Raw genomic sequence first — 115343 nt, 5'->3', positions numbered from 1 at the left:
GTTGCTGCACTCAATGTTCGTTATGAGCTAATAACCCCTTCATTAAACGGTCGCTCAAACGTTGTACTAGGATAGGATCCAAATTTCCCGATTTGTGGTCGCCGGCCAAGGACATCCGCTGGAGAGTCGGGAAAGCGCAATTCCCCCATTGCTACTCATGGATGAAACACATGAACTCACATCTGTTCCCTCACATCGGCAAGGTCATCGCCAGCACCGGCAGTCGGCATTTCCCACGGATGCTGCATGACCTGATCCTCACCCAACTGGCCGTGGACGCCACACATATCCGGCAGATGCGCGTGGAGCCGGTCGGGCGTGCTCAACCGCGCAGCGAGCCTGAATGCCCCAAAGAGGCGACGCTGACGGCCGAGACGGTGTATTCCGAACTGAGCACCGATCCCGGTAACAGCGACGTGCCCGCCCCCGAACCCTCCACGGTCACCGATGCGTCGCAGTTGCACCTGACCCGGCGCAAGGACGGTTACCGCTATGTGATCTCCGTGTATCGCTGCGGCCCGTCGAAGCGGTTTTCCGCCCGGGAGCGCAGCCTGTTACAGGACATCTCCCCGGTATTGCTGCCAATGGTGGAAAAGCACATCCACGCGCTGCAACCGGCGAATGCGGATCCCGAGGCGCAAGCCGCAGCGACCGAAGCCTCGCTTCAAGGCCTGGAAACCCTGCGATTGCGTTTTTGCGAGCGCGTGCAGCAACTGGGCCTGAGCCTGTCGAACCGTGAGATGGAAGTGTGCGTCGGCCTGCTTGCCGGCCGCACCGCGCCGGAACTGGCCGAGCAGCTGCAACTGAAGGTCAACACCGTCGAGAGCTACCTCAAGCGTGCCGCCATCAAACTGGGGATCAGCGGTCGACATTCGCTGATGCGCTGGATGTATTCACCTGAAGACTGCCCGGCCGCCTGCGACCCGTCTAACGCGGCCTGATTGTTCGCACGCCTGTAAAAGAACCGCCGCCCTGTCAGGGACGGCGGCTTTTTCATGCCTGCCTTTCAGTCCCGCGCCAATGCCTCGATCGGGTCGAGCCGCGAAGCATTGCGCGCCGGCACGAAGCCGAACACGATGCCGATCAGCGTCGAGCAGAACACCGCTGTCAGCACCGAGCCCAGCGAGAACACCATCTCCCATTCCTTGATGAACAGCGAAAACAAATGGCCGATGGCGTAACTCAACGAAATTCCAATCGCCCCGCCCAGCAGACAGACCATCACCGCCTCAACCAGAAACTGCTGACGAATATCCGACTGCCGCGCCCCCACCGCCATGCGAATACCGATCTCGCGGGTACGTTCGGTGACTGATACCAGCATGATGTTCATCACCCCTATGCCGCCGACCACCAGCGAAATCACCGCAATCAGCGACAGCAACAAGGCCAGTGAGCGGCTGGTTTTCTGCACCGTCTGCATCACGCTGTCGAGGTTGTTGGTGAAGAAATCCTTGGTGCCGTGGCGCTGCAGCATCAGCTTATTGACGTTGTCTTCGACAACCTTGCTCGGTTGGCCGTCCTTGATCCGCACACTGATGCTGTCCAGGTAACGCTGGCCCAATAACCGCCCGGCTGCGGTTTCATAAGGCACCCAGACATTCAAAGACTTGCTCGCCGAGAAGATGTTCTTCTTTTCCGCCGCCACACCGATCACGGTGCACGGCAGGTTGCCGATAAGGATCACCTGCCCCAGCGGATCGACTCCCTCGCCGAATAACCGTTGGCGGGTGTTGTGATCGATCACCACCACCTGCGCCTGGCGTCGGGCATCGTTTTCGCTGAACGGGATGCCCGACTCCATCTTGATTCCGCGCACCTGAAAGTACAGATCGCTGACGCCGTTGACCTGGGCATCGAGGTCAATGTTGCGGTAGCGTAGCAACAGATTGCGCCCGACCACCGGCGTTGCGCTGTCGACGTAGTACAACTGATTGAGCGCCGCCACATCCGCCGGAACCAGGGTTTCGATGGCCGCCGAACGGCTGTCGCCGAAACTGGTACCGGAATAGATATCGATGGTGTTGCTGCCGATGGCCTGAATGTCCTTGAGCACATAGCGCTTGGCCCCCTCGCCGATGGCCGAGATCGACACCACCGAGGTGATGCCGATGACGATCCCGAGCATGGTCAGCAGTGTGCGCATGCGATGCGAGATCAGCGCGACCCAGGCCATGTTGAACGCTTCCTTGAACAACCCGAGGCTGGCCACCAGACGCCGCGCTGCCGTGGATTTGGGCACCGCGTCCTCATTGGTCAGTGCCGTGGTGTCGCGCTCGTTGCGACGGTCGCTGAGGATTTCGCCGTCGCTGACTTCGATGATGCGCTCGGCGTTGGCCGCGACCTTTGGGTCGTGGGTCACCAGAATCACCGTGTGTCCGGCCGCGTGCAGCTCCAGCAGAATCCGCATTACCTCCTTGCCGCTGGTGGTATCGAGGGCGCCGGTGGGCTCATCCGCGAGGATCACTTCGCCGCCGTTCATCAGCGCGCGGGCGATACTCACCCGCTGCTGCTGACCGCCCGATAGCTGGCTCGGGCGATGGGTCAGGTGCCCTTCCAGCCCAAGGCGCGCCAACAATTCACGGGCTCGAGCATGCCGTTGTGGCTCCGGCGTGCCAGCGTAGATCGCCGGCATCTCGACGTTGTGCATCGCACTCAGATGCGGCAGCAAGTGGTAGCGCTGGAAGATGAAACCGAAATAGTCACGACGCAGTTCCGCCAGCGCCTGACTGTCCAGATCACGGGTTTCCCGGCCATTGATCTTGTAGCTGCCGGCCGTGGCGTAATCGAGGCAGCCGAGAATGTTCATCAAGGTCGATTTGCCGGAGCCCGAGGCGCCGATGATCGCCACCATTTCCCCGGCGTGGATCGTCAGGTCGATATTCTTCAGCGCCAGGAATTCACGGTCGCCCGCCGTGAAGCTGCGGCTGATGCCGGTCAGTTGCAGCAGAGGTTCGCTCATGCTCATGCCCCTGCCACTTTCGTCACCGGATCACCGATCACCACCCGGTCGCCTTCGGCCAGGCCTTCGTTGACCTGCACCTTGACGTTGTTGTTGATCCCGGTCTGCACATTGCGCGACTGCGCCTGGCCCTTGGCGTCCAGCACCCGCACCGGGAAACTGCCGTCGTTGTTGCGCGGGCCCAGCGCGGCCACCGGAATCGTCAGCACCGATTTGGCGGTGTCGAGCACCACCCGCACCTGAGCCGTCATGGAAATGCGCAAACGGTGATCGGGGTTGGGCACCTCGAACAGCGCGTTGTAGAACACCGCCGTGTTCTGCTTCGGCGTGCCGGCGGGCGGGGTTTCGAGGAAGTTCTGCGGCGCAGGCTCAGTACCGCGCAGCTTGCCGTAATAACGCTTGTCCTCGCCGAGAATGGTGAAATACACCTCCTGCCCCGGCGCGATGTGAATGACGTCGGCCTCCGACACCTGAGCCTTGACGGTCATGGTGTCCAGGTCCGCCAGTTTCAGCAGGATCGGCGCCAGCTGGTTGGCGATCACGGTCTGGCCTTCCTGGGTCACGATGCCCACCACGTCGCCATCGATGGGCGCGACGATCCGCGTGTAGGCCAGGTTGACCTTGGCGGTGTCGATCTGGATATGCGCACTCTTGATCTGCGCGTCCAGCGACAACAGGTTGGCCTGCTGCACTTCGTAGTTCGATTGCGCGGTTTCGAAATCCTGCCGCGAGATCGAGGCGTCCTCCTGCAGGTTCTTATAGCGCTCGTAGATCGCCTTGGTCTGGCGCAGTTGAGCCTGGGTCGCCCGGCGTTGGGCTTGCAGATTCTCCTCATCGACCTGTGCCTGACGCAGGGTGTTCTGCAGCACCAACGGATCGATTTCCGCCAGCCACTGGCCCTTCTTGACCTTGTCGCCGACCTTGACCTTCAGCGACTTCAACTGCCCCGAAACCTGGGCACCGACGTCCACCTGCTTGATGCCCTCCAGCAAACCGGTGGCCAGCACTGCGTTTTCAATGTCAGCGCGTTCGACCGTGGCGGTCAGGTATTGCGGTGCCTCGGCCGGCGCCTGCACCGTGTAGAACACCAACCCGGCCACCAGCGTCAACGCGATTCCCAGACCGACTTTGCGCACCTTCGACTGTTCCATAAATGACCACAATTCCGTTCAGGGTTGAGCCCGGCCAGCGGCCGGGTTCCAGGATAAACACTTCAATCAGGACAACACTTGCCCCGCCGCCACCGTCAGCCCGTCATGCCACCACGCCGCGAGACTGAAGACGTTGGGCGCCTTGAGAATCGTGAAGTGGTTGCCGGGGCCGTACCACACCGCCAGATCCTTGGCCTCGCGCTGCCAGCCTTCGAGCATCGCCGCCTGTTCGCGCTGGTTGCCCATTGCGTCCAGCGTCGGGTCGTCTACCAGCGCCAGACGCACCGGCCCGGTGTAGGCCAGCGCCGGCCGATAGGTCGTGCGCAGTGCGGTGGCGAACGTGCGCACCGGGCCCTGCATCGCATCGAGTGACGCGCGCTCCGACAGCACACCGGCGTGCACCATCCCGTCATGCAGCAGGCGCATTTGCGTGGTGTCGTCGGCTTCGGCGAAGGTCAGCGCATCGATGCCCAGGGACTTGCCGCTGGACAGTTGCAGCGACTCGATCAGCCGCAACAGCGCCGCCGTCGTGGTGTAAGGCTTGCCCACCACACTGTTGCCACCCGGCGATTCACTGTCGATCAGCGTCAGGGATGCCACTTCGCGCCCCGCCGCCTGCAACTGCGCCGCCATGGCGTAGGCCACCCAGCCACCGAACGAATGACCGATCAGATGCACCGGACCTTGCGGATACAACTGCTCAAGTGCCCGCAGGTAGAACGTGGCGGCGCTTTCGACCCGACTGTGCGGCACCGTCGCGCCGTCGAGGCCTCGGGGCTGCAACCCATGAATCGGCCACTCCGGCCCCAGCGCCTCGGTCAGGTGGATGAACCCGGTAACACTGTCGCCAGCCCCCGGCACACAGAAAATCGGCGCATGCCCGGTGTGACCGGTCTGAATGGTCAAGATCGGCTGATAGGCCGTTGGCGCCGGCGCAGTTGCCGTTTCCAGCGCCTGAGTCAGGGCCTGCCCCAGAGCCTGAACGTGGGGTGCTTTCATCATGCTCTGGTGGTCGCCCGGTACGTCGATGCAGCGCAGCTGCGCACCTGGCAATTCCTCAGCCCAACCGCGCGTGGCGCTGAGTCGTGACATTGGCGCCGAACGCTCCGTGGCACGCAGCAGATACAACGGCAGACCGATCGGGTTGATCCGGTAATGCGCCAATGCATGCCCGTGGGCCACTTCCCGGTCGAGGTAATGCCAGGCATCCGCCGACGAGACAGCCGCCAGCTCGGGTCTGAGCAACTGCTGTTCGTGACAATGGTTGAACAAATCGGCGAACGCCCACTGCTCAAGTTCGGTCTGCAACACCGCCAGACGCGCCAATGCTTGCTGCCCCTGTGTCTCGTGCCCGGCCCAATGCGCCGTGCAATGCAAAAGCAATTGGCGCTTGTGCACATGTGCATCGTTCCACTGCGCCTTGTTCGGATCGGCCAGGCGCGGCACGTAGGTATCGATCAGCCCGACGAACGCCACTGACTCGTCCATCCCGAGCAGTTGCGCCGCGATTTCATAAGCCAGCACGCCACCGAACGACCAGCCGGCAAGCCGATAGGGGCCGTGGGGTTGTCTGGCGCGGATCACCTCGACCAGTCGGGCCGCCAGGCATTCCATGGTACGCAGTTGCGTCATACCGGAATCGATTCCCGGCAAGCCGTAAATCGGGAACTCACCGCCGATGTGCAGGCCCAGCGCCGGGAAATACAGGTCACGACCACTGAACTCATGCACCAGGAACAACGGCGTTCCTTGGTCACTTGCACGCACCACGACCACGCCGTCATGGAGCGGTACAGCGTCACTGCGCTGGCACAGCAGCGTGGCAGTCCCCTCGACCGTGGGATGCTGGAACAGCTCGGCCAACGAAATCGGCCTGTCGGACTTTTGCATCAGATCGACAAGCCGCACCGCCAGCAGCGAATGCCCGCCCAGTTCGAAGAAGTTGTCATGGCGGCCTACCCGCCCGACTTGCAACACTTCAGCCCATAGCCCGGCCAGTGATTCCTCAAGAGGATTGGCCGGCGCTTCATAGTCACGCATGACCAGCGCTTGGTGTGTCGGCGCCGGCAAGGCTTTGCGATCGACCTTGCCGTTGTTGTTCAGCGGCAGGCCCTCCAGCGCCACCCAGGCGGTCGGCACCATGTACTCCGGTAACCTGGCTTGCAGCAGCGCGCGGAGGGTAGCGCCCTGCAATGCAGGATCGTGCGCCGTGTAATAGGCCACCAGCCGCGTTGGTTCCTGTCCGTCGCGTCGGGCAAGAACCACCGCTTCCTTGACCCCCGGACAGCTCAACAGACGGTTTTCGATTTCTCCGAGTTCGATCCGGAAGCCGCGAATCTTCACCTGGTCATCATCGCGGCCGATACATTCCAGTCGGCCCGGCGCCTGCCAGCGGACCAGGTCGCCCGTGCGATACATCAAGGCTTGCGGGTTGTCGCTGAACGGATCCCGGAGGAATTTCTCGGCACTCAGTTGAGGCCGATTCAGATAGCCCAGCGCAACCCCCTGACCACCGATGTACAACTCGCCGGTGACGCCGAACGGCACCGGTTGTTGCCGGTTATCCAGCACATACACGCGGGTATTGCCGATGGGGCCGCCAATCGAGACGCTGTCGGCATCCGGCGCCACCTCACGCACTTCGAAGGTGGTGGCATACGTTGTGGTTTCGGTCGGGCCATAACAATGCACCAGGCGCAGGTCCGGTGCTTCGGCGAGCAGCTTTCGAAACGCCGCCGGATCGCCACGCTCCCCACCGCACAGCAGGATGCGCAGCCTTTTGAGCGCCTCGGGAATCAATTGCACGTACTGATTGAACAACGCGGTGGTGACAAAGAGGATCGTCGCCCCGCACCGGTCAAGCTCCCGACCGAATGCTTGCGGGTCGAGCAAGGTCGCATGATCGATCACGGCCACCTGGCCACCGTTGAGCAAGGCGCTCCAGATATCCATGGTGCTCGCATCGAACGCCGGGTTCGAAGCGAATGCCACCCGGTCACTCGGGTTGAAATCGGCGTAGCCGCAGTCGATCACAAGGCGGGTAATGCCGCGATGCGGCACCATGACCCCCTTCGGGATGCCCGTGGAGCCCGAGGTGTACATGATGTACGCCAGCGCCTCCGAGGACTGAGGCAGATCCGGGTTGTGCGAAGGACTTCCGGCAAGCGCCAGGGTATCCAGATCCATTCGCCGTACCGGGTACTCGATGATCTGATCGCTGCCGGTCAACAGCGCGACCGCCTGACAATCCTGCACCATGAATGCCTGACGCTCGGCGGGTGCGTTGATGTCCAGCGGCACATAGGCCGCCGCACACTTGATGATCGCCAACTGCGCGACCAACAACTCCAGCGAGCGTGGCAACAGAATCGCCACATGATCGCCGGGCTGCACACCTTGAGCGATGAGATGATGCGCCAGGCCGTTGGCGCTGCGGTTCAGTTCCGCGTAACTCAACACCTGCGTCCCGTGCACCGCGGCAACGGTTTGCGGATGCTCGGCGGCCTGCATCTCGAAGACCCGGTGCACGGTAAGCACTTGCGGACAGTCCGGTGCGGTGGCGTTGAATTCGTCGAGCAACTGCGTGCGTTCCTGATCCTCGATTATCTGCGCGTGTTCCAGCACTGCCTGGTCGTTGTTGACCATGGCCTGCAACAAGCGCTGGAAATAACCGACATAACGCCGTGCCGTCGCCTCATCGAACAGCGCTGTGGCGTACTCCATCCAGCCATTTATCCCGTTGGGCGATTCACCCAGGGTCAGGGTCAGGTCGAACTTGGCGAAGTGACTCGGCTCCGCCACCGCTTCCAGGGTCAGCTCCCCCAGCGCCAATACCGGCCCGTCGCTGTTGCGCCAGTTGAACATGGTCTGGAACAGCGGGCTGTGGGCCAGGCTGCGGGCCGGTCGGGCAATTTCCACCACTTGCTCGAAGGGCAGGTCCTGATGGGCCTGGGCCTGCAGGGTCAGCGCCTTGACCCGCGCCAGCAGCGCTTCGGTGCTCAACTCACCGGAAGTATCAATGCGTAACGCCAGGGTATTGACGAACAACCCGATCAATCCGTCGATTTCGGCCCGGAAACGGTTGGCCACCGGCGAACCGACCACCACGTCCGATTGCCCGGCCAACCGGCTGAGCAGCATCGCCCACGCGCTCAGCATCGTCATGTACAGCGTCACGCCATGTCGCTGGCTCAAGGCTTTGAGGCCGGCGCTCAAGCGCTCGTCCAGGCACACTTCGACGCTGCTGCCGGCGTAATCCTGTTGCGGTGGTCGCGGTCGGTCGGCAGGCAACGTCAGCAAGGCTGGCGCATCGGCCAGCGTGCGTTGCCAATATTCGCTCTGGCGCTGCAAAACCTCCCCGCTCAGCCAGCGTCGCTGCCAGACGGCATAGTCGGTGTATTGCAACGCCAGCGGCGGCAAAGGGTCCGCCAACCCCTGACTGAAAGCCTGATACAACGCCATCAGCTCGCGGGTCAGCACTTCCATCGACCAACCGTCGGAGATGATGTGATGCAAGGTGATCAGCAACACATGGTGATCGTCGGCCATACGCACCAGCCGTCCGCGAATCAACGGATCGTCCTGCAGGTCGAACGGGCCGGAAGCTTCCCCCTGAATCAGCGCCTGCAAGGCTTCGTCAGCCTGCGGGTGCTGGCGCAGGTCCTCGACCCGCAGCAGCACGCCACTGTCGGGCGGAGTAATCAGCACCTGGGCTTCGCCGTTGTACGGCATGAAACGGCTGCGCAGGCTTTCGTGGCGGGCGACAATCCGGGCCACCGCCCGCTGTAGCGCATCGGCGTCGAGCACACCGCGCAGACGCAGACCGATCGGAATGTTGTAAGCCGTGTTGGCACCTTCCATCTGCGCCAGAAACCAGAAGCGCTGCTGGGAAAACGACAGCGGCAATGCGCCTTCCCGTGGCACCGGCAGGATCGGCGGCTGCGTAGAGCGTCCGGCCCGGGTCAGCGACTGCGCCACCGACGCCAGTTCGGCATTGGCGAACAACTCGCCGAGCGCAAGCTCCACACCCAGCCGTTGACGCACTTGCGCGACCATGCGCATGGCCAGCAACGAATGGCCGCCCAACTCAAAGAAATGATCCTGACGCCCTATCCGTTCGACCTGCAGAACCTCGGCCCAGATCTGCGCCAGTGTGCATTCCAGTTCGCCTTGTGGCGCCTCGTATTCGCGTGTGAGCAGGGCCGTGCGCTCCGGTAACGGCAAGGCCTTGCGATCGAGCTTGCCATTGGCGGTCAACGGCAAGCTGTCGAGCCTGACAAACGCGACCGGCACCATGTATTCGGGCAACTGGCCCAGCAAATGCTCGCGCAGCTGCGCTACCGCCAGTGGCTGCACCTGGGCCTGTTCGGTGAAATAGGCCACCAGCCGCGGTTGTCCTGGCTCGTCTTCACGAGCCAGGACAACCACTTCCTGAAGACCGGGAAGCTGATGCAGACGGCTTTCGATTTCCCCCAATTCGATGCGCATGCCGCGGATTTTCACCTGGTCATCGTTGCGCCCCAGATATTCGATCGTCCCGTCCGGGCGCCAGCGAGCAAGGTCGCCAGCGCGATACATACGCGCATTCGGTCGTTCACTGAAGGGGTCCGGCAGAAAGCGTTCAGCGGTCAGTTGCGCACGGTTCAAGTAACCGCGCGCCACGCCTGCGCCACCGATATACAGCTCGCCGGATACGCCGATCGGCACCGGACGCTGTTGGTCGTCGAGCAGGTACACCGAGGTATTGCTCACCGGTTTGCCGATGTGCAGCGCCTCCCCCGCCTCGATCCGTCCGGACGTGGCGACTACGGTGGCTTCGGTAGGGCCATAGTTGTTGATCACATCGAAATGCTGATTGCGCGAAAACTGACGCAAGCGGTCGCCGCCGATCAGCAGGGTACGCAATGTCGGGTGCTCGAGATGCCGGCTGAAGGCGTATTCGGCGACGGGCGTCGGCAGGAAACTCACGTCCAGCGGTTGCGCGCACCACCAGGCCAGCAGCCCGTCGACGTCTTCACCGCCGTCCTGCGCAGGCGCCAGGTGCAGGGTCGCGCCAACGGACAGAGCTGGCCAGACTTCCCATGCCATTGCGTCGAAGCCGAACCCGGCCAGACTCGACGTATGGCGACCGGCACACAGGTCAAAGGCGTTGCTGTGCCAGTCGACCAGATTGGCCAGTGTCTGGTGTTCGACCATCACGCCCTTGGGCAAACCGGTGGAGCCGGAGGTGTAGATCACGTAAGCCAGGTTCGCCTCGGACAAACCCGGTACCACGGGGTTTGCGTCATTGCCTGAGCGCCAGGTGCGCGGATCAAGATCGAGTACCGGCAGCTCCTGTCCCGGCAGCCGTGCGAGCAGGTCACTTGAAGTCAGAATCGCCACTGGTTCGCAATCGCTCAGCAGATAATTCAGGCGTTCGGCCGGATGCGCGGGGTCGATCGGCACATACCCGGCGCCCGCCTTGAGGACTGCGAGCAATCCGGCCAGGGTATCCAGCCCTCGCCGGGCGACAATGGCTACCCGGTCATCCGGTTGCACACCCAGGTCGATCAAGCGATGCGCCAGACGGTTGGCCTGGCGGTTCAGTTCGTCAAACGTCAGTTGCTTGTCCAGATGCACCGCTGCCAGCGCTTGCGGTCGCGCGACGACCTGCGCCTCGAAGCGTTGATGAATCGTCTGTCCGCGAGGGTATTCGACATCGCTGGCGTTGAACTCTTTCAACAGCTGTTCGCGCTCCAGGCCGGACAACACCGACAGTTGACTCAACGGCGTATCCGCCGCGTGCTCCAGCGCCTGCAACAGGTTTTCCATGGCACACACCATATAGCCGCAGATGCGCTGCGCCTCGACTTCACGGGTGGCCAGCAGCGTCAGGCTGAAGTGATCGCCAAAGTCATCGATGCTCAAGGTCAGCGGGTAATTGGTGCGTTCCTCCGCATGCAGGACGCTGATCCCCTCCCAGGCCGAGAGCGCTTCGGCACTGGCATTGGCACTCGAGGTGCTGTGCCGGTAGTTGAGCAGCGAACTGAACAGCGGCGATGACCCGACCACCCCGCTGCAGCGCTGGGCCAGCACCAGCGGGGCGTGCTCATGGCGCATCAGACGGGTCAGACGTGCATGGGTGGCCTTCACCGACTCGCTTGCTGCCAGCGCGCTGACCTCGACACGGAACGGCAAGGTGTTGATGAAAATGCCCAGCGCGCGCTCGGTCGACTCCGCCCCTTGCATCCGCCCCATCAGCACGGTACCGAACACAACGGCGGACTTGCCGGTGAGTGCATTCAGAACCTGCCCCCAGCCGAGATGGAACAGACTCGCGACACTCACCCCGAGCGAACGGGCACTGGCTCGCAGGCGCTGCCCCAGCAACGGGTCAAGTGGCACACCGCACTCTTCGATGTCGCTGCCGTCGCCATGTACGCCTTGCAGGCCGAACGGCAACGTCGGCTCGTCGATGTCACCGAGCATCTCGCGGAAAAACGCCTCGTGCTCCGCCTCGCTGATGCCTAGCCGCGCCTGGGCGACATAATTGCGAAACGGTACGGGCGCTCCCAGTCTGGCGCTCTGCCCTGACAGGCAAGCCTGCATTTCCTCGCTGACCACAGCGAGCGCCGAGTGGTCCATTGCCATGTGGTGAAACAGCAATATCGCGACAATACGCCCGGACTCTGCATCCCAGGCATGGGCCAGGCGCAATAGCGGTGCACGTGTCACGTCGAGACGGAAATGCCGGGCGTCGAATCGCGCATGCAACTGCTCCAGAACATCGCCTTGAGCCACATCGAGCTGCACTTCTTCCACAGGTAACCCGACACGTCGCAGGACCACTTGCACCGGCGTGTCCAGTCCTTCCCAAACGATGGCGGTGCGCAGAATGTCGTGGCGCTCGATGACGGTCTGCAGGGCCTGGACGAATGCCTCGAACCGCTCGAGTCCGCTGAACGCGAATTTCGCCTGCATCACATACGGATCACCCTGTGCAGCGCTCGCGTGGTGGTAGAGGATGCCCTCCTGCAACGGCGTCAACGGGTAGATATCCTGGACATTGGCGCCGCCGCCAGGGATCTGCGCGACAATTTGATCGAGGGTGTCCTGGCTCAGGTCAACCAGCGTCAGCATCGCCGGGGTGACCCGTGTTGTGCCCGGTGAAATGCCATTGACCGGCACTTCAACCTGCCCCTCCCGTGCGGGCGAGTAAACGCCCGCCTCGATCAGCTCGATCAATGCCGGTTTGTGCTCGCGCAATGCGGCCAGCAAGGCCGGTTCACTCAGGGCCTGCTTGTTGCCATTGACCCGTAATTGCCCGTCCGTGATTGCCAACTGGATGTCTTTTGTCTTCAGCGTCGCCAACAGTTCATTCAGGTTCACAGGACGATCTCCATTCTTTCCGTGATGGCTGCGTAACCAGCCAGAGTCGGTTGCTCGAACAACGTCCGCACATCGGCTTCGATACCTGCCTGTTGCAGGCGCCCGATCAAACTGACCGCCAGCAACGAATGCCCACCCAGCTCAAAGAAATGGTCTTGCCGTCCGACGCGCTCGACTTTGAGCAATTCACACCACAGTCGCGCGAGGAGGATTTCCATCTCGCCGACCGGGGCTTCGTATTCGCGAATGCTGACTGCAGCCGAATCCGGTGCAGGCAGCGCCTTGCGATCCACCTTGCCGTTGGGACTCAGCGGCAGGCTGTCGAGCGCGACGAATGCCGACGGCACCATGTAATCGGGCAAGCGTGCCAGCAAGTGTTCGCGCAACGCCTCGACCCCCGGTTGCCCGGCGTCGGCATGCCAGGTGAAGTACGCCACCAGACGCTCCTCACGCACCAGCACCACGGCTTCGCGCAGCGCTGGATGGCTGAGCAGTTGCGCTTCGATCTCACCCGGTTCCAGGCGCAGGCCACGCAGCTTGACCTGGAAGTCGTTGCGCCCGATGAATTCGAGCTGACCATCGGCGCGGTAACGCACTAGGTCGCCCGTGGCGTACAGCCGATCGCCGGCCACGAACGGGCTCGGGATAAACCGTTCAGCCATCAACTGCGGCAGGCCCAGATAGCCCCGCGCAACCCCGGCACCACCAATGAACAACTGACCGATCACGCCCATCGGCACCGGCCGCTTGGCGGCATCGAGGACATACAGACGGGTGTTGTTGATCGGCCGCCCGATCGGCAACGCGCTGTCCGGCACCGGCATCGACGGTTCCAGCGTCCACACCGTGCTGTCGACCGTGGCTTCGGTCGGGCCGTAAACGTTGTGCAAACGCACTTGCGGCAAACGCTCGCGCACACGGCGAGCCAGCGCCGGCGTCAGGTCACCGCCGCCACAGAACACATCGGTGAGGCTGCTGCACTGGCTGACAGCGTCCTGCTCGAGGAACTGTTGCAACAGGACCGGCACGAACTGGATCACGCTGATCCGTTGCTCGCGAATCACCTGCGCCAGATAAGCCGGCTCGCGGTGCCCGTCAGGACGCGCCAGCACCAGACGCAGGCCAGCGTTCAGAGGCCAGAACAGCTCCCAGACCGAGGCATCGAAACTGAACGGGGTTTTCTGCAACAGCGCGCCGTCCGTCACGGCGGGACACAGCTGCGAACTCCAGTGCAGCAAATTGCCGACGCCACGATGCTCGACCATCACGCCCTTCGGCGCACCGGTCGAACCGGAGGTATAGATCACGTAGGCCAGGTTCGAAGCGCTCAGGTTCGGTACTTGCGGGTTGTCCTCCGGATTGAATGTCCAGTGATCCTGATCCAGATCGATCACCAGCGCGGTGCTCTCGCCCAGCAACTCACGCGTCGCCCCGTGCACCAGCACCGCTACCGGGGCGCTGTCCTTGAGCATGTAATCCAGACGTTCCGCCGGATACGCCGGGTCCAGCGGCACATAGGCGCCGCCAGCCTTGAGGATGCCGAGCAGACCGACCATCAGCTCCAGCCCGCGCTCGACACAGATTGCCACCCGAGAATCCGGCCCCACGCCCAGCTCGCGCAAGTGATGGGCCAGGCGGTTGGCCTGTGCGTTGAGTTCGGCGTAAGTCAGCCGCTGTTCACCAGCCTGCAACGCAACGGCTTGCGGCGTGCGTTGCACTTGCGACTCGAACAGAGCGTGAACGGTTTGCTGCAGATTGTCTGCGGTGCCGGTGACGTTGAGGTCGTACAGCACCTGCTGACGTTCAGCGCCGTCAAGGATCGGCAAGCGGTTCAGCGGCTGATCCGGTGCCTGTTCCAGAGCCTCCGCCAGTGTCTCCAGCGCGGTCTGCATGTAGTCGCAGATCCGCTGCGAACCGATGCTCGCCGGGGTCATGGCGGTGAGCACAAAACCGCTGCCCAGATCATCGACGCCCAGACTCAGCGGATAGTTGGTGCGCTCTTCGCTGCTCAGGGTCTCGATGCCCTGCCAGGCCTGACGCCGGTTTTGCTGTTGCGCCTCGTCGGCGCTGTGCCGGTAGTTGAGCATCGAACTGAACAGCGGCGACGGCGCGGCCACGCCGCTGCAACGCTGGGCCAGCGCCAGTGACGCGTGTTCATGGCCAAGCAGCGCACTGAGCCGCGCATGCGTCTCCCGAGCTCCTTCGCGCACCGGGGCTGCCCCCAGATCGACCCGCAGCGGCAAGGTGTTGATGAACATCCCCAACGCCCGGTCGGCACCCTCGCCGCCCTGCATCCGGCCCATCAGCACCGTGCCGAATACAACACGATCCTGCCCGGATGTCGCGGCCAGCACCTGTGCCCACGCGAGGTGGAACAGGCTGGCCACGCTGATGCCCAGTTGCCGTGCGAGGCTGCGCAGACGCTGGCTGGTCGCTTCGGTCAGGGCCTGTCGCGTTTCCTCGATGTCGCTACCGTCACCTTGCACATCCTGCAAACCGAACGGCAGGGTCGGCTCGTCGATGTCGCCGAGCATGTCGTGGAAGAACGCTTCGTGCTCCTGCTCGCTGACACCCAGCCGCGCCTGCGCTACGTAGTTGCGGTAAGGCACGGCCGCCCCCAGCGAAGCCTCATGCCCTTGCAGGCAGGCGAGCATTTCGTGCTGCACCACGTCCAGCGCAGTGTGATCCATCACCACATGGTGGAACAGCAACATCGCGACCACCCGGTCGTGGGCCGGATCACGGGCATACACCAGACGCAGCAACGGTGCCTGACTGATGTCGAGGCGGTAGTGACGGGCATCGAAACGCCCATGCAATTGCTCGAGGATGTCGCCATCCGCCGGATCAAGCACGATCTCCTGCACAGGCAGATCTGCGTGACGCCAGACCACTTGCATTGGCTCGGCCAATTTCTGCCAGACCACTGCCGTACGCAGGATGTCGTGACGGGCAACGACCTTGCGCAGCGCCGCCGCGAAGCTGTCGACCCGCTCGACACTGTCGAAGACCAGCCGCGATTGCAGCAGATACGGATCGCCCTGCTCTGCGCTCAAGTGGTGATAGAGGATGCCTTCCTGCAACGGCGCCAGCGGGTAAATATCCTGCACGTTCGCCGCGCCGCCCGGCACGCTGGCGACGATCCGGTCGATGCTCGACTGATCCAGCTCGGTCAGGCTCAGCAGTTCCGGAGTGATGTGGCTGCAATCAGCGGGAATGCGATTGGCCGGCACTTCGATTTCGCGACCGCTGCCCACCGCTGCGGCCAATGCAGCCAGAGTCGGTTGGCTGAACAGCACACGCACGTCGGTGTTCAAGCCGATCTGACGCAGGCGTTCGATCAGGCTGACGGCCAGCAACGAGTGGCCGCCCAGTTCGAAGAAGTTGTCGTGGCGACCGACTTTTTCCAGCTTCAGAACATCGGCCCAAATCTGCGCCAGCGTAGTTTCCACCGGGCCTTGCGGGGCCTCGTATTCACGGCTGAGCCATGCGCTTTGATCCGGCTCCGGCAAAGCCTTGCGGTCGAGTTTGCCGTTGGCGGTCAGCGGCAAAGTGTCGAGTCGCACATAAGCCGCCGGGATCAGCGCTTGCGGCAACCGGGTTTGCAGATGATTGCGCAGAGCTTCGATATCAGTCGGCGCTCGCTCGGTGAACCACACCAGCAACTGCCCGTCGCGCACCAGCGCTACTGCGTCCTGCACTGCCGGATGGGTACTCAGGGCGGCTTCGATTTCCCCCAGTTCAACCCGCACGCCGCGCAGTTTCACCTGATCGTCGTTGCGGCCCAGGTACTCGATGTTGCCGTCCGCCAGCCAGCGTGCGAGGTCGCCGGTTCGGTACATGCGTCCTTCGTTGAACGGATCATTCAGGAAGCGTTCGGCGGTCAGATCGGGACGGTTCAGATAACCCCGCGCCACCCCAGCGCCGGCGACGTACAACTCGCCCGTGACACCTACTGGCACCGAACGTTGCTGGTCATCGAGCAGATAGATTCGGGCGTTGGCCATCGGCCGGCCGATGTGCAGCGGTTGGCCGACTTCGACCGGCCCGGACGTGGCGACCACCGTAGCCTCGGTCGGGCCGTAGTTGTTGATCACCGAGAAGGTCTGCTCGCGATTGAACTGACGCAGCTTGTCGCCGCCGATCAGCAACGTGCGCAGGGTCGGATGTTGCAGTTCGCGGCTGAACGCATATTCGGCCACTGGAGTTGGCAGGAAACTGACCTGCAACGGCTGCGCCCGCCACCAGTCAAGCAGTTCGTCCAGATGCTCGTTGCTCACCGATTCCGGCGGCAAGTGCAACGTCGCACCGACGCAAAGCGCAGGCCAGACTTCCCAAGCCATCGCATCGAAACCGAACCCGGCCACGCTGGCGGTGTGGCTGCCGGCGTGCAGGTCAAAGGTTTCGGTGTGCCAGTGCACAAGGTTTTCCAGGGTCGCGTGTTCGACCATCACGCCTTTTGGCTGGCCAGTGGAGCCCGAGGTGTAGATCACGTAGGCCAGGTTGTCCGGCGTAAAATCGGCGACCTGCGGATCAGCAACCGACAGGTCTTGCCAGGTCTCATGGGCAAGATCAATCACAGGTACGCCAGCCTGATTCGGCAAAGCTACATCGCGAACCAGTAACACCCTCGGCGCACTGTCGGCCAGCATGTAAGCGATTCGCTCGGGTGGATAAGCCGGGTCGACCGGTACATAGGCGGCGCCGGCCTTGAGGATCGCCAGCAAACCGACCAGCATGTCCGGGCTGCGTTTGAGACAGATCGCCACTCGCGTATCGGTGGTAACACCCATCCCCTGCAGATGATGGGCCAGGCGATTGGCGCGCTGGTTCAATTGCCTGAACGTCAGGCGCTGCGTGCCGGCCTGAACCGCCACGGCCTCCGGCGTGCGCGCAACCTGCGCTTCGAACAGACGATGAACACCTTGCGCTGACGGGTAAACCGACGTGCTCGCGTTGAAGTCGCCAAGCAGCTGCGCGCGCGCCGCCGCTGACAGCACGTTGAGACGTTCAAAGGCCTGTCCGGGGTTGTCGGCCAACGCTGTCGCCAGCTCCGTGAGAGCGGTGTGCATCAGCTCGCAGACCCGCTGCGCCCCCACATGATCCGGGGTCAGTGCCGACAGATTGAAGCCATCACCCCGGTCGTTGATGCTCAGGGTCAACGGATAATTCGTGCGCCCGTCCTGGGCCAGGAATTCGATGCCTTGCCAGACCGGATCAACAGGCACTCGCGCAGCGTCGTGGCCGCCATGCCGATAGTTGAGTACCGCGCTGAACAGCGGCAAAGGCGCGGCCACGGCGCTGCAACGCTGAGCCAGTGCCAGCGACGCATGCTCATGTCCCAGCAAAGCCGCCAACCGCTCATGAACCGTGCGAACCGCTTCACTCACACTCTGCCCGTCAACTTCCACGCGCAGCGGCAAGGTGTTGATGAACATCCCCAAAGCCCGATCCGCGCCCTCGCCGCCTTGCATGCGCCCCAGCAGCACGGTGCCGAACACCACGTCCCGGCGTCCGGAAGTCGCCGCCAGCACCCGCGCCCAGGCGAGATGAAACAGGCTCGCGACGCTGACCCCGTATTGCCGCGCCTGGCGGCGCAGGTGCCGATTCAATTCCACTGGCAGCGCCAGCGAATGCTCCTCGATGTTGCGGCCATCGCCCTGTACGTCCTGCAAGCCGAATGGCAGGGTCGGCTCGTCAATATCACCGAGCATCTCGCGAAAGAAGCTTTCGTGTTCGTCCTCGCTGATGCCTTGGCGGGCCTGATGGACGTAGTTGCGGTAGGGCGCGGCGGGCGGCAAAGACTCAACCTGCCCCGGCAGATACAACTGCATTTCCCGGCGAACCACCTCCAGCGCGGTGTGATCCAGCACGACGTGATGAAACAACAGCACGCCTGCCACACGGTCATGCAGCGGATCTTCGGCATACACCAGACGGATCAGCGGTGCCTGACCGAGGTCGAGGCGATAATCCCGGGCATCGAAGCGTGCGCGCAACTGATCGAGGATATTGCCATCCAGCGGACTCAAATCGACCGATTGCACCGCCAGCGCGGCCTCTCGCCATACCACTTGCTGCGGGCTCGGCAATCCTTCCCAAACCAGACTGGTGCGCAGGATGTCGTGGCGCGCAATCACCTTTTGCAAGGCGTTGGCAAAAGCGCGCAGGCGCTCGATGCTGGCAAAGGCCAGACATGACTGTAATAAGTAGGGATCGCCCTCGGCGGCGCTCAGGTGATGGTAAAGAATGCCTTCCTGCAACGGCGCCAGCGGATAAACGTCCTGCACATTGGCGGCGCCGCCCGGCACGCTGGCCACGATCCGGTCGATGCTGGCCTGATCCAGCTCGGTCAGGCTCAGCAACTCCGGAGTGATGCGGGTGCAGTCGGCAGGAATGCGATTGGCCGGCACTTCGATTTCGCGACCGCTCCCTACTGCCGCAGCCAATGCAGCCAGAGTCGGCTGGCTGAACAGCACGCGCACGTCGGTGTTGAGGCCGATCTGGCGCAAGCGTTCGATCAGGCTCACGGCCAGCAACGAGTGGCCGCCCAGTTCGAAGAAGTTGTCGTGACGTCCGACCTGCTCCAGCTTCAGGACATCGGTCCAGATCTGTGCCAACGCAGTCTCCACCGGACCTTGCGGGGCCTCGTATTCGCGGCTGAGCCAGGCGTTCTGATCCGGCTCCGGCAAGGCTTTGCGGTCGAGTTTGCCGTTGGCGGTCAGCGGCAAGGTGTCGAGTCGCACGTAAGCCGCCGGGATCAATGCTTGCGGCAAACGGGTTTGCAGATGATTGCGCAAGGCTTCGATATCGGCAGACGCACGTTCGGTGAACCACACCAGCAACTGGCCGTCGCGCACCAGTGCCACTGCGTCCTGCACTGCCGGATGGCTGGCCAGCGCCGCTTCGATTTCCCCCAGTTCAACCCGCACGCCGCGCAGTTTCACCTGATCGTCGTTACGGCCCAGGTACTCGATGTTGCCGTCCACTAGCCAGCGCGCAAGGTCGCCGGTGCGGTACATGCGCCCTTCGTTGAACGGATCATTCAGGAAGCGTTCGGCAGTCAGATCGGGACGGTTCAGGTAACCCCGTGCGACACCGGCGCCGGCGACGTACAACTCCCCCGTCACACCTACTGGCACGGGGCGTTGCTGCTCATCCAGCAAATAGACCTTGGCGTTGGCAATCGGCCGGCCGATGTGCAGCGTTTGCCCGACGTCTACAGGGCCGGAGGTGGCGACCACCGTGGCTTCAGTCGGGCCATAGTTGTTGATCACCGCAAAGCTCTGCTCACGATTGAACTGCCGCAGCTTGTCGCCACCAATCAGCAAGGTACGCAGGGTCGGATGTTGCAGTTCGCGGCTGAACGCATATTCGGCTACCGGTGTCGGCAGGAAACTCACCTGCAACGGCTGCGCCCGCCACCAGTCGAGCAGTTCGTCCAGGTGCTCATTGCTCACCGTTTCCGGCGGCAGGTGCAACGTCGCGCCGACGCACAACGCCGGCCAGACTTCCCAGGCCATCGCATCAAAACCGAAACCGGCCACGCTGGCGGTGTGGCTGCCCGCGTGCAGGTCGAAGGCTTCGGCGTGCCAGTGCACAAGATTTTCCAGGGTCGCGTGTTCGACCATCACGCCCTTCGGCTGGCCGGTGGAGCCGGAGGTGTAGATCACGTAGGCCAGATGTGCCGGGGTCAGGTCCGGCAACTGTGGATTGCTGTCCGGCAGATGCTGCCAGGCGTCGCTGTCAAGATTGATCACCGGCACGGCACCCAGCAGGTCGCGAGTAGCCGTCTGTGCCAGCACCGCCACCGGATCGCTATCCTGCAACAGGTAAGCGATCCGTTCTGCCGGATGTGCCGGATCGACCGGAACATAACCGGCGCCAGCCTTGAGGATCGCCAGCAGCCCGATCAGCATCTGCGGACCACGCTGCACACAGAGCGCGACGCGGTCGTCCGGTTGCACACCGAGGCCGATCAGATGATGGGCCAGGCGGTTGGCGCGGCGGTTCAAGCCGTCGTAGCTCAGGCTTTGCCCGCCCTGCACCACTGCCACAGCGTCGGGTTGGCTCGCCGCTCGCGCTTCAAACAATTGGTGCACCACATGGCCGTGGGCAAAGTCGCGACCGGTGACATTGAAACCGACCAGCACGCGTTGGCGTTCGGCCGCCGACAGAATCGACACCTGATTCATTGGCGCATGGCGATCCTGTTCCAGCGCGCTCAGCAAATTGTGCAATGCCGTTTGCAGGTAGTCGCAGACCCGCATGCCATCCACTTCGGGCACTGCCTGCACAGCAAGCCGGAAGCCCTGTCCAAGGTCATCGACGCTGACCACCAGCGGATAGTTGCTGCGCTCACGAGAATCGAGAATCCGGATGCCTTCCCATCCCGGCGTCGCCGTCTGCTGCGCGTTGTGGCGATAGTTGAGCAAGGTATTGAACAGCGGTTCCGATCCCGTCACGCCACTGCAACGTTGAGCCAGTATCAGCGGCGCTTGCTCATGCACCAGCAGCTGCGCCAGACGCTCGTGGGTCGCCCTGACACCCGCCTCCACCGCCGTGGCCCCGACATGGACCCGCAGCGGCAGGGTGTTGATGAACATGCCCAACGAACGATCGGCGCCCTCTCCCCCCTGCATGCGCCCCAGCAGCACCGTACCGAATACCACCTCCTCGCGCCCGCAGACCTGGGCAAGTACCTGACCCCAGGCCTGATGCACCAGACTCGCAACACTGATGCCCAGCGTGCGGGCCTGTTTGCGCAGGCGTGTGGCAAGACGCTCATCCAGTGCCAGCTTGCTGTCCACGATGTTTGTGCCATCGCCGAGTACGTCTCGCAGGCCGAACGCCAGGGTCGGTTCGACGATGTCGCCGAGCATCTCGCGAAAGAACGCTTCATGTGCCTCGGCATTCGAACCGAGACGGGCCTGAGCGACATAGTTGCGGTATTGCACGGGGGGCGGCAGCGCGCCGACTTGCCCGTCAAGTGCGTCGCTCATCTCGGCCACCAACACCTCGAGCGCGGTGTGATCGAGCACGATGTGGTGCAACAGCAGGATTCCGACCCAGCGGTTTTGCAAAGGGTCTTCGGTGTAGGCGAAGCGCATCAACGGCGCACGCTGCAAGTCCAGGCGATAGTGTCGCGGATCGAAGCGCGCCTGCATTTGCTGCAACACATCACCGTCCTGCGGATCGGCATCCACCCGCTCCAGTGCCAGCGGCGCCGCACGCCAAACTACTTGCACCGGCTCCTCAAGGTTTTCCCTGACCACACTGGTACGCAGGATGTCATGCCGAGCGATGACGCTGTTCAACGCGCGAACGAACGCCTTGATCTGCGCCAGTCCGTCGAAGGCGAACTGCGCTTGCAGCACGTACGGGTCACCGTCGGCAATGGCCAGATGGTGATAGAGGATTCCCGACTGCAACGGTGCCAGGGCGTAGATGTCCTGCACGTTGTCGATACCGCCCTCGACGGTCTCGACGATACGGTCGATGGCCGCTTGATCCAGCGTGGCCAGCGGCAGCATGTCCGGGGTGATGCGGGTGCAACCGGGTTCGATGCGATTGGCCGGCACGCTGACCGTGGCGTCCCCTCCCAGCGTCGCCGCGAGTGCCGCCACGCTCGGCTGGCCGAACAGCACGCGGACGTCGCACTGCATGTCCTGCTGGCGCATGCGCTCGATCAGCTTCACCGCCAGCAGCGAATGCCCGCCCAGCTCGAAGAAATTGTCATGTCTGCCCACCCGGTCCAATCCGAGCAAGGTCTGCCAGATTACAGCGATGCGGGTTTCGATTTCGCCAAGCGGTGCTTCAAACGCCCGCCGGGCGAAGGCTTCGTTGTCTGGCTGCGGCAACGCCCGGCGATCGAGTTTGCCGTTGGCCGTCAGCGGGAAGGCATCGAGGCGCACGAACGCGCCCGGCACCATATGCTCGGCCAGCGATGCCAGCAGGTGATCGCGCAATTGCGCAACGCTCGGTTCGACACCTTCGGCGGCCAGCCAGTAGGCCACCAGACGCGTGTCGCCGGGGCTGTCCTCGCGGGCGATCACCAGCGCATCGCGCACGCCGTCGCAGGCGGCAAGACGTGCCTGGATCTCGCCAAGTTCGATACGGAAACCACGGATTTTCACCTGATCGTCGTTGCGTCCCAGGTATTCGAGTTCGCCCTCCACCGTCCAGCGTGCCAGATCGCCGGTCTTGTACAAACGCGCTTCGGCATGCCCGCTGAACGGGTCGGCAATGAAGCGCTCGGCGGTCAACGCCTCACGATTCAGGTAACCACGGGCAACCCCGGCGCCGCCCACATACAACTCACCGGTCACTCCGGCCGGCACGGGTTCTCGCCGGGCATCGAGGACGTACAGCAGCAGGTCGGGAATACGCACGCCGATCGGGCTGCTGGCGGTCAGTTGCGCGTCTGCCGCCACCAACGGTCGATAGGTCACATGCACCGTGGTTTCGGTGATGCCGTACATGTTCACCAGCCGGGTGCCGGCGTTGCCGACCCGCGCATACCAGGGCTTGAGCGATCCCGGCTCCAGCGCCTCACCGCCAAAAATCACCTCGCGCAGCGAATGCTGCAACAGGCTGCGGCCCTGAGCGGCGACCAACTGCCGAAACGCGCTTGGCGTCTGGTTGAGTACAGTGACGCCCGAGCGGCAGAGCAACGCATAGCACTCGTCCGGCGAGCGGCTGATGTGGTGCGGCACCACCAGCAACTGTCCGCCGTACGCCAGCGCACCCCAGATTTCCCAGACCGAGAAATCAAAGGCAAACGAGTGAAACAACGCCCAGACGTCTTGCGCATTGAACCGGAACCAATCGTGGGTCGCGCCAAACAGGCGTGCCACGTTGCGGTGCTCGACCATCACCCCTTTGGGCAGCCCGGTGGAGCCGGATGTGTAGATCACGTAAGCCAGATGCGCCGGATTCAAGTCCGGGATCTGCGGGTTGAATTCAGGTTCGGTCTGCAAATCGTCGTTATCGAGGTCGATCTGCGGCACGGATAGCCCGGCAATCCGATCCAGAGTCGCTGCCTGCATCAGCACCGCCACCGGCGCACTGTCTTGCAGGGTGAAGGTGATGCGCTCCAGCGGATAAGCCGGATCGATCGGCACATAACCGGCACCCGCCTTGAGCACGGCGAGCAGGCCGACGATCATTTGCGGGCCGCGCTCGACGCAGATCGCTACCCGGTCATCCGGACGGATGCCAAGGGCGAGCAAACGATGGGCTACCTGGTTGGCCTGTCGGTTGAGTGCCTCATAACTGTAAGTCCTGCCCTCGAACAGCAACGCGACTGCCTCGGGCCGGGTGTGCGCATGCGCTTCGAATTGCTGATGGATCAACGGCGTATCGGGAAACGTCGCCCTCGGTGAGTTAACGCCATACAGCCAGTGCTCCCGCTCGGCGGGCGGCAGTATGTCCAGGCTGTGCAATGCGGCTTGCGGGTTGTTCTGCAGCGCATCGACAAGACTGCCCAGTGCCGTGCGCAGGTATCCGGCGATTCGGGAGGCGCCAAGCGTCGCGTCGGCCAGCACCGTGATGCGCAGGTCCTGACCGAGGTCATCGATGTTGACCGTCAGCGGGTAGTTGGTGCGCTCGCGGGCACCCAACACGTGCACCCCCGGCGACAGCTCGATCACCTCGGCGACTTCCTCCACGCTGCTGTGGCGGTAGTTGAGCATGGCGCTGAACAGCGGCGTCGGCACCGCAACGGCGCTGCAACGCTGGGCCAGTGCCAGGGACGCCTGCTCATGGGCGAGCAGCGCGGTCAGGCGTCGGTGCGTCGCCAGCACGCCGTCATGAACGCTCGACCCGCCGACATCCACCCGCAAAGGCAGCGTATTGATGAACATCCCCAATGCTTGCTCGACACCGTCAGCCGCATTCATCCGTCCCAGCAGAACGGTGCCGAACACCACCGCCGAGCGCCCGCACAACTGCCCCAGCACGCGTGCCATGGCCAGGTGCATCAGGCTCGCCACGCTCACGCCTGATTGTCGCGCCTGGGTACGCAAGCGCTGGCTCAGATCGCTGTCGAGCATGCACGAGACTTCCTCGATGCCCTGACCGTCACCTTGTACATCATGCAAGCCACCCGGCAGCGTCGGCTCGTCGATGTCGCCGAGCATCTCGCGAAAAAATGCCTGGTGCGCTTGCTCATCCGACCCCAGACGTGCCCTCGCCAGGTGGTCGCGAAACGGCACCGCCCTCGCGACTTCGGCATCGCGGCCTGACAGGTAAGCCTGAATTTCCCGGCGTACCACATCGAGCGCGACGTGATCCATGATCATGTGATGGAACAGCAACAATGCGACCACCCGGTCGTTGACCGGATCCTCGGCGAACACCAGCCGCAGCAACGGGGCCTGTTGCAGGTCGAGGCGAAAGTACTGCGGGTCGTGGCGTGCCAGCAATTGCGCGAGTACGTCCTCGCGACCATTCAGATCGACTTCCTCACTGACCAGCGGGGCTTCGCGCCAGACCACCTGCACGGGATCGTCCAGATGCTCCCAGAGGATGGAGGTGCGCAAAATGTCGTGGCGCTCGATCACCCGACGCAACGCTTCGGTGAATGCCTCCAGCCGTTCGCGACTGTCGAACGTGAACCGCGCCTGCGACACATAGGGATCCCCCTCCGGCGCGGAGAGATGGTGATAAAGCAGCCCCTCCTGCAATGGCGCCAGCGGATAAATGTCCTGCACGTTCGCCACACCGCCCGGCACGGTGGCGACGATGCGGTCGATGGCCAGCTGATCCAGTTGCACCAGCGGCAGCATGTCCGGGGTGATGCGCAACGCCGGGCTCGACCAGTCGCCGCCGTGGCTCGCCACCAGCTCCAGCAACTGCGCCTTGTGTTTGGCGAGGCTGTCCCACAACGCGTCGTCCAGCGCGTCGTCGTTGCCCAGAATGACCAGGTCTTCATCGTCCTGTTGAAGGCGGATCGCATGGGTGGAAATAACAGCCATCAGCTCGCGAAATTGCATGGGGGTAACCTGCTGTAAATTCGGGAAAAAGGAGCGCGCAGCGGCGAGTCCGTGCGGCGGCGCGCAGCCTGGAAAAGCTAAAACATCGGGGCTTGGGTGTCTGACATGGGAAGCAGGGACAAGCCCCATGACCGGGCAGTCATGGCGTCGATCCGCGGGAACCGCGAATCGACGCCGATGTCGCCTCAGAGCCGGCGTTTGCGGTTGAGCGTCGGAATGGTGGTTTGCGGCACCTCCAGCTGTTTTGCCTGCGCCGAGGTTTGCGCCGCCAGCGCGGCCAGAGTCGGCTGGCTGAACAGCGTTCGCGCATCGACGTGCAGCCCTGCCTGACGCATGCGCGCCACCAGGCTGACCGCCAGCAACGAATGCCCGCCGAGTTCGAAGAAGTGGTCGTTGCGCCCGACCTGCTCCAGTTGCAACACCTCGGCCCAGATCTGCGCCAGCCGGATTTCGACTTCGCCCTCGGGCGCCTCGTAGCGGCGACTGAGCACCGCCTCTGCCCCCGGTGCCGGCAAAGCCTTGCGGTCGACCTTGTCGTTCGGGGTCAGGGGCAATGCGTCGAGCTTCACGTAAGCACCCGGCGCCATGTACTCCGGCAAGCGCTCAAGCACGTGTGAGCGCAAGGTTTCGATGGGAGGCGCGTCGAAGCCTTCGCGCACGGTGAAATACGCCACCAGTCGCTCGTCACGCACCAGCACCACCGCTTCACGCACCGCCGGGTGCTCGATCAGCCGCGCTTCGATTTCCCCCGGTTCCAGACGCAGGCCACGCAGCTTGATCTGGAAGTCGTTGCGGCCGAGGAATTCGAGGTTGCCGTCCGCCCGGTAGCGCACCAGATCGCCGGTGCGGTACAGGCGATCACCGGCCACGAACGGGCTGTCGATGAAGCGCTCGGCCTGCATGCCCGGCAACCCCAGATAACCCCGTGCGACCCCGACCCCGCCGATGTGCAAATGTCCGCTGACACCGAATGGCACCGGTTGATCGTGGGCATCCAGCACATAGAGCCGGGTGTTGCTCAGGGCCTTGCCGATCGGCACCACGGCTTCCGGCACCGGTTGATCCGGTTCCAGCGTCCAGCCGGTGCTGTCGACCGTGGTTTCGGTCGGGCCATAGACGTTGTGCAGACGTACCCACGGCAGGCGCTCGCGGACACGCCGGGCCAGTGCGGCGGTCAGTTCACCGCCACCGTTGAGCACGTCAGTCAGGCTGGTGCACTGGCTGACATCGTCCTGTTCGATGAACTGTTGCAGCAACGCCGGCACGAACTTGACCACGGTGATCTGCCGTTCACGAATCACCTGAGTCACATAGGCCGAATCGCGGTTGCCGTCGGGACGCGCCAGCACCAGCCGCAGGCCGGAACACAGCGGCCAGAAAATCTCCCACACCGAACTGTCGAAGCTGAATGGCGCTTTCTGCAACAGCGCGCCGTGCTCGGTCGGCGAGCTGATCTGCGAGCCCCAGTGGACCATGTTGCAGGCGCTTCGGTGCTCGATCATCACGCCCTTCGGCGTGCCGGTGGAGCCTGAGGTGTAGATCATGTAGGCCAGGTTCGCAGCGCTCAAACCCGGTACTTGCAGGTTTTCAGTCGATGCGCCCTGCCAGGTGCAGCGGTCGAAATCGATGACCGGCACACCCGGATCGCCCAACAGATTGCGGGTGGTCTCGTGTACCAGCACCGCCACCGGGGCGCTGTCCTGCAGCATGTAATGCAGGCGTTCCAGCGGATAGTCGGGATCCAGCGGCACGTAAGCACCGCCGGCCTTGAGAATGCCGAGCAGGCCGACTATCAGATCCGGGCTGCGCTCGACACAGATCGCCACCCGCGAATCGGGCTGCACGCCGTGCTCGCGTAGATGATGCGCCAGACGGTTGGCCTTTTCGTTCAGCTGGCGATAGGTCAATTGTTGCTCGCCAGCCTGCAACGCGATGGCGTCGGGTCTGCGCTGTACTTGTTGTTCGAACAACACCTGAAGCGGCTGATCGAGCGGGCAATCGACTTCGCTGGCATTGAACTCGACCAGCAGTTGCTCAAGCTCCGCCGCCGGCAGGATCGGCAAGCGATTCAGCGGCTGTTGCGGAGTTTGCTCCAGCGCATCCACCAGCGTCTGCAACGCGGTTTGCACGTAGTCGCCGATGCGCTGCGCACCGATGCTCATCAGGGTTCGCGTGGTGATCTGCAAAGCGCTGCCCAGATCATCGACGCTCAGGGTCAGCGGGTAATTGGTGCGTTCTTCGTTCTCCAGGGTCTGAATGCCTTGCCAGGCTGGGTCCGACGCCGCTTCCTGCGCCTCAAGTTCGGTGTGCCGATAGTTGAGCAACGCACTGAACAGCGGCGCCGGCGACGCAACGCCGCTGCAACGCTGGGCCAGCGCCAGTGACGCATGTTCGTGCCCGAGCAAATCGGTCAGTCGGGCGTGGGTGAGCAGCACCGCATCGCGCGCGCCTCGGTTCATGTCCACCCGCAATGGCAAGGTGTTGATGAACACGCCCAGCGCCCGGTCGGCGCCCTCGCCGCCTTGCATGCGGCCCATAAAAACGCTGCCGAACACCACGTGCTCCTGCCCCGACGTCGCTGCCAGCACCTGCGCCCAAGCCAGGTGAATCAGGCTGGCCACGCTGACGCCCGCCTGTCGCGCCTGAAGGCGCAAACGCCGATCCAATTCCGGCGCAAGCGTGCGTACGGCTTCATCGATACCGCGCCCGTCGCCCTGCACATCCTGCAAACCGAACGGCAAGGTCGGCTCGTCGATGTCGGCGAGCATCTCGCGGAAGAACGCTTCATGTTCCCGTTCGCTGACTCCAAGCCGGGTCTGGGCCACGTAATTGCGATACGGCACCGCTGGCGGCAAGGGCTCACTCAGCCCAAGCAAGTTGGCGCGCATTTCATGACGCAGGACTTCCAGCGCGATGTGATCCAGCGCCAGGTGATGAAACAACAGAATTGCCACGATCCGCCCATGAGCCGGGTCGCGGGCATACATCAGCCGGATCAGCGGCGCCTGACTGACGTCGATGCGATAACGCCGGGCATCGAAGCGCTCGTGCAATTGAGTGAGGACATCGCCCTCGGCCGGCTCGAGGGTGATTTCCTGTACCGGGAGTTCGGCTTCGCGCCAGACCACCTGCACCGGGTTGGTCAAGCCTTCCCATACCACGGCGGTACGCAGGATATCGTGGCGCGCCATGACCTGACGCAGCGCCGCCGCATAGGCCTCGACCCGCTCGACACTGTCGAACGCCAGCTGCGATTGCAGCAGGTACGGATCGCCCTGCGCGGCAGTGATGTGGTGATAAAGAATGCCTTCCTGCAACGGTGCCAACGGATAAATGTCCTGCACGTTGGCCGCCCCGCCCGGCACCGTGGCGATGATCCGGTCGAGGGTGGCCTGATCCAGTTCAACCAACGGCAACAGGTCCGGCGTGATCCGCGTGCAACCTTGCGGAATGCGGTTGGCCGGCACTTCGACCTCGCGGCCACTGCCCACCGACGCGGCCAGTGCCGCCAGGGTCGGCTGGCCGAACAGCACGCGCACATCGCTGCTCATGCCGAGCTGGCGCATGCGTTCGATCAGGTTGACCGCCAGCAACGAGTGCCCGCCGAGTTCAAAGAAGTGATCGTGACGCCCGACCTTTTCGACTTGCAGCACCTCGGCCCAGATCTGCGCCAGGAGGATTTCGACGTCGCCTTGCGGGGCTTCATATTCGCGGCGGATCAACGCCTCCGGCCCCGGTGCCGGCAACGCCTGGCGATCCAGCTTGCCGTTGGCCGTCAGCGGCAGCGCCGTCAGGCGCACGTAGGCCGATGGCAGCATCGTGCTGGGCAGACGGGTCTTGAGGTGAGCATGCAGCTGCGTGATATCCAGCGGCTGGCGTTCGGTGAACCAGGCCAGCAATTGCCCGTCGCGCACCTGTACCACCGCATCGCGCACGGATTCATGGCTGCTCAAAGCGGCTTCGATCTCACCGGGCTCGATGCGCACGCCACGGATTTTCACCTGATCGTCGTTGCGGCCCAGGTATTCGATAGTGCCGTCAGGGCACCAGCGTGCGAGGTCGCCGGTACGATACATCCGCGCGTTGGGCTGGCGGCTGAATGGATCGTCGAGGAAACGTTCGGCGGTCAGCTCAGGGCGATTGAAGTAACCCCGCGCCACCCCGGCGCCACCGACGTACAGCTCACCGGCCACGCCAATCGGCACCGGGCGTTGTCGGTCATCCAGCAAATAGGCCGTGGCATTGCTCACGGGTTTGCCGATATGCAGCGTTCGGCCCGGTTCGATTCGACCCGAGGTCGCGACCACCGTCGCTTCGGTCGGGCCGTAGTTGTTGATCACCGCGAACGTCTGCTCGCGATTGAACTGGCGCAGTCGATCACCGCCGATCAGCAGTGTGCGCAGGGTCGGGTGTTCGAGGTGACGGCTGAAGGCGTACTCGGCAATCGGGGTCGGCAGAAAACTCACGTCCAGCGGTTGCGCACGCCACCAGTCGAGCAGCGCGTCGATGTCTTCGCCGCCGTCACGGGACGGCGCCAGGTACAGGGTCGCGCCAGCACACAGCGCGGGCCAGACTTCCCAGGCCATGGCGTCGAAGCCGAAGCCGGCGAGACTTGAAGTGTGGCAACCGGCGCTCAGGTCGAAGGCCGTGCAATGCCAGTCGACCAGATTCGATAACGTGTGATGCTCGACCATCACGCCCTTGGGCTGGCCGGTGGAGCCGGAGGTGTAGATCACGTAGGCCAGATGTGCAGTGGTCAGACCCGAAGCATCAGGGTTGAGATCGTTGATCGGCCAGGCACGCGAATCGATTTCAATCACCGGCACGTCGAGCACCGGCAAACGTTCGCGCAGATCGCGCTGGGTCAGGACCACGACCGGAGCAGTGTCGCGCAATAAATAGCTCAGCCGCTCCGCAGGATGAGCCGGATCGACCGGTACATAACCGGCGCCGGACTTGAGAATCGCCAGCAGCGCGACCAGCGTGTCCAGCCCTCGGCGGGCGACGAGCGCCACGCGGTCATCGGGTCGCACACCGAGCCCGATCAAATGATGGGCCAGGGCGTTGGCCTGTCGGTTCAGCTCGGCATAGGTCAGCCGTTGTCCTCGGGATTCAGCCGCTACCGCATCCGGTCGTGTCGCCGCTTGCGTTTCGATGCGCTGGTGAATGGTCAGGTTTTGAGGGTATTGCGCGCGTGTGTCGTTCCACTGCTGCAAGAGCGCCGATTCGGTCGGCAGGCTCAGGCTGAAATCACCCACCATCAGCGCCGGGTCTTCAAGCCCCTGCTCCAGCACCCACAGCAAGCGCCCGCTCAGCGCCGCGATTTCTTCGGCGTCAAAGTAGGCCTCGTTGTACACCATGTACAAACTGTCCTCGTAGTCACCACGGCTGCTCAGCAGGTGCACCGACAACGGCGTGCCCTCTGCGTGGTTCGACACTTTGACCACCCGCCCCTGCGCCTCGCCGTAGCGGTATTCATGCGCATCGCGCTCATAGGACACGGTCACTTCGAACAACTGCGAGCGATCCTCGCGCAGCAAGCCGAGGGCACGGTTCATTTCGCTCAAGGGAAAACGCTGGTGGCGAAAGTCTTTTTTCAACTCGTCGTGAATCGCCTTGACCAGCGTCTTGAATGACAACTCGCGGCCAAACCCCATGCGCACCGCGCTGACCTGGGTGAACAGCCCCAGGGTCGATTTGAACCGGGCGCCGGAGCGGTTGAGCAGCGGCACGCCCACCACCCATTCGTCACGCTGGGCGCTGCGGCTGAAATACACATGGATCGCTGCCAGCAACACATGAAACGCCGACGCGCCGTACTCTCGGGCCACCTGCTTCATGCGCTCGTGCAAGCGAGCCGGAAAGACTTGCGAGAAAATCCGGGTCGGTGCCGCAGCGCTGGCAAAGCGTTCCTGATAGCGCGGCAACAACAGCGGCTCGGGCCGATGTTGGTATTTGTCCAGCCAATACGCCCGGTCACGGGCGTAACGGTCGGACTGAAAATACCGCGCATCGTCACGGATGAAATCGACATAGGACGGCGCCGAATCGGGCGGCAATTGCCCGAGCGCCAGCGCGTTGTAAATCTCGTCGAGGGATTTGAGCATCTCGCCGAAACCCCAGCCATCGACGATCAGGTGATGGGCCTGGAGTGACAGCCAATGGCAGTTATCATCGAGCCAGAGCAGACGAAACCGGAACAACGGCCCGCCGTCCAGCGTAAACAGCTGCTCGATGTTTTCCTGCGTCAGTTGGCGCGCTGCGGCGTATGGATCGGGATGGCTGCGTAAATCGTGCACCGGCATCGGCACCGGCATGGACCTGGCAAAACGCTGCAACGGCAGCCCATCATCGCCGGCCCCCGGCAGCAGGCTGGTGCGCATCGCGTCATGCCGGGCCACGAGACCTTCAAGCGCCGCCTGCATCAGCGCCGGATCCAGCGACCCGGTCAGTTCGACATAGCCACCGATGTTGTACATCGGCGAATTCCCCTGACGCAGTTGGTCGAGCCAGATGTCACGCTGCGCAGCGGTCAACGGGAAGGCCTCGGAGATCGCGGACAGACCGTCCGCCGCATCGGCAGCAAATTGGTTCATAAGATCCATCTCACGTGATTTGGCGCGTATTCAAGCATCGGCCCCGAAATCCGCGTGACACGAAAAACCCGGACAACACTCCCCACTTTGTACAGTTGTGCGAGCCAACAGGGCCTGAGAAGTCAGCGATTTCCCTAAAAGTTCGGAAAGAAATGACTGAAAATCCTGTAGGACAATCGCCACACTTGCCTGCCCGCTAGCGTCCCGCACTGAAGGGTGCGGCGGTCCGATCCCCGGATTTCGGGGTTCGTACTAGACCGTACAGTCACGGACTACGCGACCTTGCACATTCACCTGACAGAAACGTGACGCCATTTTTTCGGAAATGGTGGCACTTTGTGTCCCTGTTTTCCCCTACAGACGTAGGACAAATGCATAGGCTTAAATCCCGCTCCAGACGATTTCAAGGAGAAAAGACTGGGTGGGCGTTTCACGGGTGCATGCACGGCAGACGATTCGGCAATGGCTCTAAATCAGGGATGACAAGGATATGAATCTGACCGGCAGTCTTCGCAACATGGAAAATCCGCACTTTTATTGGCAGCTGGGGGAGTTGATCGCCAGCACCGGCAACGAGCGTTTTGCCACGAATATGTTCCAGTTGGTCGACAACCTCGTACCCGTCAATCGCGTCCATCTCAGTGAATGGACCCTGGATGAACGGGACTCCAGCGTGGTTGAGATCAAGGCGTTGGGCAGTGCCGGTTTGCCGGACACCTTTCCGCCCCCGGATCCGTTGCAGCACCCGGACGACCATCCGCTGCTGCAACAGATGATCGAGATGAACGACTCGCTACTGATTCAACTGAAAGCCTCGCTCCAGCATCGAGACCTGCACCACAGCGTCCACCAATGCAATCTGGTGTCTCGCACGTCCAATCGCCGTTGCGTCATTTCGTTCTACCGTCCCCACACGCATCGGGTGTTTTCCCTGCCGGAGCTGTCGTTTCTCAAGCGCCTGTCCGACACCCTGTTGCCCTTGATCGAGCGCCACGCGCACATCAGTCGACAAGCCATCGCCCGCCAACCCCGCGCGCCACAAGCCGATCAACCCCAGACGCCGTTGCAACAGGTGTTCGACGAACGCCTGGCGTTGGGCGACATCACCTTGTCAGTGCGTGAGAAAGAAGTCTGCCTGGGTCTGCTGACCGGCGGCACCGTGCCGCAAATGGCGGAAAAGCTGCGGGTCAAGAACAGCTCGATAGAGACCTACCTCAAGCGCGCGGCCGCCAAGCTTGGGGTCAGCGGGCGACACGGTCTGGCGAAATGGATGGCCGGGGCCTGATCCGGCGTTTTTCTCATCACGGGCGCCCGGCGTCCGCTCTCATTCGTGAACGAGGCTGTTTGATGTTCAGATTGCCGATTTCCCTGCTGTCCGCTGCGCTGCTGCTGGGCGGTTGCTCGTTGATTCCCGATTACCGGCGACCGGCATCGCCGAGCGCTGCGCAGTATCCGCAAGGTCCGGCGTATGCCGCGCAATCCCCGGTCACGCCCCGGGTGGAAGACTGGCGCGCGCTGTTCAATGACCCGGCGTTGCAGCAATTGATTGAAAGCGCGCTGGTCAACAACCGTGATCTGCGGGTGGCCGCGCTGAACGTCGAGGCGTTTCAGGCACAGTACCGCATCCAGCGCGCCGACCTGCTGCCGGCGGTGTCGGCCAACGCCAACGAGCTGCGTCAGCGGCTGCCGTCCAGCGTGACTCGCACCCAAGCGGCAATCACCTCGACCTACTCGGTGAATCTGGGCATCAGCGCCTATGAACTGGACTTCTTCGGCCGGGTGCGCAGCCTCAGCGAGCAGGCGCTGCTGAGCTGGCTGTCCACCGAAGAGGCCCGGCGCAGTGCGCAATTGAGTCTGGTGGCCAACGTCGCCAACGCCTACCTGACCTGGCGCGCCGATCAGGAGTTACTGGCGCTGGCCCAGGAAACACTGGCCGCCGACGAACGAAGCCTGCACCTGACCACCCGCAACCGCGAGGCCGGCAAGTCCTCGGCGCTGGATCAGATTCAGGCGCAGACCAGTGTCGACAGCACCCGCGCGAGCCTGGCCCGTTATCAGCGCCAAGTCGCCCAGGACTTGAACAGCCTGACGCTGCTGGTGGGCGCGCCGGTACCCGAGCACCTGCCGGCGCGTCCGCTGGACAGTGATCTGGTGGCAACCGTGCCGGCCGGGTTGCCGTCGGATCTGCTGCAACGCCGACCGGACATTCTCCAGGCCGAATACAAGCTGCGCGCCGCCAATGCCAACGTCGGCGCGGCGCGGGCGGCGTTTTTCCCGAGTGTCAGCCTGACCGCCAATGCCGGGACGTCCAGCCGCGATCTGTCCGGGCTGTTCAAGGGCGGCTCCGGAGCCTGGACGTTCCAGCCGCAGATCAACCTGCCGATCTTCAATGCCGGCAGTCTGCGCGCGAGCCTGGATTACGCGAAGCTGCAGAAGGACATCACCGTCGCCGAGTACGAAAAGACCATTCAGACGGCATTCCAGGAAGTGTCCGACAACCTCGCGGCGCGCCAGACCTACGAACAGCAACTCCAGGCCCAACGCGATCTGGTGCAGGCGACCCAGGATTATTACGACATGGCGCAGCACCGTTACCGGAGCGGCGTCGACAGTAGCCTGACGTTCCTCGATGCCCAGCGTTCGCTGTTCAGTTCCCAGCAAGGACTGATCACCGACCGGTTGGCGCAACTGGTGGCGCAAGTGAACCTGTACACCGCGCTGGGTGGTGGCTGGAGCCCGGTCGAGCCGCTTCCACCATCGCCTTGAGTCATTTTTTCTTACACCTTTTGTCGCCTGTTCCGACATTGACAGGTGATCAAAAACCGACCTGCCGGATCATTTTGGTATCATGCGCCGCTTTTACGGTTAACCCCCCCGCCTGTCCTGCCGACCGGCGGGCTCCAAAGGGCGGTATGAAATGACGGCTTTGTTGACTCGCCGCAAGGTGCTTGCGGGAATGGGCGTACTCGGTCTCGGCCTGCTCGCCGGCTGCGACACCCGCGGCGAACTGTCGTACAAGTACGGCAAGGATCTGAGCGACAAGATCCTCGGACGCACCTTCAAGCTCAAGGACACCGAAGGCAACACCGTGACGCTGTCGAGCTTTCGCGGCCTGATGCCGATGATCTTCTTCGGTTTCACCCAGTGCCCGGCGATTTGCCCGACGACGCTGGCCCGCGCCGCAAAAATCAAGAAGCTGATGGGCAAGGACGGCGACATCCTGCAAGTGGTGTTCATCACCCTCGACCCGGAACGCGACACCCCGGAAATCCTCGACGCCTACGTCAAGACCTTCGATCCAAGCTTCGTCGCGCTGTACGGCACCCTCGAAGAAACCAAGGCCACCGCCAAGGAATTCGACGTGTTCTACGAAAAAGTCCCGGCCGGTGACACCTATACCCTTTCCCACACCGCCACCAGCTATGTCTACGACACGCGGGGCACGTTGCGTGTGGGCCTGTCTCAATCGCTTTCTGCACAAGAGTGCACGGAAGATTTGCTTACCGTCATGGAGGTCTGCTGATGAACCCTTTCCTGAACCACATCAAACGTGCCGCACTGGGCCTGTCCCTGCTGGGCCTGGCTTTCCATGTATCGGCGCAGACCAGGGTCGACGACGCCTGGGTGCGTGCGACCGTGCCGAACCAGTCGGCCAGCGGCGCGTTCATGACCGTCACCGCCGACAGCGACAGCAAGCTGCTCAGCGTTGCTTCGCCGGCGGCCAAGGACGTGCAGATCCATGAGATGACCATGAAGAACGACGTGATGAGCATGGGCCCAGTGAAATCGGTCGACCTGCCAGCGGGCAAGGCCGTCAACTTCGACCCGAATGGTTACCATGTGATGCTGATGGGCCTGACCGCTCAGTTGAAAGAAGGCGACAGCGTGCCGCTGACTCTGACCGTGGAAAACGCCAAGGGCGAAAAGGAAACCGTTGAAGTGAAAGCGCCGGTCAAGGCGCTGACCATGGAAGGCCACGATCACAGCAAGATGCATTGATCGTCGACGGACAGATTTACGGCCTCAAAAAACAAAAGGGGCGGCATGATCGACGATCATGCCGCCCCTTTTGCATCTGGATATCAGACCAGTTTCAATTCGACCTCGATATTGTTGCGCGTGGCCTTGGAGTACGGGCACACCTGATGCGCCGCATCCACCAGCTGCTGCGCCGCGCCGCGCTCCATGCCCGGCAGGCTTACATTCAGTCGCGCCTGCAGGAGATACCCTCCCGAATTAGTGCCCAGGTCCACTTCGGCATCCACCGCCAGGTCCGCTGGCAGGCTGATTTTCTGCTGCCCCGCCACCGCTTTCATCGCGCCGATGAAACACGCCGACCAGCCTGCGGCGAACAATTGTTCCGGATTGGTCCCGCCGCCACTGGAGCCGGGCGACGACAGTTTTACATCGAGGATCCCGTCGGAACTGCGCGATGCGCCGTCACGTCCGCCGGTGGTGTGGGTTTTCGCGGTGTAGAGGACTTTTTCGATCTGACTCATGGCGATCTCCTGAATGAAAAACAGCAGATTGTTCACTCGGCGCCTCCCGTCGCAGCCTTGAGGTGCGCCACCCGTTTCACACAGCCCTCTCACTATAGACACGGGTTTGTCGCTCACCCGGCGAACGGACGTGCGGACTGTTCAGAAAAGACGAGTGTTCAACTCCCCGCCCCGCCATGCGCCTCTTCAAAGAAATAATCCTTCCAGCTGTCCGCCTTGTTTTTCAGCACGCCCAGCTCCTGCAGTTTCTCTGCATAGATAAAGGTGCGTTGCGGCACCACGGTGAAATCGATTTCCGGGTCGGTGACAATTTTCTCAACCAGCGCCAGCGGTAGTTTCGACTGTTCAACCCGAATGTAAGCTTGAGCCGCCGCAGGCTTGTCGGCTTTGATGATCTTCTCGGCCTCGGCCAGGGCGTCGTAGAACGCCTTGTAGGTTTTCGGGTTTTCGTCGTGGAATTTTTCCGTGGTGTAGAGCACGTTGAATGTGGCCTGGCCGCCGAGCACGTCGTAGGAACTCAGCACTTTATGGACGTTGGGATTCTGCAATGCCTGGTACTGAAACGGTGGGCTTGAGAAATGCGCGTTGATTTCCGAGCCGCCAGCGATCAGTGCAGCCGTCGCATCCGGGTGCGGCAGGCTGACGGAGATGTCGTCGAATTTCTTGTATTGGTCATTGCCGAATTCCTTGGCCGTTTCGATCTGCAGCGTGCGCGACTGGAAGCCCACACCCGCCGCCGGTACGGCGATGCGATCCTTGTCGCTGAAGTCTTTGAGGGTTTTCACGTTCGGGTTGTTGGTCAGCAGGTAGTTGGGCATCGAACCCAGCGAGGCGATGGCCTTGACGTTCTGTTTGCCTTTGGTGCGATCCCACACGGTAAGCATCGGCGGCACGCCGGCCGAGACCACGTCCAGCGATCCGGTGAGCAGCGCCTCGTTCATGGCGGTGGCGCCGGAAATGCTGTTCCAGTCGACCTTGATGTCCAGGCCCTGGGCCTTGCCGTGCTTCTCGATCAATTGCTGATCGCGTACCACATCCAGAATCAGATAACCGATGCCGAATTGCTGGGCGATGCTGATCTTGCCTTCGGCTTGAGCGGTGTTACCGAGCAGTGCGCCAGCCAGCGAAGCCGCCAGCAGCGTCAGTGCAGAACGTTTGAACGGTAGGGCCATGACAACCTCGCAGTGATTTCCAGGAAAATCTGTGAGGCCGGACTTTATCGCTATAAAAAACGAAATTTAAATACCGTTATCGCATATTGATATCACTGGAAAACCAGCTTCGAAAAACTGATGAACAGGCTGATACCGACGTTCAAGGCGTACGCTGGTTGAACCGGGTTCTAAGACCGTCGACGTTCAATGACAGGCGCTTCGCGGTTTCCACGAACGGGGTGACGGTCAGGCTGTACAGCGTCAGATAACGCGTGCGGTCCTGCTCGCCCGTGCCGAAGCGCAAGGCTTCGGGCTTTGAGGTGGTGACGTACAGCGTGCCGAACAGCCAGTCCCACAGTGACAGATTGATCGCGAAATTCTTGTTGAAATGGCGCGGTGCGTCGCTGTGATGAATCTGGTGCTGGGCCGGGCTGCTGAGCACATGCTCGACCGCCGGCCCGAACGACAGCCAGACATGGCTGTGCCGCAGATTGGAGCCCAGGCTGTTGATGATCAGCGCCAGCCAGGTCACGCCGAACAGCGTGTAGCGGCTGATCTCGCCGCCGCAGGCATACCAGACCGTCCCGGCAAACGCGCCGAGGCCGGCGGTGATGACGATTCGTTCAACGATCGATTCGGCAATGTGAATCCGGCTGGCGGTGGCCGGCACCAGCACCGGCGCCGAATGATGAACCTTGTGAAATTCCCACAGATAGCGGGAATGGAAGGCGCGGTGAATCCAGTAATGCAGAAAATCCCTGAACAGGAACACGCCCAGTCCGTAGAACAACGCGATCAACGGGTGTTCCGGCACTTGCTCGCGCGCGCCCCACAACTGAGTGAAAAACTGTGCGTAGTCGCCCGAACGCAGAATATGCGGGTCGACGAGGCCGACCACGGGCAACACCAGCGTCACCCGAAGAATCGCCTTGATGAAGTAATAACGGTAATCCAGCCAGGCCGAACGATGCCCGTGAACACGACCGCCGCCGACAAATTGCCAGAAGGATCGGGCTTGCGTCAGGTGCCGGGATTTTCGGTGGCGATAAAGGCCGTATGCCACGCCGTAGGATGTGAGCAGAAACACCACACCGAGGCGGCCGTTCAAATCGAACAGGCCAAGGAACCGTTCGGTGACCGGATCGATCACCCAGCGGCTGAGCTGCGCGTGAAGTTGCGCGAGTAAATCCACGACGAACGACTCCATCAGAAGTCGCGCATTGTAAATCGCACTGGTTCGCAAATGCAGCAGGAACGGATCAAAGGCCGGTTAAACAGCCTGAAACAATAAAACCGCCGCCTCGCTTAAGCCGCAAAACCGCCAGGACAGTCGCCGATCAAGGCCCCAGCTCATCCGGTTGGCTGAGAGTGCCTCCCGGGACCGGATCACCCAGCCGTTTAAAAAGGCGATCAGACAGCCCACCCTTGGTATCATCGCCCACACTTTTATGACGGTTTAATGGCTGGAAGGTCTTTTTTGTGAGCGCTCTTTTTCAACGGCTGCGGCGCCTGGATGCCCGCCTTCTTTCTCTGGTTTTCCTGGTACTGATCATGCCGGTGTGCCTTCGCGCGGCGCTCGGCTGGTCGAGCCTGTTCGGTTATCTGTCGGATCTGTCCATCGGCAGTCTGCTGGTGGTGCTGTTGCATCGTCGTCCCTGGTGGCTAGCGCTACCGGTGCTGCTGTTCTGGGGATTGCTGGCGGTGGCGACCGCGGAACTGGTCAGCGCGGTCGGGCGCCTGCCGACCGTGGCAGACCTGCATTACCTGATCGACCCGCAGTTCGTGGAGAACTCCACCGGCGGCTTCGCCCACCCCGGTGTGGCGGTTGCGCTGCTGGTGGCTTTGACCCTGTGGTTACTGAGTCACTGGACTCGACGCGCGACAAAGTTCCCCGCTCTGCCCCGCGCAGCCTGGGCGACGCCGGTGCTGCTGTTCTGCGCGTACTGGGGCGCGCAGCACCTGAACCCGAGCGATGCCGACCCATGGCGTCTGTACAACCTGCCGCACCAGTTGCTGGCCGCGCAGGTTGCCGACGTGCAGATGCAGGCTGAAGAATGGCTGGACGGCGACACCCAGGTCGCGCCCCCACCGATGGCCGGGCTCACCGATGTCGATCTGAACGGTCACCCATTGCTGGCGGCCAAAGGCCAGGCGCGCAATGTGCTGATCGTTGCCCTCGAAGGCATTCCGGGCGCCTACATCGGTGCCAATCGCCAAGCTATCGGCAGCCATTATCAGGAGGACCTGATGCCCAACCTCAGCCGCTGGGCCGAGCGCGGCATGAACACTCCGGATTACGTGCTGCACACCCATCAGACCATTCGCGGTCTGTACGCCATGCTCTGCGGCGATTACGACAAACTCGACAACGGCACGCCCAAAGGCGTGGAAATGCTGACCCAGCACGAGCGCAATCAGGCGTGCCTGCCGGCCCAGTTGCGTCAGCACGGTTTTGCCACTCACTACCTGCAAGGCGCAGGGCTGCGGTTCATGGCCAAAGACAAGATCATGCCGCACATCGGGTTCGATGCGACCCATGGCCTGGAATGGTTCACCAACGCCAACTACCTGGAATTCCCTTGGGGCAAGGATGACAAGGCGTTCTTCGAAGGCGCGCTGAAATACGTCGGCGACCTGAAAAAGCAGAAACAGCCGTGGATGCTCACGCTGCTGACCGTCGGCACCCACCAGCCCTACTCCGCGCCGGAGGATTACCTGCAACGCTACGACACGCCCAAGCAGGCCGCCGTCGGTTATCTGGACGATGCGCTGGAGCAGTTTCTCAGCGGCCTCGAACGCCAGGGCGTGCTGAAAGACACGCTGGTGGTGATCACTTCGGACGAGTCCCACGGCATCGACGGCGTACGCCTCGCGTCGTCCTGGGGCTTCAACCTGACCCTCGCGCCGGAGCAGGCGCAACTGCCGCGCCTGAACGCCGGGGTCTACGGTCACGTCGATCTGAGCGCGTCGATTCTGGATTACTTCGATTTTCCGGTGCCTTCCGCCCTCAGCGGGCGCTCGTTGTTTCGCGATTACGATTCGGGCCGCGAAATCATGTCGTTCACCAACGGCAAGCTGCGCTATCACGACGGTCGCGGCCTGCTGACTGAATGCGACATGCCGCGCCGTTGCCGCAATTACGCCAGCGAAGGGTTCATCGCCGAAAGCGCCACGTTCAAGGGCAATGCCAGCGGCCAGAACGCCCGGGACATCGCCGCCCGCGCCTCGGCCCTGGACCTGTCGCTGCTGCGCACCCCGCTGAACCAGCGCTATCAGTTCGGCAGCGCCAACGTCATCCCGCTGCAAGCGCAGATCAAGGACGACTGGGCAGACAACCTGATCGGCGCGCAATACCTGGAAATGCCCAAGGGCTCCCACACCCGCGTGCGCCTGACCGTGCGTTCGGTCGATCCGCAGCAGGCAGCGTACATTCAGCTCAAGGCCAAGGAGTTCGAACAGGACGTGCAACTGGGCCTGCCGACCGAGATGGTCGCCACGGCGGATCAGCCGCTGGAGATGGACTTCAGTTTCGACAACCCGCAACCGCGCAAGGCGTTTTCGTTCCACTTGTTGGGGTATGGCCTGGGCGCCGTGGAGGTCAGTGATTTCAGCGTGATCACCGAGCTGCCGGGGCAACAGGATCTGCTGGACGAGATCCCGGAAGAAGACACAGCTCAATCGAGTTGAGGTGAACGCCAGCTTCGCAACGACGCTGGCGCCCGTCCGGTGTGAACGATCAGAACGTGGTGCGCAGACCGACCTGAATGCTGCGCCCTTCTGCCGGCGCAATATCCCGCAGGATCGAACTGGCATAACGCACGGTCTGGTTGGTCAGGTTCTCGGCATTGACGAAGGCCAGCCATTTGCTCTGGCCAACATCAAAGTGATATCCCACATTCGCCCCCAGCGTGGTGTAGCCGTCGGTGCTGCTTTCGTTGTCCGGCACCCGGTGCTGGGAACTGGCGTGTTCCAAATCGATCCGCGCCTGCCAGCGATCCAGCTCCCACAACAGACCGGTGTTCAACCTCAGCGGCGCGATGCGCGGCAGGTCCTGGCCATTGTCGAGGTTTTTGGCGCGGGTGTAATCACCCGACAGTTCCAGCGCAAACTTGCCGTAGGCGTTTTCGCCAAGGGTCCAGCGATCCTGCGCTTCGATACCGCTGAAGCGCGCCCGCACGCCGGAGTAGGTGTATTCGGGGATGCCGTCGGCGTCTTCCTCGCCTTCGTCGTTGAGCGTGCGCCCGGTCCCGAGCAAGCCGATGTAGTTGGAGAAATGGCTATAGAACACGCCAACGCTGCCCTTGTGGGTGCCGTTGTCGAAACGCAGGGCCAGGTCGCTGGAGACGGCTTTCTCTTTCGACAGCCCCGCATCCCCGACTTCATAAGTGCCGGTGGCAACGTGGGCGCCGTTGGCGTAAAGCTCATAGAACGTCGGCGCGCGTTCGGTGTAGCCCAGCGTGGCGGCGACCGACCAGACCGGCGTCAGCGTGTACACCGCGCCGGATGACAGGCTGCCGGCGGTGAAGCTGCTGGAGCGATCGGCATTGGCGAAACGCTCGTTGCCTTTGGCGTCCGGGTCGACCGTGGTGTGTTCAAGGCGTCCGCCGAGGGTGAACAGCAGGCGATCCGTGGCTTGCAGCTCTTCGAGAATGAACAGTGCACCGGCATCGGTATCGGTGTGCGGCACGAAGGCTTCTTCGCCCAGCGCCGAGAATTCGTTGCGACTGACCTGCGCACCAATCACCCCGTTGAACGGCCCCAGCGGCTGATGCCGGGCCTCGACCCGCGCCTCGTAGCCCTTGTTCTTGAACGTGGTGCCGACCTCGCCGCCCTCGATTTCGCGGTGCTGGTAATCGGTGTAGCCGGCGTCGAACTTCACCGAGCTGAACGGGCCGTCGAGGTTGCGAATTTCCGAGGCAAACGCGTAGTGCTCCTGCTCCATGCGGATGCGCACGTCGTCTTCGGCCGGCGAGCCGTAGTTCGAATCGTAATTGCTGTACGACAGCCCCGCGTAACCGTCATCCCAGGTGTACGACCCGCCCACAGCACCGCCGTCCTGACGACCATCGCTGTTGGCCAGCCGATGCTTCTTCGAATCGCCATCGTCGTTCGCCCGCTCACGACTGGTCTTGGCGTAGCCGGGGATTTTAAGGTCATTGAATTCGCGGGCGCTGGCGTCCACGTGCAAGGCGAACTGGCCGTTACCGGCTTCGAGTTTGCCGGCGCTGCTGCGGGTGGTGTCGGCGCCGCCGTAGCGCAACTCGCCAGCACCGTGAATGCCGTCGATGGCTTCGGTCGGGATGCGGTTGTCGAAGGTGTTGACCACCCCGCCGATGGCGCTGCCGCCGTACAGCAAGGCTGCCGGGCCACGGACGATTTCGATGCGCTCGACGTTGACCGGATCCAGCGGCACCGCGTGATCGTAGGACAGCGACGAGGCGTCCAGCGCGCCGACGCCGTTGCGCAGGATGCGAATGCGATCGCCGTCCTGCCCGCGAATGATCGGCCGACTGGCACCCGGGCCGAAGTAGGACGACGACACACCCGGCTGCTTGTTCAGGGTTTCGCCGAGGCTGCCCTTTTACTGCAGCGTCAGGTCATCGCCGCTCAACACGGTCGAAGGCGAGGCCAGGGTCTGACTGCCCAGCGGATTGCCGGTGATGACTTGCGGTTGCAGTTCCAGCGGGTCGGCGGCGAATGCGGGCAAAGCGATCAGCAGCGCCGAGGCCATGAGCGTCAGGCGGGGTTGGTAGGTGTGGAAACGGGAAGGCATTTAAGAAATCCGTCAGGCAGAAAAGTGAGGATCAATGCCGGCGCTACAGAGGGTGTATTACTGGCATCGATCAGATGAAATCATTTTTATGTTATACAATAACATTTCCAATGGCCATCACGTTTCTTCCCCACAATTGCAAACCATCGCTCAAGCACGGGCATTTCAGCGCCCTGCCCGGCCCACGCTCCCGGCTCGTCGCGTAAGAGACTGCGCCTATCACGCTCCAATAGTCGGCCTATTAGCTGACTCGCCGAGTCGGGTCTAGCCTTACTACTCCGAAGTCGGCACGAGCCGGCCGCAGAAGACCTGATAAGGACCCGAACATGGCAAATGAATCGAAATGCCCGTTCAATCACGCCGCCGGCGGTGGCACGACGAACCGCGATTGGTGGCCGAATCAACTGAACCTGAAAATCCTGAGTCAGCACTCGCCCGCATCCGATCCGATGGGCAAGGACTTCGACTACGCCAAGGCTTTCAAGAGCCTGGATTTCCAGGCTCTCAAACGCGATCTGACGGCGCTGATGACCGACTCCCAGGAGTGGTGGCCAGCGGACTTCGGCCACTACGGCCCGCTCTTCATCCGCATGGCCTGGCACAGCGCCGGCACCTATCGCACTGCTGACGGCCGTGGCGGCGCCGGCTCCGGCCAGCAACGCTTCGCCCCACTCAACAGCTGGCCGGACAACGTCAGCCTCGACAAGGCCCGCCGCCTGCTGTGGCCGATCAAGCAGAAATACGGCCGCAACATTTCCTGGGCCGACCTGATCGTTCTCACCGGCAACGTCGCGCTGGAATCGATGGGCTTCAAGACCTTCGGTTTCTCCGGTGGCCGCGCGGACGTCTGGGAGCCGGACGAAGATGTGTACTGGGGTTCGGAAAACAAATGGCTGGGCGGCGACAATCGCTACGGCAAGGACCCGGAATCCATGCAGCCGCCGGGCGAAGGAACACTGGTCGCGGAACCTGCCGAACACGGCAATGAGGAAAGCCGCACCAATCAGGGCGAACGCAACCTCGAGAACCCGCTCGCCGCCGTGCAGATGGGCCTGATCTACGTGAACCCGGAAGGCCCGGAAGGCAATCCCGACCCGGTGGCCTCGGCCAAGGATATCCGCGAAACCTTCGGCCGCATGGCCATGAACGACGAGGAAACCGTCGCCCTGATCGCCGGCGGCCACGCCTTCGGCAAGACCCACGGCGCCGGCCCCGCCGATAACGTCGGCCCGGAACCGGAAGCCGCCGGCCTCGAAGAACAAGGCCTGGGCTGGAAAAACAGCTTCGGCACCGGCAAAGGCGCCGACACCATCACCAGCGGCCTGGAAGTGACCTGGACCACCACCCCGACAAAGTGGAGCAACAACTATCTGGAAAACCTGTTCGGCTTCGAATGGGAACTGACCAAGAGCCCGGCCGGTGCCCATCAGTGGAAACCGAAAAACGGCGCCGGGGCCGGCACCATTCCCCACGCCCACGACCCGAACAAACGCATCGACCCGACCATGCTTACCTCCGACCTGGCCCTGCGTTTCGACCCGGCCTACGAGAAGATTTCGCGGCGCTTCCTGGCCAATCCCGATCAACTGGCCGACGCCTTCGCCCGCGCCTGGTACAAGCTGATTCACCGTGACATGGGCCCGCTGTCGCGTTATCTCGGCCCGGAATTGCCTCAAGAAGAACTGCTGTGGCAAGACCCGATTCCCGAGGCCAACCATCCACTGGTGGACGACAGCGATATCAGGGCGCTGAAAGGCAAAGTACTGGCGTCGGGGCTGTCCGTTTCGGAACTGGTCTCCACCGCCTGGGCGGCCGCATCGACCTTCCGGGGTTCGGACAAACGCGGCGGCGCCAATGGTGGACGTCTGCGTCTGGCACCGCAAAAGTTCTGGCAGGCCAACCAACCGGAGCAACTGGACAAGGTGCTGAAAGTCCTCGAAGGCATTCAGAACGAGTTCAACGCCGGTGCGGCAGGCAAGCAAGTCTCGATGGCGGACCTGATTGTGCTGGCGGGTAATGCCGGTGTCGAACAAGCAGCGAAAAACGCCGGGCACACGGTGACTGTGCCGTTCAATCCGGGGCGCACCGATGCGACTCAGGAGCAAACCGACGTCGAGTCGTTCGGCTTCCTCGAACCGCACACCGACGGCTTCCGCAACTACGCCGCCAACACCTATCGCGTGCCGGCCGAAGCGTTGCTGATCGACAAGGCGCAACTGCTGACGCTTTCGGCGCCGGAAATGACCGTGTTGATCGGCGGCCTGCGCGTGCTGGACACCAACGTCGGCAAGACGAAACACGGGGTCTTTACCGACAAGCCCGGATCACTGACCAACGATTTCTTCCGCAACCTGCTGGACATGGGCGTGGAATGGAAACCGACGTCGAAAACCGAGTTCGAAGGCCGCGACCGTAAAACCGGCAGCGTGAAGTGGACGGCGACCCGGGTCGATCTGGTGTTCGGTTCCAACTCGGTGCTGCGGGCGCTGGCAGAGGTGTATGCCAGCTCCGATGCGAAGGAACAGTTCGTCAACGACTTCGTTGCCGCTTGGGCGAAGGTGATGGATCTGGATCGGTTTGATTTGCGCCAATAAACCTTTTTCATCCACCCACAAAAAACGCCGCTCATCGAGCGGCGTTTTTTTATTGCCCTGAAACAGCGTCAAGCAAGGCTTTTGCTGACCACTTCATACACATCACTGGACAACTGACCGGACGCCAGAATCCGCTCCAGCTCCGCCTTTATCAGCGCCTGACGAGCGCCGTCATACTTGCGCCAGCGCGTCAGCGGCGCCAATTGACGCGACGCGATCTGCGGGTTGAAGCCGTTCAGTTCGATCACCAGATCCGCCAGGAAGCGATAACCCGAACCGTCCGCCGCGTGGAAGTTGATCAGGTTCTGCCCGGCGAACGCACCGACCAGCGCACGCACCTTGTTCGGGTTCTTGATGTTGAACGCCGGGTGCTGCATCAGCGCTTTCACCCGCTCCAGACCGCCCGGCAAGGTGCTGCCGGCCTGCACGCTGAACCACTGATCCATGACCAGCGGATTGTCCTTGAAGTGCTCGGCGAAACTGGCCAGTGCGGTCGCTTTCTGCTCGTCGAACGGCGAGTTGACCAGCACCGCCAGCGCGGTCAGGCGCTCGGTCATGTTGTCGCAGCTGTCGAACTGTTCCAGCGTTGCCGCCAGCACTTCCGGCTTGCCGCTGAGCATCAGGTAAGACAGCGCGATGTTCTGCAACGCGCGACGGGCGAAGTGCTCGGCCTCGGCCACGTACGGGGTTTGCTTCGACAGGTCGCGGTTGGCCTGATAACGCAGCCACAGCGCCTCGAACAGATTGTCCGCCAGTTGCTGACGGGCGAATTCGCGGGCGGTGTGGATCGCGTCCACGTCGGCGACTTCGCTGATTTCGGTCAGGTAGGCTTCGCTTGGCAGCGAGAGCATTTCCGCGACCATCGCCTGATCCAGCGACTCGTCCGACAGCACGGTGCGCAGCGCGGAAACCAGACGTGGGTCGAGCACCAGGCTTTCGCCCTTCTGCTGCTGGCCGATCAACTCTTGCAGCACCTGCACCGACAGTTGCTGACCGGCATCCCAGCGGTTGAAACCGTCGGTGTCATGCTGCATCAGGAACATCAGCTGATCGCGGTTGTACGGGAAGCTCAGTTTCACCGGCGCCGAGAAGCCACGCAGCAACGACGGCAGCGGCTGTTCGGCGATGTCGACGAAGGTGAACGTCTGTTCGGCTTCGGTCACCGAGATCACTCGGCTAGTGCCTTGGGCCGAGGCTTCACCGGACAGACGCAGGGCAATCTCGTTGCCCTGACTGTCGAGCAGGCCCAGCTCCACCGGGATCACGAACGGCAGTTTTTCAACCTTGTCCGGGGTTTCCGGGCAGCTCTGGCGGAAGATCAGACTGTAGGTTTTCGCGGCGGCGTCGTAAGACTCGCTCACCGCCAGACGAGGTGTGCCGGCCTGGCTGTACCAGCGCTTGAACTGGGTCAGGTCGACGCCGTTGGCATCTTCCATGGCCTTGATGAAGTCATCGCAGGTCACGGCCTGGCCGTCGTGGCGTTCAAAGTACAGGTCGCTGCCTTTGCGGAAGCCTTCGGCGCCCAGCAGGGTGTGGATCATGCCGACCACTTCCGAGCCCTTTTCGTACACGGTCAGGGTGTAGAAGTTGGAAATCTCGATGAAGCTGTCCGGGCGCACGGCGTGGGCCATGGGACCCGCATCTTCGGCGAACTGGTGGGTACGCAGGTACGCCACGTCCTGAATGCGCTTGACCGTGGCCGAGTTCATGTCAGAGGAGAAACCGGCATCGCGGAACACCGTGAAGCCTTCCTTGAGCGACAGCTGGAACCAGTCGCGGCAGGTCACGCGGTTGCCCGACCAGTTGTGGAAGTATTCGTGAGCGACGATCGCTTCAACGCGCTGGTGCGCGGCGTCGGTAGCGGTTTCGGCACGGGCCAGCACGGCGCTGGAGTTGAAGATGTTGAGGCCCTTGTTCTCCATCGCGCCCATGTTGAAGTCGTTCACGGCGACGATCATGAAAATGTCCAGATCGTACTCGCGACCGTAGACCTCTTCGTCCCAGCGCATCGACTTCTTCAGGCTGTTCATGGCGTGCTGGCACTTGTCGATGTTTTCCGGCTCGACGTAGATGCGCAGCGCCACGTTGCGGTTGGTCATGGTGGTGAAGCTGTCTTCAACGCACCACAAGTCACCGGCCACCAGCGCAAACAGGTACGCCGGTTTCATGAACGGGTCTTCCCAGGTCGCCCAGTGCCGGCCGTCTTCGCCGGGGCCGCTGGCGATCGGGTTGCCGTTGGACAGCAGCACCGGATAGCTGTGCTGCTCGGCGACCACGGTGGTGGTGAACTTGCTCATCACGTCCGGGCGGTCGAGGTAATAGGTGATCTTGCGGAAGCCTTCGGCCTCGCACTGGGTGCAGAACATCGTGCCGGACTTGTACAGGCCTTCCAGTGCAGTGTTGGTTTCCGGGTGGATCCTGACGCTGGTGTCGACCGTGAAGGTTTCGCTGGCCGGTTGCAGGGTCAGGTGGTTTTCAGTCAGTTGGTAATCGCTCGCGCTCAGTTCCTGGTCTGCCAGGGTCACCGAGAGCAATTCCAGCTGCTGGCCATCGAGCACCAGCAGCGGCAGGCCCGGGCCACGGGCCGGGTTGCGGCGCATCACCAGTTGCGCGTGGACCAGACTGTGGTCCTCGAACAACTCGAAGGTCAGGTGTGTTTCATCGATCAGGTACTCGGGCGCCTGATAGTCCTTCAGGTAAATCATCTTCGGTTGTTCGGTGCGCATGCTGAAGTCCTTATTGATGCACGGCGAGCTGATAGGCCGTGTACTTGCGAATGTTGATCACGCCGGTGTCGAAGATCAGGTACTGGCCCTTGATCCCCAGCAGCGTGCCTTCGGCAATCGGGTTCTTGTCCAGGTTGAAGCTGACGATCTTGGCCGGGTACTGCTCGACCGGGTAGCGGATTTCCAGCGGCTCGACATCGGCGATGGTCTGAATGGCCTGGAGACCGAATCGCTCCTGCAAACCTTGCAGACCCGGGGCGCAGCTTTCGAACAGTTGATCGCGCACCTGCGCCAGATCCACCGCCGCCGCGTCGCCTTTGAGCAAGGCGCGCCAGTTGGTCTTGTCCGCCACCTGGCTGCGGAACAGGTCTTCGACGAAACCCGACTGCTGCCGCGTCGAAACGCGCATGATCGGCAGCGCCTGACTGGCGCCCTGGTCGAGCCAGCGGGTCGGCAACTGGGTGGCGCGAGTGATGCCGACCTTGATCCCCGACGAATTGGCCAGGTAGACGACGTGGTCGGTCATGCAGAACTTCTCGCCCCACTCAGGCTCACGGCAGGTGCCAGCATCGAAGTGGCAGCGTTCCGGGCTCATGATGCAGATGTCGCACTGAGCCAGTTTGGTCATGCACGGGTAGCAGTAACCCTGACTGAAACTGGTCTTGGTCTTGCGCCCGCAATGGGTGCAGTGGATCGCCCCCAGGTATTCCAGACGCACCGTGCTGCCGATCAACGGGTTGACCGGCACCTCGACGTCATCCAGACGAAACGCGTACTGCACGTTCGGCCCGTCCAGGCGCGCCGACATTTTGCTGATTGCACCGCGGCCGATCTCGATCAATGGAGGGCGTCCGACTTGAACAGGATGTTCGGCACTTCAATCGACTTCGACGCACATTCCTGCGGGCCCATGTAACCGGTGCGCTCTTCTTCGGGCAGGTTCTGCATTTCCCAGGCGATCATCGCCTGCAACGACAGTTCACGCTGTTCGGCGGTGAGCTTGCCACCGTCCGACCACTTACCGATCTCTACCGCCAGCTTCAGGCTCTGGTAGATATCCGGGGTGATGTTCTTAATCAAATCGTTAAAAGAGGACATCAGGGTCTCCGTGCTCTTTATTCAAAAAATTCAGGCGGCCAGTTTACGGCGGTTGTACAAACCGCCCAACAAACCGGTGAAGCATCCGATGAGTAACCCGCTGACGTGGGCAGCGTTGGCGATTTCGCCGAAGCCGATCATCGAGATCAGCCCGGACATGCACACCAGCAACCACACCAGCATCATTGCCAGCACGCCGCGCGGCAGGCGATAGGCCGGGTTCGGCGCCAGCAGCTGGAAGATCCAGCAGTGACCGAGCAATCCGTAAAGTACGCCGGACAGTCCGCCGAACAGGCTCGGGCCGCCCCACGCGAACTGCGCATAGTTGGAAACGAGGCCGAACAGCAGCGTCAGGCCGATCAGGTTGACGCTGCCCTGGCGCGACTCGATGCGCCGCCCCAGCTCCCAGTACCACATGCCGTTCATGGCCAGGTGCAGGATGCCGAAGTGAATCAGCATTGGCGTAAACAGGCGCCACCACTGCCCCGCCGCCAGGCTGTCGGCCAGGGGTGTGAAGTGGATGTAGTCGCCAACCACGCGAAAATCGAGGAAGGTCAGCCAGCGCATCGTCTCGAGGTTGTCGCCGAGAAAGGTCAACCCGCCAACGATCAGGCTCAGCAGCAGAATGAATCCGGTGGCTTTGGCATGTTTCAGTTGTTCGGCGAAGCTCGGGCGCTTGAGCGTCGGCGCCGACGGAATTTCCAGCTGCTGATCCGGATCACCCGCCGGGAAACGCTCGTACAGCGAACGTACGTCGTCGCTGATTTCCGAGGGCACCCACAACACCTGCTCGCCCGCCTCTTCACTGACGCGATGGGGCACTTGCATGCGTTGCAGCAGTTTGACGAACCCACTCAGGTCCGCCGCCAACGGCACACGCAAGACGGCTATGGCACTCATCGCAGCACCTCCGGCCGCTCGACGTCGACCCAGACAAATTTATGCGGATCGAGGCGGGTTTCCTGATCCAGACGATAGGCGACCAGTTTGCCGTAGAGCACCGCGCTGTAATCCAGGCACGCGAGGTTCGGCCGGATCGGCGCCGGTTTGCCGCTGCGCCAGTAGTGGCCGACGAACAGCAATGGCTCATCGATACCGTAGCGCAGCAGGGAATTCTTTTCGCTGGAGGTCAGCGGTTTTTGCGCCACCGGTTCCGGCAGTGCGTCGGGCTGGAACACGATGTCGCCGTAGGTCTGCGGATCGTCTTCCCAGAACTTGGTACGGAAAAACGAACGCACCAGGCCATCGCCGCTGGTCATGGTCAGGCCATCCGGCAGGCGCATGTCGGTGCCGCGCAGCAGGCGATCGAACACGGTACAGGCGAAACTGCCCGGTACGGCCGAGGCCTGGAGGAAGTGTTCATCGATGCAGCCATCGGGAAACAGCGCGCGCAGCGGCTCGATCAGCCCGGCATCCCAGCAGGCATGCACCACGCGGAAACGTCCGGCATCGACGAACAGCGGCAGTTGGTAGAACCACTGCTGGAAGTCGTGCCAGTCGCCCGGATGGTCTTCGAACTGGGTCAGGGTTTCGTGCAGCAATCGGGCATGGCGCGGGGTGTGTTCACGCACGAACTGCTTGCCGCTGCCCGGAGGCGCCGGGGTGCTCCAGCCGAGGGCGTTGAACTCGTGGTTGCCCATGATGCACAACGCCTGACCGGCCTCGACCATGTCGTGGACGATGTGCAGCGCCTCGCGAATCCGCGGGCCACGGTCGATGATGTCGCCGACAAACACGGCCATGCGCGATGGATGTCGCCAGACCCCGCCCTGCTTGTGGTAACCGAGACGGTCCAGCAAGTGTTCCAGGGTCAGGGCGCATCCGTGCACGTCACCAATCAGGTCATAACTGCGCGCGGGATCGAGCATCAGTCGCCTCCACCACCCAACTTGCTGCCCCAGCCGAGCTTGGTGCGGCAGACTTCGTAGTAGTTGTGGTCGAGCGGATGGATCAGCCGCAGCTTCTGTGCTTTCTTGCTGACGGTAATGGTGTCGCCCGGCGCGCAGGTGAAGTGGTTCTGCCCGTCGCAGGAGACCTGCGGGTAGATCTGCATATCTTTGGACACGACGATTTTCAGCTCACTGTTGCCATCGACCACGATCGGTCTGCCCGACAAGGTATGGGGGTACATCGGCACAATCACAATAGCGTCAAGCTTGGGATGCATGATCGGGCCGCCGGCGGACAGCGCGTATGCGGTAGAACCGGTCGGGGTCGACACGATCAGGCCGTCGGCCTTCTGGCTGCAGACGAACTGGCCGTCGATGTACAGCTCGAACTCGATCATCCGCGTCGATTTGCCCGGGTGCAGCACCACGTCGTTCAGCGCATCGCCCTGGCCGATGGCCTCGGCGTGACGACGGACTTCGGCCTGCAGCAGGAAGCGGTTTTCCACCAGATAATGGCCGTCGAGCACTTCGGCAACCTTGATTTCCAGCTCGTCGGGGCGGATGTCGGTGAGAAAGCCGAGGCTACCACGGTTGATCCCGAGCACCGGAATATTGTGCTTGGCCAGTGCCCGTGCCGCGCCGAGCAGGCTGCCGTCACCGCCGACCACGATGACCATGTCGCAGACTTCGCCGAGCATCTTGCGTGACGAAGTTTGCAGGCCATGGCCCGGCAGGACTTCGGCGATGGTGTCTTCGAGAATCACGTGCAGGTGACGATCGAGCAGGAAGCGTTTCAGTCGGCGGACGGTATCCAGCACCTGGGAGCTGCCCAGGCGACCGATGATGCCGATATTACGAAATTGCTCCATGGGACTCCTGCGGGGGACTGAGACGGCGAAAAGCACGATTATGGGCGAAAGCGCCGGATAGACAAAATCCTTTCAGCCCCGAGGATGCGCCGGTGTTTGAGGCTATGCTCGCAAGATGATCCTATTTCCCGATTTGCTTCAGCTGCCCCACCAGTTACGCCACCCCGAGGTGCGCGATCTGGCGTGGGTGATCCTCGCCCCGCCGATGCTCGCCGCAACCCCATGGCCGCAGCGCCATCCGCTGGCGGGCAGCGACTGGGTCGGCGACCCCGAGCGCCTGGAACACTGGCTGCGCCAGCTCGACCGCGACAGTTACGGCCTGCTGCACTGGCTGTCCCAGGCCCGCACCCGGCGCCTGGGCCTGTATTACGAGCGGTTGTGGCAATTTGCGGTGAAACACGCGCCGGGCATCGAACTGATCGCCGCCAACCTGCCGATCCGCCGCGAAGGCCACACCCTCGGCGAGCTGGACATGCTGCTGCGCGATCGCGACGGCGTGCACCACCTGGAACTGGCCATCAAGCTCTACCTCGGCCCGCAGAACGGCGACGGTCATGATCCGGCGTCGTGGCTGGGGCCGGGTTGTCATGATCGACTGGATCGCAAACTGGCGCATTTGAGCGAACATCAGCTGCCGATCTCCGCGCGCCCGGAAAGCCGCGAAGTGCTGGCGGCGCTGGATGTCAGGTCGTTCAGCGCGCAACTGTGGCTGGGCGGATACTTGCTGTATCCGTGGCCCGGTCAGTCCGTGCCGCCCAGCGGCGCCCACCCGCAGCATTTGCGTGGCAGTTGGCTGCATCAGAAAGACTGGCCGGCGTTTGTCGCCCAGCGCCCGGACGGACGCTGGCAACCCCTGCCCCGCCACGCCTGGCTGGCGCCGGCGCACTACCCGGCGGACCAGACCTGGAGCAACGGACACTTGCAGGCCTGGCTCGATGAACTCGAACCGCTGGCCCCGGCGCAACTGATGGTACGCCTGACCGAAAACGCCCGGGGCGAATGGGAAGAAGCCGAGCGGCTGTTTCTGGTGTCGGATCTGTGGCCGAACGTGCCGGGGCAGAATTAAACCGACAACCGCACCGCCAGTGCGGCCAGCGTCACCAGCAACACCGGCACCGTCAGTACGATCCCGACCTTGAAGTAATAACCCCAGCCGATCCGGATGTTCTTGCGCTCCAGCACATGCAGCCAAAGCAAGGTCGCGAGACTGCCGATCGGGGTGATTTTCGGCCCCAGGTCACTGCCGATCACGTTGGCGTAGATCATCGCCTCCTTCACCACACCGCTGGCCTGACTGGCATCGATCGACAGCAACCCGACCAGCACCGTCGGCAGGTTGTTCATGATCGATGACAACAAGGCCGTCAGCACCCCGGTGCCCATCGCCGCACCCCATACGCCGTGAACGGCGAACACATCGAGCCACCCGGCCAGATAATCGGTGAGCCCGGCATTGCGCAGTCCGTAGACCACCAGGTACATGCCCAGCGAGAAAATCACGATCTGCCACGGCGCCTCTTTCATGACCTTGCGCGTGGAGATCTTGTGCCCGCGCGCGGCAATCGCCAGCAACAGCGCCGCGCACACCGCCGAGATCGCGCTGATCGGAATCCCCAGCGGTTCCAGCGCGAAACAGCCGATCAACAAAATCACCAACACCGCCCAACCGGCGTAGAACGTGGCTTTGTCGTGGATGGCGGTTTCCGGGTGTTCAAGCTGTTCCGGGTCGTAAGCCTTGGGAATATCACGGCGGAAGAACCACAGCAGCATGCCCAGCGTGGCGGCGACGCTGACGAAGTTGACCGGCACCATCACCGCCGCATAGCGGTTAAAACCGATGTGGAAAAAGTCGGCCGAGACGATGTTCACCAGATTCGACACCACCAGCGGCAGGCTCGCGGTGTCGGCAATGAACCCCGCGCCCATGACGAACGCCAGAGTCGCCGCCGGGGAAAAGCGCAGGGCCAGCAGCATGGAAATCACGATCGGCGTGAGGATCAGCGCTGCGCCGTCATTGGCGAACAGCGCCGACACCAGCGCGCCGAGCAGCACCATGAAGGCAAACAGCTTGCGTCCGCTGCCCCGGCCCCAACGCGCCACGTGCAGGGCCGCCCAAGCGAAAAAGCCGGCTTCGTCGAGCAGCAGACTGATGATGATCAGCGCCACGAACGTGCCGGTGGCGTTCCAGATGATTTGCCACACCAGCGGGATGTCGCTCAGGTGCACCACACCGAAAATCAGCGCGATGATGGCGCCGAACGTTGCACTCCAGCCGACCCCGAGGCCTTTGGGTTGCCAGATCACCAGGGTAATGGTCAGCAGGAAAATCAGTGACGCAGCGAACATTCGCGACAGCCTTCAATAAAAGGGGAAAGAATCAGACCACACAAAAAAACCTGTGGGAGCTGACTCCCACAGGTTCGATATCTTGTCAGAAAAATAAGTGGATCACTTCTTGTGTTGCGCCACCCACTCACCAAACGCATTGATGAAACTTTGCAGGAACGGCTTCACCGACTCGTTCAGTTTGCCCGCCTCGTCGAACGCCGTGCCCGCGCCGCCCAGATAGGCTTCCGGCTGCTGCATGCAAGGCACGTTGAGGAAAACAAAAGACTGACGCAGATGCTGGTTGGCACCGAAACCGCCGATGGCACCCGGCGAAACGCTGATCACCGCCCCCGGTTTGCCGCTCCAGACACTCTTGCCATATGGCCGCGAACCGACATCGATCGCGTTCTTCAAAGGCGCCGGCACCGAGCGGTTGTACTCCGGGGTGACAAACAGCAGAGCGTCGGATGAACCCACTTTTTGCCGGAAAGTGCTGTAGGCTGCCGGCGGTGAATCGCCGTCGATGTCTTCGTTGTAGAGTGGCAGATCGCCAATTTCGACAATGTTCAGCTTGAGGTTGGCCGGTGCCAGTTCCGCCAGCGCCAGGGCGACCTTGCGGTTGATGGACGCCTTGCGCAGGCTGCCGACCACTACTGCGACGTTATAGACATTGCTCATTGGAAGACTCTCGACTGTCCGTGGGAGGAGCCACTAGTTATAGATGATCCGGTGACGATTTCACCAGACGCCGAAGGTTATTTCCCGCGTCTGGATTATTTTTTTCCTGTAGGAAAACTTACCAAGCTCGATGAAGGTCTACCAAGCCGCAAATCAAGCGTTTTATCTCCAGAGGTTCTAAGCAGATGGCAGCAGTACTCGTCGGTCAGTTCCATGCAAGAGATGCGGAAGGCCGCGTTTATTCCGTGCATGAGTTCCAGGAATCCAACCCGTCGGCAGACGGTTTCACCGGCACGGAGCCCGTTACCACCTACAAACTGGCGATTGGCGACCGCGTCAACAAGATCGACGACAACGAGTTTCTGCTGGTTCAGTCGGGCATCACCCTGATCCGCGAACCCGAGCCATCGGTCGCTTCATAACCGATCGTTATGAGCAGAAGTCATCCGCGCCGAGTTGGGGTAGGATTCAGCCACTGACCCCAACGGCCGGACATGGACTTCACGCATGCGTTTACGTCATATCGAGGTGATTCAGGCGCTTTTGCAGACCGGTCACGTGGGCACCGCCGCCGAATGGCTGCAACTAGCGGCGCCCGAGGTCGAGGAGCGTTTGCGCGAAGCCGAGAGTCAGCTCGGGTTCATGCTGTTCGCCAGCGTACGCGGACGACTTCAGCCAACCCCGGAGGCCCGGGCGCTGCAAGTCGAGATCGGCCACATCTATGAAGCGCTGGAACCGGTGCAACGGCTGGCCAGCAGCCTCAAGCAATACCTCGCCCCACCCTTGCGGATCATCGGCACCCCGCCGCTGGCCCAGCAACTGCTGCCGCAAAGCCTCGCCGCCCTGCGCCGGCGCCTGCCCGACGTGCCCTGCACCCTGCTCAGTGAACCGACCCGCGACATCGTCCGCCACCTGCTGCTGCGCGACAGCGATCTGGGCCTGAGCCTGCACGATCCACAACACCCCGATATCCATTGCCAGCCAATGGCCCAGGGCAAGTTGCAATTGCTTGCGCCCCACGGCTGGCTGCAGCCGAAGCAGAAGTACATTTCCCTGCAGGATCTGGCCGGTCAGGCGATGGTCGGCCTCGAAGGTCAGGACCCGTTGAGTCCGGCCCTGGAAAACAAGCTCCAGGCCTTGCGCCCGGCGCCGACCATCCAGACCAGGGTGCAAACCCACCAGATGATGCGCAGCATGGTCGAGGCCGGCGAAGGCCTGGCGATCGTCGACCCGTTCACCGCCCTCGGTGCACGGGCGGGCGGTCTCGATGTTTGCCCGCTGTCGCCGGCGGTACCAGTCAGCCTCTATGCCCTGACCTTCAAACACGCCACGCCGTCAGCGGCGATTCAGACGCTGCTCGGGATCGTCACGGAACAAGCCGAGGCGATGCTGGCGAACTGATCGGATGTTCCAGCGGGTTATCGAACAATCGATACCAGAACAACGCCACTTCGGCGGTGTTCGGATCGATGCCGCGATAGCGCAGGTGGTCGATGCCGCCGATCACATAGCCACAACGCTCATACAGACGGCAGGCGCCGAGGTTGTTGTTCTGGGTTTCCAGCATGATTCCCGGCAGCTTTTTCTTGCGGCTCCAGAACTGCGCCACGTCGAGCAAGGCCTTGGCCACACCATGGCGCCGCGCCGGGGCGTGCACCGCCAGTTCATCGATATGGGCGAAGCCGTTCCAGTTGGTGCTGATCACCAGATGACCGACCGGCTCGTCCTCTAGATACGCCATGAAGATCGCGCTGTCGGCGGCGTCTCGAAAACTGCTGAACTCCTCCGGATCGATGCCGTAGCACTTGCGATACGGCACGATGGCGGTCACGGCCCATTGCGCCACAGGCTTGCCGATTTCTGCCGCGCCGTAGGCGGCCACCTCGAAACTGAAATCGCTGCCCCAGATATATTCGGCGAAACCCTCGTCGGCGACCCGCACCGACAGCCCCGGGTATTTCGGATTCATGACCGGTTGCATACTCGGAAAAGCCCTCATTCCTTGACGCAATCGACGGTGTAGTGCCGCCCATTGCCCTCGTCTTCATGTTGCAGACCGTGCACATCGACCACGAAGCCCGGAAACGTTGCGTCGAACGTGCGGGCAAACCTGAGGTATTCGATGATCGAGCGCGTGGATTCGGTAAAGCGTTCGCCTGGCATGATCAGCGGAATTCCCGGCGGGTATGGCACCAGCATCACCGCCGCCACCCGACCTTCCAGCTCGTCGATCGGCACCGCCTCGACCTCGCCGCGCACCAGTTGGTCGTAAGCATGGGCCGGTTTCATGGCGATTTCCGGCAGCACGGTGTACATGCGTTTGAGGTGTTTGGCGGTGGCGTTGCTGCGATAGCAGGCGTGGAGCTGATCGCACAGATCGCGCAGGCCCATGCCGCGATAGCGCACAGAATCCTCTTGGGCGACACACTTCAGGCAGGTATCGAGGCTGACGTTGGCGTCGTAGCTGCGCTTGAACTCCAGCAGTTCGGTCAACAGCGTGCTCCACTTGCCTTTGGTGATGCCCATGGAGAACAGCACCAGAAATGAATACAGGCCGGTTTTCTCCACCACCAGCCCGCGCTCCCACAGGAAACGGCTGACCACGGCCGCCGGGATGCCCTTGTCGCTCAAAGCGCCCCCGGCGGTCAGGCCCGGCATGACCAAGGTGACCTTGATCGGGTCGAGCAGCACGTAGTCGTCGCTGACCTCGCCGAACCCGTGCCAGTCCGCATCCGGTTGCAGCAGCCAGTCCTCGGTCTGCACCCGGTCGATGCCTTCGACGCCCGGTGGCTGCCAGATCGAGAACCACCAATCGTCAGCGGCGATGTGCTGACGCAGATTGGCCAGCGCCCGGCGAAAACTCAGGGCTTCGTCGAAGGTTTCCTGTAGCAGCGAGCGGCCGGCCGGTCCTTCCATCATCGCCGACGCCACGTCCAGCGAGGCGATGATGCTGTACTGCGGCGACGTCGAAATGTGCATCATGAACGCTTCGTTGAACCGGTCGCGATCCAATTGCCGCGCGCCGCCGTCCTGCACATGAATCATCGAAGCCTGACTGAACGCCGCCAGCAGCTTGTGGGTGGAATGGGTGGTGAACACCAGCGGACTGTCCTCGCTGCGCGAGGTGGCCATGCCGTAACGGCCGGCAAAGAATTCGTGAAACGCCGCATAGGCGTACCAGGCTTCGTCGAAATGCAGGACTTCGACGCTGTTGCCCAGACTCTGCTTGATCAGCTCGGCGTTGTAACAGAGGCCGTCGTAGGTCGAGTTGGTGATCACCGCCAGTTTGACTTTCGGCTCGCGGCCCTTGGTCAGCGGGCTGGCATCGATCTTGGCCTGAATCGATTCGCGACTGAATTCACTGAGCGGAATCGGACCAATGATCCCCAGCTCATTGCGCTCCGGGCACAGGTACAGTGGAATCGCGCCGGTCATGATGATCGCGTGCAACACCGACTTGTGACAGTTGCGATCCACCAGCACCAGATCATCGCGCCCGACCATCGAATGCCAGACGATCTTGTTGGCGGTCGAGGTGCCATTGATCACGAAAAAGGTGTGATCGGCGCCGAAATTGCGCGCGGCTCGCGCTTCCGCCTCGGCGAGTGGCCCGGTGTGGTCGAGCAAGGAACCCAGCTCCGGCACCGACACCGATAAATCGGAGCGCAGGGTGTTTTCCCCGAAGAACTGGTGAAACGCCTGCCCCACCGGACTCTTGTGATACGCCACACCACCGCCATGACCGGGGGTGTGCCAGGAATAATTGGAATCGGCCGTATGCTGCACCAGCGCCTTGAAGAATGGCGGCAACAGCCCGTCCAGGTATTTGCGCGCCGCCCGCGCCACTTGCCGGGCGAGAAACGGCACGGTGTCTTCGAACAGGTAGAGAATGCCGCGCAACTGGTTGAGCTCGGCCATGGCATCGGCCGGGGCGTTTTCCAGGGTGACTTGCTCGCCAAGGGCAAAGATCGGCAGATCCGGCGCCCGCACCCGGGCCAGACCGATCAGTTCGGCCATGTTCTGCAACAGGTGGGAGTTGGTGCTGGCGTCTTCGGCGGCGATCAGCATGCACGCCAGACCATGGTGGGTTGACGCCACCAGCCGGCCTTCGGTGTAGTCCGTGGCCGAAACGATACTGAAACCTTCCAGCTCCAGCTCTCGGGCGATTCCGCGAATGCGGTCACCGGCAACCGTGTCGGCCTTGATGTCGCGGTGGACGATCAGCACCGGGAACTTCAAATCTTTGTACATGGGGCTCAGTGTCCTGAGGCGGCGGAGAGTGATCTGCCAATGTCCTCAGGGTAGAGGGTCGGAGCGGATGTGGCGAGGGTGGCCAGTTGTCAGTACTGCCAAAAACAAAGGATCGCCCGCACATGGCTTGGTGTTCGGACGATCCTTTAGTGCCTTACGCTTGAGCTTCAGCTTCAGCTTCCAGCAGCTGGGTCCACAGCGCCGGGGCGCCGGCCGACTTGGCGATGATTTCCAGACGCACCTGATGTTCGGCCAGCTCGGCTTCGGTGGCGCGAATGATTCGCCCCGGTTTGCGATCCGCCGGCAGACGGCGGATTTCGGTGGCGGAGTTGTCAGCGCCCTCGCCCGTGCCATTGCCGTCGGAGGCGTTGCCGGCCAGCGACAGGCTGGTCTGGCCACCGGTCATGGTCAGGTAGACGTCGGCGAGAATTTCCGAGTCGAGCAATGCGCCGTGCAGCTCACGGCCGGAGTTGTCGACGCCGTAGCGTTTGCACAGGGCATCGAGGCTGTTGCGCTGACCCGGGTGACGTTCCCGGGCCATCATCAGGGTGTCGAGGATCGTGCAGTGCTGCGTGATGTCCGCGCGATCCTGCTGGCCCATCAGCGCGAATTCGTTGTTGATGAAGCCAACGTCGAACGCCGCGTTATGGATGATCAGCTGCGCGCCGTTGATAAACTCGAAGAACTCGTCGGCCACTTCGGCGAAACGCGGCTTGCCGACCAGGAATTCATTGGTGATGCCGTGAACGGCAATCGCGCCTTCATCACTCTCGCGATCCGGTTGCAGGTAAACGTGAAAGTGTCGGCCCGTCAGGCGTCGACCGATCAGCTCGACACAACCGATTTCGATAATCCGGTGGCCGTCGGTCACCGGCATGCCGGTGGTTTCGGTATCGAGTACAACGGATCTGGTGGCCATCAGTGTTCAGCTCTCAACGGGGGTCAATCGTGCAAAAGCGGCGATGTTAACACGCTCGCCGGGAGTGTTTCAGTGGGAAGGATTCAGCTCTGCTTGTAACCGCGAACCTCATCCACCCCACGGTTGGCCAGCTGGTCGGCGCGTTCGTTGCCGTGGTGGCCGATGTGACCGCGGACCCATTTCCAGGTGACCTTGTGGCGGTTGACCTGCTCGTCGAGCTCTTTCCACAGGTCGGCGTTTTTCACTGGCTCCTTGGCGGCGGTTTTCCAGCCGCGCTTCTTCCAGTTGGCCATCCACTCGTTGATGCCTTTCATCACATATTGCGAGTCGGTCACCAGCAGCACTTCGCACGGACGCTTGAGGGCTTCCAGGCCGCGAATTGCGCCAAGCAGCTCCATGCGGTTGTTGGTGGTGTTGGCTTCGCCGCCCCACAGTTCCTTTTCAACGCCCTTGCACACCAACAGGGCGCCCCAGCCGCCCGGGCCGGGGTTGCCCTTGCAGGCGCCGTCAGTGAACAGTTCTACGCTATCGACGCTTTCGCTCATGCCAGTCTTTCCAGAAAAATACGTGGCCTCGCCGATCACGGATCGACAATGGCCGAGGCCGGGATACACCCGGCCATAAATAAAAGAAGGTTTACGGTTCGACGCGCCGGCGGTTGACCTTGGCCATCGGCAGCGGAATCAGCTTGCCCATCGGCTCGCGGCGTTCCTGACGCACCGGACGCAGGCCGACCACGATCTTGCGCGCAACCAGCAGATAGAAGCCGCCGCCCGACAGTTGCCAGTCGCCAGCCTTGCGTTCCCAGCCGGCCAGACGGGCCTGCCACTTGGGTGACGCGAGCGGCGGACGATAGCACCCGAAGCGGCGTTTCTCCAGCGCGAAGCCCAGCAGGTTGAGCCAGTCCGCCACCCGTGACGGCGAGATGCAGCGCGCCTGACGCAAAGCGTCATGGGCGAATACATGGCGCAGCCCCCAGGTACTCCAGGGGTTGATGCCGACGATCAGCAGATGCCCGCCGGGGCGCACGCTGCTGGCCGCTTCGCGCAAAAGTCCGTGGGGCGACAGGCAGAAATCCAGGCCGTGCTGCAACACCACCACGTCGGCGGCGTGCTCGCTCAACGGCCAGGCCTGTTCTTCGCAGACGATCTCCACGCCCGGCAACGGCGCGCCAAGCCGCACGTTGCGCTGCACCTGCGGCGCCGACGGCGGTGTTTCGGCGGACGGGCCGTAATGCACCAGATAGCCGCCGAAGAATCGGCCCAGCTCGTCTTCGAGCATGCGCCGTTCTTCGTCCAGCAGAAATTGCCCGAGGGGGCCGGACAGCCATTCACGGGCTGCACCGATCAGCGCGAGCCAGTCAGGATCGGCCTGAGCGAACGCTTTATCGATCATTGCATTCTCCAACACGCCAGGAACCTCTAAGATGCGCCAATGTTACCCGCTTGGCGAATTCGACGATGATACAGATCAGTGCCCTGCCCGCCTTCACCGACAACTACATCTGGTTGTTACAGGATCATGCCACCCAGCGTTGCGCAGTGGTCGATCCGGGGGATGCCGCCCCCGTGCAGGCGTGGCTCGACGCGCATCCGGGCTGGGTGCTCGGCGACATCCTCATCACCCACCATCACCACGACCATGTCGGCGGCGTCGAGACGCTGAAAAAGGCTACCGGCGCCACGGTCTACGGGCCGGCCAGCGAAAGCATCCCGGGGCGTGACGTGGCCCTCAAGGACAACGACACGGTGCGCGTGCTCGGCTGGGACTTCGACGTCTACGCCGTGCCTGGCCACACCCTGGGACACATCGCCTACTACCATCATGGCCTGCTGTTCTGTGGCGACACCCTGTTCGCTGCCGGTTGCGGCCGCCTGTTCGAAGGCACGCCGCAACAGATGCACCAGTCGTTGAGCCGTCTGGCGGCGCTGCCGGAAGACACGCTGGTCTACTGCACCCACGAATACACCCTGAGCAACCTGAAATTTGCCGCCGCCGTGGAGCCGGGCAACCGGGACATCGCCGCCCGTCTGGAAAAAGTCAGCCAGCAACGTGACAACGGTGTGATGACCCTGCCCTCGACTCTCGCGCTGGAAAAGCTCACAAACCCCTTTTTGCGCACCGGTGAAATATTAGTTACACAAAAAGTGGACGAACGGAACGGCCCTCAAAACCGGGCGCCGAGTGAGGTTTTTGCGGCTCTGCGGGCATGGAAAGATACGTTCTAAGTGGCTCACCGCTTGGTACAAAAATTCTGAATGGTTGACCGCAGGGGGTGCGCTTTCTAGAATCGCCCGACATTTTTGCCCGGAACTTACTTCCAGCCAATGTCGTCATCCATACGTAAGTCCGTCAATTCAGATGCTTTGACCCGCCTGGCGCAAGCCATCGCGGTGGCTGTGTCCGCCACACTGGCGGGCTGTTCCAGCCACGCTCCGCAGACTGAAGCGACACATACGCCGAACATTGCTGCGCGAGCCAAGCAGAAGCCTATCTGGTTGTCCGAAAAGCCCAGCCCGCAGGTGCCTCAGGACATCTGGGAGCGCATGCGCAGTGGTTTCCAGCTGCAGGAAGGTCTGGGCGTGAACCCGCGCATCGAGCAACAGCGCCTGTGGTTCGCCAGTAACCCTTCCTTCCTCGAGAACGCCGGCGAACGCGGCAGCCTCTACATTCATTACATCGTCGAGCGCCTCGAAGAACGCAACATGCCGCTGGAGCTGGCGCTGCTGCCGGTCATCGAAAGCGCCTACAACCCGATGGCCTATTCCCGGGCCGACGCGGTGGGCCTCTGGCAGTTCATCCCGTCCACCGGGCGCTACTTCAACCTGCGCCAGACCCGTTTCTACGATGGCCGTCGCGACATTACTGCCTCGACCACGGCAGCGATGGACTACCTGACCCGCCTGCACGACATGTTCAACGGTGACTGGCTGCTGGCCCTGGCCGCGTACAACGCCGGTGAAGGCACGGTCAGCCGCGCTATCGAGCGCAACGAAAAGCTCGGCCTGCCGACCGACTACTGGAACCTGCCTCTGCCGGCGGAAACCCAGGCTTACGTGCCGAAACTGCTGGCGCTCTCGCAAGTGGTACTAACGCCTGAAGCTTATGGCGTAAACCTCAACCCGATCGCCAACGAACCGTATTTCCAGGTCGTCGAAATCAACCAGCGCATGGACCTGTCCAAGGTCGCAGCGGTGGCCAACATCGACGAAGACGAGCTGTTCCAGCTCAACCCGGCGTTCAAGCAGCGCACCACCATCGACGGCCCGCAGCACCTGCTGGTGCCGACCTCGAAGGCGCAACTGCTGACCGCCAGCCTGCAGACCATGCGTCCTGAAGAGCTGATCAGCCCGCGTTCGCTGAAACCGGTGTTCGAAGGCGCCGATCCGAGCGAGATCGCACAGGCCAAGCGCGCTTATCGGGTCAAGCGTGGCGACAACCTCGGTTCCATCGCCAAGGCCAACAAGGTCGAGGTCAAGGACCTGCAACGCTGGAACAAGCTGACCGGCAAGAACCTCAAGGTCGGCCAGACCCTGGTCATGCGCGACACTACCCAGCGCACGCCTACCCGCAAGAGTGGCGGACGCATCAATACGGTCGTCGCTGCCAACAGCAAGACCAGCAGCAAAGCTAAAGCCCAGGACGACAGCAAGCAGCAGACCCAATACAAGGTCAAACGTGGCGACACGCTGTACGTCGTGGCCAAGCGCTTCAACGTCGAGATGCAACATCTCAAGCGCTGGAATCCGGGCGCCGGCAAGGCGCTCAAGCCTGGGCAGATGCTCACGGTCTACCAGCCGCACTGACAAAGAGCCCCTGAATTTCAGGGGCTTTTTTTCGCCTGTCATTTTTTTGATATTTCCATAGATCGGCGCAGACAGCCCCCACAATTAACCGCGCATTAAGCACCTGTCTTTTTCCTGTCCATACAAGCTGTTACTGTACGGCCCACAAAGCCCAAGCCGCCTGGATCGGATCTGACTTGAAGCGTCCCCTCCTCCTGCTCCTGATCAGCCTGGCCTTGAGCTCCCCCGTCAGCGCGGCGATCACCGAAAGCCACGGTTATGCGCAGTTCGGCACGCTCAAGTACCCGGCCAGATTTACCCACTTCGACTGGGTCAACCCGCAAGCGCCCAAGGGCGGCACCTTGCGGGTGATGGCGTTTGGCACCTTCGATACGCTCAACCCCTACACCTTCAAGGGCACCAGCCCGGTCACCACGGCGAATTTCCTGCAATACGGCATCAACGAGCTGAACGAGCCGCTGATGGTCGGCACTGGGCAATACGCACCGTCCGGTGACGAACCGGCGTCCAGTTACGGCTTGATCGCCCAATCGGTGGAGTACAGCGAAGATCGCAGCTGGGTGGTGTTCAATCTGCGCCCGCAAGCGCGCTTCCACGACGGCACGCCGATTACCGCGTACGACGTGGCGTTCTCCTATCGCCTGCTGCTCAAGGAAGGTCATCCGCTGTACCGCACCGCCCTTCAGGAAGTGCTGCGGGTTGATATCCTCAACCCGCAGCGCATCCGCTTTGTACTCAAGCGCAGCGGCAATCCGTTGCTGATCCTGCGTCTGGGTGAGTTGCCGGTACTGCCCCAGCATTACTGGAAAGGTCGCGACTTCAAGGCCACCACCTTCGAGCCGCCGCTGGGCAGCGGGCCGTACCGCATCACCTCGGTCACGCCGGGGCGGCAGTTGATTTTCGAGCGGGTCAAGGACTACTGGGGCAAGGACCTGCCAGTCAACCGCGGCAAATACAACTTCGATCGCATGGAAGTCGAGTTCTACCGCGACAGCGATGTGGCCTTCGAAGCATTCAAGGCCGGCGAGTTCGACATTTATATCGAGCATCAGGCGAAGAACTGGGCCAACGGTTACAACTTCCCGGCGATCCGTCGCGGCGACGTGATAAAGGCGCAGATCCCGCACCAGATCCCGACCCAGAGCCAGGGCTTGTTCATGAACACCCGGCGCGCGACCTTCGCTGACGTCAAGACCCGCGAAGCCCTCGGCCTGATGTTCGACTTCGAATGGACCAACCGCGCGCTGTTCAGCGATGCCTACAAGCGCACCACCAGCTACTACCCCAACAGCGAGTTCAGCGCCGTCGGCCTGCCGGTCGGCCATGAATGGCTGATGCTCAAGCCGTACAAGGATCAACTGCCGGCGCGCCTCTTCACCGAACCGTTCACGCTGCCGCAGACCGACGGTCGCGGCATCCCTCGGGAAACAATGCGCAAAGCCCTGGCGCTGCTGGCCGAGGCCGGCTGGAAGCTCAATGGCCAGCGCTTGCAGAACACCGCCGGCCAGCCGCTGCGTTTCGAGCTGCTGCTGGTCAATCCGAACCTGGAGCGGATCCTCCAGCCGTACATTGAAAACCTCAACAGCATCGGCATCGACGCGCGCCTGCGCACCGTGGATCGTGCCCAGTACAAACAGCGTCTGGATCAGTTCGATTTCGACATGATCCTGATGACCCTCAACCAGACCCTCAGCCCGGGGCTGGAACAGTGGCAGTACTTCCACTCCAGCCAGGTCGGGGTCAAGGGCAGCAAGAATTACGCGGGCATCGCCAATCCGGTGGTTGATCATCTGCTTGAACACTTGCTCGCCGCGCAAACCCGCGACGAACAAGTCGCTGCCGGCAAGGCACTGGACCGCGTGCTGCTCTGGCAGCACTACAGCATTCCCAACTGGTACCTCAATTATCACCGTCTGGCGTACCGCAACCGGTTCGCCTTCGTCACCACGCCGCCCTACACCCTGGGCCTGAGCGCGTGGTGGCTGAAATCTTCGGAGAAAGATCGATGAAGCCTATCCGCGCCCTGCTCGTGCAGGCCAGCGGTCTGTTGTTCACCGGGCTGGCCTTGGCCGCCCCGCAACACGCCGTGACCCTGTACAACGAGCCGCCGAAGTACCCCGCCGACTTCAAGCACTTCGACTATGTAAACCCTGATGCGCCCAAGGGCGGGATCTTCCGCCAGGCCGGCTTCGGCGGCTTCGACAGCCTCAATCCGTTCATCAGCAAAGGCGTGCCGGCGGACGATATCGGCCTGATCTACGACACCCTGGCCAAACAGGGTCTGGACGAGCCATTCACCGAATACGGCCTGATCGCCAGCAAGATCGAAAAGGCCCCGGACAACAGCTGGGTGCGCTTCTACCTGCGTCCCGAAGCGAAGTTTCACGACGGCCACCCGGTACGCGCCGACGATGTGGTGTTCAGCTTCCAGACGCTGACCAAGGAAGGCGCACCGATGTATCGCGGCTACTACGCCGACATCGAGGAAGTGATCGCCGAAGATCCGCTCAAGGTGCTGTTCAAGTTCAAGCACACCAACAACCGCGAATTGCCGCTGATCCTCGGTCAGTTGCCGGTGCTGCCGAAACACTGGTGGGCCGAGCGTGATTTCAACAAGGGCAACCTGGAAATCCCGCTGGGCAGCGGCCCGTACAAGGTTACGCAAGTGAAGGCCGGGCGTTCGGTGCGTTACGAGCGGGTCAAGGACTATTGGGGCAAGGATCTGCCGGTCAATCGTGGCTTCTACAACTTCGACGTGATGACCACCGACTACTACCGCGACAACACCGTCGCGCTGGAAGCGTTGAAAGCCGGGCAGTTCGATTACTGGCTGGAAATGGCCGCGAAAAACTGGGCCAACGCCTACAACGTGCCGGCAGTGACCGAAGGGCGCCTGATCAAGGAACAGATTGCCAACAGCAATCCGACCGGCATGCAGGGCTTCGTCTTCAATTTGCGCCGCCCGGTGTTTCAGGACGTGCGGGTGCGCCAGGCCCTCGGCCTGCTGTTCGACTTCGAATGGACCAACAAGCAATTGTTCAACGGCGCTTATGCGCGCACCCGCAGTTACTTCGAAAACTCGGAAATGGCCGCCACCGGCCTGCCTGATGCAGAACAGGTGGCGATCCTCGATCCGTTCCGCAGCCAGCTGCCGGCGCAGGTGTTCAGCGAAGCCTTCGAAAATCCGAAAACCGACGCCAGCGGCATGATCCGCACGCAGCAGCGCGAGGCGTATCAGTTGCTGCAAGAGGCTGGCTGGAAAATCGTCGACGACAAAATGGTCGACGCGACCGGCAAACCGGTGGTCATCGAGTTCCTCCTGGCGCAGACCGAATTCGAACGCGTGTTGTTGCCGTTCAAGCGCAATCTCAGCGACCTCGGCATCGACCTGGTGATCCGCCGCGTCGACGTCTCGCAATACGTCAATCGCGTGCGCTCGCGAGACTTCGACATGATGGTCGGCAGCTTTCCGCAGTCCAACTCGCCCGGCAACGAGCAGCGCGAATTCTGGATGAGCGCCGCCGCCGACAAGTCCAGCAGCCGAAATTCGATCGGCCTCAAGGACCCGGTGGTCGATCACCTGGTGGAGAACCTGATCAACGCCGATTCGCGCAAAAGCCTGGTGGCCCACGCCCGTGCCCTCGACCGTGTGCTGCAATGGGGCTACTACGTGATCCCCAACTGGCACATCAAGACCTGGCGCGTGGCGTACTGGAACCACATCGGCCACCCGAAAGTCTCCCCCAAGTACGACATCGGCATTAACACCTGGTGGGTCAAACCCGATGCGAAGCCGGCGGTAGAAGTCGAAACCCAACTGCAAGCCGACCCTGTGGGCACGGAGTAATCAGATGCTGGCGTACATTTTTCGGCGACTGCTGCTGATCATCCCGACCCTGTTCGGCATTCTGCTGATCAACTTCGTGATCATCCAGGCCGCGCCCGGCGGGCCGGTGGAACAGATGATCGCCAAGCTCGAAGGCTTCGAAGGCGCCACCAGCCGCATCGCCGGCGGCGGTGCCGAAGTGTCGGTGGCCGGCTCCTCCTATCGCGGTGCGCAGGGCCTGGACCCGGCGCTGATCAAGGAAATCGAGAAGATGTACGGGTTCGACAAGTCGGCCCCGGAACGTCTGTGGATCATGGTCAAGAACTACGCCCGGCTGGATTTCGGCGACAGCTTCTTCCGCGACGCCAAGGTCATCGACCTGATCAAGGAAAAGATGCCGGTGTCGATCTCGCTCGGATTGTGGAGCACGTTGATCATGTACCTGGTATCGATTCCGCTGGGGATCGCCAAGGCCACGCGGCACGGCAGTCATTTCGACGTCTGGACCAGTTCGGCGATCATCGTCGGTTATGCGATCCCGGCGTTCCTGTTTGCGATTCTGCTGATCGTGGTGTTTGCCGGCGGCAGTTATCTGGACTGGTTTCCTTTACGCGGCCTGACCTCGAACAATTTCGATGAGCTGAGCCTGGGCGGCAAGGTTCTCGATTACTTCTGGCACCTGGCGCTGCCAGTGACGGCGCTGGTGATCGGCAACTTCGCGACCATGACCCTGCTGACCAAAAACAGCTTCCTTGACGAGATCAACAAGCAATACGTGGTCACCGCCAAGGCCAAGGGCCTGACCCGCCACCGTGTGCTCTACGGCCATGTGTTCCGCAACGCGATGCTGCTGGTGATTGCCGGTTTCCCGTCGGCGTTCATCGGCATCTTCTTCACCGGCTCGTTGCTGGTGGAAGTGATCTTCTCCCTCGACGGCCTTGGTCTGATGAGTTTCGAAGCGGCGATCAACCGCGATTACCCGGTGGTGTTCGGCACCCTGTTCATCTTCACCCTGCTGGGGCTGGTGGTGAAACTGATCGGCGACCTCACCTACACCCTTGTCGATCCACGTATCGACTTTGCCAGCCGGGAGCATTGAGATGAACCTGTCCCCTCTCAACCGCCGGCGCTTCGAACTGTTCAAGGCCAACAAGCGTGGCTGGTGGTCGCTGTGGCTGTTCCTGATCCTGTTCGGCCTGAGCCTCGGCGCCGAGCTGATCGCCAACGACAAGCCGCTGGTGGTGCATTACGACAACAACTGGTATTTCCCGGCGATCAAGCGCTACCCGGAAACCACCTTCGGCGGCGAATTTCCGCTGGAAGCCAACTACAAGAGCCCGTACATCCGCGAGCTGCTCAAGGCCAAGGACGCGTGGGTGCTGTGGGCGCCGATTCCGTTCAGCTACCAGAGCATCAACTACGACCTGAAAGTCCCGGCCCCCGCCCCGCCATCGGCGGACAACCTGCTGGGTACCGACGATCAGGGCCGCGATGTGCTGGCGCGGGTGATCTACGGCTTCCGTATCTCCGTGCTGTTCGCCCTGACCCTGACCGTGCTCAGCTCGATTATCGGCGTCATTGCCGGCGCCTTGCAGGGTTTCTACGGCGGCTGGGTCGATCTGGCCGGCCAGCGCTTTCTGGAGATCTGGTCGGGCTTGCCAGTGTTGTACTTGCTGATCATCCTCGCCAGTTTCGTCCAGCCGAACTTCTGGTGGCTGCTGGGAATCATGCTGCTGTTCTCGTGGATGAGCCTGGTGGACGTGGTGCGCGCCGAGTTCCTGCGCGGGCGTAACCTCGAATACGTGCGCGCAGCCAGAGCGCTGGGCATGCAGAACGGCGCGATCATGTTCCGCCACATTCTGCCCAACGCCATGGTTTCGACCATGACCTTCATGCCGTTCATCCTGACCGGCGCCATCGGCACCCTCACCGCCCTGGACTTCCTCGGTTTCGGCTTGCCGGCCGGCAGTCCGTCGCTGGGTGAGCTGGTGGCTCAGGGCAAATCCAACCTGCAGGCGCCGTGGCTGGGCATGAGCGCGTTTGCGGTGCTGGCGCTGATGTTGAGTTTGCTGGTGTTCATCGGCGAGTCCGCTCGCGATGCCTTCGACCCGAGGAAGTGACATGAATCAGGACAATCTGATCGAAATCCGCGACCTGGCCGTCGAGTTCGGCATCGGTGATCGCGTGCAACGGGTGGTCGAAGGCGTGAGTTTCGACATCAAGCGCGGCGAAACCCTGGCGCTGGTGGGCGAATCAGGCTCGGGCAAGTCGGTGACCGCGCATTCGATCCTGCGCCTGCTGCCCTATCCGCTGGCGCGGCATCCGGCCGGCAGCATCAATTATTCCGGGCAGAACCTGCTGGAGCTGGGCGAAAAGACCATCCGTCACATTCGTGGCAACCGGATCGCGATGATCTTTCAGGAGCCGATGACCTCGCTCAACCCGCTGCACTCGATCGAGAAGCAGATCAACGAGGTGCTGGGCATCCACAAGGGCCTGACCGGCAAGGTCGCGACCAAGCGCACGCTGGAGTTGCTGGAGATGGTCGGCATCCCCGAGCCGCACAAGCGCCTCAAGGCCCTGCCCCACGAATTGTCCGGCGGCCAGCGCCAGCGGGTGATGATCGCCATGGCCTTGGCCAACGAGCCGGAACTGCTGATTGCCGACGAGCCGACCACTGCGCTGGACGTGACCGTTCAGCTGAAAATCCTCGACCTGCTTAAGGAATTGCAGGCTCGATTGGGCATGGCGCTGTTACTGATCAGTCACGATTTGAACCTCGTGCGAAGAATTGCGCATCGTGTATGTGTCATGCAGCGCGGTTGCATCGTCGAACAGGCATCGTGCGAAGAGCTGTTCCGTTCGCCGCAGCATCCGTACACTCGGGAACTGCTTGGCGCGGAGCCCAGCGGAGGCCCGGCGAGCAATAAAATCGGGGCGCCGCTGCTTGAAGTCGAGGATCTGAAAGTCTGGTTCCCGATCAAGAAAGGCCTGCTCAAGCGCACGGTGGATCACGTCAAGGCAGTGGACGGCATCAATTTCAGCCTGCCTCAGGGTCAGACTCTGGGGATCGTGGGGGAAAGCGGTTCCGGCAAATCCACCCTGGGTCTGGCGATCCTGCGGTTGATCGGCAGCAAAGGTGCGATCCGTTTTGAGGGCAAGCAGCTAGACTGCCTGACGCAAAGCGAAGTCCGGCCGCTGCGCCGGGAGATGCAGGTGGTGTTTCAGGATCCGTTTGGCAGCCTGAGCCCGCGGATGTGCGTGAATGACATCGTTGGCGAAGGCCTGCGGATCCACAAGATGGGCACCGCCGCCGAGCAGGAAGCGGCGATTATTGCGGCATTGAAGGAGGTAGGTCTGGATCCGGAAACCCGGCACCGCTACCCCCACGAATTTTCCGGTGGGCAACGGCAGCGAATTGCCATAGCCCGGGCCTTGGTGCTCAAGCCGGCGCTGATTCTGCTGGACGAGCCGACTTCGGCGCTCGACCGGACGGTGCAGCGGCAAGTGGTGGAGCTGTTGCGTTCACTGCAAGCCAAGTACAACCTGACGTATTTGTTCATCAGCCATGACCTGGCTGTCGTCAAAGCGCTGAGCCACCAACTGATGGTGGTCAAGCATGGCCAAGTGGTCGAACAGGGAGACGCGCAAAGTATCTTTGCCGCCCCCCAACATCCGTATACACAGCAGTTGCTGGAGGCCGCTTTCCTGGCACCAGCCACTGCGCAATAACCTGAAAGAGGAGCAACACATGGGTTTTCTCGCCGGTAAGCGCGTACTGATCGTCGGTGTCGCCAGCAAGCTGTCCATCGCATCCGGCATCGCTGCCGCCATGCATCGCGAGGGCGCTGAGCTTGCCTTCACTTATCAGAACGACAAACTGAAAGGTCGCGTAGAAGAGTTCGCACAGGGCTGGGGTTCGAGCCCTGAGCTGTGCTTCCCGTGCGACGTGGCCAGCGATGAAGAAATCGCCAAGGTCTTCGAAGAACTGAGCAAGAAGTGGGACGGCCTGGACTGCATCGTGCACTCCGTCGGCTTCGCCCCGGGCGACCAACTGGACGGCGACTTCACCGAAGCCACCACCCGTGAAGGCTTCCGCATCGCTCACGACATCAGCGCCTACAGCTTCGTGGCCCTGGCCAAAGCTGGCCGTGAAATGATGAAAGGCCGCAACGGCAGCCTGCTGACCCTGTCCTACCTGGGCGCCGAGCGCACCATGCCGAACTACAACGTGATGGGCATGGCCAAGGCTTCGCTGGAAGCCGGCGTACGTTACCTGGCCGGTTCCCTGGGCCCGGACGGCACCCGCGTCAACTGCGTATCGGCTGGCCCGATCCGCACCCTGGCCGCTTCCGGCATCAAGAACTTCCGCAAGATGCTGGCCGCCAACGAAGCGCAAACTCCGCTGCGCCGCAACGTCACCATCGAAGAAGTCGGCAACGCCGGCGCCTTCCTGTGCTCCGACCTGGCGTCGGGCATCAGCGGTGAAATCATGTACGTGGACGGCGGCTTCAACACCACCGCCATGGGCAACATCGAAGAGTAATCTTCGCGCTGCCGATAAAAAGCCCGCCTATTCAGGCGGGCTTTTTCATGCCTGCGATTTCGTTAACATCGTCTTTTTCTGTGGGAGCCAGCCTGCTGGCGATAAGGCCAGAATCAACAACGCTTCAACGCTTGCTTGTGCTCATACATCGCTGCATCCGCATCCGCCAGTAACTTGTCCACGGTGTCATGGCGCTGCGGGTTGTATTCGATCTGGCCGACGCTGAAGCGAATCGCGTAACCCCGGTGCAACGTGGCATTGCGCTCTTCGAGAATTTCCTTGAGTCGCGCCATGATCGCCGTGGTTTCGACATGGCTTGAGCCGGTCAGCAGCGCCACGAATTCATCGCCGCCCAGCCGCCCGACCACATCGCTCTCGCGAAAGGCGATGCGCAGCACATCGGCGAAGGTCTTGAGCGCGCTGTCGCCCTCGGCGTGCCCATAAAGGTCGTTGATCTGCTTGAAATCATTGAGGTCGAAAAACAGCAGCGTCGCCGGTTTTTCCAGGCGTGCGCAGGCGTCGAGCGCGTGCTGGGCCAGCATCTTGAAGCCGCGACGATTGGACAGCAGCGTCAGCTCGTCCATGCTCGCCATCTGCACGGCCATCAGTTCCTGCTCGGCCATGCCGGCCAGATCGCGCAGCAGGGCGCGCTCCTCGTCGTCGAGATCGCGGGGTTTGGTGTCGATCAGGCACAAGGTGCCCATCTTGTTGCCGCTGGGTACGGTCAGCGGATAACCGGCGTAGAACCGGATTTTCGGCTCCCCGGTAACCAAAGGGTTGTCGTGGAAACGCTCGTCCTCTCGGGCGTCAGGTACCAGCATGAGCTCGTCCTTGAGAATCGCATGGCCACAGAATGAAACAGAGCGTGGCGTTTCGGCCGTGTCCAGACCCACGCACGACTTGAACCATTGCCGCTCCTTGTCCACCAGCGTGACCAGCGCGATCGGCACGTTGAACAGACGCTTGGCCAGTCGCGTCAGCCGGTCGAAGCGCTCCTCCGGTGCGGTGTCGAGCAGCTTCAGGTCCTGCAGCGCTTGAATGCGCGCAACTTCATTAGCGGGTTTGCCGGGTACCAGCATCACACACTCCTTTGTCGTCGATGCAGTTGAGCGTAGCCCGAATCAGCAATGACTCAACTTCTCATCCACCGGCCACCGGACACGGCCCGCCCGCATCGGCCCAGAGTTTGAACTGGGTCACGAAGATATCGTGCGGCACCGGCACCGGCGCGCGCCCTGCCCCGGGACTCCAGCCCCAGAGCACCAGTTTGTCCTCGCTGACGTGTTTGATCAGCGCGGCGAAGTCCCGGTCGCCGTTGCTGGCGCGGTCCTTGATCATTGCGCACAAGCGATCCGGCGGCAGACCGATCCAGGCCATCTTGTGGGCGGCAGGCGGCAGGCTCCAGTGCGGCGCGCCCGGTGGCGCATGGGGGCCATAACTGGCCGGCGGATTGCTTTCGGCGTGACAGGTGGCGCAGGGCAAACCGGCGGCGCCCTTGCCGTCCATGCCGCGTACCACGTTCATCGCGTGGGGGATGCCGGCGTCGAACTGCAACGGCGAATCGCCGGGAATGTGACAGTTCTGGCAGCGCGGGCTCTGGAAGACTTTCTGCACCGTGCTGAAGGCCTTCAAGGCTTCCTGATCGTCAGCGAACAGATCCGACGCGTAACCGCCCAGCCCAAGCAGAATCACCGTGCCCAACAACAGATGTCGTTTCATCTCACACCCCCGACAATTGCAGCGGCATTTCCCGCAGGCGCTGCCCGGTCAGGGCGAATACCGCGTTGGCCACCGCCGGCGCCGTGGGCGGTACACCGGCCTCGCCGATGCCGCCGGGTTTCTCGCTGCTGGGCACGATGTGCACCTCGACCAGCGGCATTTCATTGAGCCGCAACACCTGATAGTCGTGATAGTTGGACTGCACGACATGGCCGTCCTTGAGCGTCAGTTTGCTGTGCAGCGCCATGCCCAGGCCGAAGGTGATGCACGATTCCATCTGCGCCGCGATGCTCTGCGGGTTGACCGCAATCCCGCAGTCCACCGCGCAGACCACGCGATGCACGCGGATCGCCAGATTGTCCTGTGACACCTCCGCCACCTGCGCCACGTAACTGCCGAACGATTCGTGCACCGCCACGCCCAGCGCATGGCCGTCCGGTAGCGGGGCTTTCCAGTTGGCCTTCTCCACCGCCAGATTCAACACGCCGAGATGCCGGGCATGATCCTTGAGCAGCGTTCTTCGGTACTCCACCGGGTCCTTGCCCGCCGCCGTGGCCATTTCATCGATCAGCGACTCCATGACAAACGCGGTGTGGCTATGACCCACCGAACGCAGCCACAGCACGTTGATCCCGGTGGTCGGCGAGTGCAGATCGACCTGATGATGGGCCAGGCCCTTGATGTACGGGCTGTCCGAAACGCCTTCGACCGACGTCTGGTCGACGCCGTTCTTGACCATGGTTTTCTCGAGCATGGTGCCGGCCATGATCGATTGCCCGACCAGCACATGCTGCCAGGCCAGCGGCAGGCCGTCGGCGCCGAGGCCGATCTTCGCCTGATGCAGAAACATCGAGCGGTAGTAGCCACCGCGAATATCGTCTTCGCGCGACCACACGGTTTTCACCGGCATCGCCGCAGCCTTGGCCACTTGCACCGCTTCGGCGACAAAGTCCGAGGTCGGGTTGGCCCGCCGGCCGAAACCACCACCGAGAAATTCGGTGTGAATCTCCACCTGCTCCGGCTTGAGCCCGGTGATCTTGCCGGCAACCATCTGATCCAGCGTCTGGAACTGGGTGCCGGTCCAGATCTCGCACTTGTCGGCGCTGATCTTCACCGTGCAGTTGAGCGGCTCCATCGGCGCGTGGGCCAGGTATGGCACGCTGTATTCAACATCGATTTTCTTCGCTGCCTTGCCGAAATTGCCCTTGGCATCGCCGGCCTGCGCCGCCGAAGTGCCCGGTGTGGCCGCCAGTTTGCGGAAACTCGCCAACAGCTTTTCACTGCTCAGATCAGCGTTCGGCCCCAGGTCCCAATCGACCTTCAACGCATCGCGCCCGAGTTTCGCCGCCCAATAGTGCTCGGCGACCACCGCCACACCGGTCGGCACTTGCACCACTTTGTGCACGCCGGGGATCGCCAACGCCTCAGCGCCTTCGAAGGATTTCACCGTGGCGCCGAACGCCGGCGCCCGCGCCACCATCGCCGTCATCAATCCGTCGAACTGCACATCCATGCCGAACTTGGCGCGACCGGTGATTTTCTCCGGGGTGTCGAGGCGTTTGGTGGGTTTGCCGATGACTTTCCAGTCCTTGGCTTCTTTAAAGGTGATCGACTTCGGATCCGGCACCGGCAGTTGCCCGGCGGCGTCCGCCAGTTCGCCGTAGGTGGCGCGGTTGTCGCCGGCAATCACCACGCCGGACTCGGTGCGGATCGTCGACGGTGCCACGTTGAAACGCTTGGCCGCCGCTTCGATCAGCATCTGCCGCGCGGTGGCACCAGCGAGGCGGTAGCGGTCGAACTCCATCCAGGTTGAAGTCGATCCGCCGGTAATCTGCATCCCGCCAAAACCGGGCATGCCGTAATCGGCTGCCGAAGCTGGCGAGTGCTCGACGCGGATCTTCGACCAGTCGGCGTCCAGCTCTTCGGCGATCAACATGGTCAGCCCGGTCCAGATGCCCTGGCCCATTTCCGAATGGCCGAGCAGCACGGTCACGCTGTTGTCCGCTGCAATCCGCAGGAACGCGTTCGGCGCAAACACCTTGCCTTCGTTCTCGGCTGCCTTGGCAAAGCGATTGCCGCCGGGCACCACGAACGCCACCACCAGACCACCGCCAAGCACGGCGCTGCCCTTGAGAAATCCGCGACGGGATACAGGACTGTTCATCACTCACCTCCCCCTCGCTCAGCCGATGTCGGCCGCGCGTTTGACCGCCGCGCGGATTCTTGGGTACGTGCCGCAGCGGCAGATATTGCCGGAGAGCGCCTGATCGATATCGCTGTCGGTGGGTTTGGGGATTTTCGCCAGCAACGCGGCGGCGGACATGATCTGCCCGGACTGGCAGTAACCGCACTGCACCACGTCCAGTTCGGCCCAGGCCTGCTGCACCGGGTGCGAACCGTCGCTCGACAGGCCTTCGATGGTGAGGATCTTCTGGCCATGGGCGACGGCCGTGGCCGGGGTGATGCAGGAGCGCAGCGGTGCGCCATCGACGTGCACGGTACAAGCACCGCACTGGGCCATGCCACAACCGAATTTGGTACCGGTCAGGTGCGCGACATCGCGCAGGACCCAGAGCAACGGCATGTCCGCGGGGACATCGAGCTCCTGATCCTTGCCATTGATGTTCAAGGTCAGCATCGGGGACTTCCTCAGACTCACGGTGTTCTGAAGGGCGCTGCTCCGGCTCTCGATGTCCGTGCGCGCCTCGGCTTATCCCTTTCAGCTAAGCGCATTTTGACCCGACGACCAGCCGCTGCGACCACCGGTCATGCCGCACCGTTCGGGAATTCTTCGACCAAAGTGCCGACTTTGCTCCTACAGTTGATTCCGGTTGTCATCGCAAGACCTGCCCTTTCACACTTTCCAGGAGTCGCGAACATGGGATTTGTCACAACGAAAGACGGCGTCGAAATCTTCTACAAGGACTGGGGCCCGAAAGACGCTCCGGTGATCCACTTCCACCACGGCTGGCCGCTCAGCGCGGACGACTGGGATGCGCAGATGCTGTTTTTCCTGGCACAGGGCTTCCGGGTCGTGGCCCATGATCGACGGGGTCACGGGCGTTCGAGCCAGGTCTGGGACGGCCACGACATGGATCACTACGCCGACGATGTGGCGGCGGTAGTCAATCATCTGGGGACGCAGAAAGCCGTGCACGTCGGCCACTCCACCGGTGGCGGCGAGGTGATTCACTACATCGCCCGGCATGGCGAGGATCGGGTATCGAAAGCCGCGATCATCAGCGCCGTGCCGCCGCTGATGGTGAAAACCGAGAGCAGCCCCGGCGGTTTGCCCAAGTCAGTGTTCGACGATCTTCAGGCGCAACTGGCGGCCAATCGTGCGCAGTTCTATCGCGACGTGCCCAGTGGGCCGTTTTACGGCTACAACCGCCCTGGCGCCAAGCCATCGGAAGGGATCATTGCGAACTGGTGGCGTCAGGGCATGATGGGCGGCGCCAAGGCGCACTACGACGGCATCGTTGCCTTCTCGCAGACCGACTTCACCGCCGACCTGAAAAGCATCTCGATCCCGGTGCTGGTGATGCACGGCGACGATGACCAGATCGTGCCGTATGAAAATGCCGGTGTGCTGTCGGCGAAACTGCTGAAGAACAGCACGCTGAAGATTTATCCGGGCTTCCCTCATGGGATGCCGACCACCGAGGCGCCGACGATCAATGCGGATCTGCTGGCGTTCATTCGCGGCTAATAGTGGCCGGGGTCCGGCGCCCTGCCTGACCCCGGTTACTCTTCGGTTCGCCCCGTTCTCTCGCGATCACGCACGTAGTGTCGGGCCAGCGGAAAGGCCGGTAGCCACGACTCGCGACGCACCGTCCACAGCTCATAGGTGGGCTGGAATTGATCCGGCGCATCCAGCGCGCCCAGATTCACTTCGACTTCATCGCCACTGCGGCCAAACACCGATGAGCCACAGCGCGGGCAGAAATGTCGTCCGGCATAGTCACGGGTCTCGCCGCTGATCGTCACCGCATCCTCGGGAAAGATCGCCGACGCGGCAAACAGCGCGCCATGGTGTTTGCGGCAATCCAGACAGTGGCAAACACCAACCCTGTAGGGTCGCCCGGACGCCTCAATCCGCACCTCGCCGCACAGACAACCGCCAGTCAATCGGTCCATGGGACACCTCGCCTGAAAATGGAATATCCGGTGAGTGAAAATAGCAGCCCATTGGGGGAACGCTTACAATCGTGGCCCATTAACACTATCCAGGCAGACCTGTCCTTTCATGGCGCTCGATCCTCTCACGATGCTCACCATTTCCACCGCCCTGGCCGCGGCGGCCGCCCTGTATCTGGCGGTCGAATGGCGCAGCATCCGCGAACCTTCCCTGCTGTTCTGGAGCGCCGGTTTCGCCACCATCACCGTCGGCTCGAGCCTGGCCCTGTTGCGCGCCAATGGTTATCCGCTGATCGGCATCTGGTTCGCCAACGGCCTGCTGGTGGTCGCGCACTGGCTGTTTCTGCTGGGGGTCGCGCGGTTTACGCAGAAGCGGTTGTCGCGGGCCTGGTACTTGATGTTCCTGCTGTGGCTGGCGTTGCTGCTGCTACCGGAAGATCCGTCGTGGTCGAAGATCATGCTGATGGCCAACTCGCTGCTGGTGGCCGCGCCGATGCTGCGGGCCAGCCTGTTGCTGCGCCCGCACGGCAAATCGTTGAGCGTCGGCGCAGTGCAGTTGCGATATGTGCTGCTGATCCACGGCGCGTTCTATTTCGCCAAGGCGATCATCGCGGTGATTCCCGGCACGCTGATCGATCTGGCGTCGCTGCGCGGCGAAATCATTCAGATTTCCCTGGTCGAGGGTGCGATGGCGATCATGCTGATCGCGCTGTCGATGACCGGCACCGAGCGCTACCGGCGTGAAAAGCAGATTGCCGAACTGGCCGCCCGGGATCCGCTGACCGCGCTGTACAACCGCCGCGCCCTGGAAGTCCGCGCACCGCGCCTGCTTGATGAAGTGTCCAGCGCCCGCCCCGGCGCGCTGCTGCTGATCGACATCGACAACTTCAAACTGATCAACGATCTGTACGGCCACACCGCCGGCGACCGCTTGCTCATCGCCCTCAGCGAAATGATCCGCGCGGTACTGCCCAAAGATGCGCTGGCAGCACGGCTGGGCGGTGACGAATTCGTGATGCTGCTGGGCGATGCTTCGCACGCACAGATCATGGTGCTGGGCAGCGCGCTGCGCGAACAGTTTCAGCAGATGACTTCCCAGACCTACACCACCCCGCAAGCGGTCACCCTGAGCATCGGTGCCAAGGTGTTCGATCAGCCGCCGCTCAGCCTCGCGGCGTTGATCGAGCAAGGTGACAGCGCGCTCTACGAATCCAAGCGCGGCGGTCGCAACCGGATTCAACTGGCCGACTACACCTGACCTATCCTTGCCTGCATCCCGCGATCCCGGAGCCCGTCATGTCCTCGCCTGAATCCACCCTCCTCCAGAGCTGGCATCACAACGCCCGGGCCTGGACCGAAGCCGTGCGCAGCGGCGCCATCGAGAGTCGCCGGCAGGTCACCGATCAGGCCATTCTGCTGGCGGTGATGGGGCGCCAGCCGGAGCGCGTGCTCGATCTGGGATGCGGCGAAGGCTGGCTATTGCGGGCGCTGGCCGAGCGAGGATTCGATGCGGTCGGCGTCGACGGCGATGCGACGCTGGTCGAGGCCGCGCGGGTGGCAGGTTCATCGCCCGTGCATGTCGCCAGTTACGAAGATCTGGTTGAGGCGAAGGTCGACATTGGCCGCGACTACGACCTGATCTGCGCCAACTTTTCCCTGCTGCATCAGGACATCATTCCGCTGCTCGCGGCGATGAATGCCCTGCTCGTGCCCGGCGGTGCGCTGGTGATCCAGACGCTGCATCCGTGGTCGGTCGCGACCGGTGATTATCAGGATGGATGGCGGGAAGAAACCTTCGACGGTTTTCAGGGCGAGTGGCAACCGATGCCGTGGTATTTCCGCACCTTGTCCAGTTGGCTGAATGCGCTGGACATGGCCGGCCTGCAGTTGACCGGCCTGCGCGAGCCGCAGCATCCGCAAAGCCCGATGCCGCAGTCGTTGTTGATGATTGCCGAGCGTCGCGGATAAAAACCCTAGAGCCTCGGCTTAAGCAGGATCCCGGTGTAATGCCGCAAAAACAGCGCGAACCCCGCGCACCAGAGCACCACGGACAGCCCCAGCCCCAGACTGGAAAACGGCACCAGCAACACCCGGCAACCCGCAGCGATCAGCACCAGCGCAAAGCCCAACACCATGCCTTTGGAAGGCTGTAACAACCGGCCGGTATGCCCAAGGCTGACCCGCGCGATCATCGCCAGAATCAACCCACCCACCCCGCCGACCGCCAGCGCATGAGTCGCCAGGCTTTGCTGGCCGATCAAACCCAGATGCCACAGCGCCATGGCCCAGGTTGCCAACGCCATCCAGCCGTAAGCCAGATACAACGACCAGAGCAGCGGCACCCGCCACATCCCGCGATCATGCCAGCGGATCAGCCGCATCAACTGCAAACTGCCGGTCAGCACAAACAAGCCTGCCAGCCACAGCCGGGGTGAATCATTGAGGCCTGCCGCAAAAGTGACTGCGGTCAGCAGGCTGCCGATCAACAGCAAGCGGGTTGGCAGTGGGTTGGCGGCCGGCGCCGGTGGACGGTTCAAGCCGCGCTGGATGAAGAACGGAATCACCCGCCCACCGATCACGGTCATCAGCGCTGCCACCAGCCACAAAGCGCCCAGAACACCCTGGCGTTGCAGGCCGGCGTCGTCGTTGTACAGGCCAATCAAAGTCAGCGCCTGACAACCCGCCATCAACCCGAGCACCAGCACAATCGGGTAATTGTCGCGTTTGCGCGCGGCGATCAGGTCCCGCGCCAGCATCACCGCCAGCAGCGGCAGAAAACCCCATTGCAGCGCAAGAATCAGCCCGGTCGGCAACGGCAGCCACCAGGCCACACGTCCGAGCAGCCAGACCGACACCAGAGCGATCAGCGCCCCGCCGCGCACTCCGGGAATGCCGGTCCAGTTGGGCACCGCCGTCAGCAGAAACCCGGCAACGATCGCCGCCGCGAAACCGAAGGGCATTTCATGTCGATGCCACGCAAGCATGCCGCCCGCCGGTTGCAGATCGAACCAATGTCCGTAAAGCCACAGACCCCAGATCAGGATCGCCAGCGCGGCGAATCCGGCCCCGGCCAGAAACAGCGGCCGAAAGCCCAGGCTGAACAGCGGCGCATCGGCGAGTCTGCGCATGTTCAAACCACCACGGCGGCGTGATGTGGGCCCAGCCGATATTGAGACAGGAGCCGCATCACATAGCCGATCTTGATCAGCGTCGGGCCAACGATGGTCATGGCATGCATCGCCACCAGCAACGCAATCGGCATGTGGCCCTGATACAGATAAGCGCCGTAGATCCCGGCCAGCAACATGACCAGACCGGCGACGAGCACTTTGCTCGACAGGTGCAGAACGTTCAGCGGATTCTCGAAGAAAGTGAACATGTTTCGTACTCCTGAGCGGATCAGTTTGTACGATTGATGTATCAATTCGTGTGCCAGATTTTTTATCTTTAAAGATCAGCTAGATAAGCCATAAGAAGTCAATATGACTCGACCCAGAAAGAGTCACATCGACTTCAGTGATAGTCATAAAGACAACAATCGCCTTCAGGGTTGCTTTGCGTAAGCCCCTCTGAAATCAGAGAACTCACCGGCACCCTCCACTTGCACCGCTCCGTCGAGCAGTCGCAATCGATAAAGTGGCTCGGCGATCTGATCCTGACCGATCACCAGATTGCCCGCCTGCAACGGCCACTGCCGAGTCTCCTGGCGGGGTGGTTTGCCCGGTTGCGTCACGGCCATCTGGATCAACGCCTGCTCACCCGCACCCTTCTCGGTGGCCGGCACGATTTTGATCGTCAGCCACGCCGATCGCTCGTCCGGCGCCATCATCACGTAACGTCCTTCACGCTGATCGCCCGTGGGCGTCTGAAACTTTTGCGGTGCAACCCGGAACGCCGTCGGTCGCGCTTCGAAGATCAGAGACTTGTCGCCGTCGTGCCATGTCCCGCCCTGGAAACCGTGCTCATCAGGCTCACCCGCCACATACCAGTCGCCGGTGACACGGCCCTGGGCGTCCAGCTCATGCAGCAACACAGCTCCGTCATCGTAGGTCTCGCCCACCAGTCGGATCGGTTGGCCATTGCCCGTTTTCGTGTAACGAACCTCGCCAATGTAGACGCCACCCAGCATCTGCCACCACAGCTCGAATGGGATCTTGCCATCGAGCTTGCCCCGCAGCATCACCGGCGCTTCACCCACGGGCCCTTCAAGGCGACGCTGTTCCCGCCATTTGCCTTCCTTCAATTCCCGCTGCGTGACGTCGGTATAACCCGCCGGCATCAGCGGGCTGCCTTCCGACGGCCGCTGTGCCACCTCGATGATTTCGGTCACCTTGACCGGCGAATTGTCCTTCACCTGCCAGGTACTGCTCTGGCGCCAGCAGCAACCGCTCTTCGCGTGTGTGACAAGGTGGCGAGCGGCGCCATCGACTTCAAACAACCCCAGATACGGTTCGCGAGTCAGCGCCGACAAAGCCTTGTTCGGCACCAGCACCGGGCTCGACGGCTTAAACAGATAGACGTCGTAGGATGCCGCGCCGTAGCCACCGTCGTTACCGTTACGGAGCGCCAGATCCTGGTGTCCATCGAAATTGAAGTCGCCAAACACCACCAGACGTTGCTCGTCGCATCGCAAGGCCTTGGCTGAATCGTTGAGCGGAACCAGGTCGACGGCATCGGCCGTGTCGATTCGTTGCAACACTTCGCCACTGGACTTGTCGCGCAGGATGACTTGTGCCGCCACTGGTTCGAAGTTCTGCGTCGGTGGATGCTCGATGGTCACATCGACGCTGTACCTGTTTGCCGGATCCAAGAGCTGACAGCTCAAAGGTTCGGCACTGGCCGACGCGGCGGCAAACAGGCAGAAAAAAATCCATGTACGAGAGGCAACCATGATGCAGAGCGTCCTTGCGGCAAAATCGGGGCGGCAAGTCTAACGACAAACGTTTTTGGGCGCACTTGTCGATCTATGGCGCCTACGACCCGCTTCGGACTGACTACGCTTTTAATCCAGCGTGTCTAACCTGCCGAGGATGACTGCCATGCAACGCTTTCAAAAGCTGACCCCGTGCCTGTGGTTCGACGATCAGGCCGAGGCGGCGGCCAAGTTCTACTGCTCGATCTTCGATCACTCGAAAATCACCGCCCTCACCCACTACAGCAAGGTCGGCCAGGAATTCCACGGGCGCCCGGAAGGCTCGGTGATGACCGTCAGTTTCGAACTCGACGGCCATACCTTCACCGGGCTCAATGGCGGGCCGATGTTCAAGTTCAATGAGGCGATCTCGTTTCAGGTCAATTGCCAGAATCAGGAAGAAGTCGACCATTTCTGGGGCAACCTCAGCGCCGGCGGGCCGGTGGAAGCCCAGCAATGCGGCTGGCTCAAGGACAAGTTCGGCGTATCGTGGCAGATCGTGCCGGTGGCCTTCATGCACATGATGACCGACCCCGACCAGACCAAGGTCCAACGGGCGATGCAGGCCATGTTCCGGATGAAAAAACTCGACATTGCCGAACTCGAACGAGCCTTCGCCGGCCAGAGCTAATACACTCGGGCACTGGTCTGCCGAGAACCACAACGATGAAAGCTGCCGCCAAGAACCCCGAACAAGCCCCGCGCTTCTGGCGCGACGACGCCCTGCCCTTCATCGAAGCGCGGGCCATCGCCGATGGGCGCGAGGTCTGCTATTCACGGCACTCCCACGCGCACTTTTCCATCGGCGCGATCACCGCCGGGCGCAGTACTTACGTGCATGAGCAATCATCTTTCGAAGTGACGGCCGGCACCGTGGTGCTGATGAATCCGGGGGACGTGCACGCGTGCAACCCGATCGATGACCAGCCGTGGTCGTATTTGATGTTGTATGTGGAAACGCCGTGGCTGACGGATCTGCAGCATCAGCTGGGGTTCAGTGCGGAACTTGAGTTTCGGCGGTTTTCCGATACCCATTTGAATGATGCCCGCCTGTTTCGCGACTTGAATGCGTTGTACGCGATATTGGTCGACGAGCAGCAAGACGTGCTGCGCAAACAGAGCGCTGCGGTGGAGTTTTTCAGCGACCTGCAACTGCGCCTGAACCCTATCGAACAACCTCTGCGAGAGCCGAACTTCAAACTCGAACGCGCCGCCGACTTCATTCGCCATCATTGCACCGAACTGCTCAGCCTCGACGACATTTGCGCCGCCGCCGAGCTGTCACCGTCCTATTTGATTCGCGCCTTCAAACAGCATTTCGGCATGACGCCCCATGCGTTTTTGGTCAACCAGCGCATTCAGTTTGCCCGAGAGTGTCTGAGGCGCGGGCAGTTGATTGCGGATGTGGCGCTGGAGGCGGGGTTTGCCGATCAGGCGCATTTTCAGCGGGCGTTCAAGCAGCATCTGGCGGCTACGCCGGGGCAGTATCGGGGGTGAAGAAAAACGGCCCGCATCGTTGCGGGCCGTGAGGGTAACGGGCGAAGCCATTGGTCATGGCTTTGCCGCAGGTAAATAAATGCGTCCCCTTTTAGTCCCGTCGCAATGAAATGTTGTCTATCACAAGCCAGTCACCCGGAGAGTTTTCGATCTCAATTCGGATGATTCCCGCTGCAGCGAAAACAAGCTCGAATACGTTGTTCAAGGTCAGTTGCAGATTTCTCTGTCCGAGGAGGCCGTTTTGACCGTAAAAGTACACACTGTTGGTGCTGGTATTGGTAGCCCCATACCAGAACGACACATGAGCGCACGGAAATGCAAGGGTCAACGAAATGCGCTGCGCAATTGCATCTTGATACCCAACATGCAAAGCGTTCCCTTCTGTTTTTCCAGGAATAGTCAAAAAACCATCGCTTACTGATGTCACACCCGCAGTCCCTGCTCCCCCGATATGCTTGATTGTCATTAATGGCGTTTGAATCGTTTGCCCAAAACCTATGAACTGTCGCGGTACAGCCTCAAAGTCTTCGATAAGTGATTGCGCCACTGCCTTGATCGTATAGACCCTATCCGGAAATTCCTCTGCCGTCGCCCTGACATTGGTCATGTCCATCGACACTGCAAACTTCACGAGCAGTGTGGTGGCATTTCCGAGTTGCTTGAGGAAGCTGTTCACCAACGTTTGAAGCCAGAAACCCTGACTGACCCAAGTCGGATTGACTCGCGCCGGCAAACCATTCCACAAGGGCAGAATAACCACATTACCGTTCGGGTCCTTGCCTTCCAGTGATAGCCAGCACGGCATGCCGTCTGCAATCAGTGTCCAGAGCAAAGCGTGAATCCTGGCGTTCTGGGTACCCAGCGCGATAACGTCCAGCACGTTGTTCGCATCCGCTTCCAGAATTTTTGGCGGGATCAGCGCCGTGGCGGGCAATGGCAGGATATTTAGTGGCAAGACTTGCGATGAGGTCTCAACACCGTTGCGCTCGATTACATAGGTGACCTTGACCATTTTACGCAAACTGTAGGCCAGCACCGAGCGTGGTACCTGAAACTTCAGGCCCGCACTGACCAGCTGTTGCGCACTGTTGAATGAGGCCCCGGTCGCACTGATCGCGCCCTCCCATTTGACACGGATCCTGTCGCTGGGCAGCAAAGTGCCCACAGGCACCACTACCTCGACATTCTGCAAGGTCGGATTGAAGTTGTTGCCTGTCTGCCCCGTGACGGAGGGGGGCAGTAAAACAAGTGTGTTGGCGGTGATAACGATGGAGGTCGTAGGCGACACTCTGAGGTTGTTCAGTTGATCTTTTATGGTGGCGCTCACTGTACGAGTACCGTCACCGATCTGCTGGAGGTCAAGGGTCGTCAGGTTGTAGGTGACCGGGTTGGCAGGATGGACATAGGGAATGGTTTTACTCCATGAGCCTATGGTCAGTTCCATTTCGTCAAATTGGCGCGGGTCGCTCCGGGTTAAAGTGACGGTAGGCGACTGCCCCGGAACAATGCTGGGCGGATGGCTGACCGTGATACCGGAGACCGGGTTGTTGAACAGCACATTCAGTATCGGGGTGGATTGATCTTTATTACCGCTGACCCGGGTGACTTCGTAGTACAGCGTATTGAGGCCATCCTTGAACACTCCCCAAGGAGCGTCCATAAAAATGCGGTCGTTCTCTTCGCCCGGCTTGATTAGCTTGATCACGGATGTCGCCAGGCTGTTGACCCACAGCCTTACGGAGTCACCTGCTGTAAAGGAGGTGGAAAACAACCTGACCGCGTCGATCACAATGAAGAGATTGATGGTTGGCGAATAAATGCTCTGGGAAATGCCGAGATCGTAGGTTTTCGGCGGTTGCAGGTTTTCTTCTGCGCCCGGGATTGCCATCGGATACAGCTGGAGCAAGGCGGTGATCTGTGTCGAATTGACGTTGATGCTCATGTTGCTCTCCTGGCGTGCGATAAATAGCCATCTTCGGGACGAAGTTCATGACACCGCGAAAGAGGAGCATCGTCACCTGTCAGATCTGACAGGTGAGCGTGATTTCAAGACGAATGGTCATCGGTAAACGGTTTCCTGCAGACGCAAAAACGGCCCCGTAAAGGGGCCGTTTTGGTTTCAGCACTCAGACGCGCGGCTCAGCCGCCACCTCAAGATTATCAAGCGCCCGATTCACCGCCAGTTCACCCAGCATGATCAATTGCGCAATCCCCAGCAGCACATGCCGATGCGAGCCGTCCACCAGCCCGGCGAAGTCGGTGGCCATGGTTTTGGCCGAGGTCAGGGTTTCGCAAGCGTCGGCCAGCAGTTCTTCGCTGTCGATGCCGGGGGCGATGAGGTAGCGGGTGTTGGGTTTGAGCATCGGTTTTCTGGGGTGGAACGGATTGAGGTAGTGGTCGAGGGCGCGGTCGGCGGCTTCGTGGAATTTCTTGGAGTCGAGGGTTTCGTAGGGCGAGGTCGGGTCGGTTTCGGGTGGGTTTGGTGTTGGTTTGATCATGATTGAATTTCCAGAGTCATGGAGCCGCCACGATTCGCTGCGATACGAAGAGGTGGCAGCTATACGCGGGTCGCAGACCGGGACTCTAGAACCGGCAGACCCGAGGGTCTCCCACGTACAGCCGCCATAAAACTGGAGGATGTTGTGCGTCTAGAGATCGCGGGCTGCGAGACCCGATCGCTGATTCGTCAGCGACCGGCAAACAATAGAACCCGCCCCCAAGGCGCACAAGCCGGCGAATTCTGGCGGATGCGTAGGCAATGGCGCAAGTTCGCGTGGTTTGTCGGACGCATCCTTAAACACCTTTAAACCCAAGCCCCGTCACACTCACGGCAGCAACAGATATCCCGCACTCACCGCCAACAGCAACGCCATCACCCGGTTGAACAAGCGCATCCCCGCCGGGTTGCCAAGATAACCGCGCAAGAACGTCCCGGCATACGCCCAACAGCCGACCGACAGATAACAGATCACCAGATACACCGCCGCAAACTGCCACACAAGCCGCGCCGCGCCATCGGCGACAAACGCGCCCATGCCCGCCACGCAGGCCAGCCAGGCCTTGGGATTGAGCCACTGCATCACTGCGCCGTAGAGCATCGACGGCGCCCTGCCCGATTCTCCCGCATTCAACTGGCCGTCATCCGTGGCCAGTTTCCAAGCCATGAACAGCAAAAACGCCACCCCGGCCAGTTGCACCACGCGGGTCAGCGCCGGCCACAGCTTGAGCACTTCGTGCAGCCCCAGCCCCATCAACACCAGCAACAACACAAATCCCAGCGTCGCCCCGGCCACATGCCTCTGACTGGCGCGAAAGCCGAACTGCGCCCCCGAGCTCAACGCCACGATATTCACCGGCCCCGGGGTAATGGACGCGGCCAGGGCAAACGCCGCCATCGACACAATCAGACTCATCGCACACCTGCTTCAAATCGAGGAACAAGGCGCTCACGGTAGCCGGCGCACGGCAGGCGGTATTGAAGGAAATTACCCCCGCACGCGCAGACCCACTACGCTCTGGCTATGCGATCACTTTTGACCAGGAAGTCTGCCCTCGATGATCTTGATTCTGCTGCCCTGCGCCGATTACGACCCCACCGAAAGCAGCGTGCCGTGGCAGACGATGCGTAATGCGGGCATCGAAGTTCGTTTTGCCACGCCGCAAGGCTTGCCCGCCCACGCCGATCCACGGCTGGTGGATATCGGCTTCGGCCTGTTGAGTTCGATGCTGATGACGCGCAAGGCCGATCTGGACAGTTACACGCAGATGATCGAGTCCGAAGCGTTCAGGCAGCCGCTGGCGTATGCCGATGTCGACACGAATCGATTCGATGGTCTGCTGATCCCCGGCGGGCATGCCAAAGGCATGCGCACGTTGTTGGAATCCACGCAGGCCCAGCAGATTGCCCTGCAATTTTTCAAAGCCGAAAAACCCGTGGCGGCGGTGTGTCATGGTGTGCTGTTGCTGGCGAGGACGCTCGACCCCGATACCGGGCGGTCGGTGTTGTTCGGGCGCAAAGTGACGGCATTGCTCGCGGCCACCATGGAGTTGCCGGCGTGGCTGATGACAGCTGCGTGGCTGGGGCGCTACTACCGCACCTACAAGCAGACCGTCGAAGCGGAGGTGAAAACCGCGCTGGCCAGCAAAACCGACTTCAAACGCGGGCCGCTGATCGCCAAGCGCGATTGTGTGCAAAAACTGCAATCGGGATTTGTGGTGCGCGACGGGCAACTGCTGACGGCGCGCTGGCCCGGCGATTGCCATCGATTCGCCGCAGAATGGGTGGCCATGTTGCAGCCCCCCCAACGCTGATCGGCTTTTTCAGTCCTGACGCGGCACGGTGAAGCGGAACTCACTGCCCTGCCCCGGCTCACTCTCGGCAACGATCTGCCCGCCATGGGCCTCGACGATGCCCTGCGTGATGTACAGGCCCAGCCCGGTGCCGGTCGGATTGCCTTCCTTGACCGTCCAATAACGGTCGAACACGTGCGGCAAGTGATCCTTGGGAATGCCTTCGCCGCTGTCGCGCACCGTGAAGACGATGTCGTCACCGACCGATTTGGCATACACGTCGACCGTACCCAGGCGCGGGGTGAATTTGATCGCGTTGCCGACCAGATTCGACAGCACCTGAAACAACCGCTCGGGGTCGGCATGGATGCTCAGGTCGGGATCGGCCTCGAACGAGATGCTGATGTCCTTGTCCAGCGCCAGCGGCGCCAGCAGCGATTGCGCCTCCTCGAACATCTGCGCGACATCGAGTTTCTGCGGCGCGATGGTGTAGCGACCGGCGTCGATTTTCGAAGTGTCGAGCAAGTCTTCCAGCAGCGTGTTCATGCGCCCGGCGGCTTGCTGCATGGTGTCGATGGCGGTCGAAATGCGCCGCGAAGTGTGCGGCCCGTCCGAGCTGAAGGCCTTCTGCATCATGCCGCAGAGCATCGAGATCACGGTCATCGGGTTGCGCAGATCGTGGGAAACCACCGCTACCAGCTCGTCGCGGGCACGCACTGCTTCCTGCTCGCGGCGTACCTGGCGGGCCAGATCGTTTTCCAGCGCCGAGCGACGCAGGTCGTTGGCGGCAAACAGATCGCCGTGGCTCCATTTGGTGGAAATCCCGGCCATCTCGACCTTCCAGATTTCGAACGAGGTACGCGGCCGCAGACGAAGGCCGGCGTCAGAGTTTTCCAGATCCAGCGGCTTGCGCGGGTCGCCGCTCCAGTTGATGTTCTCTTTGACTTCGGGGCGGAACCACAGCACGCCGTTGTCCACCGGTTTGGGCAGGCTCATGGCGAGCACGCCGCTGGCGACCTGCTGATAGTGCGCGGCCGGCGGGTAGACGCTGGCCAGGTGATGACTGGCAAACACCGGCTCGCCACGCTCCTGCAGCCATTTGTGCAGGGCACGGATCTCTTCCGGCTCCGGGCAATTACCGTAACGGTGCAATTGCTTGTCTTCGATGATCGCGATGCCGCCGGCATTGGCCAGCGCCATCAGAACCTGTGGCTGATTGGCCAGGCCATCGAAGACGTTCTGTGGCGAGTCGATCATCGCCTGATTGAGCAGCGCCAGCGCCTCGACCTTTTCCTCGCGTTGACGGCTGACTTCCAGCGCTTCCATCGCACTGATCTGCAACGACAGCACCTGGCCGATGGTCTGGCATGCCGTGCGCAACTCGTGCGGCACGTGCAGCGGCTGACGATTGCCGCAACTGATCAGGCCCCAGAGCTTGTCGCCCTTGAGCAGGGAAATGCTCATCGAGGACAGCACGCCCATGTTCTTCATGTACTGGCAGTGGATCGGCGACACGCTGCGCAGCGTCGCGAAACTCAGGTCCAGCGGGGTCTGGGTGTCCGGGCGCAACTTGGGCACCAGCGGCACCGGTTGGTAGTCGGCATTCGGAATGATCCGCAGCCAGTTGGTGCGGTACAGCTCGCGGGCCTGCTCGGGGATGTCGGAGGCCGGGAAAAACAGACCGTTGAAGACTTCCATCGACGGATCGGACGCTTCGGCGATGACCTGACCGTGGCCCTCCTCTTCGAAGCGATAGATCAGCACCCGGTCGTAACCGGTCATGGCCTGGATTTCCTTGACGCTGATGTCGTACAGCGCCTGCAGGCTCTGGGCCTTTTGCAGGCGCGCGAGCATCCGCCCGAGGTGAGTTTCGGTGCCGGCGACATTGCGCGGCTGGAAATTTTCGACGTGGATTTCCAGCTCCAGAATCAGCACATCCTGATGCCGGTGCAGCAAGCCTTCGAACGCGGTGCCGTTGAGGCGAAAGTGCAGCGGCGGCGCATCGGACAAGGCCGGTTGCTGCAAGGCCTCGCGAACCTGCGCGGCATGGGTATCGCCGATCAGGCTTTGCAATGGCTGGCCGATCAGTTCTTGTGCCGGTCGGGCGAGCAAGGTCTCGACGTTGGCGCTGATCTGAATGATCGAAAGGTCCGGCTCGCTCAGGGTCAGCAGCAAACCGTGCGGCTGGATCGCGCCGGGAAAGCGGATCGGCTCGTCGGCGCAGTTGGCCAGCAACTCTTCAAAGGCTTCTTTGTCTTGCGGGTTCATATCAGAACCTCCTGACTTTCGAGCCACTGCTCGAAACAACTGAATGTAGTGTGGGCCGCCGCCACGACGGCTTTACGCTCGTCGGTGTCCATCGGGCGACTGCCCAGGTATTCGATGAAATCGCGCCAGCGCCGGCCGGTGGCGGCACCGTAAACGTCCAGAAACGCCGCGCCGTTTTCCGCGCCCAGGCTCAGCCGTGTGGCGATCTCCCGACGCAGGATCTGCCCGCCGAGAGTCGCGCCTTCCAGCACATACAACACGCCCAGACACGCGGCGGCGGAGTCGATGACGGGCAACCGGCGGCAGATCGGAAAATCGCCACCATTTGCGCCCAGCGCTTGCAGATCGCGTTGCAGGGTCGGTGCCTTGAGGCGGGAAGCCAGATCAAAATCAGCGGGAATCGCGTCGCTGTCCTGCAGCACGGCTTCCAATGGCTGATAGAAGCCGTAATAGGCGCGCATCAATCGCTCGAAAGCGTGCAGATCAAGGGTGTCGGAGAAAAAAGGAAGGCGCTTTTCAAGTGCAATGTGCAGTTCGGCCGTGCCGGCGCGCAGATCCTGCAACACCGGTGGTACATGAACCTCGCGGGCCTTTGCTTGCATGTAGTCGCTCGTACAGTGGGCCGCCTGGGGCCATGGGGGAATGGAGAAGCATGGCGCGAAAGCTTACACGGCAATGGTAGTTTCTGACCCGGCAGATGGGATTCTCTGATGAATTCATCAACCTGTGAAGGGTTAAGAGCTGACCGGACGGCAGAAAGTTCGAAGGAATTCACTGCCGATAGTCGCTGTACCGCGACTCTGGCGCCTGACTGTACGGTTCAGGCACGCACACCCGCGTGATAAAAATACCGCTCCCGTCACCGGAGCCCGCACCATGGATCTCGCCACCCTCTCGCTGTTTCTGCCCGCCTGTTTCGCCCTGAACATGGCACCGGGGCCGAACAATCTACTGTCGGTCAGCAACGCCACCCGTTACGGCTATCGGCGCGCCTGCGTGGCCGGGATCGGGCGATTGCTGGCGTTTGCCGGGATGATCGCCCTCGCGGCGGCGGGGCTGGCGGTGGTGCTGCAAACGTCCGAGCTGTTGTTCTACGGGATCAAGATTGTTGGCGCGGGGTATCTGTTGTATCTGGCGTGGCAGCTGTGGCGGGCCAATCCTGCCGCCGAAGACGCGGTGACTGCGCCGACGAGCGGGATTCTGGCCCTGGCGCGTCAGGAATTCCTGGTGGCCGCGGGAAATCCAAAAGCAATCCTGATCTTCACCGCATTCCTGCCGCAATTCGTCGACCCGAACCGCGCCATTACTCCGCAGTTCATGCTGCTGGGCGTGCTGTTCCTGCTGCTGGAATGGATCGCCATCAGCGCCTACGCGTACATGGGGCTGCACATGCGCCGCTGGTTCGCCGAGCCGCGCGGCAAGCGGATTTTCAACCGTTGCTGCGCGGGGTTGCTGTCGGCGGCGGCTTCGGTGTTGCTGATGGCCAAACGGGCCTAGGCTTCGGACGGGCCTTTGAGTTCGACCTGATTGCCGTCCGGGTCGAAGCAGTACAGCGACAGGCCGTAACCCTCGGCGCCAAAACGGGTGGCGGCTTTTTCGACGCTCAGGCCGCAGGCTTGCAAATGACTGATCAGCGCCGCTTCATCGAACGGCTCGATGCGCAGGCAGAAGTGATCGACATTGCGCCGTTCGCTGCCGGCAGCGGCGCCGCCCTTGCGGCCGATTTCGCCGTCGAGGTCGACCAGATCGATCATCGACGTGCCGGCGCGCAGGTGCACCAGACCGAACTTTTCGTTGCGCTTTACTACTTCGGCGCCGAAGACCCGGTCGTAGAAATCAATGCTGCGTTGCAGATCGGCGACGCGCAGCACGATGTGATCGATGTGTTGAATCGTGAACGGTGGCATACCTTCATTTCCCGAGTTGTAGCGACCCGATCACTGTAGTGCAGCGGCCCGAAAATTCACTGTCGATTTTTCGGTGGAGCCATCGAATAACTGGTTTTATCCTCGGCCCATGAACATACAGACCGCTGTCCTGCCCCCTCACGCCGAAATGGTTCGCGCCATGCTCGCAAGCGACACCGCCTATGAAGGCGTGTTCTTCACGGCCGTGAAAACCACCGGGATCTTTTGCCGCCCGACCTGCACGGCGCGCAAGCCGAAACCGGAAAACGTCGAGTTCTTCGCCCACGCTGACGACTGCCTGTCCGCCGGTTATCGCGCCTGTCTGCGCTGCAAACCGCTGGACGCTGCGGCCATCGCTCCGGACTGGGTGCAGCGACTATTGAAAGCCGTCGACGCCGATCCCGAGGTGCGCTGGAGCGATGCGCAATTGCTCGCCGAGGGCATCGAACCGTTGAAGTTGCGGCGCTGGTTCAAACAGCATTTCGGCATGACCTTCCATGCGTGGCTGCGCACGCGCCGGCTCGGTGTGGCATTGGGCGGGATCAAGCAAGGCACGTCCATCGACCATGCCGCGTTCGACTCCGGTTATGAATCCCTCAGTGGTTTTCGCGATGCGTTTCAGAAGTCGTTCCACATCACGCCGGGGCGCGCAGCGGCCAGTGAACCGCTGCTGTTCACCCGCCTGACCACCCCGCTGGGGCCGATGATCGCCATGGCCGAGCGTCGAGGGCTGGTACTACTGGAGTTTCTCGACCGTCCGGCACTGACCCGGGAAGTCGAGGAGCTGCAAAACCGCTACGGCTACGTGGTCGCACCGGGGCAGAACGCGCATTTGCAGCAGATCGACAACGAGCTGGCGCTGTACTTCGCCGGCAAGCTGAGCGAATTCAGTGTGCCACTGCACCTGCCCGGCAGCGAGTTTGCCCGGCAGGTCTGGAGCGAACTGCGGCAAATCCCCTACGGCCACACCAGCACTTACGGCGCCATCGCCGCACGCTTGGGCAAACCCGGCGCCAGCCGAGCAGTGGGGCTGGCCAACGGGCACAATCGGCTGTCGATCGTGGTGCCGTGCCATCGGGTGATCGGTGCGGACGGCTCATTGACGGGCTATGGTGGTGGGCAACCGCGCAAGGCGTTTTTGCTCCGGCTGGAAAACGCCGCCGTGCAGCTGACGCAACAACTGGCTTTCTGACAAATCGACACCCACGCCCCTCCCGGCTTTCAAATCAACGGATCACCGAAGTTGCCGATACCCGATCCCTACCAACCGGCCAGCGAGTTTCTGGCCAGCCTCGACGCCGACTGGCAGCGCCACATTGCTGCGGTTGGCCCCTGCCTGCATCAGCCGCATCCGGCGCGCGATCCCTATGAGTCGCTGGTGCGGGCGATTGCCTATCAGCAACTGCATGCCAAGGCTGGCGATGCGATTGTCGGGCGGCTGGTGGGGTTGTTTCCCGGGCAGACGTTTCCGCGTCCGGAGCAGGTTCTGGCGACGGACTTCGACCGATTGCGCAGTTGCGGGTTTTCGGCGGGCAAGATTGCGACGATTCAGGGGATTGCCCAGGCGACTCTGGACGGCGTGGTGCCGGATTACTCGACCGCGCTGGCGATGGAGGATGAGGCGCTGATCGAGCGGTTGGTCAGCCTGCGCGGGGTTGGGCGCTGGACGGTGGAGATGTTGCTGATCTATAGCCTGGAGCGGCCGGATATTCTGCCGGCCGACGATTTTGGGGTGCGCGAGGGGTATCGGCGGTTGAAGGGGCTGGAGGTGCAGCCTGCACGCAAGCAGATGATTGAGATCGGGTTGGCGTGGAGTCCGTTTCGGACGGTGGCGGCGTGGTATTTGTGGCGGGTGCCGAAAAGCCCCTCACCCTAACCCTCTCCCGGAGGGAGAGGGAACCGATCAGGGGATATTGGAGAGCTCCGCCGACCTGAAACATCAACTCTGAATCCATAGGCGCCAAGACGTGAGCGAACCCATAGTTGCCAACACGTTGGTGAATCCATAGTCGCCTCGGTGTTTCAGGTCGATGTGTAGCGTAAGACACCTCGGTCGGCTCCCTCTCCCCCTTTGGGAGAGGGCTGGGGTGAGGGGCTTGGGCTACAGACCGGATTTCAACCGACTGAACGCGCGAATCAAAGCCCGGTTGAACGCCTTGCCATTGTCATTCTTGCTGTACAGCGAAGCCCTCACCGCCTCCGGCGGATAAGTCCCCGGATCATTGCGTATCGCCGGATCAACCAACCCGTCCGCCGCCGTGATCGCATTGGCGTAATGAATCGTATCGGTAATCGGCGCGATCACCTCGGGCGTCATCAGGTAATCCATCAGAGCCAATCCGGCCTCGGGATGCGGTGCATCCTTGGGTATGACCATCGCGTCGAACCAGATCAACGTGCCCTCCTTCGGAATCCGGTAATTCAACTTGAACGGCTTTTTCGCCGCTTCAGCCTGACCTGCCGCGATGGCAACGTTGCCGTTCCACGACATCGCCACGCAGGTGTTGCCGTTGGCCAGGTCGCTGATGTTCAGGTCATTGTCGAAATAGCGGATGTACGGGCGGATCTTCGCCAGTTGCTGCTCGGCGAGTTTCAGGTCGTCGAGGCTCTGGCGGTTGATGTCCAGGCCCATGTACTTCATGACTGCCGCGAACACTTCGTTCGGGTCGTTGAGCAGGCTCACCCCGCAATCGGCGAATTTCGACACCACTGCCGGATCGAACAGCATCGCCCAACTGTCCCTCGGCGCGTCCGGCAGGCGCTGCTTCACGGCCTCCTCCTGATAGCCGACGCCAGTGGTACCCCAGGCGTAGATCCCGGCGTAGCGGTTGCCCGGATCGAACACCGCCATGTGCTGACGGAACTCCTCGCCGACCCCGGCAAAGTGCGGGAGCTGCTGCTTGTTCAGGGTCTGGATCGCGCCGCTCTCGATAGCCCGCGACAGGTGCTGGCCGGCGGTCAGCACCAGGTCGTAACCGCTGCGCCCGGTGAGCAGTTTGGTCTCGACGGTTTCCAGCGAATCGAAGTGATCGGCGACCACCCGAATCCCGGTTTTCGCCTCGAAATTCTTCAGGGTATCCGGGGCCAGGTACTCGCCCCAGATGTACAGGTTGACAACCGGTTTCGCCGTTTCGGCAGCCTGCACACACAGGGGTGCAAGCACCAGCAATAACGCTTTACTCAGTTTGTGCAGGCCCATGGTCAGGCTCCTTTTTTCTGGCCGGCGTATTGCGGCATGGTGATGCACGCGACGTTGCCGCCACCGAGCAGGATTTCCCGGGAGTTCTCGATGCCGACGATCTTGTGCTGCGGGAACAGTTCGGCGAGGGTCGCCAGCGCCACCTGATCGTTGCGATCACCGAACAGCGGCACCACGATCGAGCTGTTGCCGGCGTAGTAGTTGATGTACGACGCACAGATTTTCGTGCCGGCCTGACGGGTGTGGGTGCTGTCCTGCTGATCGAGGCCTTCGGCTTCTTCGGCGGTCCACTCCAGCACGTCCGGTTGCGGCAGTTTGTGCACGATCAGTTCGCGGCCACGGCTGTCACGGGTGCTGCGCAGGATGTCGTAGGCCTCCTGATAGATTTCCCATTGCGGATCGTCGCGGTTGTCGGTCCATTGCAGCACCACTTCGCCGGGGCGCACGAAGCACGCGAGGTCGTCGACATGGCCGTCGGTTTCGTCGAACTTGCAACCGCGTGGCAGCCAGATCACTTGCTCGGCGCCGAGGTAATCGGTCAGCCGGCGGGTGACTTCGTCCTTGCCCAGGTGCTGGTTGCGATTGCGGTTGAGCAGGCATTGCTCGGTGGTGAGGATGCTGCCCTGACCGTCACTCTGGATACCGCCAAGCTCGGCAATCAATGGCGCGCGATAGCGGTCGAAGCGTTCGATTTCGAGGATCTTGCTGGCGATCTGATCGTCCTTGTCCCACGGGTAGTAGAGCCCGCCGTCGAGGCCGCCGTAGGCGTTGAATTCAAAGTCGACACCACGCACTTCACCGCTCTGGTCGTTGACCACGAAGCACGGGCCGCTGTCGCGGAACCAGGTGTCGTTGCAGGTCATTTCCACCACCCGCACTTGTGGCGGCAACTGGCGGCGGGCAGTCGCGAACTGGGAGGCCGATGCGCAGACCGTCACCGGCTCGCTCTGGGAGATCGCGGTGACAATCTGCACCCAGACTTTCTGTGCAGGCTTGGCGCCGTTGCGCCAGACGTCGGTGCGCTCCGGCCAGCCGAGCCAGCAGCCGGACTTGGCTTCGAATTCGCCGGGCAGACGGAAGCCGTCCTGTTTCGGGGTGGTGTCGAGCAAACGTGCCATGGTCAAACCTCGTCGTCGGGATGGGAATGACCTCAGGCTACGGTCGCGGGCAGTCGGGCCGCCAACGATGATTATTTCGGAACAGTTGAATTCAACTCATCAATCCGCCAGTTGATCGTTGAACCATTCCAGCATCTGCGCCACCGCCGGACGCTCCAGCCGCACCCGCTCGCAGACCAGCGCGTATTGCCCCAGCGCGGTCATGCTGGAGGTGAACGGGCGCACCAGACGCCCGTTCTGCAAATCTTCCTGCGCGGTGAGGTTGTCGCCCATCGCAACGCCCTGCCCTTGTGCCGCCGCTTCCAGCGCCAGACCGGCGTGGGCGAAATACAACTGGCGTTCCGGGCGCAGGTCGCCGGCATGGCTGGTGAGCCACGCGGTCCAGGTCTTGCCGTCCTGATCGTCGTGCAGCAGGCAGTGCCGGGCCAGATCCTTGGGGGTTTTCAGGTTGCCCTGGTTGAACAGCCCGGGGCTGCACACCGGGAAAAACTGCAGCGCCGGCAATGGGCGAACGAAGTACGCGCTGCTGTCCACCGGGCCGGTGCCGTAGGTGATCGCCAGATCAATGTCTTCGCCGGGTGCGGTGGCGTCGATTGGCTGCTCGTAAAGATGCAAGGTGATGTGCGGATAACGCGCGTAGAAATCGGTGAGACGGTTCATCAGCCACTTCTGCGCCAGCTCTGCCGTGACCGCCAGCCGCAACACGGCGAGCGAGGACGGATCGCGCAACTCGTCGCAGGCATCGCCGATCAGTTCGAAGGCCTGTTGCAGGCTCTGCATCAAGCGCCCGGCGGCGATGGTCGGGCGAATCTGTCGGCCCTCGCGGATGAACAGCGACACGCCCAGTTGCTCTTCGAGCTGGCGGATCTGATGGCTGACGGCGCTGTCGGTGACGCACAGCTCAGCGGCGGCGCGGCCGAAATGCGCGTGGCGGGCGGCACACTCGAAAGTTCGCAGGGCGGCCAGGGAAGGTAGTCGGCGCATGGGTGTGGATCCCTTTTTTGCGGACATGCTGACCGGGCTTTTCGCAGGCGTCCATAGCGGCGGCACAGGCAAGAGATTTCTTCTAGGCTGAACCGCACCGACGAAAACACCGGAGGCCACTCATGCACCTCGAAGGCTCCTGCCACTGCGGCGCGGTTTCATTCACCCTCGACAGCGCCCACCCCTACCCTTATCAGCGCTGCTACTGCTCGATCTGCCGCAAGACCCAGGGCGGTGGCGGCTATGCGATCAACCTCGGCGGCGACGCCGCCAGCCTCAAGGTGCGCGGGCGCAAACACATCACGATCTACCACGCGAAAATGAAAGACGAAGGCGATGCCCGCGCCCACCGCAGCAGCGCCGAGCGACACTTCTGCTCGTTGTGCGGCAGCGGACTGTGGCTGTTCAGCCCGGAATGGCCGGAGCTGATCCACCCGTTCGCCTCGGCCATCGACACGCCGCTGCCGGTGCCGCCGGAACACACTCATTTGATGCTCGGTTCGAAGGCACCGTGGGTCGAAGTGCAGGCGAGCAAGAAGGATCAACAATTCGAGGTCTATCCCGAAGAATCCATCGCCCAATGGCATGAACGGCTGGGATTGACCCGATAGCCGTCTTCACAGTCTTCGACAGTTTCCCGGCAAGCGGTTTGCACCTTTTAATCGCGCTCAGAACAGCTCGCTGAACGGAATGAAACGCAGCGGGTCGCCAATCTGCAAGGTGCTGTTCTCGGGGATTTCCACCAGTCCATCGGCCCAGGTCGCGCCGAGCAGAACCCCGGAACTCTGGTTCGGATACAGCGCCGCCTGCCCGCCCTCCAGACGTACCCGCAGGTACTCGCGACGACTGCCGGGTTTCGGCCAGTCGAAGCCGACGTTGACCGTGAAGCTCAGCGGCATCACCTCTTCCACGCCTTGAATGCGCAGTAGGTACGGGCGCGCCAGCAAGCCGAAGGTCACCAGCGCCGAGGTCGGATTGCCCGGCAGGCCGATCACCGGCACCGAGCCGAAATGGCCGACCGTCAGCGGTTTTCCGGGTTTGATCGCGAGTTTCCACAGCAGCGGTTTACCGTTGTCACGCAGCACCTGACCGAGGCAGTCGGCATCACCGGCAGACACGCCGCCCGTAGTCAGAATCAGATCGGCTGCCACTTGCAGTTGCTCGAGTTTGAGCCGGGTCTGCGCCGGGCGATCGGGCAGAATCCCGGCGTCGATCACTTCGCAACCCAGTTCGCGCAACCAGTGGTCGAGCAAAGTGCGGTTGCTGTTGTAAATGCTGCCGGGGCGCAGCGGTTGCCCTGGTTCCACCAGTTCATCCCCGGTCGAGAGCAACGCCACGCGCGGACGACGCACCACCGGCAAATGGGTCATGCCCTGCCCTGCGGCGACGGCCAGTTCGAACGGGCCGAGGCGTTTGCCGGCGCGCAGCAAGGTGTCGCCGACGCGGTTTTCCTGGCCCTGGGCGCGGATGTTCTGCCCGACCTTCAGCGGTTGCAGGAAACGGACGCGGCCGTCTTCAAGCACCTCGACGTTTTCCTGCATCTCCACGCAATTGGCGCCCATGGGCAACGGCGCACCGGTGAAAATCCTTGCGCAGGTGCCGGATAGCAAGGCGTCCGGCGCCATCCCGGCATAGACCCGTTGCGACACGCTCAACGGCTGGCGATGCAGGTCGACAAGGTTGAAGGCGTAACCGTCCATGGCGCTGTTCGGCCACGGCGGCAGATCGAGGGTGGCGACCAGATCGCTCGCCAGCACGCGTCCGCGCGCTTCATTGAGCGGCACCGATTCGCTGTCCGGCAGACGTTGTTCATCAGCCATCGCCAACAGTTGGTCAAGGGCGTCCTCGACCGGCATCAAACCCGGCTTGCTCATCCGCGCGGCCCGCAGGCTTGCACCGGTTTGAGGTGCGGAACGAAGTTGCACGGGCGATGACGGTTATCCAGTTGTTCGGCGAGGATGCCTTCCCACGCGGTGCGGCAAGCGCCGGTGGAACCCGGCAGGCAGCACACCAGCGTGCCGTTGGACATGCCGGCCAGCGCACGGCTTTGTACGGTCGAGGTGCCGATGTCGAGAATCGAGATGGCGCGGAACAGTTCACCGAAACCGTCGATCTGCTTGTCCAGCAGGCAGGCCACGGCTTCCGGGGTGCTGTCACGCCCGGTGAAACCGGTGCCACCGGTGATCAGCACCACTTGAATGCCGTCGTCGGCGATCCACTGCGCGACCTGGGCGCGGATCTTGTACAGGTCGTCCTTGAGCAGGTTGCGTTCGCTCAAGGTGTGGCCGGCCTCCAGCAGGCGGCTGACCAGCAACTGGCCGGAGGTATCGCTGGCGTAATCGCGGGTATCGCTGACCGTCAGCACGGCAATATTCAGGGGAACGAACAAGGCATCCGATTTCACACTCATGGCACTCTCCGGCCGTCGTCAATTCAATGGGTGACGAGCCTAAGTGCCGCCTGCGAGGACTGTCTAATCACTCTGGCCAACCACACTATCGACCTGCTCTATCGGTGATTTTTTTCAGCCCCTCGACCACTGTCCGGCCCAATGAAACCGGGCGTCATCGAAATCCTCGATAGGCTCTTAGACACTGCCGATTGGACGAAAAAAACCATCAGTGGGATCGTCGATCCCTGCGCTTTCCGTGCACCGTACGCATCTGCGTCAATACTCAATCAAAATTCCTTATCGAGCAGGTGCCGTCGTGGACATCAAACAACTCAAGTTCCTGATCGCGCTGGACGAAACCCGCCACTTCGGCCAGGCCGCCGCGCGCTGCCACATCACCCAGCCGACCCTGTCGATGCGCCTGCGCAATCTGGAAGACGAGCTGGATCTGGTGCTGGTCAATCGCGGTCAGCGCTTCGAAGGGTTCACCCAGGCCGGCGAGCGCGTCCTGGCCTGGGCCCGCACGTTGCTGGCAGCCCACGACGGGCTGTTTGCAGAAGCTGCAGCCTGCCGCGGGCAACTGGTCGGTAGCCTGCGCCTGGGGCTGGTGCCGCTGAGCAACTTCAACCCGGTGAATTACATTCAGGGTTTGTCCGGGACTTACCCGGAGCTGAAATACAGCCTGTCGTCGCTGAGTTCGGACGAGATCATCGAGGGCCTGGGCAACAATCAGCTGGACCTGGGCGTGTGTTATCTGGATCACGTCAACCCGAACTATTTCGAGTTTTTCGAGATTGGCGAGACCCGCGTCGGCCTGCTCTACGACACCCGCCACTTCCATTTCGAAGGCCCGGAAATGAGCTGGGAAGACGCCGCCGAACTGCCGCTGGGGATGATCACCACCGGCATGCACTACCGCAAATCCATCGACCTGAGTTTCCGCAGTCGCGGGTTGAATCCGCAGCCGATCCTGGAAAGCGACTCGACCTACCAACTGCTGCAGGCGATTCACCAGGGCTTCTGTTGCTCGATCATGCCGCTGGACAGCGGCCTGGAAGAGCCGATCGAGCACCTGGCCTTCATCAACCTGCCGGATGCCAGCGTGCTCGCGCCGCTGGGGCTGGTGATGCGCAAGACCGAACCGCGCTCGGCGATTGCCGAGAAGTGTTTTGCCGAGGCGCGCAAGATGTTCGGAATCGAGGCGCCAGCCGAATAAATGTGTTGAATGTCAGGCCGCCATCGCTGGCAAGCCAGCTCCCACAGTGATTGAGTTAGTCACAAATTCTGTGTTTGACACGAAACCTTGTGGGAGCTGGCTTGCCAGCGATGAGGCCTTATCAGTCAACACCTATTCTCGGCCTGAAAGCGGTCATCGACCAATCCAATCACTGCATCGGAACAAGCGATTGGACGCACTTTTCCCTGCCCCGTAGCCTGAACCCACTTCAGCGCTTCGGGGATTTTCAGGATGCTGTGCCAAGTTGAACAACTCATCGAACCGGGCGACGCCAACGCCCCCGCGCCACAACCGGCGCAAGTGGCCTACCGCGAATACCTCGACGACGCGCCGGTGTCCCACGCGAAGCTGGCGGCGGAAATCGCCCTGGCCATCAGCTACAACGGACTGAATCAAGCCGTGATGATGGTCTCGCCAGGCAACATCGAGGACTTCATTCGCGGCTTCAGCCTGAGCAACGCCATCGTCGACCGCCTCGACGATATCCACGACATCCGCCTGACCCATTTCGACCAGGCCTGCCAAGCCGACGTGCAGATTTCCAGCCGTGCGTTCTGGGCTCTGAAAGATCACCGGCGGCAGATGGCGGGCACCAGCGGTTGCGGCCTCTGCGGCGTGGAAGCCCTTGAGCAGGCGCTGCCGCAACTGGAGATCCTGACCCCGACGCCGCTGCCACCCGCCGCGCATTTCGAAGGTATCCGCCAGCGCATCGAACAGGCCCAGCAACTGGCCCGCAGCAGCGGCGCCCTGCACGCGGCGTTGTACTTCGACGCCGACGGCGAAGCACTGCTGTGCCGCGAAGACATCGGCCGCCACAACGCCCTCGACAAGCTGATCGGCGCACTGCAGTTCGAAGGCCTCGATGCGCGTCAGGGTTTCGTCGTGGTCACCAGCCGTTGCAGCCTCGAACTGATCCACAAAGCCGTGCGCGCCCGCCTCGGCACCCTCGTCAGCCTGTCCGCCCCCACCGCGCTGACCGTGCGCTGGGCGCTCAAGCACCGCCTGAACCTGATCCACGTCCCGCACCGCAATGCCCCGCGAATCTACAGCCCGATCCAGGAGCAAACCCCATGAGCAACACCCTCACCCACCTCGACGATCAGGGCCGCGCCAACATGGTTGACGTCAGCGACAAAACCGCGACCCGCCGTGAAGCCACCGCCCAGGCCTGGGTGCAGATGCGCCCGGAAACCCTGCAAATGATCCAGTCCAACGGCCACCCCAAGGGCGATGTGTTCGCCGTGGCGCGGATCGCCGGGATTCAGGCCGCCAAGCGCACCCACGAGTTGATTCCGCTGTGTCATGCGCTGCTGCTCAGTTCGATCCACGTCGAGCTCGAGGCCTGCGAGCCGGACCGCGTGCAGATCACCAGCACCTGCCGCCTCACCGGCCAGACCGGCGTCGAACTCGAAGCCCTGACCGCCGCCAGCGTCGCCGCGCTGACTATCTACGACATGTGCAAGGCGGTGGACCGGGCGATGGTGATCGGCGACATCCGCCTGCTGAGCAAACAGGGCGGCCGCTCCGGCCACTTTCAATGGGAGAATCCGCAATGATTCTGATCAACTACTTCGCCAGCTACCGTGACCGGCTCAATCTGGGCGGTGAAAAGATTCCGGCCAGCGACACCCTCGCTTGTGTTGAAGACGTGCGGCAGATGCTGATGCAACGTGGCGATGTGTGGCGTGAAGTGCTCGGCGCCGGCAACCTGATGTGCGCGGTGAATCAGGAGCTGTGTCAGCCGGATCAGACGATCGAGGATTTCGACGAGATCGCGTTTTTCCCGCCCGTCACGGGGGGTTGAGGCATGGGTGTTCGAGTCCAGCGTAAAGGCTTCGATGCCGGTCAGTTGATTGCCGACCTGCATGCGCGCAATCCACGGGTGGGCGCGGTGGTGAATTTCATTGGTTATGTACGGGATCTGAACGTCGGGCAGTCGGTGACCGAGCTGTTTCTGGAGCATTATCCGGGCATGACCGAGAAGGCTCTGGAGCATATTGCCGAACAGGCCCGCGAGCGTTGGCCGCTGATGGCGGTGGAGATTGTGCATCGGGTCGGCGCATTGTCGGTGACCGAGCCGATCGTGTTTGTTGGCGTCAGCAGCAAGCATCGGCATGCGGCGTTTGAAGCCTGTGCGTTCATCATGGATGTGCTGAAAACGCGTGCGCCGTTCTGGAAGCGTGAGACTACCCAGGAGGGTTCGCATTGGGTCGAGGCGCGGGAGAGTGATCAGGATGCGGCGGTTCGCTGGAGTCTGGCGCATGCCTGAAGACCGAAAGCCCTCACCCTAGCCCTCTCCCAGAGGGAGAGGGAACCGACCCGGGGATATTGCAGTACTACGCCGACCTGAACCTATAGCGTTGAATCCGGATGCCGGTCTGAACGCATAGGACTGAATCCGAATACCAGTCTGAGGGCAGTTTGCCGAATCCGAATACTGAACTGAACGCATAGTGTTGAATCCGGATGCCAGTCTGAGGGCGGTGTGCTGAATCCATAATCGACTCGATTCTTCAGGTCGATGTATGACGCAAGACACCTCGGTCGGCCCCCTCTCCCTCCGGGAGAGGGCTGGGGTGAGGGCTGCAATCTCGATACCACTCCTTAACAAAAGCCTGATTAGATAGCCGCTCCACCACAACTCAACTCGGGAGCCACACTTGAGCCAAACGCCAAAAGACTTGCCCCGTCCTCAACCCATCACCCTGCGCCAGGCCTGGCCGTTCTGGCTCAAACTCGGCTGCATCGGCTTCGGCGGGCCCGCCGGGCAGATCGCGATCATGCATCAGGAACTGGTGGAGCGCCGGCGCTGGATCTCGGAGCGACGTTTCCTGCATGCGCTCAACTACTGCATGTTGCTGCCAGGCCCCGAGGCCCAACAACTGGCGACTTACATCGGCTGGCTGCTGCACCGAACCCCTGGCGGCATATTGGCCGGAGTGCTGTTTGTATTGCCTTCGCTGCTGATTCTGATCGCTCTGTCGTGGGTCTACATCGCGTTCGGCGACGTGCCAGCGGTGGCCGGAGTGTTTTACGGAATCAAACCGGCGGTGACCGCGATTGTGCTGCACGCGGCCCATCGCATCGGCTCCCGAGCCTTGAAGAACAGCTGGCTGTGGGCGATCGCCGGGGCGGCGTTCGTGGCGATATTTGCCTTCAACGTACCGTTCCCGCTGATCGTGCTAGGCGCGGCATTGATCGGCTATTTCGGCGGACGCTGGGCGCCGCAGCGCTTCAGCAACGGCGGCCATCGCGGCGGCGAAAAATCCTTCGGCCCGGCGCTGATCGATGACGACACACCGCCGCCCGAGCATGCGCGGTTCCGATTGCCGAGGCTGCTGCGTCTGGCGCTGATCGGTGCGTTGCTGTGGTGCCTGCCGATGGCGTTGCTGACCGCGTTGTTCGGCTGGGACGGCACCTTCACGCAGATGGGCTGGTTTTTCACCAAAGCGGCGCTTCTCACCTTCGGCGGCGCTTACGCTGTGCTGCCTTACGTGTATCAAGGCGCGGTCGGGCATTACGGCTGGCTGACGCCGACGCAGATGATCGACGGCCTGGCCCTGGGCGAAACCACGCCGGGGCCGCTGATCATGGTGGTGGCGTTTGTCGGGTTCGTCGGCGCTTACGTGCAACCGACGTTCGGCCCGGAACACGCGTTCGCCGCCGGCGCGCTGGCCGCGACGCTGGTGACCTGGTTCACCTTCCTGCCCTCGTTCCTGTTCATCCTCGCCGGCGGGCCGTTGGTGGAGTCGACGCACAACGAACTGAAATTCACTGCGCCACTGACCGCGATCACCGCAGCGGTGGTCGGGGTGATCCTCAATCTGGCGTGTTTCTTTGCCTGGCACGTGTTCTGGCCCAATGGATTCGCCGGGCAACCGGACGTTTTCTCGATCCTGCTGGCCCTGGCTGCCGCCGTCGCCCTGTTCTTTTTCAAGCGCGGCGTGATCGAGGTGTTGATCGTTTGCGCCCTCGTCGGGCTGGGGTTTTACCTGCTGCGCTGAACCGGGGTGCACGCCACCGCTCGCGGAATCAGGCGTTTACTTATCCGGGGATTCCCCCTTACTATCCAGCCACACCGGCATGGCGGGACACTCCCGCCGCCGACGTTTTCCGCCAACGGAAACACGCGTCATGAGCACGTCACTCCAACAATCAGAATCGTTGAACGTCTCTGCACTGTGCGCCCTCCTTCACAGGGGCCGCGCATGAATCGCATCGTCAATCTCCCCATGGCCCTGAGCCGTTCCAAGCTGCGTCACTCCGCACGCCCGCCGGATATCTGCCTGCCCGTCTGATCGCGCCGGTAAAAAATCGCGACAGCTCCCCCTCTTTTTTCGATATCCCTGCCAGGACGCCCGCGCCTTTTGCCGAGCTGCGTCCGGCCCGAATCTGCGCGCCTGTGCGGCGCCATCGTGAGTGATTGATTATGAAGTTCGCAGCCATTGAAGACGCCCGTAGCTTTCTCGAGCAGAACCCCGACATCGACATGATCGAGCTGTTCATCCTCGACGCCAACGGCGTGCCGCGCGGCAAGCTGTTGCACCGCGAAGAACTGCTCGCCGTGTACGAAAGCGGACGCCCGCTGCCAAGCACCATTCTCGGCCTGACCGTGCACGGCGAAGACGTGGAAAACTCTGGTCTGGTGTGGGACGTCGGCGACATCGACTGCCGCGCCTATCCGCTGGAAGGCAGTCTGGTGCGCCTGCCGTGGCGGCAGATTCCGACTGCGGCGGTGCAGGTCAGCATGCACCCGGAACAAGGCATGCCGGCGAGCATTGCCGACCCGCGTCACCTGTTGATCAAGGTCATCGACCGCTTGAAAGCCGAGGGTTACCACCCGGTCATGGCCTGCGAGCTGGAGTTCTATCTGCTCGACGCCAAACGCGATCACAACGGTCGCCCGCAACCGGCGCTGGATGCCGACGGTGGTCGACCGAGGCACACGCAGGTCTACGGTTTGCGTGAGCTGGAGCAGATCGAACCGTTCCTCGCCGACCTCTACAGCGCCTGCAAGCTGCACGGCATTCCGGCGCGCACGGCGATCTCGGAATACGCGCCGGGCCAGGTGGAAATCACCCTCGAGCACGGCGATGCGCTGGAGGCGATGGACCAGGCCGTGCGCTACAAACGGCTGGTCAAAGCCGTGGCGCACAAGCACGGGATGCAGGCGACGTTCATGGCCAAGCCGTTCGATCACCTGGCTGGCACCGGCATGCACATGCACGTCAGTCTCGCCGATGCCGAGGGGCGCAATCTGTTTGCCTCCGAAGATCCGGCAGGCACCCCGCTGCTGCGCACGGCGATTGGCGGGATGCTCGCCTCGTTGCTCGATTCGCTGCTGCTGTTCTGCCCGAACGCCAACTCCTACCGGCGTTTTCAGGCCAACAGCTACGCGCCTCTGGCACCGACCTGGGGCGTCGACAACCGCACCGTCAGCCTGCGCGTTCCGGGCGGCCCGGCCAACACCCGACACATCGAACACCGCATCTGCGGCGCCGATGCCAACCCGTATCTGGCAGCGGCGGCGATCATGGCGGGCATTCATCGCGGGATAAAAGAAGACATCGATCCGGGTGAGCCGGTGGAAGGCAACGGCTATGCGCAGGCAAAAGAATTGCTGCCGACCGACTGGCTGACCTCGCTCACGGCACTGGAAAATTCGGTGTGGGCACGGGACGCGCTGGGGCAGGAATTTCTCGGGGTGTATCTGGCGGTAAAACGCGCGGAATACCGGCAGTTCATGGCCGAAGTGGGTGAGCAGGACTGGCGCTGGTACCTGACCGAAGCCTGATCCTTTTTTCCTCTTTTTGCCTTGGATACTGAAATGACTGAACGCAGCAATTCCTACTACACCGCGACCCTCAACCGCGACACCGACTACCCGACCCTGCAAGGCCGGCACAAGGTCGATGTGGTGATCATCGGCGGCGGTTTTACCGGCGTCGCCACCGCCGTCGAGTTGGCCGAAAAAGGCCTGAAAGTCGCCATCGTCGAAAGCCACAAGATCGGCTGGGGCGCCACCGGGCGCAATGGTGGGCAGGTCACCGGCAGCCTGTCCGGCGACGGTGCGATGCGCAAACAGATGCGCAACACCTTGGGCGATGAGGTCGATGATTTCATCTGGCACCTGCGCTGGCGCGGCCACGAAATCATCAAGCAGCGGGTCGAGAAATACGCCATCGATTGCGACCTCAAGCACGGCCACTTGCACGCCGCGTACAAGCCGAGCCACATGGCCGGTTTGCGCAGCGACTACGACGAAGCCGTGCGTCGCGGCATGGGTGATGAAGTCAGCCTGCTCGACCGCAGCCAGGTGCGCGACCTGTTGCAAAGCGATCTCTACCACGGCGCAATCAAGAACACCCGCAACATGCATTTGCACCCGCTCAACCTGTGCATCGGCGAGGCGCGGGCGGCGGAAAGCCTCGGCGCGCTGATCTTCGAAAACAGTGAAGTGCTGGAGATCATTCACGGCGACAGCCCTGGCGTACGCACCGCACACGGCCAGATCGACGCCAATCAGGTGCTACTGGCAGGCGACGTCTATCACAAACTCGAACCAGGCCAACTCAAGGGCAAAATCTTCCCGGCCATGGGCGGCATCGTCACCACCGAACCGCTGGGCGATCTGGCAAAACAGATCAACCCTGAAGACCTCGCCGTTTACGACTGCCGCTTCGTCCTCGATTACTACCGCCTCACCGCCGACGGCCGCCTGCTGTTCGGCGGCGGCGCCAACTACAGCGGCAAGGATTCACGGGACATCGCCGGCGAACTGCGGCCGTGCATCGAACAGACCTTCCCGGCGCTCAAAGGGGTGAAGATCGATTACCAGTGGAGCTGCGCGATGGGCATCGTCATCAACCGCATCCCGCAACTGGGCAAGCTTTCGGGCAACGTCTGGTATTGCCAGGGCTACTCCGGCCACGGCATCGCCACGACCCACATCATGGGCGAGATCATGAGCCGCGCGATCACCGGGCAGATGCAGCAGTTCGACACGTTTGCCGCGTGCACGCACATTCGCGTGCCAATGGGCGATCTGCTGGGGAATCCGATGCTGGCGGCGGGCATGTGGTACTACCAGATGCTGGAAAAACTGCGCTGATCGAACAGGCCCCATCGCCAGTGATGGGGCCTTTTTTTGCCACAAAACCTCAGTCGGGCAACTGCTCCACCTCAATCCCCAACCGCCGATAATCCTCGACACTCCCCGACGCCACATGCCGCTCGGTGATCAGCGTGTGCAAGCGCTCGCACGGCGCCACCACAAACGGCTCCACCGCGCCGAGCTTGTCCGCCGTGGTCACGGCAATCACCCGCGCCGCACAGTCGAGCAGCGCCTGCTTGACCGGCACCTCATCGAAATGCAGCGAGGTGATGCCAACCTCCGGATGAATCGCGCAAACCCCGGTGATCGCCAGATCCGCCTTGATCCCCGACAGCAGCCGCAGCGCCTCGTGACCGCCAGCCGACATGGTTTTCGGATTCAACTGCCCGCCCGCCAGAATCACCTTGATGCCCGGGTATTCGGACAACGCAATCGCCGTCATCGGTGAGGCCGTGACCGCCGTGAGGCTGATATCCCTGGGCAACGACCGCGCCACCTGCAACGAGGTGGAACCGGAGTCGAACATCACCGTCTGCCCGTTCCTGACCTGCTGCGCCGCCAACTGCGCCAGGCGGATTTTCACCTCGTCGATTTCATCCAGCCGGGTGAAGTAATCCTTGCCAGTGTCCTTGGGCCTCGGCAGCGCGCCGCCGTGCACACGCTGCACCAGTCCGGCGCTGTCCAGCTCGGCCAGATCGCGGCGGATGGTGTCTTCCGACACCGCAAAATGCTGGCTCAACTCGGACGCCATGACCTTGCCGTCACGTTCGAGGATCAGAAGGATTTTCTGCCGGCGCAGGGAGGGAAGCTCGGATGCGGAATGATCATGCATGGTTTTGCCTGTTTGTGCTTGTCGTTGCAGGTTTGGCGAGATTAGCCAAGCCGGTCGGTAAACACAACGCAGGTATCAATGGCTTCGATCATTGGAATCACGAAGCCGAATTTTTTCTTTTGACCACACCCCGGCAGAATGGCCCCACTTTCAAAAGGACCAGGATGAACACTCCCATGAACCTCAATTTCGCTTTTGCCTGCATGGTCGTCGTATCGTTTGCCATTGCGCTCGGGCACGCCTGATCGAAGTCAGTGCTCAGTTGGCGGTCATTCCGCAACCACCCGCGCCTTGCGCACGAACAACGCATGCACCTTGTCCCAGAAATTGCCGCCCAGCACGAAAAAGCTGCCGATGAACATCAAGTCGCCCAGCGCCTGCATCTGCCAGAGGTTGGGCCGTACGCCCGGGAAGAAGTTGTCGAAATACGGTTCCAGGAAGGACGACAGCAGCGGCAGGCAGAACATCACCACGCCGATCTTGTGGCGCATCGGGCTGACTTCGGCCACCGGGGTCGGAATCACGCCGGAAATATAGTGGCCGATCGTGCGCTTGAGTTCGGCGAACCCGGCCTTGCCCATCACCGCGATCACCAGCAGCAACAGCACTTTATTGCTGATGAACAGCACCCCGGTCAGCGCCGCGACTTTCGAGCCCGGCACGTCGAGGGCGGCGGCAATCGGCACCATCAGCCATGAACCGAGCATCAGGCAGATGATTGCCACGCCAACCTTGAAACGCCAGCTGGCGCTGGTGGGGGCAAGCGGTTCTTGAGCAGTGTCCATGGTTTCCTACCTTTTTATCCGGGGCGGGGTTCGGTGGCGTTCGCCTGAAAAAGCGTAGCAGCTGATTGCTTCGAACAACCCGCAATCTGCGGTCTATGCTCCAGTGACATTTCCCGCTGGGGCCTCCCGGTATGCCTGCAACGCCAGCCCTGCTGATCCGTCCCGGCCACCTGCTGCTGCTCGGTGCGCTGAGCCTTGGCGGCTGCCTGCGGCTGGGCCCGGATTTCCAGCCACCGGCCGAAGCCTGGAGCAAGCAGTGGCAAAGCCCGGCACTGGAGCAGGCCAGCGAACGCGGCACCGTGCCGGATCTGCGCCAGTGGTGGCAGGTGTTTGCCGACCCGATCCTCGACCGTTTGATCAGCGACGCCGAAGCCCGCAACAGCAGCCTGAAAATCGCCGGCCTGCGGGTGCTCGAAGCCCGTGCGCAACTGGGCATCGCCGACAGCGGTCGCTACCCGCAACTGCAACAGGCCAGCGCCGACAGCCTGTACATCGACCGCCACCAGTCCGGCGGCAGCAATCCGCAGGACTTGCACTTCTGGCAGCACAGCGCCGCGTTCGATGTCGGCTGGGAACTGGATTTCTGGGGTCGCTTCAGCCGCGCCATCGAATCCGCCGACGCTAGCTACTTCGCAGCCCAGGCCAACTACGAAGACGCCCTCGTGCTGCTGCGCGCTCAAGTGGCCGACACCTACTTTGCCCTGCGCACCACCGAAGCCCGGCTGCGGGTCGCCCGGGAAAACGCCGCCCAGCAAAAGCGCAACTTCGAGATCACCGAAAAACTCTTTCGCAGCGGCCAGACCGCCGAACTCGACCTGCAACAGGCCAGAACCCAATACCTCGGCACACTGAGCAGCATTCCGGCGTTCGAAGATCAGTTGCTGCGCACCCGCAATGCGCTGGCGGTGCTGGTCGGCCAGCCGCCCGGTGGTGCGGCGTTCCTGGCTGAACAACCGGGGCTGATTCCGTTGGTGGATCGCGCCGTGTTGCAGGACGTCCCGGCCAACCTGCTGTTGCGCCGTCCCGATGTGCGCGCGGCGGAACTGAACGTTGCCGCGCAATCGGCGCTGGTCGGCGTGGCTGAAACCGATCTGTATCCCTCGCTGACCTTGCTCGGCAGCATCGTCTGGTCCAGCGACACCCTCGGCGCCACCCCGCGCAGCCTCGACCTGATCGGCGGCCCGAGCCTGCGCTGGAACCTGTTCGATTACGGTCGCATCCACAACAACATCCGCGTGCAGGATGCGCGCTTGCAGCAACTGATCGAAGCCTATCGCGACAAGGTCCGCCAGGCTGCCCGTGAAGCCGACGACGCCGCCAGCGGCCTGACCAAGGCGCTGGAACGCGAGCGCATTCTCGGCGAGGCCGAAGGCGCGGCGCGACGTTCGCTGGTGTTGGCCAACACCCAATACCGCGAAGGCTATTCGGACTTTCAGCGGGTGCTCGATGCCCAGCGTGCGTTGCTGGAGCTACAGGACAACTATCTCGTCAGCCGCAGCAACGCCGTGAGCAACCTCATTGCTTTGTACCGTGCCGTCGGTGGCGGCTGGCAAAGCGCCGGGCCGCAGATTGATTCGGCGACCCGGCAGCAGATGCAGCAACGCACCGACTGGGGCGATCTGCTGAGCGCCCCGCCGCCCCAACCGACCTATCCGATTCCCTCGCAGGTAGACCGCCATGAGTGATGAAGCGCCGCCGGATCCGGCGAAAAAAGGCATCCGCTGGGTGCTGCTGGTGATTGTGCTGAGCTTGGTCTGGTATCTGCTGGCCGACCGTTTTACGCCCTACACCCAACAGGCGCGGGTCGGCGCATTCGTGATCCCGGTGGCAGCGGAAGTCGCGGGCCGGGTGAACAAGGTCAACGTGCGCAACAATCAGGACGTGCAGGCCGGCGACATCCTCTTCGAGCTCGATCCGCAGCCGCTGCAGATCGCCGTCGACCGGGCCCGCGCCGATCTGGAAAACACCCGGCGCACGGTCGGCGCCAGCACCGCCGGCATCGCGTCGGCTCAGGCATCGTTGCGTGCGGCGCAAGCCAATGAACTCAAAACGCGCCAGGACAATCGACGGCTTGAAGGCTTGTATAAAGAAGACCCAGGCACGGTGTCCGTACGGCTGCTGGAAGTGTCCCGGGCCAATCACGAGGCTGCCGTCAGCCAAGTCGCCGCCGCCCGGGCCGAAGTGCTGCGGGCGCAGGAGCAGGAAGGCGGCAACACCGACACCAACGCCAAACTGCTCAGCGCCGCCGCCACGCTGGCCAAGGCCGAACTGGATCTCGCCAACACCCGCATCGGCGCGCGTTCGGCGGGCCTGATCACCGACCTGCGCACCGACGTCGGCCAGTTCGCCGCTGTCGGCAGTCCGGTGATGACGCTGATCACGATCCAGGACGTGTGGGTCAGCGCCGACCTCACCGAGAACAACCTCGGCCGGATCAAGCCCGGCACGCCGGTGTCGATCATCCTCGACGCCCTGCCCGGCGAAGTGCTCGACGGCCGGGTGCGCAGCGTCGGTTATGGCGTCAGCGTCGGCCAGACGCCGCCGCCCGGCACCCTGCCGACGATCCAGAACAGCCGCGACTGGCTGCGTCCGGCGCAGCGTTTTCCGGTGATCATCGAGTTCAGCGAAGAGGCGAAAAAGCGCCTGTTCGAGAGTCGTTCGATTCGCGCCGGCGGGCAGGCGGAAGTCATGGCGTTTCCCAGCGAAGGCAATCTGCTCAATCCGCTCGGTCGGGTGTTTGTCTGGCTGATGAGCTGGCTGAGCTATGCCTACTGAGCCTCCTATTGAACGCAGCGTCCCGGCGCAACGGGCCTTGCGCCTGGCGTGCGGCACGGCGTTGTGCACCGCCGCCAGTTACGGCCTCGCTCTGCCGCTGTCGTTCCTGTCGCCGGTGCTCGCGGTGTTGCTGCTGGCCAGCATGCCTCGGCCGTTGCCAGTCAAAATGGCGCTGGTACTGACCTTGGTCGCCGCATTTACCACCAGTCTCGGCCTGTTGCTGGTGCCGTTGCTGCGGTATTACCCGGTGTGCGGCGTGCTGTTGATCGCTATTGGGCTGTTTCTGGTGTTCACCTACGGCTTGCGCGGCGGCAACGTGCTAATCATGACGTTTCTGGTGATCGGCATGACCATGATCTCCGCCGCCGGTTTCGCCTCATTCGAGCTGGCGATGGCGGTGATCGGCGCGCTGGTCAAAGGCCTGTTGCTGGCCGTCGTCATCGTCGGCCTGAGCCACGTCCTGTTCCCGGAACCGGCCAACAGCCCCGCGCCACCACCCGCTCCCGCTCTGCCCGCCGAAGACGTGCCCCGCGTAGCAATGCGCGCAACATTGATCGTGCTGCCGACCTTCCTGCTGGTGCTGATCGACCCGGCCAGCTACCTGCCGATCATCCTCAAAGCCGTCAGCCTCGGCCAGCAAAGCACCACCACCCGCACCCACCACGCCGGGCGCGAACTGCTCGGCTCGACCTTGCTCGGCGGACTGCTGGCGGTGCTGTTCTGGTGTGCGTTGAGCCTGTTCGTGCACCTGTGGATGTTCTTTCTGTGGATGCTGCTGTTCGGGCTGTTCGTGGCGCGCAAACTCTATCGGCTGCACCCGACGCAACTCACGCCGGGGTTCTGGCTCAACACCCTGATCACCATGATCATCCTGCTCGGCCAGTCGGTGGAGGACAGTGCAGCGGGCAAAGACGTCTACACCGCCTTCGCGGTGCGCATGGGGTTGTTCATTCTGGTGACGCTCTACAGCGGCCTGATGATGCACCTGCTCGTCGCGCACCGGGAAAGCCGTCAGGGCGTGACCTGATAACCCCGCCCCTGCAGGCAACCGGTGTAGGCACTTGAACTGGCTGAAGCATCGGTCCGCCGCTGCTCGCGCCGATCCTGCCGCTGCCGCGCACCGCCAACCACCGCACCCGCCGCTGCCGTC

General features: G+C 62.2%; 83 protein-coding genes and 1 pseudogene (1 of these 84 only partly in view). 39 read left to right on the top strand and 45 right to left on the bottom strand.

Translation table 11 applies throughout. The features are described from left to right. Positions 1 to 170: 170 nt before the first annotated feature. Positions 171 to 941 carry a helix-turn-helix transcriptional regulator gene (locus ABFB52_RS12540; RefSeq protein ID WP_085748377.1) on the top strand — a complete coding sequence of 257 codons (771 nt, stop codon included), beginning with the start codon at positions 171 to 173 and terminating at the stop codon, positions 939 to 941. Between the two features lie 65 nt (positions 942 to 1006). On the opposite strand, the gene ABFB52_RS12535 is transcribed toward ABFB52_RS12540, so the two are convergent. From ABFB52_RS12535 to ABFB52_RS12515, 5 genes are all read right to left on the bottom strand, one after another. Continuing rightward, positions 1007 to 2962 (bottom strand): MacB family efflux pump subunit, encoded by a 1956-nt coding sequence (locus ABFB52_RS12535; RefSeq protein ID WP_129974061.1) that lies wholly within the window; start codon positions 2960 to 2962, stop codon positions 1007 to 1009. Positions 2963 to 2964: 2 nt separating this feature from the next. Continuing rightward, positions 2965 to 4113 (bottom strand): macrolide transporter subunit MacA, encoded by a 1149-nt coding sequence (gene macA, locus ABFB52_RS12530; RefSeq protein ID WP_102687428.1) that lies wholly within the window; start codon positions 4111 to 4113, stop codon positions 2965 to 2967. A gap of 66 nt (positions 4114 to 4179) precedes the next feature. Further along, a complete protein-coding gene (locus ABFB52_RS12525) occupies positions 4180 to 12480 on the bottom strand; it encodes a non-ribosomal peptide synthetase (RefSeq protein ID WP_129974062.1) in 8301 nt (2766 codons plus the stop codon). Next, positions 12477 to 25475 carry a non-ribosomal peptide synthetase gene (locus ABFB52_RS12520; RefSeq protein ID WP_129974063.1) on the bottom strand — a complete coding sequence of 4333 codons (12999 nt, stop codon included), beginning with the start codon at positions 25473 to 25475 and terminating at the stop codon, positions 12477 to 12479. The genes ABFB52_RS12525 and ABFB52_RS12520 overlap by 4 nt, the downstream gene beginning before the upstream one ends. 185 nt (positions 25476 to 25660) lie before the next feature. After that, the gene (locus tag ABFB52_RS12515; RefSeq protein ID WP_346836132.1) at positions 25661 to 32071 is read right to left on the bottom strand and encodes an amino acid adenylation domain-containing protein; all 6411 of its coding nucleotides are present in this window, start codon (positions 32069 to 32071) and stop codon (positions 25661 to 25663) included. Positions 32072 to 32561: 490 nt separating this feature from the next. Here ABFB52_RS12515 and ABFB52_RS12510 point away from each other — a divergent pair, with 490 nt between their 5' ends. The 4 genes from ABFB52_RS12510 to ABFB52_RS12495 all read left to right on the top strand — a co-directional run bounded on the left by ABFB52_RS12510 (position 32562) and on the right by ABFB52_RS12495 (position 36070). Next, entirely contained in the window at positions 32562 to 33356 is a 795-nt protein-coding gene (locus tag ABFB52_RS12510; protein WP_129973691.1) for a LuxR C-terminal-related transcriptional regulator, read from the top strand. A 62-nt stretch (positions 33357 to 33418) separates the two neighbouring features. After that, positions 33419 to 34837, top strand: a complete 1419-nt coding sequence (locus ABFB52_RS12505) for an efflux transporter outer membrane subunit (protein ID WP_129973690.1) — start codon at positions 33419 to 33421, stop codon at positions 34835 to 34837. 151 nt (positions 34838 to 34988) lie between these two features. Beyond that, complete coding sequence (locus ABFB52_RS12500; RefSeq protein ID WP_039770777.1) at positions 34989 to 35594, top strand: SCO family protein; 606 nt, start codon at positions 34989 to 34991, stop codon at positions 35592 to 35594. Further along, positions 35594 to 36070: a copper chaperone PCu(A)C gene (locus ABFB52_RS12495; protein WP_129973689.1), complete on the top strand. Its 477-nt coding sequence runs from the start codon at positions 35594 to 35596 to the stop codon at positions 36068 to 36070. Before ABFB52_RS12500 ends, ABFB52_RS12495 begins: the two co-directional genes overlap by 1 nt. An 83-nt stretch (positions 36071 to 36153) precedes the next feature. Here ABFB52_RS12495 and ABFB52_RS12490 read toward each other — a convergent pair whose 3' ends face one another. From ABFB52_RS12490 to ABFB52_RS12480, 3 genes are all read right to left on the bottom strand, one after another. Then, positions 36154 to 36570, bottom strand: a complete 417-nt coding sequence (locus ABFB52_RS12490) for an organic hydroperoxide resistance protein (RefSeq protein ID WP_007956881.1) — start codon at positions 36568 to 36570, stop codon at positions 36154 to 36156. Between the two features lie 158 nt (positions 36571 to 36728). Continuing rightward, positions 36729 to 37742 carry an ABC transporter substrate-binding protein gene (locus tag ABFB52_RS12485; RefSeq protein ID WP_085608945.1) on the bottom strand — a complete coding sequence of 338 codons (1014 nt, stop codon included), beginning with the start codon at positions 37740 to 37742 and terminating at the stop codon, positions 36729 to 36731. 142 nt (positions 37743 to 37884) lie between these two features. Next, complete coding sequence (locus ABFB52_RS12480; RefSeq protein ID WP_129973688.1) at positions 37885 to 38916, bottom strand: sterol desaturase family protein; 1032 nt, start codon at positions 38914 to 38916, stop codon at positions 37885 to 37887. A gap of 287 nt (positions 38917 to 39203) precedes the next feature. On the opposite strand from ABFB52_RS12480, the gene ABFB52_RS12475 reads away from it, so the two are divergent. Beyond that, positions 39204 to 41411 carry an LTA synthase family protein gene (locus ABFB52_RS12475; RefSeq protein WP_129973687.1) on the top strand — a complete coding sequence of 736 codons (2208 nt, stop codon included), beginning with the start codon at positions 39204 to 39206 and terminating at the stop codon, positions 41409 to 41411. Between the two features lie 49 nt (positions 41412 to 41460). Here ABFB52_RS12475 and ABFB52_RS12470 read toward each other — a convergent pair. Continuing rightward, a pseudogene (locus tag ABFB52_RS12470) lies at positions 41461 to 43497 on the bottom strand (TonB-dependent receptor). Between the two features lie 326 nt (positions 43498 to 43823). Between ABFB52_RS12470 and katG the strand changes: the two are divergent. Beyond that, on the top strand, positions 43824 to 46091 hold the full coding sequence (gene katG, locus ABFB52_RS12465; RefSeq protein WP_085748389.1) for a catalase/peroxidase HPI: 2268 nt from the start codon (positions 43824 to 43826) through the stop codon (positions 46089 to 46091). A gap of 68 nt (positions 46092 to 46159) precedes the next feature. On the opposite strand, the gene pepN is transcribed toward katG, so the two are convergent. The 6 genes from pepN to ABFB52_RS12435 are packed head-to-tail and all read right to left on the bottom strand — an operon-like array spanning position 46160 to position 52673. Beyond that, entirely contained in the window at positions 46160 to 48817 is a 2658-nt protein-coding gene (gene pepN, locus ABFB52_RS12460) for an aminopeptidase N (protein WP_129973686.1), read from the bottom strand. Between the two features lie 10 nt (positions 48818 to 48827). Further along, positions 48828 to 49658 carry a DUF2797 domain-containing protein gene (locus ABFB52_RS12455; protein ID WP_085748391.1) on the bottom strand — a complete coding sequence of 277 codons (831 nt, stop codon included), beginning with the start codon at positions 49656 to 49658 and terminating at the stop codon, positions 48828 to 48830. After that, positions 49655 to 49915, bottom strand: coding sequence for a DUF1315 family protein (locus ABFB52_RS12450; RefSeq protein ID WP_011333626.1), 261 nt, complete (start codon positions 49913 to 49915; stop codon positions 49655 to 49657). The genes ABFB52_RS12455 and ABFB52_RS12450 overlap by 4 nt, the downstream gene beginning before the upstream one ends. A 30-nt stretch (positions 49916 to 49945) precedes the next feature. Beyond that, entirely contained in the window at positions 49946 to 50815 is an 870-nt protein-coding gene (locus tag ABFB52_RS12445; protein ID WP_085748392.1) for a rhomboid family intramembrane serine protease, read from the bottom strand. Beyond that, on the bottom strand, positions 50812 to 51786 hold the full coding sequence (locus ABFB52_RS12440; protein WP_173892803.1) for a metallophosphoesterase: 975 nt from the start codon (positions 51784 to 51786) through the stop codon (positions 50812 to 50814). Before ABFB52_RS12440 ends, ABFB52_RS12445 begins: the two co-directional genes overlap by 4 nt. Then, the gene (locus ABFB52_RS12435) at positions 51783 to 52673 is read right to left on the bottom strand and encodes an NAD(+) kinase (RefSeq protein ID WP_007956919.1); all 891 of its coding nucleotides are present in this window, start codon (positions 52671 to 52673) and stop codon (positions 51783 to 51785) included. The genes ABFB52_RS12440 and ABFB52_RS12435 overlap by 4 nt, the downstream gene beginning before the upstream one ends. A gap of 115 nt (positions 52674 to 52788) precedes the next feature. On the opposite strand from ABFB52_RS12435, the gene ABFB52_RS12430 reads away from it, so the two are divergent. Further along, positions 52789 to 53739 carry a DUF1853 family protein gene (locus ABFB52_RS12430; RefSeq protein ID WP_085748394.1) on the top strand — a complete coding sequence of 317 codons (951 nt, stop codon included), beginning with the start codon at positions 52789 to 52791 and terminating at the stop codon, positions 53737 to 53739. Here the strand turns inward: ABFB52_RS12430 and ABFB52_RS12425 are convergent. Next, on the bottom strand, positions 53736 to 55019 hold the full coding sequence (locus ABFB52_RS12425) for an arsenic transporter (protein ID WP_129973685.1): 1284 nt from the start codon (positions 55017 to 55019) through the stop codon (positions 53736 to 53738). The two genes, ABFB52_RS12430 and ABFB52_RS12425, sit on opposite strands and share 4 nt — an antisense overlap. A 102-nt stretch (positions 55020 to 55121) precedes the next feature. Beyond that, complete coding sequence (locus tag ABFB52_RS12420; RefSeq protein WP_007956924.1) at positions 55122 to 55679, bottom strand: NADPH-dependent FMN reductase; 558 nt, start codon at positions 55677 to 55679, stop codon at positions 55122 to 55124. A gap of 185 nt (positions 55680 to 55864) precedes the next feature. Between ABFB52_RS12420 and ABFB52_RS12415 the strand changes: the two genes are divergently transcribed. Both ABFB52_RS12415 and ABFB52_RS12410 read left to right on the top strand, forming a co-directional pair. Beyond that, positions 55865 to 56101 (top strand): hypothetical protein, encoded by a 237-nt coding sequence (locus tag ABFB52_RS12415; RefSeq protein ID WP_007956926.1) that lies wholly within the window; start codon positions 55865 to 55867, stop codon positions 56099 to 56101. 85 nt (positions 56102 to 56186) lie between these two features. Then, complete coding sequence (locus tag ABFB52_RS12410; RefSeq protein WP_129973684.1) at positions 56187 to 57080, top strand: LysR family transcriptional regulator; 894 nt, start codon at positions 56187 to 56189, stop codon at positions 57078 to 57080. On the opposite strand, the gene ABFB52_RS12405 is transcribed toward ABFB52_RS12410, so the two are convergent. From ABFB52_RS12405 to ABFB52_RS12385, 5 genes are all read right to left on the bottom strand, one after another. Beyond that, positions 57046 to 57660 (bottom strand): GNAT family N-acetyltransferase, encoded by a 615-nt coding sequence (locus tag ABFB52_RS12405; protein ID WP_102687412.1) that lies wholly within the window; start codon positions 57658 to 57660, stop codon positions 57046 to 57048. The two genes, ABFB52_RS12410 and ABFB52_RS12405, sit on opposite strands and share 35 nt — an antisense overlap. A gap of 14 nt (positions 57661 to 57674) precedes the next feature. Continuing rightward, positions 57675 to 59930, bottom strand: a complete 2256-nt coding sequence (locus tag ABFB52_RS12400; protein WP_129973683.1) for an Orn/Lys/Arg decarboxylase N-terminal domain-containing protein — start codon at positions 59928 to 59930, stop codon at positions 57675 to 57677. Between the two features lie 154 nt (positions 59931 to 60084). Continuing rightward, positions 60085 to 60849 carry a DNA polymerase III subunit epsilon gene (gene dnaQ, locus ABFB52_RS12395; protein ID WP_085748398.1) on the bottom strand — a complete coding sequence of 255 codons (765 nt, stop codon included), beginning with the start codon at positions 60847 to 60849 and terminating at the stop codon, positions 60085 to 60087. Positions 60850 to 60932: 83 nt separating this feature from the next. After that, positions 60933 to 61394: a ribonuclease HI gene (rnhA, locus tag ABFB52_RS12390; protein WP_003224162.1), complete on the bottom strand. Its 462-nt coding sequence runs from the start codon at positions 61392 to 61394 to the stop codon at positions 60933 to 60935. Between the two features lie 91 nt (positions 61395 to 61485). Further along, positions 61486 to 62244, bottom strand: coding sequence for a methyltransferase domain-containing protein (locus tag ABFB52_RS12385; RefSeq protein ID WP_102687410.1), 759 nt, complete (start codon positions 62242 to 62244; stop codon positions 61486 to 61488). A 65-nt stretch (positions 62245 to 62309) separates the two neighbouring features. Between ABFB52_RS12385 and gloB the strand changes: the two genes are divergently transcribed. The 8 genes from gloB to fabI all read left to right on the top strand — a co-directional run bounded on the left by gloB (position 62310) and on the right by fabI (position 73027). Further along, entirely contained in the window at positions 62310 to 63077 is a 768-nt protein-coding gene (gene gloB, locus ABFB52_RS12380; protein ID WP_085748416.1) for a hydroxyacylglutathione hydrolase, read from the top strand. Between the two features lie 99 nt (positions 63078 to 63176). Beyond that, positions 63177 to 64655 carry a transglycosylase SLT domain-containing protein gene (locus tag ABFB52_RS12375; RefSeq protein WP_102687409.1) on the top strand — a complete coding sequence of 493 codons (1479 nt, stop codon included), beginning with the start codon at positions 63177 to 63179 and terminating at the stop codon, positions 64653 to 64655. A 176-nt stretch (positions 64656 to 64831) separates the two neighbouring features. Beyond that, complete coding sequence (locus tag ABFB52_RS12370) at positions 64832 to 66664, top strand: extracellular solute-binding protein (protein WP_102717737.1); 1833 nt, start codon at positions 64832 to 64834, stop codon at positions 66662 to 66664. After that, complete coding sequence (locus ABFB52_RS12365) at positions 66661 to 68502, top strand: extracellular solute-binding protein (protein WP_129973682.1); 1842 nt, start codon at positions 66661 to 66663, stop codon at positions 68500 to 68502. Before ABFB52_RS12370 ends, ABFB52_RS12365 begins: the two co-directional genes overlap by 4 nt. A gap of 4 nt (positions 68503 to 68506) precedes the next feature. After that, positions 68507 to 69580 (top strand): microcin C ABC transporter permease YejB, encoded by a 1074-nt coding sequence (locus tag ABFB52_RS12360; RefSeq protein WP_007956943.1) that lies wholly within the window; start codon positions 68507 to 68509, stop codon positions 69578 to 69580. Position 69581: 1 nt separating this feature from the next. Further along, the gene (locus ABFB52_RS12355; RefSeq protein ID WP_085698849.1) at positions 69582 to 70601 is read left to right on the top strand and encodes an ABC transporter permease; all 1020 of its coding nucleotides are present in this window, start codon (positions 69582 to 69584) and stop codon (positions 70599 to 70601) included. Between the two features lies 1 nt (position 70602). After that, positions 70603 to 72213 (top strand): ABC transporter ATP-binding protein, encoded by a 1611-nt coding sequence (locus tag ABFB52_RS12350; RefSeq protein ID WP_007956946.1) that lies wholly within the window; start codon positions 70603 to 70605, stop codon positions 72211 to 72213. 19 nt (positions 72214 to 72232) lie between these two features. Continuing rightward, on the top strand, positions 72233 to 73027 hold the full coding sequence (gene fabI, locus ABFB52_RS12345) for an enoyl-ACP reductase FabI (RefSeq protein ID WP_003202751.1): 795 nt from the start codon (positions 72233 to 72235) through the stop codon (positions 73025 to 73027). 113 nt (positions 73028 to 73140) lie between these two features. Here the strand turns inward: fabI and ABFB52_RS12340 are convergent, their stop codons facing one another. From ABFB52_RS12340 to ABFB52_RS12325, 4 genes are all read right to left on the bottom strand, one after another. Further along, positions 73141 to 74106, bottom strand: a complete 966-nt coding sequence (locus tag ABFB52_RS12340; protein WP_085748402.1) for a sensor domain-containing diguanylate cyclase — start codon at positions 74104 to 74106, stop codon at positions 73141 to 73143. A gap of 61 nt (positions 74107 to 74167) precedes the next feature. After that, positions 74168 to 74746 (bottom strand): hypothetical protein, encoded by a 579-nt coding sequence (locus ABFB52_RS12335; protein WP_085748403.1) that lies wholly within the window; start codon positions 74744 to 74746, stop codon positions 74168 to 74170. Position 74747: 1 nt separating this feature from the next. Then, the gene (locus tag ABFB52_RS12330; protein WP_085748404.1) at positions 74748 to 76910 is read right to left on the bottom strand and encodes a xanthine dehydrogenase family protein molybdopterin-binding subunit; all 2163 of its coding nucleotides are present in this window, start codon (positions 76908 to 76910) and stop codon (positions 74748 to 74750) included. A gap of 18 nt (positions 76911 to 76928) precedes the next feature. Then, positions 76929 to 77384: a (2Fe-2S)-binding protein gene (locus ABFB52_RS12325; protein ID WP_007956954.1), complete on the bottom strand. Its 456-nt coding sequence runs from the start codon at positions 77382 to 77384 to the stop codon at positions 76929 to 76931. 240 nt (positions 77385 to 77624) lie between these two features. Here ABFB52_RS12325 and ABFB52_RS12320 point away from each other — a divergent pair, with 240 nt between their 5' ends. Then, on the top strand, positions 77625 to 78455 hold the full coding sequence (locus tag ABFB52_RS12320) for an alpha/beta hydrolase (RefSeq protein ID WP_102687403.1): 831 nt from the start codon (positions 77625 to 77627) through the stop codon (positions 78453 to 78455). Between the two features lie 35 nt (positions 78456 to 78490). On the opposite strand, the gene ABFB52_RS12315 is transcribed toward ABFB52_RS12320, so the two are convergent. Then, the gene (locus tag ABFB52_RS12315; protein WP_085667809.1) at positions 78491 to 78883 is read right to left on the bottom strand and encodes a GFA family protein; all 393 of its coding nucleotides are present in this window, start codon (positions 78881 to 78883) and stop codon (positions 78491 to 78493) included. A 109-nt stretch (positions 78884 to 78992) separates the two neighbouring features. Here ABFB52_RS12315 and ABFB52_RS12310 point away from each other — a divergent pair, with 109 nt between their 5' ends. Together ABFB52_RS12310 and ABFB52_RS12305 are read left to right on the top strand one after the other, a co-directional pair. Next, on the top strand, positions 78993 to 80141 hold the full coding sequence (locus tag ABFB52_RS12310; RefSeq protein WP_129973681.1) for a GGDEF domain-containing protein: 1149 nt from the start codon (positions 78993 to 78995) through the stop codon (positions 80139 to 80141). Positions 80142 to 80179: 38 nt separating this feature from the next. After that, positions 80180 to 80851, top strand: coding sequence for a class I SAM-dependent methyltransferase (locus ABFB52_RS12305; protein ID WP_085748408.1), 672 nt, complete (start codon positions 80180 to 80182; stop codon positions 80849 to 80851). Between the two features lie 5 nt (positions 80852 to 80856). On the opposite strand, the gene ABFB52_RS12300 is transcribed toward ABFB52_RS12305, so the two are convergent. From ABFB52_RS12300 to ABFB52_RS12290, 3 genes are all read right to left on the bottom strand, one after another. Beyond that, a complete protein-coding gene (locus ABFB52_RS12300) occupies positions 80857 to 82011 on the bottom strand; it encodes an NnrS family protein (protein ID WP_129973680.1) in 1155 nt (384 codons plus the stop codon). Positions 82012 to 82013: 2 nt separating this feature from the next. Next, a complete protein-coding gene (locus ABFB52_RS12295) occupies positions 82014 to 82262 on the bottom strand; it encodes a transmembrane sensor/regulator PpyR (RefSeq protein WP_085748410.1) in 249 nt (82 codons plus the stop codon). 165 nt (positions 82263 to 82427) lie between these two features. Next, positions 82428 to 83774, bottom strand: a complete 1347-nt coding sequence (locus tag ABFB52_RS12290; RefSeq protein WP_129973679.1) for an FG-GAP repeat protein — start codon at positions 83772 to 83774, stop codon at positions 82428 to 82430. Between the two features lie 148 nt (positions 83775 to 83922). Here ABFB52_RS12290 and ABFB52_RS12285 point away from each other — a divergent pair, with 148 nt between their 5' ends. Then, positions 83923 to 84426, top strand: coding sequence for a VOC family protein (locus ABFB52_RS12285; protein WP_085748412.1), 504 nt, complete (start codon positions 83923 to 83925; stop codon positions 84424 to 84426). 35 nt (positions 84427 to 84461) lie between these two features. Further along, the gene (locus tag ABFB52_RS12280) at positions 84462 to 85292 is read left to right on the top strand and encodes an AraC family transcriptional regulator (protein WP_129973678.1); all 831 of its coding nucleotides are present in this window, start codon (positions 84462 to 84464) and stop codon (positions 85290 to 85292) included. Positions 85293 to 85383: 91 nt separating this feature from the next. On the opposite strand, the gene ABFB52_RS12275 is transcribed toward ABFB52_RS12280, so the two are convergent. From ABFB52_RS12275 to ABFB52_RS12265, 3 genes are all read right to left on the bottom strand, one after another. Next, complete coding sequence (locus ABFB52_RS12275) at positions 85384 to 87234, bottom strand: hypothetical protein (RefSeq protein ID WP_346836131.1); 1851 nt, start codon at positions 87232 to 87234, stop codon at positions 85384 to 85386. A gap of 184 nt (positions 87235 to 87418) precedes the next feature. Next, positions 87419 to 87790, bottom strand: a complete 372-nt coding sequence (locus tag ABFB52_RS12270; RefSeq protein ID WP_240866133.1) for a DUF6124 family protein — start codon at positions 87788 to 87790, stop codon at positions 87419 to 87421. A gap of 327 nt (positions 87791 to 88117) precedes the next feature. Further along, the gene (locus ABFB52_RS12265; protein WP_129973865.1) at positions 88118 to 88705 is read right to left on the bottom strand and encodes a LysE family translocator; all 588 of its coding nucleotides are present in this window, start codon (positions 88703 to 88705) and stop codon (positions 88118 to 88120) included. 142 nt (positions 88706 to 88847) lie between these two features. Between ABFB52_RS12265 and ABFB52_RS12260 the strand changes: the two genes are divergently transcribed. Continuing rightward, positions 88848 to 89603: a type 1 glutamine amidotransferase domain-containing protein gene (locus ABFB52_RS12260; RefSeq protein WP_129973866.1), complete on the top strand. Its 756-nt coding sequence runs from the start codon at positions 88848 to 88850 to the stop codon at positions 89601 to 89603. 9 nt (positions 89604 to 89612) lie between these two features. Here the strand turns inward: ABFB52_RS12260 and ABFB52_RS12255 are convergent, their stop codons facing one another. Together ABFB52_RS12255 and ABFB52_RS12250 are read right to left on the bottom strand one after the other, a co-directional pair. Further along, on the bottom strand, positions 89613 to 91850 hold the full coding sequence (locus ABFB52_RS12255; protein ID WP_129973867.1) for an ATP-binding protein: 2238 nt from the start codon (positions 91848 to 91850) through the stop codon (positions 89613 to 89615). Next, positions 91847 to 92452: a biliverdin-producing heme oxygenase gene (locus ABFB52_RS12250; protein WP_129973868.1), complete on the bottom strand. Its 606-nt coding sequence runs from the start codon at positions 92450 to 92452 to the stop codon at positions 91847 to 91849. The genes ABFB52_RS12255 and ABFB52_RS12250 overlap by 4 nt, the downstream gene beginning before the upstream one ends. A 274-nt stretch (positions 92453 to 92726) precedes the next feature. On the opposite strand from ABFB52_RS12250, the gene ABFB52_RS12245 reads away from it, so the two are divergent. After that, positions 92727 to 93347 carry a LysE family translocator gene (locus tag ABFB52_RS12245; RefSeq protein WP_129973869.1) on the top strand — a complete coding sequence of 207 codons (621 nt, stop codon included), beginning with the start codon at positions 92727 to 92729 and terminating at the stop codon, positions 93345 to 93347. Here the strand turns inward: ABFB52_RS12245 and ABFB52_RS12240 are convergent. Beyond that, the gene (locus ABFB52_RS12240) at positions 93344 to 93757 is read right to left on the bottom strand and encodes a VOC family protein (RefSeq protein WP_102717749.1); all 414 of its coding nucleotides are present in this window, start codon (positions 93755 to 93757) and stop codon (positions 93344 to 93346) included. The genes ABFB52_RS12245 and ABFB52_RS12240 overlap by 4 nt on opposite strands. A 109-nt stretch (positions 93758 to 93866) precedes the next feature. Between ABFB52_RS12240 and ABFB52_RS12235 the strand changes: the two genes are divergently transcribed. Then, positions 93867 to 94949 (top strand): methylated-DNA--[protein]-cysteine S-methyltransferase, encoded by a 1083-nt coding sequence (locus tag ABFB52_RS12235; RefSeq protein ID WP_102717750.1) that lies wholly within the window; start codon positions 93867 to 93869, stop codon positions 94947 to 94949. Positions 94950 to 95006: 57 nt separating this feature from the next. Next, positions 95007 to 95633, top strand: a complete 627-nt coding sequence (locus ABFB52_RS12230; protein ID WP_085748316.1) for a DNA-3-methyladenine glycosylase — start codon at positions 95007 to 95009, stop codon at positions 95631 to 95633. Positions 95634 to 95858: 225 nt separating this feature from the next. Here the strand turns inward: ABFB52_RS12230 and ABFB52_RS12225 are convergent, their stop codons facing one another. From ABFB52_RS12225 to ABFB52_RS12215, 3 genes are all read right to left on the bottom strand, one after another. Continuing rightward, on the bottom strand, positions 95859 to 96956 hold the full coding sequence (locus ABFB52_RS12225) for an extracellular solute-binding protein (protein WP_102717751.1): 1098 nt from the start codon (positions 96954 to 96956) through the stop codon (positions 95859 to 95861). A 2-nt stretch (positions 96957 to 96958) separates the two neighbouring features. Continuing rightward, positions 96959 to 98074, bottom strand: a complete 1116-nt coding sequence (aguA, locus tag ABFB52_RS12220; RefSeq protein WP_085748305.1) for an agmatine deiminase — start codon at positions 98072 to 98074, stop codon at positions 96959 to 96961. A gap of 99 nt (positions 98075 to 98173) precedes the next feature. Next, positions 98174 to 99058, bottom strand: coding sequence for a LysR substrate-binding domain-containing protein (locus tag ABFB52_RS12215; protein ID WP_085608994.1), 885 nt, complete (start codon positions 99056 to 99058; stop codon positions 98174 to 98176). Positions 99059 to 99180: 122 nt separating this feature from the next. On the opposite strand from ABFB52_RS12215, the gene ABFB52_RS12210 reads away from it, so the two are divergent. Next, positions 99181 to 99669 carry a GFA family protein gene (locus tag ABFB52_RS12210; protein ID WP_085748303.1) on the top strand — a complete coding sequence of 163 codons (489 nt, stop codon included), beginning with the start codon at positions 99181 to 99183 and terminating at the stop codon, positions 99667 to 99669. A 57-nt stretch (positions 99670 to 99726) separates the two neighbouring features. On the opposite strand, the gene glp is transcribed toward ABFB52_RS12210, so the two are convergent. Further along, positions 99727 to 100932, bottom strand: coding sequence for a gephyrin-like molybdotransferase Glp (glp, locus tag ABFB52_RS12205; RefSeq protein WP_129973870.1), 1206 nt, complete (start codon positions 100930 to 100932; stop codon positions 99727 to 99729). After that, positions 100929 to 101468: a molybdenum cofactor biosynthesis protein B gene (gene moaB, locus ABFB52_RS12200; protein WP_129973871.1), complete on the bottom strand. Its 540-nt coding sequence runs from the start codon at positions 101466 to 101468 to the stop codon at positions 100929 to 100931. Before moaB ends, glp begins: the two co-directional genes overlap by 4 nt. 298 nt (positions 101469 to 101766) lie before the next feature. Between moaB and ABFB52_RS12195 the strand changes: the two genes are divergently transcribed. The 8 genes from ABFB52_RS12195 to ABFB52_RS12160 all read left to right on the top strand — a co-directional run bounded on the left by ABFB52_RS12195 (position 101767) and on the right by ABFB52_RS12160 (position 109798). After that, a complete protein-coding gene (locus tag ABFB52_RS12195) occupies positions 101767 to 102666 on the top strand; it encodes a LysR family transcriptional regulator (RefSeq protein WP_085648896.1) in 900 nt (299 codons plus the stop codon). Positions 102667 to 102918: 252 nt separating this feature from the next. Beyond that, complete coding sequence (fdhD, locus tag ABFB52_RS12190) at positions 102919 to 103761, top strand: formate dehydrogenase accessory sulfurtransferase FdhD (RefSeq protein WP_129973872.1); 843 nt, start codon at positions 102919 to 102921, stop codon at positions 103759 to 103761. Further along, positions 103758 to 104243 carry a cyclic pyranopterin monophosphate synthase MoaC gene (moaC, locus tag ABFB52_RS12185; RefSeq protein WP_129973873.1) on the top strand — a complete coding sequence of 162 codons (486 nt, stop codon included), beginning with the start codon at positions 103758 to 103760 and terminating at the stop codon, positions 104241 to 104243. Before fdhD ends, moaC begins: the two co-directional genes overlap by 4 nt. Beyond that, positions 104240 to 104491: a MoaD/ThiS family protein gene (locus ABFB52_RS12180; RefSeq protein WP_074687836.1), complete on the top strand. Its 252-nt coding sequence runs from the start codon at positions 104240 to 104242 to the stop codon at positions 104489 to 104491. Before moaC ends, ABFB52_RS12180 begins: the two co-directional genes overlap by 4 nt. A gap of 3 nt (positions 104492 to 104494) precedes the next feature. After that, positions 104495 to 104956, top strand: coding sequence for a molybdopterin synthase catalytic subunit MoaE (gene moaE, locus ABFB52_RS12175; RefSeq protein WP_085748298.1), 462 nt, complete (start codon positions 104495 to 104497; stop codon positions 104954 to 104956). A gap of 391 nt (positions 104957 to 105347) precedes the next feature. Then, entirely contained in the window at positions 105348 to 106691 is a 1344-nt protein-coding gene (chrA, locus tag ABFB52_RS12170; protein WP_129973874.1) for a chromate efflux transporter, read from the top strand. Between the two features lie 425 nt (positions 106692 to 107116). Further along, on the top strand, positions 107117 to 108481 hold the full coding sequence (locus ABFB52_RS12165; protein ID WP_129973875.1) for a glutamine synthetase family protein: 1365 nt from the start codon (positions 107117 to 107119) through the stop codon (positions 108479 to 108481). Between the two features lie 33 nt (positions 108482 to 108514). After that, positions 108515 to 109798 (top strand): FAD-binding oxidoreductase, encoded by a 1284-nt coding sequence (locus ABFB52_RS12160; RefSeq protein WP_129973876.1) that lies wholly within the window; start codon positions 108515 to 108517, stop codon positions 109796 to 109798. A 49-nt stretch (positions 109799 to 109847) separates the two neighbouring features. Here ABFB52_RS12160 and ABFB52_RS12155 read toward each other — a convergent pair whose 3' ends face one another. From ABFB52_RS12155 to ABFB52_RS12145, 3 genes are read right to left on the bottom strand one after another with little or no spacing between them, the layout of a single operon-like run. Then, positions 109848 to 110633, bottom strand: a complete 786-nt coding sequence (locus ABFB52_RS12155) for a DeoR/GlpR family DNA-binding transcription regulator (RefSeq protein ID WP_129973877.1) — start codon at positions 110631 to 110633, stop codon at positions 109848 to 109850. Positions 110634 to 110674: 41 nt separating this feature from the next. Beyond that, positions 110675 to 110872, bottom strand: coding sequence for a hypothetical protein (locus ABFB52_RS12150; protein WP_129973878.1), 198 nt, complete (start codon positions 110870 to 110872; stop codon positions 110675 to 110677). Between the two features lie 30 nt (positions 110873 to 110902). Further along, complete coding sequence (locus tag ABFB52_RS12145; RefSeq protein WP_129973879.1) at positions 110903 to 111418, bottom strand: transporter suffix domain-containing protein; 516 nt, start codon at positions 111416 to 111418, stop codon at positions 110903 to 110905. Positions 111419 to 111549: 131 nt separating this feature from the next. Between ABFB52_RS12145 and ABFB52_RS12140 the strand changes: the two genes are divergently transcribed. Genes ABFB52_RS12140 through ABFB52_RS12130 form a run of 3 tightly spaced genes read left to right on the top strand, consistent with a single transcriptional unit; the run spans position 111550 to position 115220 of the window. Further along, the gene (locus ABFB52_RS12140; RefSeq protein ID WP_129973880.1) at positions 111550 to 113103 is read left to right on the top strand and encodes a TolC family protein; all 1554 of its coding nucleotides are present in this window, start codon (positions 111550 to 111552) and stop codon (positions 113101 to 113103) included. Beyond that, entirely contained in the window at positions 113096 to 114193 is a 1098-nt protein-coding gene (locus ABFB52_RS12135; protein ID WP_085748292.1) for an HlyD family secretion protein, read from the top strand. Before ABFB52_RS12140 ends, ABFB52_RS12135 begins: the two co-directional genes overlap by 8 nt. Beyond that, positions 114183 to 115220: a DUF2955 domain-containing protein gene (locus ABFB52_RS12130; protein ID WP_129973881.1), complete on the top strand. Its 1038-nt coding sequence runs from the start codon at positions 114183 to 114185 to the stop codon at positions 115218 to 115220. The genes ABFB52_RS12135 and ABFB52_RS12130 overlap by 11 nt, the downstream gene beginning before the upstream one ends. On the opposite strand, the gene ABFB52_RS12125 is transcribed toward ABFB52_RS12130, so the two are convergent. Continuing rightward, positions 115205 to 115343: the final stretch of a YMGG-like glycine zipper-containing protein gene (locus ABFB52_RS12125; protein ID WP_007957067.1), read on the bottom strand. The gene runs 302 nt beyond the window's last position; 139 of the gene's 441 nt are visible here — the last part of the coding sequence; the start codon falls outside the window, past its right edge — the gene reads right to left on this strand; the stop codon is at positions 115205 to 115207. The two genes, ABFB52_RS12130 and ABFB52_RS12125, sit on opposite strands and share 16 nt — an antisense overlap.

Origin of the sequence: Pseudomonas sp. 9.2(2024) (assembly GCF_039695385.1) — a bacterium.
GTDB classification, from domain to species: domain Bacteria; phylum Pseudomonadota; class Gammaproteobacteria; order Pseudomonadales; family Pseudomonadaceae; genus Aquipseudomonas; species Aquipseudomonas paraglycinae.
This window is presented reverse-complemented; position numbering and strand designations above follow the sequence as displayed.

Bases quoted from the DNA above. Each gene is read 5' to 3' on its own strand.
- ABFB52_RS12540 (WP_085748377.1), top strand. From the start codon at position 171: ATGAACTCACATCTGTTCCCTCACATCGGCAAGGTCATCGCCAGCACC.
- ABFB52_RS12535 (WP_129974061.1), bottom strand. From the start codon at position 2,962: ATGAGCGAACCTCTGCTGCAACTGACCGGCATCAGCCGCAGCTTCACG.
- macA (WP_102687428.1), bottom strand. From the start codon at position 4,113: ATGGAACAGTCGAAGGTGCGCAAAGTCGGTCTGGGAATCGCGTTGACG.
- ABFB52_RS12520 (WP_129974063.1), bottom strand. From the start codon at position 25,475: ATGCAATTTCGCGAGCTGATGGCTGTTATTTCCACCCATGCGATCCGC.
- ABFB52_RS12515 (WP_346836132.1), bottom strand. From the start codon at position 32,071: ATGAACCAATTTGCTGCCGATGCGGCGGACGGTCTGTCCGCGATCTCC.
- ABFB52_RS12510 (WP_129973691.1), top strand. From the start codon at position 32,562: ATGAATCTGACCGGCAGTCTTCGCAACATGGAAAATCCGCACTTTTAT.
- ABFB52_RS12505 (WP_129973690.1), top strand. From the start codon at position 33,419: ATGTTCAGATTGCCGATTTCCCTGCTGTCCGCTGCGCTGCTGCTGGGC.
- ABFB52_RS12500 (WP_039770777.1), top strand. From the start codon at position 34,989: ATGACGGCTTTGTTGACTCGCCGCAAGGTGCTTGCGGGAATGGGCGTA.
- ABFB52_RS12495 (WP_129973689.1), top strand. From the start codon at position 35,594: ATGAACCCTTTCCTGAACCACATCAAACGTGCCGCACTGGGCCTGTCC.
- ABFB52_RS12490 (WP_007956881.1), bottom strand. From the start codon at position 36,570: ATGAGTCAGATCGAAAAAGTCCTCTACACCGCGAAAACCCACACCACC.
- ABFB52_RS12485 (WP_085608945.1), bottom strand. From the start codon at position 37,742: ATGGCCCTACCGTTCAAACGTTCTGCACTGACGCTGCTGGCGGCTTCG.
- katG (WP_085748389.1), top strand. From the start codon at position 43,824: ATGGCAAATGAATCGAAATGCCCGTTCAATCACGCCGCCGGCGGTGGC.
- pepN (WP_129973686.1), bottom strand. From the start codon at position 48,817: ATGCGCACCGAACAACCGAAGATGATTTACCTGAAGGACTATCAGGCG.
- ABFB52_RS12450 (WP_011333626.1), bottom strand. From the start codon at position 49,915: ATGTCCTCTTTTAACGATTTGATTAAGAACATCACCCCGGATATCTAC.
- ABFB52_RS12445 (WP_085748392.1), bottom strand. From the start codon at position 50,815: ATGAGTGCCATAGCCGTCTTGCGTGTGCCGTTGGCGGCGGACCTGAGT.
- ABFB52_RS12435 (WP_007956919.1), bottom strand. From the start codon at position 52,673: ATGGAGCAATTTCGTAATATCGGCATCATCGGTCGCCTGGGCAGCTCC.
- ABFB52_RS12430 (WP_085748394.1), top strand. From the start codon at position 52,789: ATGATCCTATTTCCCGATTTGCTTCAGCTGCCCCACCAGTTACGCCAC.
- ABFB52_RS12425 (WP_129973685.1), bottom strand. From the start codon at position 55,019: ATGTTCGCTGCGTCACTGATTTTCCTGCTGACCATTACCCTGGTGATC.
- ABFB52_RS12420 (WP_007956924.1), bottom strand. From the start codon at position 55,679: ATGAGCAATGTCTATAACGTCGCAGTAGTGGTCGGCAGCCTGCGCAAG.
- ABFB52_RS12415 (WP_007956926.1), top strand. From the start codon at position 55,865: ATGGCAGCAGTACTCGTCGGTCAGTTCCATGCAAGAGATGCGGAAGGC.
- ABFB52_RS12410 (WP_129973684.1), top strand. From the start codon at position 56,187: ATGCGTTTACGTCATATCGAGGTGATTCAGGCGCTTTTGCAGACCGGT.
- ABFB52_RS12405 (WP_102687412.1), bottom strand. From the start codon at position 57,660: ATGCAACCGGTCATGAATCCGAAATACCCGGGGCTGTCGGTGCGGGTC.
- ABFB52_RS12400 (WP_129973683.1), bottom strand. From the start codon at position 59,930: ATGTACAAAGATTTGAAGTTCCCGGTGCTGATCGTCCACCGCGACATC.
- dnaQ (WP_085748398.1), bottom strand. From the start codon at position 60,849: ATGGCCACCAGATCCGTTGTACTCGATACCGAAACCACCGGCATGCCG.
- rnhA (WP_003224162.1), bottom strand. From the start codon at position 61,394: ATGAGCGAAAGCGTCGATAGCGTAGAACTGTTCACTGACGGCGCCTGC.
- ABFB52_RS12385 (WP_102687410.1), bottom strand. From the start codon at position 62,244: ATGATCGATAAAGCGTTCGCTCAGGCCGATCCTGACTGGCTCGCGCTG.
- gloB (WP_085748416.1), top strand. From the start codon at position 62,310: ATGATACAGATCAGTGCCCTGCCCGCCTTCACCGACAACTACATCTGG.
- ABFB52_RS12375 (WP_102687409.1), top strand. From the start codon at position 63,177: ATGTCGTCATCCATACGTAAGTCCGTCAATTCAGATGCTTTGACCCGC.
- ABFB52_RS12365 (WP_129973682.1), top strand. From the start codon at position 66,661: ATGAAGCCTATCCGCGCCCTGCTCGTGCAGGCCAGCGGTCTGTTGTTC.
- ABFB52_RS12360 (WP_007956943.1), top strand. From the start codon at position 68,507: ATGCTGGCGTACATTTTTCGGCGACTGCTGCTGATCATCCCGACCCTG.
- ABFB52_RS12355 (WP_085698849.1), top strand. From the start codon at position 69,582: ATGAACCTGTCCCCTCTCAACCGCCGGCGCTTCGAACTGTTCAAGGCC.
- ABFB52_RS12350 (WP_007956946.1), top strand. From the start codon at position 70,603: ATGAATCAGGACAATCTGATCGAAATCCGCGACCTGGCCGTCGAGTTC.
- fabI (WP_003202751.1), top strand. From the start codon at position 72,233: ATGGGTTTTCTCGCCGGTAAGCGCGTACTGATCGTCGGTGTCGCCAGC.
- ABFB52_RS12340 (WP_085748402.1), bottom strand. From the start codon at position 74,106: ATGCTGGTACCCGGCAAACCCGCTAATGAAGTTGCGCGCATTCAAGCG.
- ABFB52_RS12335 (WP_085748403.1), bottom strand. From the start codon at position 74,746: ATGAAACGACATCTGTTGTTGGGCACGGTGATTCTGCTTGGGCTGGGC.
- ABFB52_RS12330 (WP_085748404.1), bottom strand. From the start codon at position 76,910: ATGAACAGTCCTGTATCCCGTCGCGGATTTCTCAAGGGCAGCGCCGTG.
- ABFB52_RS12325 (WP_007956954.1), bottom strand. From the start codon at position 77,384: ATGCTGACCTTGAACATCAATGGCAAGGATCAGGAGCTCGATGTCCCC.
- ABFB52_RS12320 (WP_102687403.1), top strand. From the start codon at position 77,625: ATGGGATTTGTCACAACGAAAGACGGCGTCGAAATCTTCTACAAGGAC.
- ABFB52_RS12315 (WP_085667809.1), bottom strand. From the start codon at position 78,883: ATGGACCGATTGACTGGCGGTTGTCTGTGCGGCGAGGTGCGGATTGAG.
- ABFB52_RS12310 (WP_129973681.1), top strand. From the start codon at position 78,993: ATGGCGCTCGATCCTCTCACGATGCTCACCATTTCCACCGCCCTGGCC.
- ABFB52_RS12305 (WP_085748408.1), top strand. From the start codon at position 80,180: ATGTCCTCGCCTGAATCCACCCTCCTCCAGAGCTGGCATCACAACGCC.
- ABFB52_RS12300 (WP_129973680.1), bottom strand. From the start codon at position 82,011: ATGCGCAGACTCGCCGATGCGCCGCTGTTCAGCCTGGGCTTTCGGCCG.
- ABFB52_RS12295 (WP_085748410.1), bottom strand. From the start codon at position 82,262: ATGTTCACTTTCTTCGAGAATCCGCTGAACGTTCTGCACCTGTCGAGC.
- ABFB52_RS12290 (WP_129973679.1), bottom strand. From the start codon at position 83,774: ATGGTTGCCTCTCGTACATGGATTTTTTTCTGCCTGTTTGCCGCCGCG.
- ABFB52_RS12285 (WP_085748412.1), top strand. From the start codon at position 83,923: ATGCAACGCTTTCAAAAGCTGACCCCGTGCCTGTGGTTCGACGATCAG.
- ABFB52_RS12280 (WP_129973678.1), top strand. From the start codon at position 84,462: ATGAAAGCTGCCGCCAAGAACCCCGAACAAGCCCCGCGCTTCTGGCGC.
- ABFB52_RS12275 (WP_346836131.1), bottom strand. From the start codon at position 87,234: ATGAGCATCAACGTCAATTCGACACAGATCACCGCCTTGCTCCAGCTG.
- ABFB52_RS12270 (WP_240866133.1), bottom strand. From the start codon at position 87,790: ATGATCAAACCAACACCAAACCCACCCGAAACCGACCCGACCTCGCCC.
- ABFB52_RS12265 (WP_129973865.1), bottom strand. From the start codon at position 88,705: ATGAGTCTGATTGTGTCGATGGCGGCGTTTGCCCTGGCCGCGTCCATT.
- ABFB52_RS12260 (WP_129973866.1), top strand. From the start codon at position 88,848: ATGATCTTGATTCTGCTGCCCTGCGCCGATTACGACCCCACCGAAAGC.
- ABFB52_RS12255 (WP_129973867.1), bottom strand. From the start codon at position 91,850: ATGAACCCGCAAGACAAAGAAGCCTTTGAAGAGTTGCTGGCCAACTGC.
- ABFB52_RS12250 (WP_129973868.1), bottom strand. From the start codon at position 92,452: ATGCAAGCAAAGGCCCGCGAGGTTCATGTACCACCGGTGTTGCAGGAT.
- ABFB52_RS12245 (WP_129973869.1), top strand. From the start codon at position 92,727: ATGGATCTCGCCACCCTCTCGCTGTTTCTGCCCGCCTGTTTCGCCCTG.
- ABFB52_RS12240 (WP_102717749.1), bottom strand. From the start codon at position 93,757: ATGCCACCGTTCACGATTCAACACATCGATCACATCGTGCTGCGCGTC.
- ABFB52_RS12235 (WP_102717750.1), top strand. From the start codon at position 93,867: ATGAACATACAGACCGCTGTCCTGCCCCCTCACGCCGAAATGGTTCGC.
- ABFB52_RS12225 (WP_102717751.1), bottom strand. From the start codon at position 96,956: ATGGGCCTGCACAAACTGAGTAAAGCGTTATTGCTGGTGCTTGCACCC.
- aguA (WP_085748305.1), bottom strand. From the start codon at position 98,074: ATGGCACGTTTGCTCGACACCACCCCGAAACAGGACGGCTTCCGTCTG.
- ABFB52_RS12215 (WP_085608994.1), bottom strand. From the start codon at position 99,058: ATGCGCCGACTACCTTCCCTGGCCGCCCTGCGAACTTTCGAGTGTGCC.
- ABFB52_RS12210 (WP_085748303.1), top strand. From the start codon at position 99,181: ATGCACCTCGAAGGCTCCTGCCACTGCGGCGCGGTTTCATTCACCCTC.
- glp (WP_129973870.1), bottom strand. From the start codon at position 100,932: ATGAGCAAGCCGGGTTTGATGCCGGTCGAGGACGCCCTTGACCAACTG.
- moaB (WP_129973871.1), bottom strand. From the start codon at position 101,468: ATGAGTGTGAAATCGGATGCCTTGTTCGTTCCCCTGAATATTGCCGTG.
- fdhD (WP_129973872.1), top strand. From the start codon at position 102,919: ATGCTGTGCCAAGTTGAACAACTCATCGAACCGGGCGACGCCAACGCC.
- moaC (WP_129973873.1), top strand. From the start codon at position 103,758: ATGAGCAACACCCTCACCCACCTCGACGATCAGGGCCGCGCCAACATG.
- ABFB52_RS12180 (WP_074687836.1), top strand. From the start codon at position 104,240: ATGATTCTGATCAACTACTTCGCCAGCTACCGTGACCGGCTCAATCTG.
- moaE (WP_085748298.1), top strand. From the start codon at position 104,495: ATGGGTGTTCGAGTCCAGCGTAAAGGCTTCGATGCCGGTCAGTTGATT.
- ABFB52_RS12165 (WP_129973875.1), top strand. From the start codon at position 107,117: ATGAAGTTCGCAGCCATTGAAGACGCCCGTAGCTTTCTCGAGCAGAAC.
- ABFB52_RS12160 (WP_129973876.1), top strand. From the start codon at position 108,515: ATGACTGAACGCAGCAATTCCTACTACACCGCGACCCTCAACCGCGAC.
- ABFB52_RS12155 (WP_129973877.1), bottom strand. From the start codon at position 110,633: ATGCATGATCATTCCGCATCCGAGCTTCCCTCCCTGCGCCGGCAGAAA.
- ABFB52_RS12145 (WP_129973879.1), bottom strand. From the start codon at position 111,418: ATGGACACTGCTCAAGAACCGCTTGCCCCCACCAGCGCCAGCTGGCGT.
- ABFB52_RS12140 (WP_129973880.1), top strand. From the start codon at position 111,550: ATGCCTGCAACGCCAGCCCTGCTGATCCGTCCCGGCCACCTGCTGCTG.
- ABFB52_RS12135 (WP_085748292.1), top strand. From the start codon at position 113,096: ATGAGTGATGAAGCGCCGCCGGATCCGGCGAAAAAAGGCATCCGCTGG.
- ABFB52_RS12130 (WP_129973881.1), top strand. From the start codon at position 114,183: ATGCCTACTGAGCCTCCTATTGAACGCAGCGTCCCGGCGCAACGGGCC.